This window comes from Pseudomonas sp. ASL7, from assembly GCF_056680375.1.
Window position 1 is genome coordinate 4,130,004 of record NZ_CM155279.1, and the last position, 115,107, is coordinate 4,245,110.

Consider the following 115,107-nt stretch of genomic DNA (forward strand, 5'->3'; position numbering starts at 1 on the left):
ACCGATTGGTCACTCCATTCGCGCGATAAAAGCGAAGATATTCTGAGAAAAGTGGTTTAAATAACGCAAAAACCGCCCAATCGAGGGCGGTTCTGCTTCTCATTTAGACTTCGTTAAGCTGTACGTTGAGTAGCTTTGCGATTGCTTCTCCATACGCCGGATCGGCTTTGTAGAAATGCTGCAATTGGCGGTCTACCACATCGCTGGAAACCCCGGCCATTGCGCCGGCAATATTGCTCACCAGAAGCGCTTTCTGCTCGTCGCTCATCAACCGGAACAACGCACCGGCGTGGCTATAGTAGTCGGTATCTTCGCGGTGATCGTAGCGATCAGCCGCACCGCTCAGTGCCAGAGCCGGCTCGACGTAATGAGGCGCTTGTTTTGGCGACTCGACGTGACTGTTCGGTTCGTAGTTCGGTGCTGCACCGCCATTGCTGCCGAACGCCATGGCGCCATCGCGCTGGTAGCTATTGACCGGGCTTCGAGGCGCATTCACCGGCAGCTGCTGGTGGTTGGTGCCAATGCGGTAGCGGTGCGCATCGGCGTATGCGAACACTCGACCTTGCAGCATGCGGTCTGGCGACAGACCAACGCCCGGCACCATGTTGCTTGGGCCAAACGCTGCCTGCTCGACTTCAGCGAAATAGTTCTGCGGATTGCGGTTGAGCTCCAGCTCACCCACTTCGATCAACGGAAACTCTTTCTGCGACCAGGTTTTAGTCACGTCGAACGGGTTCTCGTAGTGCCCGGCCGCCTGCGCTTCAGTCATGATCTGAATGCACACACGCCATTTCGGGAAATCACCACGCTCGATCGCCGTGAACAGGTCTCGTTGAGCGTAATCCGGGTCAGTTCCCGCCAGGCGCGCAGCCTCTGCCGGCGCCAGGTTCTTGATTCCCTGTTGGGTCTTGTAGTGCCACTTCACCCAGTGACGCTGGCCACCGGCGCTGATCAGGCTGTAAGTGTGACTGCCAAAACCGTGCATGTGACGGTAGCCGTCAGGGATACCACGATCGGAAAACAGGATGGTGATCTGGTGGAGTGCTTCAGGCGAGTGCGACCAGAAGTCCCACATCATCTGCGCGCTTTTCAGATTGCTTTGCGGCAGGCGCTTTTGGGTGTGGATAAAGTCCGGGAACTTGAGTGGGTCTCGGATAAAGAAGACCGGTGTGTTGTTTCCGACGATGTCCCAATTACCTTCCTCGGTATAGAACTTCAGGGCAAAACCGCGTGGATCGCGCTCGGTGTCGGCCGAACCACGCTCACCGCCCACGGTGGAAAACCGAAGGAAGGTTGGGGTTTGCTTGCCGACAGATTCAAACAGTTTGGCGCTGGTGTACTCGGTGATATCACGAATGACGGTAAACGTGCCGTAAGCGCCCGATCCTTTGGCGTGCACTCGGCGCTCAGGGATGTTTTCACGGTTGAAGTGAGCAAGCTTCTCGATCAGGTGGAAGTCGTCGAGCAGCAGCGGCCCACGAGGGCCGGCGGAGCGGGAGTTCTGGTTGTCGGCGACAGGAGCGCCACTGGCGGTGGTCAGCGTTTTACTCTGGCTCATGCGTTCTCTTCCTTTGTCAGTCTTTAGCTGCCGGCTAATCGGCTGAGAAGGAGTATTGAACACGAACGTTACACCTACAAATTCATTAACCTTTAAGAACCGATAGAAAAATACTAACAACAATACACTTTTCGAACGCCCACAAAAAACCGGGCACTAGGCCCGGTTTTTCGTTTCAGACTGACGTCTTACTCAGCGGATACAGCTTCACCACCGGCAGGACGATCAACCAACTCGACGTACGCCATAGGCGCGTTGTCGCCAGTGCGGAAGCCGCACTTGAGGATGCGCAGGTAGCCACCCTCACGGGTAGCGTAACGCTTGCCCAGGTCGTTGAAGAGCTTACCAACGATAGCTTTCGAACGAGTACGGTCGAAAGCCAGACGGCGGTTAGCCAGGCTGTCTGTCTTGGCCAAAGTGATCAGCGGCTCAGCAACGCGACGCAGTTCTTTGGCTTTTGGCAGTGTAGTTTTGATCAGCTCGTGCTCGAACAGCGACACCGCCATGTTTTGAAACATGGCCTTGCGGTGCGAGCTGGTGCGGCTCAGGTGACGACCACTTTTACGATGACGCATGGTTCATTCCTTACCAAACACAACGTTCGGTGATTACGACGATCAGGCAGTCGCCTTGTCGTCCTTCTTAAGACTTGCAGGCGGCCAGTTGTCGAGGCGCATGCCGAGGGACAGACCGCGGGAGGCCAGAACGTCCTTGATTTCAGTCAAGGATTTCTTGCCAAGGTTCGGAGTCTTCAACAGCTCTACTTCGGTACGCTGAATCAGGTCACCGATGTAGTAGATGTTTTCCGCCTTAAGGCAGTTAGCCGAACGTACAGTCAGTTCCAGATCGTCAACCGGGCGAAGCAGGATCGGATCGATCTCGTCTTCCTGCTCGACAACCACTGGCTCACTGTCACCTTTGAGGTCGACGAACGCAGCCAACTGCTGTTGCAGAATGGTTGCAGCGCGACGGATAGCCTCTTCAGGATCCAGGGTACCGTTGGTTTCCAGATCAATAACCAGCTTGTCCAGGTTAGTACGCTGCTCGACACGGGCGTTTTCCACCACGTATGCGATACGGCGAACCGGGCTGAACGAAGAGTCAAGCTGCAAGCGACCGATGCTGCGGCTTTCGTCTTCATCGCTCTGACGCGAGTCTGCCGGTTCATAACCACGACCACGAGCTACGGTGAGCTTCATGTTCAGGGCGCCGTTAGACGCCAGGTTAGCGATTACGTGATCGGGGTTAACGATCTCGACATCATGATCCAGCTGAATATCGGCAGCGGTAACCACCCCCGAACCCTTCTTCGACAAGGTCAGCGTAACTTCGTCACGACCGTGCAGCTTGATAGCCAGACCTTTAAGGTTCAACAGGATTTCAATTACGTCTTCCTGTACGCCTTCGATTGCGCTGTACTCATGGAGTACACCATCAATCTCGGCCTCGACTACTGCACAGCCGGGCATTGAGGACAACAGGATGCGGCGCAGCGCGTTGCCCAGGGTGTGGCCGAAACCACGCTCGAGAGGCTCGAGAGTGATCTTGGCGCGGGTTGGACTGACAACCTGCACATCAATATGGCGGGGTGTCAGGAACTCATTTACCGAAATCTGCATGGATGCACCTATTTTCTAGCCCTTACTTGGAGTAGAGCTCGACAATCAGGCTTTCGTTGATGTCGGCGGACAGATCACTGCGAGCTGGAACGTTCTTGAAAACGCCCGACTTCTTCTCAGTGTCTACTTCTACCCATTCTACGCGGCCACGTTGGGCACACAGATCGAGAGCTTGGACAATGCGAAGTTGGTTCTTTGCTTTCTCGCGAATCGCGACCACGTCACCAGCACGAACCTGGTACGACGGTACGTTTACGGTCTGACCGTTAACGCTGACGGATTTGTGCGATACCAGCTGACGGGATTCGGCACGAGTAGAGCCAAAACCCATACGGTATACAACGTTGTCCAGACGGCATTCGAGCAGTTGCAGCAGGTTTTCACCGGTTGCACCTTTCTTGCCAGCAGCTTCTTTGTAGTAGCCGCTGAATTGACGCTCGAGAACGCCGTAGATACGACGGACCTTCTGCTTTTCACGCAGTTGGGTGCCGTAATCGGACTGGCGACCGCGGCGTTGGCCGTGGATACCAGGTGCTGCTTCGATGTTGCACTTCGATTCGATCGCGCGCACGCCGCTCTTCAGAAAGAGATCGGTGCCTTCGCGACGAGCGAGTTTGCATTTTGGACCAATGTAACGAGCCATTCTTTACAATCTCCTGGATTACACGCGGCGCTTCTTCGGCGGACGGCACCCGTTGTGCGGGATTGGCGTCACGTCGGTGATGCTGGCGATCTTGTAGCCACAGCCGTTCAAAGCGCGGACTGCAGATTCACGACCTGGGCCTGGACCTTTGACGTTAACGTCGAGGTTTTTCAGACCGTATTCCAGCGCAGCTTGTCCAGCACGTTCAGCAGCTACTTGAGCAGCAAACGGAGTGGACTTGCGGGAACCGCGGAAACCCGAACCACCGGAGGTAGCCCAGGAAAGAGCGTTGCCTTGACGGTCGGTGATGGTCACGATTGTGTTGTTAAAAGACGCGTGGATGTGGGCGATGCCATCAACCACTGTCTTTTTGACTTTTTTACGAGGACGAGCAGCAGGTTTAGCCATGATTAATTTCCTGTCGATTCGCTGGGGCGATTACTTGCGGATCGGCTTACGCGGACCTTTACGGGTACGCGCGTTAGTCTTGGTACGCTGACCGCGCACTGGAAGACCACGACGATGACGCAGACCGCGATAGCAACCGAGGTCCATCAAACGCTTGATTTTCATGTTGATTTCGCGACGCAGGTCACCTTCAGTGGTGAACTTCGCCACTTCGCCACGCAGCTGTTCAATCTGCTCGTCGCTCAGATCTTTGATCTTTGCGGCTGGGTTTACCCCAGTCACTGCACAGATCTTCTGTGCAGTAGTGCGACCAACACCATAGATGTAGGTCAGCGAGATAACAGTATGCTTGTTATCTGGAATGTTAACGCCTGCAATACGGGCCATTCAGTGGGACTCCAATTGACAGCTACCTACGCCCCGGAAGCCAAGAAATAGGGCGCGAGATAATATCGCTGTAATAACAAATAATCAACCCGGTAGCGCACTAGCTACCGGGCTTGAAGCACAATCACACTCAGCCTTGGCGCTGTTTGTGACGCGGTTCCGCGCTGCAAATTACTCGAACAACACCTTCGCGGCGAATAATCTTGCAGTTACGGCACAGCTTTTTCACCGATGCACGAACTTTCATCACCAACTCCTCGAACCTTATGGGTACTCAGCGCAACATGCCGCTGCCGTAACCCTTCAGGTTGGCTTTCTTCATCAGGGATTCGTACTGGTGCGAAACGAGGTGCGATTGTACTTGGGACATGAAGTCCATCACAACCACGACGACGATCAGCAACGAGGTCCCGCCAAGGTAGAACGGTACGTTTGCTGCAACCACCAGGAACTGGGGAAGCAGGCACACGGCCGTCATGTAAAGAGCACCGAACATGGTCAAGCGGGTCAGAACGCCATCAATGTAGCGCGCAGACTGCTCACCTGGACGGATGCCCGGAATAAAGGCACCGGACTTCTTCAGGTTTTCCGCTACGTCTTTCGGATTGAACATCAACGCCGTATAGAAGAAGCAGAAGAAAATAATCCCTGCACTAAACAGCAGAATATTCAACGGCTGACCAGGAGCGATCGACTGCGAGATGTCTTGCAACCAGCCCATACCTTCAGACTGGCCGAACCAGGCACCCAACGAAGCCGGGAACAGCAAAATGCTGCTCGCGAAAATGGCCGGAATAACACCGGCCATGTTCACCTTCAGCGGCAAGTGGCTAGTCTGCGCAGCGAAGACCTTACGGCCCTGCTGACGCTTGGCGTAATGAACAGCTATACGACGCTGACCACGCTCAATGAACACCACGAAACCGATAATCGCTACTGCCAGCAAACCGATGGCAACCAGGGCGAAGATATTGATATCACCCTGACGCGCAGACTCGAAAGACTGCCCGATCGCTCTCGGAAGACCGGCGACGATACCCGAAAAAATCAACATCGAGATACCGTTGCCAACACCACGCTCAGTAATCTGCTCACCCAGCCACATCATGAACATCGCACCAGCCACAAAAGTGGATACCGCGACGAAATGGAAGCCAAAGTCACCAGTGAACGCAACGCCCTGCCCGGCCAGACCAATGGACATGCCAATTGCCTGAACCAGAGCGAGGACGACAGTGCCGTAGCGGGTGTACTGGCTGATCTTGCGACGGCCAGCTTCACCTTCCTTCTTCAACTGCTCCAGCTGCGGGCTGACGGCGCTCATCAGCTGCATGATGATCGATGCCGAAATGTACGGCATGATCCCCAGTGCAAAGATGCTCATCCGTTCCAGCGCGCCGCCAGAAAACATGTTGAACAAGCTAAGAATGGTCCCCTCATTCTGTCGAAACAGGTCCGCGAGTCGGTCCGGGTTGATACCTGGAACCGGGATGTGTGCGCCTATTCGGTAGACGATAATCGCCAGGAACAGAAAACGCAGACGAGCCCAGAGTTCAGACATACCGCCTTTGCCGAGCGCAGAGAGAGCACCTTGCTTAGCCATTTATTCCTCGAACTTGCCGCCAGCTGCTTCGATAGCCGCACGCGCACCTTTGGTGGCGCCGATTCCCTTTCCGATGGTAACAGCGCGAGTAACTTCACCGGACAGCATGATTTTCACACGCTGTACGTTGACGTTGATCACGTTGGCATCTTTCAAGGACTGCACAGTGACGATGTCGCCTTCCACTTTAGCCAGCTCGGACAAACGCACTTCTGCGCGATCCATGGCCTTCAGGGAAACGAAACCGAACTTAGGCAGGCGACGATGCAGCGGCTGTTGACCGCCTTCAAAGCCTGGAGCAATGGTGCCACCGGAGCGGGAGGACTGACCTTTGTGGCCACGGCCACCGGTCTTGCCCAAACCACTACCGATACCACGGCCCGGACGATGCTTTTCGCGACGGGAACCCGGCGCTGGACTCAGATCATTGAGTTTCATCGATTAACCCTCGACACGCAGCATGTAGTAAGCCTTGTTGATCATCCCGCGATTCTCGGGAGTATCAAGTACTTCTACAGTGTGACCGATGCGACGCAGACCCAGACCCTTAACGCACAGTTTGTGGTTAGGGATGCGGCCGGTCATGCTTTTGATCAGCGTAACTTTAACGGTAGCCATGATCAGAAGATCTCCTTGACGCTTTTGCCACGCTTGGCGGCAATGGATTCAGGAGACTGCATAGCTTTCAAACCTTTGAAAGTGGCGTGAACCACGTTTACCGGGTTAGTCGAGCCGTAGCACTTGGCCAGAACGTTCTGAACGCCAGCAACTTCGAGGACAGCACGCATAGCGCCGCCAGCGATGATACCGGTACCTTCAGAAGCAGGCTGCATGTACACCTTCGAAGCGCCGTGACCGGACTTCATTGCGTACTGCAGAGTGGTGCCGTTCAGATCAACTTGGATCATGTTGCGACGAGCAGCTTCCATTGCCTTCTGAATCGCAGCAGGCACTTCACGTGACTTGCCACGGCCGAAGCCAACACGCCCTTTACCATCACCCACCACGGTCAACGCGGTGAAAGTGAAGATACGGCCGCCTTTTACGGTTTTGGCTACGCGGTTAACTTGAACCAGCTTCTCAATGTAGCCTTCGTCGCGCTTTTGGTCGTTATTTGACATAACTTAGAACTCCAGCCCAGCTTCACGAGCAGCATCAGCCAGCGCCTTGACGCGGCCATGGTACTTGAAGCCAGAGCGGTCGAAAGCCACCTGCGAGACGCCAGCGGCTTTAGCACGCGTAGCGACCAGCTGGCCAACCTTAGTGGCCGCGTCGATGTTGCCAGTGGCGCCATCACGCAGTTCTTTATCCAAAGTCGAGGCAGATGCCAGGACTTTGTTGCCGTCGGCCGAAATGACCTGGGCGTAGATGTGCTGCGACGAGCGGAACACGCAGAGACGCACGACTTCGAGTTCGTGCATTTTCAGGCGTGCTTTGCGAGCGCGACGCAGTCGAGTAACTTTTTTGTCGGTCATTTGCTATGCCCTACTTCTTCTTGGCTTCTTTACGACGGACGACTTCGTCCGCGTAGCGCACACCTTTGCCTTTGTACGGCTCTGGTGGACGGAAGTCGCGGATCTCTGCGGCCACTTGACCTACCAGCTGCTTATCGATACCCCGGATCAGGATGTCGGTTTGGCTAGGAGTCTCAGCGGTGATGCCTTCCGGCAGTTCATAATCCACTGGGTGCGAGAAGCCAAGAGCCAGGTTCAGCACTGTGCCTTTTGCTTGCGCTTTGTAACCAACACCGACCAGCTGGAGCTTGCGCTCGAAGCCTTGGCTTACGCCTTGGACCATGTTGTTTACCAACGCACGAGTGGTACCAGCCATTGCGCGAGTTTGTTGATCGCCATTGCGAGCAGCGAAACGCAGCTCACCAGCTTCTTCAACGATCTCAACGGACGAATGGATGTTCAGTTCGAGAGTGCCCTTGGCACCCTTCACCGAAAGCTGTTGGCCTGCGAATTTTACTTCGACACCGGCTGGCAGCTTAACGGGGTTCTTAGCGACGCGTGACATGCTTATCCCCCCTTAGAACACAGTGCAAAGAACTTCGCCGCCGACACCGGCAGCGCGCGCAGCACGATCCGTCATCACACCTTTGTTGGTGGAGACGATAGACACACCGAGACCGCCACGAACTTTTGGCAGATCATCGACGGACTTGTACTGACGCAGGCCTGGACGGCTAACGCGCTTCACTTCTTCGATAACCGGACGGCCTTCGAAGTACTTCAGCTCGATGGACAGCAGTGGTTTGATTTCGCTGCTGATCTGATAACCCGCAATGTAACCTTCGTCCTTCAGGACTTTGGCAACAGCTACCTTCAAAGTAGAAGATGGCATGCTTACGACGGACTTTTCAGCCATCTGGGCATTACGGATTCGAGTTAGCATGTCCGCTAACGGGTCCTGCATACTCATGGGCTAGACGCTCCTAATACAAAAAAATTAGCCTTGCGGCTACTACGTGTCGCCGAGCTCATCCATGCGAAAAAAGCACGGGCTCAGGCGAGCCGGGTATTCTAGACACACCCCACAAATGAATCAAGCCCCAAAAGGGGCTTGATTCAAGTTCAAGGTCACCGGCGGTCAGGATCTTGCGATCCCGAGCACCGAGACTTTGATAGTGCTTACCAGCTGGCTTTAACCAGACCAGGTACGTCACCACGCATTGCAGCTTCACGCAGTTTGTTACGGCCGAGGCCGAACTTGCGGTAAACGCCGTGTGGACGACCGGTCAGGCGGCAGCGGTTACGCATGCGCGAAGCGCTTGCGTCACGTGGCTGCTTCTGCAGAGCGACTGTAGCTTCCCAACGTGCTTCTGGACTTGCGTTCAGATCAACGATGATAGCTTTCAGTGCTGCACGCTTTTTGGCGTACTTGGCAACCGTGAGCTGACGCTTCAGCTCGCGGTTTTTCATGCTCATCTTGGCCATTTTCCTACTCCAATCAGTTGCGGAACGGGAATTTGAAAGCACGCAACAGGGCGCGACCTTCATCATCGTTCTTGGCAGTGGTGGTCAGGGTAATGTCCAGACCGCGGAGAGCATCGATCTTGTCGTAGTCGATTTCCGGGAAGATGATCTGCTCTTTAACGCCCATGCTGTAGTTACCACGACCATCGAAGGACTTGGCATTCAGGCCGCGGAAGTCGCGAACCCGAGGCAGGGAGATCGACAGCAGACGATCCAGGAACTCGTACATACGCTCACGGCGCAGGGTCACTTTGACGCCGATCGGCCAACCTTCACGGACTTTAAAGCCAGCGATGGATTTCCGAGCGTAAGTCACAACAACTTTCTGGCCGGTGATCTTTTCCAGGTCAGCAACAGCGTGCTCGATGACTTTTTTGTCACCGACCGCTTCGCCCAGACCCATGTTCAGGGTGATTTTGGTAACGCGTGGAACTTCCATCACGTTCGAAAGCTTAAGTTCTTCCTTAAGCTTCGGTGCGATTTCCTTCCAGTAAATCTCTTTTAGTCGTGCCATGGTCTTCTACCTAGCAGTGTTCAAGCATCAACCGCTTTTTGGGTCGACTTGAAGACACGAATTTTCTTGCCGTCTTCTACCTTGAAACCAACGCGGTCAGCCTTGTTGGTTTCGCCGTTGAAAATGGCGACGTTAGAAGCGTCCAGTGGAGCTTCTTTTTCGACGATACCGCCTTGTACGCCCGACATCGGGTTAGGCTTGGTATGACGCTTAACCAGGTTCAGACCACCGATAACCAGACGGTTATTAGCGAGAACCTTAAGCACCTTACCGCGCTTACCTTTGTCTTTGCCGGCGATCACGATGATCTCGTCGTCACGACGAATCTTTTGCATGTCGGATCTCCTTACAGCACTTCTGGGGCGAGCGAGACGATCTTCATGAACTTCTCAGTACGAAGTTCACGGGTCACTGGCCCAAAGATACGGGTGCCGATCGGCTCTTGCTTGTTGTTCAGAAGAACAGCAGCGTTGCCATCAAAGCGGATAATGGAGCCATCAGCACGACGTACGCCGTGACGAGTGCGGACTACAACAGCAGTCATCACTTGGCCTTTTTTCACTTTACCGCGAGGAATTGCTTCCTTCACGGTAACTTTGATGATGTCACCGATACCAGCGTAACGACGATGGGAGCCACCCAGCACCTTGATGCACATAACACGGCGAGCGCCGCTGTTATCGGCCACATCGAGCATGGATTGAGTCTGAATCATATAATTTCTCCGACCCCTAGTCCTTAGACTTCCACAGCGCGTTCGAGAACATCAACCAGCGCCCAAGACTTGGTCTTGGCCAAAGGACGAGTTTCACGAATAGTGACTTTGTCGCCGATGTGGCACTGATTGGTTTCGTCGTGCGCGTGCAGCTTAGTCGAACGCTTAACATATTTACCGTAGATCGGGTGCTTAACGCGACGCTCGATCAGAACGGTGATGGTTTTGTCCATCTTGTCGCTGACAACACGGCCAGTCAGCGTACGGACAGTTTTTTCGGCTTCAGCCATGATTACTTACCTGCCTGCTGGTTGAGCACAGTCTTCACGCGAGCGATGTCACGCTTAACTTGCGAGAGCAGATGAGACTGCCCCAACTGGCCAGTTGCTTTCTGCATACGCAGATTGAACTGGTCGCGCAGCAAGCCGAGCAGTTGCTCGTTCAGCTGCTGTGCGGATTTTTCACGAAGTTCATTCGCTTTCATCACATCACCGTCCGTTTAACAAAGGCGGTGGCGAGCGGCAGCTTTGCAGCAGCCAGGGCAAAAGCCTCACGCGCCAGCTCTTCAGTAACACCCTCGATTTCATACAGGACTTTGCCTGGCTGAATCTGGGCAACCCAGTACTCCACACTACCCTTACCTTTACCCATCCGAACTTCGAGTGGCTTTTTGGAAATAGGCTTGTCCGGGAATACACGGATCCAGATCTTGCCGCCACGTTTAACGTGACGGGTCAGAGCACGACGCGCTGACTCGATCTGACGAGCGGTGAGACGACCACGAGCTACAGACTTCAGCGCGAACTCGCCGAAGCTGACTTTGCTACCGCGCTGAGCCAGACCACGGTTGTGGCCTGTCATCTGCTTGCGGAACTTCGTACGCTTTGGTTGCAACATTTGGCGTACCCCTTACTTAGCAGCTTTTTTACGAGGCGCTGGTGCTTGTGGTTTCAGTTCTTCTTGGCGACCACCAATTACTTCGCCTTTGAAGATCCAAACCTTTACACCGATCACACCGTAAGTGGTGTGAGCTTCGTAGTTGGCATAGTCGATGTCGGCACGCAGGGTGTGCAATGGCACACGACCTTCGCGATACCATTCAGTACGTGCGATTTCAGCACCGCCGAGACGACCGCTCACTTGGATTTTGATGCCTTTGGCACCAATGCGCATGGCGTTCTGTACAGCGCGCTTCATAGCGCGACGGAACATTACGCGACGCTCCAGCTGCTGAGCTACGCTCTGCGCAACCAACATACCGTCGAGTTCCGGCTTGCGGATTTCTTCGATATTGATGTGCACAGGCACACCCATTTGTTTGGTCAGGTCCTGACGCAGTTTCTCAACATCTTCACCTTTCTTCCCGATAACGATACCTGGACGAGCGGTGTGGATGGTGATACGTGCTGTTTGAGCCGGACGATGGATATCGATACGGCTTACGGACGCGCTTTTTAGTTTGTCTTGGAGATACTCACGCACCTTCAGATCAGCGAACAAATAGTCCGCATAAGTCCGACCGTCTGCGTACCAGACGGAGGTGTGCTCCTTGACGATTCCCAGGCGAATGCCAATGGGATGTACTTTCTGACCCATCTCTTCGACTCCGTTACTTGTCAGCAACCTTGACAGTGATATGGCAAGACCGCTTGACGATGCGATCAGCACGGCCTTTGGCACGTGGCATGATTCGCTTCAGCGAACGCCCTTCGTTGACGAAAACGGTGCTGACTTTAAGGTCATCAACGTCTGCGCCTTCGTTATGCTCGGCGTTGGCTACGGCCGACTCCAGCACTTTCTTCATGATCTCGGCGGCTTTCTTACTGCTGAAAGCCAACAGGTTGAGCGCTTCGCCCACCTTCTTCCCGCGGATCTGGTCGGCGACCAAGCGGGCTTTCTGGGCGGAGATTCGAGCGCCCGACAACTTAGCGGCTACTTCCATCGTTCCTTACCCCTTAACGCTTGGCTTTCTTGTCTGCCACGTGCCCACGATATGTGCGGGTACCGGCAAACTCGCCCAGTTTGTGGCCGACCATGTCTTCGTTCACGAGAACTGGAACATGTTGACGACCGTTATGCACAGCAATGGTCAAACCGACCATTTGTGGCAGGATCATCGAACGACGCGACCAGGTTTTAACTGGTTTGCGATCGTTCTTTTCCGCCGCCACTTCGATCTTCTTCAGTAGGTGAAGATCAATAAAAGGACCTTTTTTCAGAGAACGTGGCACTGTCGTATCCCTCTATTTACTTGCGACGACGGACGATCATTTTGTCGGTACGCTTATTACCACGAGTCTTCGCGCCCTTAGTCGGGAAGCCCCATGGCGATACCGGATGACGACCACCAGAGGTACGACCTTCACCACCACCATGTGGGTGGTCAACCGGGTTCATGGCAACACCACGAACGGTTGGGCGAACGCCACGCCAGCGTTTGGCACCAGCTTTACCCAGCGAACGCAGGCTGTGCTCGGAGTTCGAGACTTCACCCAGGGTCGCGCGGCATTCAGCCAGCACTTTACGCATCTCACCAGAACGCAGACGCAGGGTCACGTAGACACCTTCACGAGCGATCAGCTGAGCCGAAGCACCAGCGGAACGAGCGATTTGCGCGCCTTTACCTGGCTTCAATTCGATGCCGTGTACGGTGCTACCAACTGGAATGTTACGCAGTTGCAGAGCGTTGCCCGGCTTGATCGGCGCCAGAGCACCTGCGATCAGCTGGTCGCCAGCACTCACGCCTTTAGGGGCGATGATGTAGCGACGCTCGCCATCTGCGTACAGCAGCAGAGCGATGTGAGCAGTACGGTTTGGATCGTATTCAATACGCTCGACAGTGGCAGAGATGCCATCTTTGTCGTTGCGACGGAAATCGACCAGACGATAATGCTGCTTATGGCCACCACCGATGTGACGAGTGGTAATGCGACCATTGTTGTTACGACCACCAGTCTTCGATTTTTTCTCGAGCAGCGGTGCGTGAGGAGCGCCTTTATGCAGCTCCTGGTTGACCACCTTGACCACAAAACGGCGGCCAGGGGAAGTCGGTTTGCATTTAACGATTGCCATGATGCACCCCTTCCTTACTCAGCACTGCTGCTGAAATCGAGATCTTGGCCTGGCTGAAGGGAGATAACTGCCTTCTTCCAGTCATTACGCTTGCCCAGACCGCGAGCAGTGCGCTTGCTCTTACCCAGAACATTCAGGGTAGTAACACGCTCTACTTTCACGCTGAACAGGCTTTCGACGGCCTTCTTGATTTCCAGCTTGGTTGCGTCAGTTGCAACCTTGAAAACGAACTGGCCTTTTTTGTCAGCCAGAACCGTAGCCTTCTCGGAAACGTGCGGGCCAAGCAGAACTTTAAATACGCGTTCCTGGTTCATCCCAGCAGCTCCTCGAATTTCTTCACGGCCGACACGGTGATCAACACCTTGTCGTATGCGATCAGACTAACTGGATCGGAACCTTGCACGTCACGTACATCAACGTGTGGCAGGTTACGAGCAGCCAGGTACAGGTTCTGATCAACCACTTCAGACACGATCAAGACGTCAGTCAGGCCCATGCCGGTCAGTTTGTTCAGCAGATCTTTGGTCTTCGGTGCATCAACAGCGAAGTCCTGAACCACAACCAGACGATCAGTACGCACCAGCTCAGCAAGGATGGAACGCATTGCTGCGCGATACATCTTCTTGTTCAGCTTCTGGGTGTGATCCTGAGGACGAGCTGCGAAAGTGGTACCGCCGCCGCGCCAGATTGGGCTACGGATAGTACCGGCACGAGCACGGCCAGTACCTTTCTGACGCCATGGGCGCTTACCGCCACCACGAACGTCGGAACGGGTCTTTTGCTGCTTGCTACCTTGACGGCCGCCGGCCATGTAGGCCACGACTGCCTGGTGAACCAGCGTCTCGTTGAATTCGCCGCCAAATGTCAGTTCGGAAACTTCGATCGCTTGAGCGTCATTTACATTTAATTGCATGTCAGCTTCCCCTTAACCGCGAGCCTTGGCTGCTGGACGTACAACCAAGTTGCCGCCAGTAGCGCCAGGAACAGCGCCCTTGACCAACAACAGATTGCGTTCAGCGTCCACGCGCACTACTTCGAGGGACTGCACGGTCACGCGCTCAGCGCCCATATGACCGGACATTTTTTTGCCCTTGAATACACGACCAGGAGTCTGGCACTGGCCGATAGAGCCTGGAACGCGGTGGGACACGGAGTTACCGTGGGTATTATCTTGCCCGCGGAAGTTCCAACGCTTGATCGTACCCTGGAAGCCTTTACCCTTGGACTGACCGGTTACATCAACCAGTTGACCAGCGGCGAAGATTTCAGCGTTGATCAGATCGCCGGCCTGGTACTCGCCTTCTTCAAGACGGAATTCCATTACGGTACGACCAGCGGCAACGTTCGCTTTAGCGAAGTGGCCAGCCTGAGCAGCTGTAACACGCGAAGCACGACGCTCGCCTACAGTGACTTGCACTGCACGATAGCCATCGGTCTCTTCAGTTTTGAACTGGGTGACGCGATTCGGCTCGATCTCAATGACCGTGACCGGAATGGAGACACCTTCTTCGGTGAAAATACGGGTCATACCGCATTTACGACCGACTACACCAATAGTCATGTTGTAAACCTCATGAGTGTACGGGGCTTTCACCCGCTATGGCCGCCCATTTCAGAGCGTTACACGACTAAGACCGAGTCTTAGCCGAGGCTGATCTGCACTTCCACACCGGCCGCAAGATCAAGCTTCATAAGAGCATCAACGGTTTTATCCGTTGGCTGGACGATGTCCAGAACGCGCTTATGAGTACGGATCTCGTACTGGTCACGCGCGTCTTTGTTGACGTGCGGGGAGACCAGAACGGTGAACCGCTCTTTACGGGTAGGCAGTGGAATTGGACCACGCACTTGAGCACCAGTACGTTTCGCGGTTTCCACGATTTCCTGGGTGGATTGGTCGATCAGGCGATGGTCAAAAGCCTTCAACCTGATACGGATTTGCTGATTTTGCATTGGATTTCAGACTCCGGCTGCTATTCCCACCGAGCGCAATACGCCCGTTAAAAGGAGGCGCAATTCTATAGACGCCCCAGATAGGTGTCAACCCAATAAAAAAGCCCCCGCTAAGCGGAGGCTTTTTCAACTCATCAAAGCTTACTCAAAAAGAGCTTACTCGATGATTTTGGCTACGACGCCAGCGCCGACGGTACGACCGCCTTCACGGATAGCGAAACGCAGACCGTCTTCCATTGCGATGGTCTTGATCAGGGTGACAACCATTTTGATGTTGTCGCCCGGCATTACCATTTCAACGCCTTCTGGCAGCTCGCAGTTACCAGTCACGTCAGTAGTACGGAAGTAGAACTGTGGACGGTAGCCTTTGAAGAACGGAGTGTGACGACCGCCTTCTTCCTTGCTCAGAACGTAGACTTCAGCTTCGAACTTGGTGTGCGGCTTAACCGAACCCGGCTTAACCAGAACCTGGCCACGCTCAACGTCGTCACGCTTGGTACCACGCAGCAGAACGCCGCAGTTCTCGCCAGCACGACCTTCGTCGAGCAGCTTACGGAACATTTCAACACCGGTGCAGGTGGTGACGGTAGTGTCACGCAGACCAACGATTTCCAGTGGATCTTGAACCTTGACGATACCGCGCTCGATACGACCAGTTACAACAGTACCGCGACCGGAGATCGAGAATACGTCTTCGATTGGCATCAGGAACGGCTTGTCGATAACACGAACTGGATCTGGGATGTAGCTGTCCAGAGTCTCAACCAGTTTACGAACGGCAGTGGTGCCCATTTCGTTGTCGTCTTGGCCGTTCAGTGCCATCAGAGCCGAACCGATGATGATCGGAGTGTCGTCACCTGGGAAGTCGTAAGTGCTCAGCAGATCGCGCACTTCCATCTCAACCAGTTCCAGCAGCTCAGCGTCGTCAACCATGTCAGCCTTGTTCAGGAAGACAACGATGTACGGAACGCCAACCTGACGGGACAGCAGGATGTGCTCACGGGTTTGTGGCATCGGACCATCAGCGGCCGAGCAAACCAGGATAGCGCCGTCCATCTGAGCAGCACCGGTGATCATGTTCTTCACATAGTCAGCGTGACCTGGGCAGTCAACGTGAGCGTAGTGACGGATCAGCGAGTTGTATTCAACGTGCGCGGTGTTGATGGTGATACCACGAGCCTTTTCTTCCGGAGCGCTGTCGATTTTGTCGAAAGCAACTACGGCCGAACCGAAAACTTCGGAGCAGACGCGAGTCAGAGCAGCGGTCAGCGTGGTTTTACCGTGGTCGACGTGACCGATGGTGCCAACGTTGACGTGCGGGAGGGTACGGTCAAATTTTTCTTTAGCCACGACAATTAACTCCTAGCCTAAAGGGGCTGAATCAGCCTTGTTTTTTGGTAACAGTTTCGACGATGTGCGACGGAGCTGTATTGTATTTTTTGAATTCCATAGAGTAGCTTGCGCGACCTTGGGACATGGAACGAACGTCGGTTGCGTAACCGAACATTTCACCCAACGGAACCTCGGCGCGAATCACTTTGCCGGAAACCGTATCTTCCATACCCAGGATCATGCCGCGACGACGGTTAAGGTCGCCCATCACGTCACCCATATAGTCTTCAGGTGTAACAACCTCTACCGCCATGATCGGCTCAAGCAACTCACCACCGCCCTTCTGGGCCAGTTGCTTGGTTGCCATGGAAGCAGCCACCTTAAACGCCATCTCGTTGGAGTCGACGTCGTGGTAGGAACCATCAAACACGGTAGCCTTCAGGCCGATCAGCGGATAGCCGGCCACAACGCCGTTCTTCATCTGCTCTTCGATACCCTTCTGGATAGCCGGGATGTATTCCTTAGGAACCACACCACCCACTACTTCGTTCAGGAATTGCAGACCTTCCTGACCTTCGTCAGCAGGAGCAAAACGAATCCAGCAATGACCGAACTGGCCACGACCGCCGGACTGACGAACGAACTTGCCTTCAATCTCGCAACTCTTCGTGATGCGCTCACGGTACGAAACTTGAGGCTTACCGATGTTGGCTTCGACGTTGAACTCACGGCGCATCCGGTCAACCAGGATGTCCAGGTGCAACTCGCCCATGCCGGAGATGATCGTTTGACCAGTCTCTTCATCAGTCTTGACGCGGAAAGACGGGTCTTCTTGAGCAAGTTTGCCCAGAGCGATACCCATTTTTTCCTGGTCGTCCTTGGTCTTAGGCTCTACGGCAACCGAAATAACCGGCTCCGGGAAGTCCATGCGAACCAGGATGATTGGCTTGTCAGCGTTGCACAAAGTTTCACCAGTGGTGACGTCCTTCATGCCGATCAAGGCCGCGATGTCGCCAGCGCGTACTTCCTTGATTTCTTCACGGGCGTTTGCGTGCATTTGCACCATACGACCCACGCGCTCTTTCTTGCCTTTAACCGAGTTGATCACGCCGTCGCCGGAGGCCAACACGCCCGAGTAAACTCGAACAAAGGTCAAGGTACCCACGAATGGGTCGGTAGCGATCTTGAACGCCAGAGCCGAGAACGGCTCGCTGTCGTCTGCGTGACGCTCCATTTCCTTGGTCTCGTCATCCGGGTCAGTACCCTTGATGGCAGGAATGTCGGTAGGAGCCGGCAGGTAGTCGATAACGGCGTCGAGAACCAGGGGAACACCCTTGTTCTTGAAGGAAGAACCGCAAACAGCCAGAACGATCTCACCAGCGATAGTACGCTGACGCAGAGCGGCCTTGATTTCCGCGTTGGTGAGTTCTTCACCTTCGAGGTACTTGTTCATCAGTTCTTCGCTGGCTTCGGCCGCAGCCTCAACCATATTGCCGCGCCACTCGTTAGCCAATTCCTGCAGTTCAGCAGGGATAGGCTCGCGACGTGGAACCATGCCTTTGTCAGCGTCATTCCAGTAAACAGCTTCCATGGCGATCAGATCGATCTGACCCTGGAAGTTGTCTTCGGAGCCGATAGCCAACTGGATTGGCACCGGAGTGTGACCCAGACGCTGCTTGATCTGACCGATCACGCGCAGGAAGTTCGCACCAGCACGGTCCATCTTGTTTACGTAAACAAGACGAGGAACGCCGTACTTGTTGGCTTGGCGCCATACGGTTTCCGACTGAGGCTCAACACCCGAGGTACCGCAGAACACAACGACCGCACCGTCGAGAACACGCAGGGAACGCTCAACTTCAATAGTGAAGTCAACGTGGCCCGGGGTGTCGATGACGTTGAAGCGGTATTGATCTTTGTGCTGCTTCTCGGAACCCTGCCAGAAGGCGGTAATGGCAGCAGAAGTAATGGTAATACCACGCTCCTGCTCCTGCACCATCCAGTCTGTGGTCGCGGCGCCGTCATGCACCTCGCCCATTTTGTGACTTTTGCCGGTGTAAAAAAGGACGCGCTCGGTGGTGGTGGTTTTACCAGCATCCACGTGAGCAACGATACCGATGTTACGGTAGCGGTTAATCGGTGTTGTACGAGCCATAAAGCCCTCGCAAAATTAGTGACGCTAAAATTAGAAGCGGTAGTGCGAGAAAGCCTTGTTGGCTTCAGCCATACGGTGCACGTCTTCACGCTTCTTAACTGCAGCACCTTTACCTTCAGCGGCGTCCAACAGTTCGCCAGCCAAACGCAGAGCCATAGACTTCTCGCCGCGCTTGCGGGCGAAGTCTACCAACCAGCGCATTGCCAGGGCGTTACGACGGGACGGGCGAACTTCGACCGGAACCTGGTAAGTAGCACCGCCTACACGGCGCGACTTCACTTCGACCAGCGGAGCGATGGCGTCGAGAGCTTTCTCGAAGATTTCCAGGGGATCGCTGTTCTTGCGTTCTTTAACCTTTTCCAGCGCGCCATAAACGATACGCTCGGCAACGGCTTTCTTGCCGCTTTCCATAACGTGGTTCATGAACTTGGCCAGGATTTGGCTTCCGTATTTTGGATCGTCAAGCACTTCGCGCTTGGCTGCTACGCGTCTTCTTGGCATGGATAAGCCCTCAAACGGTCTTCAGGTTCGCTCGGAATCGGTGCCCTTACGGGACGCCTCCGACCTTACTCTTATCGACTCAGAAAAATAGAAAATCAGTTTTTACAAAAAGCCACTACTACTTAGGCTTTTTGGTACCGTACTTCGAACGACCTTGGTTACGACCTTTAACGCCGGAAGTATCCAAAGAGCCGCGAACGGTGTGGTAACGAACACCTGGCAAGTCTTTTACACGACCGCCACGGATCAGTACGACGCTGTGCTCTTGCAGGTTGTGGCCTTCACCGCCGATGTACGAGGAAACCTCGAAACCGTTGGTCAGACGCACACGGCATACTTTACGCAGTGCCGAGTTAGGTTTTTTCGGCGTGGTGGTATACACACGGGTGCATACGCCACGACGTTGCGGGCAGTTCTGCAGCGCAGGCACGTCGGATTTCTCGACGATACGCTTACGCGGCTGACGTACCAGCTGGTTGATAGTTGCCATCTACTAGCTCCACTGTTGTCTTGCGACGCTATTGTCTTGCAAGAAAAGCAAAATGGCAGGAACGAATTCCCGCCAAATTTAGGGGTACAAGAGTCTAAAGAGGATCTTGTCCCCAGTCAAGGCAAGGCCCCGACCTCCCCGCTCATCCAACCTCGACAATTTGTCTTGATTCGATGAACGGGACTGCCGGGGCCCCACGCTTATTTACCGCAGAACTCAGTTACCGCTCGAGTTCAGTGCTTCGGTCAGTGCAGCTTCCACTTCACTGGCGCTTACGCGCAACGGTTTGTCAGCTTCACGGCGACGCTTGCGCTCGCTGTGATATGCCAGACCGGTACCGGCCGGGATCAAACGACCCACGACTACGTTTTCTTTCAGGCCGCGCAGGTAATCGCGTTTGCCGGTTACCGCCGCTTCGGTCAGTACACGTGTGGTTTCCTGGAAGGAAGCCGCCGAGATGAACGATTCGGTGGACAACGAGGCCTTGGTGATACCCAACAGCACGCGAGTGAACTTGGAAACGAATTTCTCGTCGCCAGCCAGACGCTCGTTCTCTACCAGAACGTGAGTCAACTCCATCTGGTCGCCCTTGATGAAAGTCGAATCGCCAGACTCAGCGATTTCAACCTTACGCAGCATCTGACGCAGGATGGTCTCGATGTGCTTGTCGTTGATCTTCACGCCTTGCAGACGGTAAACGTCCTGGATCTCGTTCACGATGTACTTGGCCAGCGCACTTACACCCAGCAGACGCAGGATGTCGTGTGGATCGCTCGGGCCGTCGGAGATAACTTCGCCGCGGTTTACCTGTTCGCCTTCGAAGACGTTCAGGTGACGCCACTTCGGAATCAGCTCTTCGTACGGATCGCTACCGTCGTTCGGGGTGATAACCAGACGGCGCTTGCCTTTGGTCTCTTTACCGAACGCGATGGTGCCGCTGACTTCAGCCAGAATCGAGGCTTCTTTCGGACGACGGGCTTCGAACAGGTCAGCAACACGCGGCAGACCACCGGTGATGTCACGGGTCTTCGAAGTCTCTTGCGGAATACGAGCGATAACATCACCGATCGCGATTTTCGCACCGTCCGCAACACCGACAAGGGCGTTGGCAGGCAGGAAGTACTGAGCAATTACGTCGGTACCCGGCAGCAAGAGATCCTTGCCGTTGTCATCAACCATCTTCACAGCAGGACGGATATCTTTACCGGCAGCTGGACGGTCTTTGGCGTCGAGTACTTCAATGTTGGTCATACCGGTCAATTCGTCAGTCTGACGCTTGATCGTGATGCCTTCTTCCATGCCCACGTAGGTCACGGTACCTTTCATTTCGGTAACGATTGGGTGAGTGTGCGGATCCCACTTGGCCACGATTGCGCCAGCGTCGACCTTGTCACCTTCTTTAACCGAAATCACGGCGCCGTACGGCAGCTTGTAACGCTCGCGCTCACGACCGAAGTCGTCAGCAATTGCCAGCTCACCGGAACGGGACACAGCAACCAGGCAACCATCTACTCGCTCAACGTGCTTCAGGTTATGCAGACGGACGGTACCGCCATTTTTCACCTGAACGCTGTCGGCTGCGGAGGTCCGGCTTGCCGCACCACCAATGTGGAACGTACGCATGGTCAGCTGGGTACCCGGCTCACCGATGGACTGGGCAGCGATAACGCCGACCGCTTCACCGATATTCACCTGGTGACCACGAGCCAAGTCACGGCCGTAGCACTTGGCGCAAATGCCATAGCGGGTTTCGCAGCTGATCGGCGAACGCACGATCACTTCGTCGATGCTGTTCAGCTCGATGAATTCAACCCACTTCTCGTCTACCAGCGTGCCGGCAGGAACGATGATTTCTTCGGTACCTGGCTTGAACACGTCACGGGCAATAACACGACCCAATACGCGCTCACCCAACGGCTCAACAACGTCACCGCCTTCAATGTGCGGAGTCATTACCAGGCCATGCTCGGTGCCGCAATCGATCTCGGTCACAACCAGATCCTGCGCCACGTCTACCAGACGACGAGTCAGGTAACCGGAGTTCGCTGTTTTCAACGCGGTATCCGCCAAACCTTTACGAGCACCGTGAGTCGAGATGAAGTACTGAAGTACGCTCAAACCTTCACGGAAGTTCGCGGTAATCGGCGTCTCGATGATGGAACCGTCCGGCTTGGCCATCAGGCCACGCATACCGGCGAGCTGACGGATCTGCGCAGCAGAACCCCGTGCGCCCGAGTCGGCCATCATGTACATCGAGTTGAAGGATTCCTGGTCGACTTCGACGCCATGGCGGTCGATGACTTTCTCTTTCGAGAGGTTGGCCATCATCGCCTTGGAAACTTCGTCGTTCGCCTTGGACCAAAGGTCGATCACTTTGTTGTACTTCTCGCCCTGGGTTACCAGGCCGGAGGCGTACTGACTCTCGATCTCTTTCACTTCATCAGTAGCAGCATTGATGATGCGGGCTTTTTCATCCGGGATAACGAAGTCGTTAACACCGATGGAAACGCCGGAAATGGTCGAATAGGCAAAACCGGTGTACATCAACTGGTCAGCGAAGATCACGGTCTCTTTCAAACCAACCACGCGGTAGCACTGGTTGATCAGCTTGGAGATCGCCTTTTTCTTCATCGGCTGGTTGACGACGTCGTACGACAGGCCTGGTGGAACAACCTGGAACAACAGCGCACGGCCGACAGTGGTGTCGACGATACGGGTGTTCTTGACGCTGCCGCCATCACGATCGTTAACGGTTTCGTTGATCCGCACCTTAACCTTGGCGTGCAGTGCGGCTTCGCCGGCACGGAACACACGGTCAACTTCTTGCAGATCTGCGAACACACGACCTTCGCCCTTGGCGTTGATCGCTTCACGAGTCATGTAGTACAGACCCAATACAACGTCCTGCGACGGAACGATGATTGGCTCACCGTTGGCTGGCGACAGAATGTTGTTGGTCGACATCATCAACGCACGCGCTTCCAACTGGGCTTCCAGTGTCAGCGGTACGTGCACGGCCATTTGGTCGCCGTCGAAGTCGGCGTTGTACGCAGCACAGACCAGAGGGTGCAGCTGGATAGCTTTACCTTCGATCAGTACCGGCTCAAACGCCTGGATACCCAGACGGTGAAGGGTCGGTGCACGGTTGAGGAGAACCGGGTGTTCGCGGATTACTTCAGCGAGAACGTCCCAAACCTCTGGCAGCTCGCGCTCAACCATCTTTTTGGCAGCTTTAATGGTGGTAGCGAGACCACGCATTTCCAGCTTGCCGAAAATGAACGGCTTGAACAGCTCGAGAGCCATTTTCTTCGGCAGACCGCACTGGTGCAGACGCAGGGTCGGACCTACGGTAATTACCGAACGACCGGAGTAGTCAACACGCTTACCGAGCAAGTTCTGACGGAAACGACCTTGTTTACCCTTGATCATGTCAGCCAGGGATTTCAGAGGACGCTTGTTCGAACCAGTGATAGCGCGGCCACGACGACCGTTGTCGAGCAGTGCGTCGACGGCTTCCTGCAACATACGCTTTTCGTTGCGCACGATGATGTCCGGAGCGGACAGATCGAGCAGACGCTTCAAGCGGTTGTTACGGTTGATCACTCGACGATACAGATCGTTGAGGTCGGAAGTCGCGAAGCGACCGCCATCCAGCGGGACCAGTGGACGCAGATCTGGCGGCAGAACCGGCAGAACGGTCAGCACCATCCATTCTGGAAGGTTGCCGGAACCCTGGAAGGCTTCCATCAACTTCAGACGCTTGGACAGCTTCTTGATTTTGGTTTCGGAGTTGGTTTGCGGAATCTCTTCACGCAGACGGCCAATCTCGTGTTCCAAGTCGATAGCGTGCAGCAGCTCACGGACAGCTTCGGCACCCATACGGGCATCGAAATCGTCGCCGAACTCTTCCAGCGCTTCGAAGTACTGCTCGTCGTTCAGCAGCTGACCTTTTTCAAGGGTGGTCATGCCTGGATCGATAACGACATAGCTCTCGAAGTAGAGAACGCGCTCGATATCACGCAGGGTCATGTCCATCAGCAAGCCGATACGCGACGGCAGTGATTTCAGGAACCAGATGTGGGCAACCGGCGAAGCCAGTTCGATGTGCGCCATGCGCTCACGACGAACTTTAGCCAGTGCGACTTCAACGCCGCACTTCTCGCAGATCACACCACGGTGCTTCAAGCGCTTGTACTTACCGCACAGGCACTCGTAATCCTTTACCGGGCCAAAGATCTTGGCGCAGAACAGGCCGTCACGCTCAGGTTTGAACGTACGGTAGTTGATGGTTTCCGGCTTTTTAACTTCACCGAACGACCACGAACGGATCATCTCAGGCGATGCCAATCCAATACGGATGGCGTCGAACTCTTCGACTTGACCCTGGTTTTTCAGCAAATTCAGTAGGTCTTTCAAGGCCTTTCCTCCTGGCGGAGCAGAGAGCGGGCAATCCTGCCCCGCTCTCGATTCGCGTCACGTGTTATTCGGTTTCCAGATCGATATCGATGCCGAGGGAACGAATTTCCTTGATCAACACGTTGAAGGACTCGGGCATGCCCGGCTCCATACGGTGATCGCCGTCCACGATGTTTTTGTACATCTTGGTCCGGCCGTTCACATCGTCCGACTTCACTGTGAGCATTTCTTGCAGAGTGTAAGCAGCACCGTATGCTTCCAGTGCCCAGACCTCCATCTCCCCGAAACGCTGACCACCGAACTGCGCCTTACCACCCAGCGGCTGCTGGGTAACCAGGCTGTACGAACCGGTAGAACGAGCGTGCATCTTGTCGTCTACCAAGTGGTTCAGCTTCAGCATGTACATGTAGCCAACAGTAACCGGGCGCTCGAACTTGTTGCCGGTACGGCCGTCGGTCAGCTGCATCTGGCCGCTTTCTGGCAGGTCTGCCAGTTTCAGCATGGCCTTGATTTCGCTTTCCTTGGCACCGTCGAACACTGGAGTGGCCATTGGAACGCCGCCACGCAGGTTCTTCGCCAGATCCAGGATTTCCTGGTCGGAGAAGCTATCCAGATCTTCGTTACGACCGCCGATCTGGTTGTAGATCTCGTCGAGGAATTTACGAAGTTCAGCGACTTTGCGCTGCTCTTCGATCATCCGGTTGATCTTCTCGCCCAGACCTTTAGCCGCGAGGCCGAGGTGAGTTTCAAGGATCTGACCAACGTTCATACGCGAAGGTACGCCCAACGGGTTGAGGACGACGTCGACCGGGGTGCCATTGGCATCGTGCGGCATGTCTTCAACCGGCATGATCACAGAGACCACACCTTTGTTACCGTGACGACCGGCCATCTTGTCGCCCGGCTGGATGCGGCGACGGATTGCCAGGTAAACCTTGACGATTTTCAGCACGCCTGGAGCCAGGTCATCGCCCTGCTGCAGTTTGCGCTTCTTGTCTTCGAACTTGTCGTCCAGCAGACGGCGGCGATCAACGATGTAGGCCTGAGCCTTCTCGAGTTGCTCGTTCAAAGCATCTTCAGCCATGCGCAGCTTGAACCACTGACCATGCTCAAGACCGTCGAGAACTTCGTCGGTGATGTCCTGACCTTTCTTCAGACCGGCGCCGCCTTCGGCTTTGTGGCCAACCAGAGCGGAACGCAGACGTTCGAAAGTGGCGCCTTCAACGATACGGAACTCTTCGTTCAGATCCTTGCGGATCTCGTCGAGTTGAGTCTTCTCGATCGACAGTGCACGAGCATCACGCTCAACGCCGTCGCGGGTGAAGACCTGTACGTCGATGACCGTACCCTTGGTGCCGGTAGGCACGCGCAGGGAGGTGTCTTTAACGTCGCTGGCTTTCTCACCGAAGATGGCACGCAGCAGTTTTTCTTCCGGCGTCAGTTGGGTCTCGCCTTTCGGAGTGACCTTACCTACCAGAATGTCGCCTGCGCCAACTTCAGCACCTACGTAAACGATACCGGCTTCGTCCAGCTTGTTCAGTGCAGCTTCACCCACGTTCGGGATGTCTGCAGTGATTTCCTCTGGCCCAAGCTTGGTGTCACGCGCCACACAGGTCAGTTCCTGAATGTGGATCGTGGTGAAGCGGTCTTCCTGAACCACACGCTCGGACAGGCAGATGGAGTCTTCGAAGTTGAAGCCGTTCCATGCCATGAACGCGATGCGCATGTTCTGACCCAGAGCCAGCTCACCCATATCGGTGGACGGACCGTCGGCCATGATGTCACTACGCTGAACCCGATCACCTTTACGTACCAGCGGACGCTGGTTGATGCAGGTGTTCTGGTTGGAGCGGGTGTACTTGGTCAGGTTGTAGATGTCGACACCAGCTTCGCCGGTTTCAACTTCGTCATCAGCAACACGAACCACGATACGGCTGGCGTCGACGGAATCGATAACACCACCACGACGAGCCACGACGCAAACGCCGGAGTCACGGGCTACGTTACGCTCCATGCCGGTACCGACCAGCGGCTTGTCAGCGCGCAGGGTTGGTACAGCTTGACGCTGCATGTTCGAACCCATCAACGCACGGTTGGCGTCGTCGTGCTCGAGGAACGGGATCAGCGACGCTGCAACCGAAACAACCTGCTTCGGCGATACGTCCATCAAGGTGACGTCTTCCGGCGCCTTGACGGTGAACTCGTTCAAGTGACGAACAGCTACCAGCTCGTCGATCAGGACTTTCTTGTCGTTCATCGTGGCCGAAGCCTGAGCGATCACGTGATCAGCTTCTTCGATGGCGGACAGGAATACGATCTCGTCGGTGACCAGAGCGTCTTTCACCACACGGTACGGGCTCTCGAGGAAGCCGTACTGGTTGGTGCGCGCATAAGCGGCCAGGGAGTTGATCAGACCGATGTTCGGACCTTCCGGCGTTTCAATCGGACATACACGACCGTAGTGAGTCGGGTGTACGTCACGAACTTCAAAGCCGGCGCGCTCACGAGTCAAACCGCCAGGGCCGAGTGCAGACACACGACGCTTGTGGGTGATCTCGGACAGCGGGTTGTTCTGGTCCATGAACTGGGAAAGCTGGCTGGAGCCGAAGAACTCTTTCACCGCCGCAGCCACTGGCTTGGCGTTGATCAGGTCTTGCGGCATCAGGCCTTCGCTTTCAGCCATCGACAGACGCTCTTTGACCGCACGCTCAACACGTACCAGGCCAACGCGGAACTGGTTCTCGGCCATTTCGCCTACGCAGCGAACACGACGGTTACCCAGGTGGTCGATGTCATCGACGATGCCTTTACCGTTACGGATGTCGACCAGGGTCTTCAGTACCGCGACGATGTCTTCTTTGCACAACACGCCCGAACCTTCGATCTCGGTGCGACCGATACGACGGTTGAACTTCATCCGGCCGACCGCAGACAGGTCATAGCGCTCAGGGCTGAAGAACAGGTTGTTGAACAGGGTTTCGGCAGCGTCTTTGGTTGGCGGCTCGCCTGGACGCATCATGCGATAGATCTCGACCAGCGCTTCCAATTGGTTGCTGGTGGAGTCGATCTTCAGCGTGTCAGAGACGAACGGACCGCAGTCGATATCGTTGGTGTACAGAGTTTCGATGCGAACAACCTGGGCCTTGGCGATTTTTGCCAGGATCTCGGTGTTCAGCTCGGTGTTGCACTCTGCCAGGATTTCGCCGGTTGCCGGATGCACGATGACCTTGGCGGTAGTGCGACCCAGGACATAGTCCAGAGGCACTTGCAGCTCTTTGATCCCTGCTTTTTCCAGCTGGTTGATGTGGCGAGCCGTAATACGACGACCTTGCTCGACAATAACCTTGCCTTTGTCATCCAGGATATCCAGGACAGCAATTTCACCACGCAGGCGCTGAGGCACCAGTTCCAGGCTGAGGTTTTCACCCTGCACGTGGAAGACGTTGGTGGTATAGAACGCGTCGAGCACTTCTTCAGTGGTATAGCCCAGCGCGCGCAGCAGTACCGATGCAGGCAGCTTGCGACGACGGTCGATACGCACGAATACGCAGTCTTTCGGGTCGAACTCGAAGTCCAGCCACGAACCGCGGTAAGGAATGATGCGCGCGGAGTAAAGCAGTTTGCCGGAGCTGTGCGTCTTGCCACGGTCGTGGTCGAAGAACACGCCCGGGGAACGGTGCAGCTGGGAAACGATTACACGCTCGGTACCGTTGATTACGAAGGTACCGTTCTCAGTCATCAGGGGGATTTCACCCATGTAGACTTCTTGCTCTTTGATGTCCTTGATCGCTTTGTTCGACGATTCTTTGTCGAAAATGATCAGGCGCACTTTTACCCGCAACGGTACGGCGTAAGTTACACCGCGCAATACGCATTCTTTGACATCAAATGCCGGCTCGCCCAGGCGATAACCGACGTACTCCAGCGCAGCATTGCCGGAGTAGCTGATGATCGGGAAAACGGATTTGAAGGCCGCATGCAGGCCCACGTCGCGGAACTGATCTTTAGTCGCTCCCGCTTGCAAGAATTCACGATACGAATCCAGCTGGATGGCCAGGAGGTACGGCACATCCATGACGTCCGGCAACTTGCTAAAGTCCTTGCGGATACGTTTTTTCTCAGTATATGAGTAAGCCATCAGCGTTCCCCAGCTTGGTCACCTGCTTGTTTGGCCCCTCCCGACGGGAGCAGCCAGAAAATCGTGCAAACCCCATGGTTTGCGCCACCGCATCGGGTGGTTACAGCTCGTTATCGACACCGACCCAGTCGGCTGCCAATAACGGAAAAAGGCCGGTGGCAAGAGCCACCAGCCATCAGCCTTTCGCTTAACGCTCGGGCTGGAGACGCAAAGTCGATGCTTACTTCAGCTCGACTTTAGCGCCTGCTTCTTCCAGAGTGGCTTTTGCTTTGTCAGCTGCGTCTTTCGAAACAGCTTCCAGAACGATGCCAGGAGCGCCGTCAACTACTGCCTTGGCTTCTTTCAGGCCCAGACCGGTCAGTTCACGTACTGCCTTGATCACGTTAACTTTCTTCTCGCCAGCTTCGGTCAGCATGACGTTGAATTCAGTTTGTTCTTCAACAACAGCGGCAGCAGCAGCTGGACCAGCCGATGCAGCAGCAGCGGTAACACCGAAGGTTTCTTCCATCGATTTGATCAGCTCAACGATTTCCACTACGGATTTCTGGCCGATTGCTTCGATGATTTGTTCGTTAGTCAGAGACATGACTCAATTCCTGAATTGGGGGACGGCCTACGCGACCATCGAAATAAACAAAAAACGCGAGAAGTTGACGAGCCTTAGGCTGCAGCAGCTTCTTTCTGGTCGCGAATTGCCGCCAGAGTACGAGCCAATTTGCTGGTAGCGCCTTGAATCACGCTCATCAGCTGGGAAATTGCTTCGTCACGGGTCGGCAGAGTTGCCAGTACGTCGATCTGATTAGCTGCGAGGAACTTGCCCTCGAACGCAGCTGCCTTGATCTCGAACTTGTCCTGACCCTTGGCAAACTCTTTGAAGATACGGGCAGCAGCGCCCGGATGTTCGTTCGAGAATGCAATCAGGGTCGGGCCGGTGAACACGTCGTTGAGAACACTGTATTCAGTGTCAGCAACAGCGCGCTTGAGCAGGGTGTTACGTACAACACGTACGTAAACGCCAGCTTCACGAGCCTCTTTACGGAGTCCGGTCATTGCGCCTACTGTTACGCCACGGGCATCAACCACGACAGCGGACAGAGCGACTTTGGCAGCCTCGTTGACTTCAGCGACGATGGCCTTCTTGTCTTCGAGTTTAATTGCCACGGGTTTAACTCCTGCTTGTTACCGTTTCATCTGGCCGGAGCCGGATGTCGTTTTGGTGTCTGATTCGGTAAGGAACCGGGAGCACCATCTGCGTAGGCTTGAGGTTTAAGACTTGCGCCGCCTACGGTCTTGGATAGCCCCCGCCAGGCAGGGACCCCAATCTTTCAATTGGCGCAATCGCTTGCGCCAACCTTTGTCTTACGCGTCGAGCGAGCTTTGGTCGATGACCAGACCTGGGCCCATAGTGGTGCTCAGGGTAACGCGCTTAACGTAGATGCCTTTCGAGGAAGCTGGCTTGATACGCTTCAGATCAGCGATCAGGGCTTCAACGTTTTCCTTCAGCTTGACGGCGTCGAAGCCGATCTTGCCAACGGAAGTGTGGATGATGCCGTTTTTGTCGGTGCGATAACGAACCTGACCAGCCTTGGCGTTTTTAACCGCGGTAGCTACGTCTGGAGTTACGGTGCCGACTTTAGGGTTAGGCATCAGGCCACGTGGACCGAGGATCTGACCCAACTGGCCTACAACGCGCATTGCATCCGGAGATGCGATAACTACGTCATAGTTCAGGTCGCCGCCTTTCATTTCGGCAGCCAGGTCGTCCATACCTACACGGTCAGCGCCGGCAGCCAGAGCGGCCTCAGCAGCTGGACCCTGGGTGAACACAGCAACGCGAACAGTCTTGCCAGTGCCGTGTGGCAGCACGGTAGCGCTACGTACGACCTGGTCGGATTTACGCGGGTCAACACCCAGGTTTACAGCAACGTCGAACGACTCGCTGAACTTGACAGTCGACAGCTCAGCCAGCAGAGCAGCAGCGTCTACAAAGTTGTAGGACTTGCCTGCTTCGATTTTGCCGGCGATAGCCTTTTGACGCTTGGTCAACTTAGCCATTACACACCCTCCACGTTAAGGCCCATGCTACGAGCAGAACCGGCGATAGTACGCACGGCTGCTTCCATATCAGCTGCAGTCAGATCCGCGTTTTTGGTTTTCGCGATTTCTTCCAGCTGAGCACGAGTCACGGTGCCAACCTTAACGGTGTTCGGACGAGCAGAACCGCTAGTCAGACCAGCCGCCTTCTTCAGCAGAACCGAAGCAGGGGTGGATTTGGTTTCGAAAGTGAAGCTACGGTCGCTGTAAACAGTGATGATCACTGGAGTCGGCAGACCTGGTTCAATACCCTGAGTACGGGCGTTGAAGGCCTTGCAGAATTCCATGATGTTTACGCCGTGCTGACCCAAAGCAGGACCAACAGGTGGGCTTGGGTTAGCCTGAGCGGCCTTCACTTGCAGCTTGATGTAAGCGGTAATCTTCTTGGCCATGAGGCACTCCAATTACGGGTTCGAACGCCTCGAAAGGCTCCCCGGTTACTTGCGCGTTTATCCCAGTGACGACAAAACCCCACAGCCTAGGGCTGCGGGGTTGGGATGCTTGATCAGCTAGACCTTTTCGACCTGGCTGAACTCTAGCTCTACCGGCGTAGAGCGACCGAAAATAAGCACTGCCACTTGGATCCGGCTCTTTTCGTAGTTAACTTCTTCGACCGTACCGGTAAAGTCGGCAAACGGTCCGTCGTTGACACGTACCGACTCGCCTGGCTCGAACAACGTCTTCGGCTTCGGCTTGTCACTACCATCAGCAACACGACGCAGAATCGCTTCTGCCTCTTTATCTGTGATTGGCGCAGGCTTATCAGCGGTACCGCCAATAAAACCCATCACCCGAGGAGTATCCTTGACCAAGTGCCAAGTACCCTCATTCATGTCCATCTGAACCAGCACATAACCTGGGAAGAATTTACGCTCGCTTTTGCGTTTCTGGCCATTACGCATTTCAACCACTTCTTCAGTGGGAACCAGAATTTCGCCAAAGCCATCTTCCATGCCAGCCAGCTTTACGCGCTCTACCAACGAGCGCATGACATGCTTCTCGTAACCGGAGTAAGCATGCACAACGTACCAACGCTTAGCCACGGGACACCCTTAGCCGACAATCAAGGAAACAAGCCAGCCGAGCAGGGAATCAAGCCCCCACAACAGCAACGCCATAACCAGAACAACAGCCACAACAATCAACGTGGTCTGCGTGGTTTCTTGGCGAGTTGGCCATACGACTTTACGAATCTCGGTACGAGCTTCCTTCACCAGCACAAAGAAAGACTTGCCCTTGACTGTCTGCAGGCCTACAAAGGCAGCTACAGCAGCAATGACAAGCAAAACTAGTACACGGTACAGGATCGGCGCAGCATGGTAATACTGATTGCCAACAACGCCAACAACCACCAAAGCAACTACTACTAGCCACTTGAGCAGATCGAAGCGAGAGCCTTGAGCTTCAGCTTTAGGAGTCATCTATGAAGATCCTGTGAAAAGAAAGCCAGACACACCAAGTGAATCTGGCAGGTCAGGAGGGAATCGAACCCCCAACCTACGGTTTTGGAGACCGTCGCTCTGCCAATTGAGCTACTGACCTAAAACAAAATCAGGCCGACCATTATGCCGGCCCGAAAAAGACATTACAACAATTTACTCGATAACCTTCGCTACGACACCAGCGCCGACGGTACGACCGCCCTCACGGATTGCGAAACGCAGACCATCTTCCATCGCAATGGTTTTGATCAGGGTAACGGTCATCTGAACGTTATCACCCGGCATCACCATCTCAACACCTTCTGGCAGCTCGCAGTTACCAGTCACATCCGTTGTACGGAAGTAGAACTGCGGACGGTAGCCCTTGAAGAATGGCGTATGACGACCACCCTCTTCCTTGCTCAAAACATAAACCTCAGCGGTGAACTTGGTATGCGGCTTGACGGTGCCCGGCTTGACCAGAACCTGGCCACGCTCGACATCATCACGCTTGGTACCACGCAACAGAACGCCGCAGTTCTCGCCCGCCCGACCTTCGTCGAGCAGCTTGCGGAACATCTCAACACCAGTGCAAGTAGTTTTGACAGTGTCACGAAGACCAACGATCTCAACTTCTTCCTGAATGCGGACAATGCCACGCTCAACACGACCAGTCACAACAGTACCGCGACCAGAGATCGAGAACACGTCCTCGATCGGCATCAGGAACGGCTTATCAATAGCGCGCTCAGGCTGCGGAATGTAGCTATCCAGAGTCTCGACCAACTTCTTGACGGCAGTGGTACCCATCTCGTTGTCATCTTGACCGTTCAACGCCATCAGCGCAGAACCGATGATGATTGGAGTATCATCACCTGGGAAATCATAAGTGCTCAACAGGTCGCGCACTTCCATCTCAACCAGCTCCAGCAACTCAGCGTCGTCAACCATGTCAGCCTTGTTCAGGAAGACAACGATGTACGGCACGCCAACCTGACGGGACAGCAGGATGTGCTCACGGGTTTGCGGCATCGGACCATCAGCGGCCGAGCAAACCAGAATCGCACCATCCATCTGCGCAGCACCGGTAATCATGTTTTTTACATAGTCGGCGTGACCAGGACAGTCAACGTGTGCGTAGTGACGCACGGCCGAATCGTACTCAACATGAGCAGTGTTGATGGTGATACCACGAGCTTTTTCTTCAGGGGCGCTATCGATCTTGTCGAAGTCAACCTTTGCCGAGCCGAAAACTTCGGAGCAGACGCGGGTCAAAGCAGCAGTCAGAGTGGTCTTACCGTGGTCAACATGACCGATAGTACCTACGTTGACGTGCGGCTTGTTACGTTCGAACTTTTCCTTAGCCATCAAAACTACCCCTAGGAGAAGAGTTAAGCAGGTCAAACTAGCCATTAAAACAAAGGCAGATATTTTCATATCTGCCTTGTTATATGGAGCTCTTGAGCGGATTTGAACCGCTGACCTCACCCTTACCAAGGGTGTGCTCTACCAACTGAGCTACAAGAGCGTAACGCTATGCAGGATCTGCAAACATGGAGCGGGTAGCGGGAATCGAACCCGCATCATCAGCTTGGAAGGCTGAGGTTCTACCACTAAACTATACCCGCGAGCTTGCAGCTCTCGCTAAAAATGGTGGAGGGGGAAGGATTCGAACCTTCGAAGTCGTAGACGTCAGATTTACAGTCTGATCCCTTTGGCCGCTCGGGAACCCCTCCTAAGCGAGCCGGCATTCTACATCATGCCAGCCTTCTGTCAAGCATTTTCTCATTAAAAACCTGAGCTTAGCTGCGTTGACGCTGTTTCGCACTGCTGGCCGGTAAAGGTCTTCACTGCGAAGCGGGCGCCATTCTATGCAAACTATTCGGCGGGTGCAACCCCCTCGCATGGCATTATTTTATGTTTTAACTCATTGAATTCTTTAGAAAGGTTTTTTAGCTGCGAATCGTCCAGCCAGCGCCGGCTTTCGGGAGCCACACGCACCCAGTAACCAGTAGAATCCGAAGGATCCTTTGGCAAAGACTGGAACTTGATATCCATACCAGTCAACCGTCGCTCAACTGCCTGAGAGGCCTCCTGACGAGCAAAACCACCCAAGTAGAGGCAACCATCGTCGGCCTGGTTAGCTTTTCCCTTGTCGTGAGCCGCATCAGCCGTCTCGCTCAGCAAGCGGATATCCTGTTGCGACCCCTTGTACAAACTCAATGGCGTGACGTCCTTTACGCGAAGAGGAGCCTCTTGTTGGTGCCAGATGTAATAGAACGTATTGAGAACAAGCAGCAGCAAAAACAACCAACGCATAAAAACCTCAGGGCAACGGACACGCCATAGCCAAACCTACAAACACAAGATCTGGCACCAACTTGGCCTCGGGCACGATCTCGGAGACCAAGTCCGCATCTCCACCAGTGAGAAATACATCAAAATCTGCCCCCCAGTAATTACGAGCCAACTCCAACTGGGTCAAGACAAACCCCCTCAGCATCAGCAGGCACCCCCGCTCGACCGCCTCGACGGTTGTACGACCCGGGACGAGACTTTCCAGAGCGCGCTCCGCCGCAAGATCTCCATAGCGGATTTTACGGGTATGAGTACGCAATTGATTTCGCATCAATGGCATTCCCGGACAGATGAACCCTCCGAGATGCTCTCCATCCCTGGAGATGAAGTCAGCAGTGACAGCAGTACCAAAATCGAGCACCAGGCATGCGCCCGAAGCCAGATGAAAACCTCCGAGCATTGCGAGCCAGCGATCAAGCCCCAGGCGCTCGAACTCTTCGTAGCCATTACGAACCCCGGACATTTCACGAGCGGGAGCGGCACACATCACGGATACACCGAAAGTCTCTTCAAGCAGCGAAATCAATGCTGCTGTCTCTTCAGCCGTTCTTACACTGACCAACCGGCAAAACTTTAGCATCAGCCCCTTGAGGACTTTCAAACTCCCCAGCAACGCGAGATCCGAATCAACAACGCCTTCGCCTACTACCCGCAGCGCACCTGCCTCGAGCACGCGCCACTTAATGAAGCTGTTTCCGCAGTCGAGCTCAAGAATCATCACGCAACCTCAGACTGAGCTCACCACCACTAAAGACTTTTTCCACACCACCCACCTTCAAGCGCAGGGCGCCTTGGCTATCGATACCAAGCACTTCGCCATCTATTTGGTTGACACCGGCGATCAACGAAACAGCTCGTCCTTGCCATAGATGATTTTGCTCCCACTCTGCCTGGATAGCTGAAAATCCATCGACTTGATGACGACTCAAATAAGCCTGGAGCGTCGCACCCAACTTCGCGACAAGGTGATTGCGGTCAAACACCCTGCCCGACTCAAGTCGCATAGACGTCCACTGCTGATCAACTTCATCGGTCATCTGCATGTTCACATTAATTCCAACGCCCAGCACGACATGGCACACATCGGCAGGATCCCCCACCAGCTCAAGCAATATTCCGGCGATCTTTTTCCGCCCGACCAAAACATCATTCGGCCACTTCAATCCGGCGCCCGTAACACCAAGCTCTCGCAACGCCTGCATGACGGCGAGCCCAACAACAAGGCTCAAACCTTCCAGCTGGCGCATTCCACCCTCAATACGCAGTACCAGGCTGTAATAGATGTTTTCTGCGAACGGACTAACCCATTTCCGCCCACGCCGGCCACGACCGGCAGTCTGGCGCTCGGCGAGCACTAGAAATGGCGCAGCCTGTCCTCGCTCTATGACCCGCAACGCCTCAGCATTCGTAGAGTCAAGCGAATCGGAAACAAATACAGGCCAATCACACGTGGGCGCCTGCTCTTTTATCTCGACAGGATCAAGCAGAGTCAACGGCGCAGCCAATTGATAGCCGCGCCCCCGCACCTTATGAATGGACAAGCCCAGTTCAGCCTCCAAATGCTGAAGCTGCTTCCATACGGCGCTACGACTGACACCCAAGGCAACGCCCAGGGCCGGGCCCGAATGGAATCGGCCATCTTTAAGAAGCTTTAACAACGTCAGCATTCAAGTCTCGCCTCACAATGAGGTCCGCATGATAGCCATGCCCCGAGCTGTTGCATAGAAACCCCACAGATCAGATTTTCCTGCGGGCAAAACAAAACCCCTACCTGCATACGCAGATAGGGGTTTCGGAATTTAATCTTGACGATGACCTACTCTCACATGGGGAAACCCCACACTACCATCGGCGATGCATCGTTTCACTGCTGAGTTCGGGATGGGATCAGGTGGTTCCAATGCTCTATGGTCGTCAAGAAATTCGGTAGCCAGGTCGTTCACCTTTCGGTTTACGCTCCAGCGAATGGGTAGGTGATAGAGCTTGGTGCTTTGTGAGTTTGTCGAACTTTCGGTTCGTTTCGTCTTCACACACCGCAATCTGGTGCTCTTTCGCTTTTCAGCTCGAAGCCTGCAAATTGCTTGGGTGTTATATGGTCAAGCCTCACGGGCAATTAGTATTGGTTAGCTCAACGCCTCACAGCGCTTACACACCCAACCTATCAACGTCGTAGTCTTCGACGGCCCTTCAGGGGACTCAAGGTCCCAGTGAGATCTCATCTTGAGGCTAGTTTCCCGCTTAGATGCTTTCAGCGGTTATCTATTCCGAACATAGCTACCCGGCAATGCCACTGGCGTGACAACCGGAACACCAGAGGTTCGTCCACTCCGGTCCTCTCGTACTAGGAGCAGCCCCTCTCAAATCTCAAACGTCCACGGCAGATAGGGACCGAACTGTCTCACGACGTTCTAAACCCAGCTCGCGTACCACTTTAAATGGCGAACAGCCATACCCTTGGGACCGGCTTCAGCCCCAGGATGTGATGAGCCGACATCGAGGTGCCAAACACCGCCGTCGATATGAACTCTTGGGCGGTATCAGCCTGTTATCCCCGGAGTACCTTTTATCCGTTGAGCGATGGCCCTTCCATACAGAACCACCGGATCACTAAGACCTACTTTCGTACCTGCTCGACGTGTCTGTCTCGCAGTCAAGCGCGCTTTTGCCTTTATACTCTACGACCGATTTCCGACCGGTCTGAGCGCACCTTCGTACTCCTCCGTTACTCTTTAGGAGGAGACCGCCCCAGTCAAACTACCCACCATACACTGTCCTCGATCCGGATAACGGACCTGAGTTAGAACCTCAAAGTTGCCAGGGTGGTATTTCAAGGTTGGCTCCACGCGAACTGGCGTCCACGCTTCAAAGCCTCCCACCTATCCTACACAAGCAAATTCAAAGTCCAGTGCAAAGCTATAGTAAAGGTTCACGGGGTCTTTCCGTCTAGCCGCGGATACACTGCATCTTCACAGCGATTTCAATTTCACTGAGTCTCGGGTGGAGACAGCGCCGCCATCGTTACGCCATTCGTGCAGGTCGGAACTTACCCGACAAGGAATTTCGCTACCTTAGGACCGTTATAGTTACGGCCGCCGTTTACCGGGGCTTCGATCAAGAGCTTCGCGTTAGCTAACCCCATCAATTAACCTTCCGGCACCGGGCAGGCGTCACACCCTATACGTCCACTTTCGTGTTTGCAGAGTGCTGTGTTTTTAATAAACAGTCGCAGCGGCCTGGTATCTTCGACCGGCATGGGCTTACGCAGTAAATGCTTCACCCTCACCGGCGCACCTTCTCCCGAAGTTACGGTGCCATTTTGCCTAGTTCCTTCACCCGAGTTCTCTCAAGCGCCTTGGTATTCTCTACCCAACCACCTGTGTCGGTTTGGGGTACGGTTCCTGGTTACCTGAAGCTTAGAAGCTTTTCTTGGAAGCATGGCATCAACCACTTCGTGTACCAAAGGTACACTCGTCATCAGCTCTCGGCCTTAGAATCCCGGATTTACCTAAGATTCCAGCCTACCACCTTAAACTTGGACAACCAACGCCAAGCTGGCCTAGCCTTCTCCGTCCCTCCATCGCAATAACCAGAAGTACAGGAATATTAACCTGTTTTCCATCGACTACGCTTTTCAGCCTCGCCTTAGGGACCGACTAACCCTGCGTCGATTAACGTTGCGCAGGAAACCTTGGTCTTTCGGCGTGGGTGTTTTTCACACCCATTGTCGTTACTCATGTCAGCATTCGCACTTCTGATACCTCCAGCAAGCTTCTCAACTCACCTTCACAGGCTTACAGAACGCTCCTCTACCGCATCACCTAAGTGATACCCGTAGCTTCGGTGTATGGTTTGAGCCCCGTTACATCTTCCGCGCAGGCCGACTCGACTAGTGAGCTATTACGCTTTCTTTAAAGGGTGGCTGCTTCTAAGCCAACCTCCTAGCTGTCTAAGCCTTCCCACATCGTTTCCCACTTAACCATAACTTTGGGACCTTAGCTGACGGTCTGGGTTGTTTCCCTTTTCACGACGGACGTTAGCACCCGCCGTGTGTCTCCCATGCTCGGCACTTGTAGGTATTCGGAGTTTGCATCGGTTTGGTAAGTCGGGATGACCCCCTAGCCGAAACAGTGCTCTACCCCCTACAGTGATACATGAGGCGCTACCTAAATAGCTTTCGAGGAGAACCAGCTATCTCCGAGCTTGATTAGCCTTTCACTCCGATCCACAGGTCATCCGCTAACTTTTCAACGGTAGTCGGTTCGGTCCTCCAGTTAGTGTTACCCAACCTTCAACCTGCCCATGGATAGATCGCCCGGTTTCGGGTCTATTCCCAGCGACTAGACGCCCTATTAAGACTCGCTTTCGCTACGCCTCCCCTATTCGGTTAAGCTCGCCACTGAAAATAAGTCGCTGACCCATTATACAAAAGGTACGCAGTCACCCAACAAAGTGGGCTCCCACTGCTTGTACGCATACGGTTTCAGGATCTATTTCACTCCCCTCTCCGGGGTTCTTTTCGCCTTTCCCTCACGGTACTAGTTCACTATCGGTCAGTCAGTAGTATTTAGCCTTGGAGGATGGTCCCCCCATATTCAGACAAAGTTTCTCGTGCTCCGTCCTACTCGATTTCATGACTAAGAGATTTTCGCGTACAGGGCTATCACCCACTATGGCCGCACTTTCCAGAGCGTTCCGCTAATCTCAAAGCCACTTAAGGGCTAGTCCCCGTTCGCTCGCCACTACTAAGGGAATCTCGGTTGATTTCTTTTCCTCAGGGTACTTAGATGTTTCAGTTCCCCTGGTTCGCCTCTTAAGCCTATGTATTCAGCTTAAGATAACCATCTTATGATGGCTGGGTTCCCCCATTCAGACATCTCCGGATCAAAGTCTGTTTGCCGACTCCCCGAAGCTTTTCGCAGGCTACCACGTCTTTCATCGCCTCTGACTGCCAAGGCATCCACCGTATGCGCTTCTTCACTTGACCATATAACCCCAAGCAATCTGGTTATACTGTGAAGACGACATTCGCCGAAAATTCGCAATTACTCACAAATTTTACCTTAGCCTGATCCGCTACCAGTGAAAGTAACGTTCAGTCTATCTTTCTATCACATACCCAAATTTTTAAAGAACGATCTAATCTTAAAGATCAGAAATCAACATTCACCATCGTTACGATGGAATGCTCATTTCTAAGCTTTACCAGTCAGAAGCAGTAGTGGTGGAGCCAAACGGGATCGAACCGTTGACCTCCTGCGTGCAAGGCAGGCGCTCTCCCAGCTGAGCTATGGCCCCGTATTTCTACAGGCGTTTCCCACACAAAATTGGTGGGTCTGGGCAGATTCGAACTGCCGACCTCACCCTTATCAGGGGTGCGCTCTAACCAACTGAGCTACAGACCCAATTTCGGGCTGCTTCTTATCGTCTTCTTCAATGAATCAAGCAATTCGTGTGGGAACTTATGGAGCAGCTGATGTCGTCGATTAAGGAGGTGATCCAGCCGCAGGTTCCCCTACGGCTACCTTGTTACGACTTCACCCCAGTCATGAATCACACCGTGGTAACCGTCCTCCCGAAGGTTAGACTAGCTACTTCTGGTGCAACCCACTCCCATGGTGTGACGGGCGGTGTGTACAAGGCCCGGGAACGTATTCACCGCGACATTCTGATTCGCGATTACTAGCGATTCCGACTTCACGCAGTCGAGTTGCAGACTGCGATCCGGACTACGATCGGTTTTCTGGGATTAGCTCCACCTCGCGGCTTGGCAACCCTCTGTACCGACCATTGTAGCACGTGTGTAGCCCAGGCCGTAAGGGCCATGATGACTTGACGTCATCCCCACCTTCCTCCGGTTTGTCACCGGCAGTCTCCTTAGAGTGCCCACCATAACGTGCTGGTAACTAAGGACAAGGGTTGCGCTCGTTACGGGACTTAACCCAACATCTCACGACACGAGCTGACGACAGCCATGCAGCACCTGTCTCAATGTTCCCGAAGGCACCAATCCATCTCTGGAAAGTTCATTGGATGTCAAGGCCTGGTAAGGTTCTTCGCGTTGCTTCGAATTAAACCACATGCTCCACCGCTTGTGCGGGCCCCCGTCAATTCATTTGAGTTTTAACCTTGCGGCCGTACTCCCCAGGCGGTCAACTTAATGCGTTAGCTGCGCCACTAAGAGCTCAAGGCTCCCAACGGCTAGTTGACATCGTTTACGGCGTGGACTACCAGGGTATCTAATCCTGTTTGCTCCCCACGCTTTCGCACCTCAGTGTCAGTATCAGTCCAGGTGGTCGCCTTCGCCACTGGTGTTCCTTCCTATATCTACGCATTTCACCGCTACACAGGAAATTCCACCACCCTCTACCATACTCTAGCTCGACAGTTTTGAATGCAGTTCCCAGGTTGAGCCCGGGGATTTCACATCCAACTTAACGAACCACCTACGCGCGCTTTACGCCCAGTAATTCCGATTAACGCTTGCACCCTCTGTATTACCGCGGCTGCTGGCACAGAGTTAGCCGGTGCTTATTCTGTCGGTAACGTCAAAACAGATACGTATTAGGTAACTGCCCTTCCTCCCAACTTAAAGTGCTTTACAATCCGAAGACCTTCTTCACACACGCGGCATGGCTGGATCAGGCTTTCGCCCATTGTCCAATATTCCCCACTGCTGCCTCCCGTAGGAGTCTGGACCGTGTCTCAGTTCCAGTGTGACTGATCATCCTCTCAGACCAGTTACGGATCGTCGCCTTGGTGAGCCATTACCTCACCAACTAGCTAATCCGACCTAGGCTCATCTGATAGCGCAAGGCCCGAAGGTCCCCTGCTTTCTCCCGTAGGACGTATGCGGTATTAGCGTCCGTTTCCGAGCGTTATCCCCCACTACCAGGCAGATTCCTAGGCATTACTCACCCGTCCGCCGCTCTCAAGAGAAGCAAGCTTCTCTCTACCGCTCGACTTGCATGTGTTAGGCCTGCCGCCAGCGTTCAATCTGAGCCATGATCAAACTCTTCAGTTCAAACATCTTTGGGTTTTTAAGAAACCCTAAACTTGGCTCAGCAATCGTTGGTTACATCTTTGATTTCTCGCGGAGTAACTTGTGATGCTGATAATCTTGTTGACTATCAGTCTGACTCCACAAGCACCCACACGAATTGCTTGATTCAGTTGTTAAAGAGCGGTTGGTTGAGTCTTTCGTCTCGACCGAGGCGCGCATTCTACAGCAGCCTCTGTTGCTGTCAAGCGGTTATTTTCCGAAGCTTTCAAAGTTTCCTTTGTAACTTCAACCACTTGCGCTTTCGATCTCTCGTTAGCGGGAGGCGAATTCTACAGCGTTACTCGCTGCTGTCAACACCTCTTTTTCAACTCCTTTCGCGCTTCGATGACCTGAAGCAACTTGCTGCCGAAAACTGCGTAACTCATTGTTTACCAAGGAGTTTTCCGTTTCGACTGCGCCGGAAGTGGGGCGAATTATAGACGTCTGGAATCTGCCGTCAACCCCTGATTTCAGCTTTATTCGGATTTGAGCGTAATACGCGCAAATGCCTTCTTCCCGGCCTGACAAACGTGGGTCGCACCCAGTACATATATAAAGGTGCGATCGACGACCTCACCATCTATACGCACACCGCCCGAATTCAGGAGATCACGCGCCACCGCCGAGTTCTTTACCAGGCCTGTCTTATTAAGGACCGCAGCAATTGGCATATCTTCTGTAGCGACCAGCTCGATCTCTGGCAGATCATCCGGCAGCTCGCCCTCTTTCATACGGTTACCCGCCGCACGGTGAGCATTGGCCGCAGCCTCTTCACCATGAAAGCGCGCCACGATCTCTTCAGCCAGCTTGATCTTGATATCGCGCGGGTTCGCACCCACCTCGACGTCAGCGCGGAATGCATCGATCTCATCCATGGAACGGAAGCTGAGCAATTCGAAGTAGCGCCACATCAGAGCATCCGGAATGGAAACCAGCTTGCTGTACATGACACCTGGCGCTTCCTGAATACCGACGTAGTTGCCCAGGGACTTGGACATCTTCTTCACGCCATCCAGGCCTTCGAGCAGCGGCATCGTCAGAATGCACTGCGGCTCCTGACCGTAACCACGCTGCAGTTCACGCCCCATCAACAGGTTGAACTTTTGATCGGTACCACCCAACTCGACATCCGCGCGCAGAGCGACAGAGTCATACCCCTGAACCAGCGGATAGAGGAATTCGTGAATGGCGATTGGCTGATTGGTCGTGTAGCGCTTATAAAAGTCGTCGCGCTCGAGCATGCGAGCAACGGTGTATTGCGATGTCAGGCGAATGAAGTCCGCCGGCCCCATCTGGTCCATCCAGGTGGAGTTGAACGCAACTTCGGTTTTAGCCGGATCAAGAATCTTGAAGACTTGAGTCTTGTAGGTCTCGGCATTCTCGAGCACCTGCTCGCGAGTGAGCGGCGGACGCGTCGCACTCTTGCCGCTTGGATCACCAATCATCCCGGTGAAGTCACCAATCAGGAAGATCACCTGATGCCCCAACTCCTGGAACTGGCGCAGCTTATTAATAAGCACGGTGTGACCCAGGTGCAAATCCGGCGCAGTCGGATCAAAGCCTGCCTTAATACGTAGCGGCTGGCCACGCTTGAGCTTTTCAATCAGCTCGGACTCGACCAACAGTTCTTCCGCACCACGTTTAATCAGCGCTAGCTGCTCTTCAACCGACTTCATAACAGACCCGCAAGGCTCGAATTCAAAGGGGACCAACCATACAAGATCACGCGTCAAATACAAAGTTTGGCCGGCGCAATGACGCCAATCCGCTGGCAGAGTGACCACGGACTTGCTTCAGAGATGATTTGGTTATATTTTATACAGTTATTTCATCTTCATCATGTCATTCATCTTTTCCAATTCATCTTTTTCAAAGTCAAAATTACCTATGACCAATGAATCGTCTAAAGCGCCACCGCTTTACCCGAAGACCCACCTGCTCGCAGCAAGTGGCATTGCCGCCCTTCTGAGCCTGGCGCTTCTGATATTCCCTTCCAGTGATGTTGAAGCTAAAAAGACGACCCTTAGTCTGGAACTGGAAAGCCCTGCTGAACAACTCTCACAAGATCAAGACGCCGCCCAAGCCGTCCAGGCCACAAATGAACCGGCAACCTCCCCTTTCGCGCAGATCGAGAACAGCGCCGAAGACACACAGGAAACCGCTGAGGCCGCACCTGCAGCCGTTGCTGCGCCTGCTCCCGAAGAAAAGAAGGCGGCAAGCCACAGGGAAGTGATCGTCTCCAAAGGCGACACACTCGCAACACTGTTCGAGAAGGTCGGCCTCCCGGCCGCGTCGGTGCATGACGTGCTGGCCAGCGACAAACAGGCCAAGCAGTTCAGCCAGCTCAAACATGGCCAGAAACTTGAATTCGAACTGGGCCCTAACGGCCAGCTCACTAACTTGCACAGCAAAGTCAGCGACGTCGAAAGCATCACCCTGACCAAAAATGCCAAGGGTTATACATTCAATCGTATTACTGCCAAACCTACCGTGCGATCTGCCTATGTTCATGGCGTGATCAACAGTTCGCTGTCGCAATCCGCTGCACGTGCCGGCCTGTCCCACAGCCTGACCATGGACATGGCCAGCGTGTTTGGATACGACGTCGACTTCGCTCAGGATATTCGCCAGGGTGACGAGTTTGATGTGATCTACGAACAGAAAGTCGTCAACGGCAAGGCTGTCGGCAATGGCCCGATCCTTTCCGCGCGCTTCACCAACCGCGGTAAAACCTACACCGCCGTGCGGTACACCAACAAACAAGGCAACAGCAGCTACTACACCGCAGACGGCAACAGCATGCGCAAGGCGTTCATCCGGACCCCGGTGGACTTCGCCCGCATCAGCTCGAAATTTTCCATGAGCCGCAAACACCCGATCCTGAACAAGATCCGCGCCCACAAAGGTGTCGACTATGCAGCGCCTCGCGGCACGCCAATCAAAGCCACTGGCGACGGTAAAGTATTGTTGGCCGGTCGCCGCGGCGGCTACGGCAACACCGTGATCATCCAGCACGGCAACACCTACCGTACGCTGTATGGCCACATGCAGGGTTTCGCCAAAGGCGTACAGACTGGCAGCACCGTCAAGCAAGGCCAGGTGATTGGTTACATTGGCACCACCGGGCTATCCACCGGGCCGCACTTGCACTATGAGTTCCAGGTAAACGGTGTTCACGTCGATCCGCTGGGCCAAAAGCTACCGATGGCCGACCCGATCGCCAAAGCCGAGCGCGCACGTTTCCTGGCGCAAAGCCAACCGCTGATGGCGCGCATGGCTCAAGAGAAAGCCACCATGCTCGCTTCGAGCAAGCGCTAAGCCATGACGCTCTATATAGGTGTGATGTCCGGGACCAGCCTTGATGGCCTGGACGTCGCACTGGTCGAGCTGGCTCCGGCGATCAAGCTGATCGCCACGCATTACATTCCTATGCCTGACGCCCTGCGCACCGAGCTGCTTGGCTTGTGCGCCAGTGGCCAGGACGAGATTGCTCGTTCCGCCATCGCCCAGCAGAACTGGGTGAATCTGGCGGCACAGGGCATTCACGCCCTACTTGCTAAACAAAACCTGAAGCCCGAAGACATTCGCGCGATTGGCAGCCACGGCCAGACAATTCGCCACGAGCCCGCACGCGGCTTCACCGTGCAGATCGGCAACCCTGCCCTGCTGACCGAGTTGACCGGCATTACAGTGGTCAGCGACTTTCGCAGTCGTGACGTCGCTGCTGGCGGGCAAGGCGCACCGTTGGTTCCAGCGTTTCACGAGGCTCTGTTTGAAGAACAGGCAGGCAACCGCGCGGTACTGAACGTCGGTGGTTTCAGTAACCTCAGCTTGATCGAGCCCGGCAAACCTGTATCGGGTTTCGACTGCGGCCCGGGGAATGTACTGCTGGATGCCTGGATTCATCAGCAACGCGGCGACAACTATGATCGCGACGGCCAGTGGGCAGCCAGCGGCAAGGTCCAACCGGTTCTGCTGAATGAACTGTTGAGTGATCCCTTCTTCGTCACCAAAGGCCCCAAGAGCACCGGCCGCGAAGTGTTCAACCTGCCATGGCTGACACAACACCTGTCGAAATTGCACGCCTTCGCCGCCGCAGACGTGCAAGCGACACTGCTTGAGCTGACCGCGCTGACCATCATCGAGTCGCTGCAATACGCCCAATCGGGCACTCAAGAATTGCTTGTCTGCGGCGGCGGCGCGCACAACTCGACGCTGATGAACCGCTTGGCCAGCCTGTTGCCGAACGCGAAAGTCAGCAGCACTGCCGCTTACGGCGTAGACCCCGATTGGGTCGAAGCCATGGCCTTCGCCTGGCTGGCCCATTGCTGCCTCGAAGGCATCGCGGCCAACCGCCCAAGCGTGACCGGTGCCCGCGGCCTGCGCATACTTGGCGCCATCTACCCCGCCTGAAGTACCACCCCGGACAGCAAAACGCCGCAGAGCCCTGAGGCTATGCGGCGTTTGGTAACGCGCTGATTTGCGATCAGATCGAGAACGAAGAACCGCAACCACAAGTCGTGGTGGCGTTCGGGTTCTTGATGACGAATCGCGAACCTTCCAAACCTTCCTGATAATCCACCTCGGCGCCTGCCAGGTACTGGAAGCTCATCGGATCAACGACCAGACTCACACCCTCGCGCTCAACGATGGTGTCGTCATCGGCCACTTCTTCATCGAAGGTGAAGCCGTACTGAAAACCTGAACAACCGCCGCCCGTAACAAATACGCGCAGCTTCAAGCGATCATTCCCCTCTTCATCGACCAGACTCTTCACCTTGTGCGCAGCACCGTGGGTGAATTGCAAAGCCGTGGGGGTGAAGGATTCGACGCTCATGCTGACTATCTCCCGGCGTTACGCCGCCATAATGCGTGATGACGCGCATTATCCGCTTCTCCTAGAAAATTGGTCAACTATTGTTACGGTATATCAATCAACCTTATTGCCAGTCACGGAATGCAAAAAGGCCCGTTCAACGGGCCTTTTTGCTGAGCCGGATAAAGCCTTACGGCAGCATGCCAGCGTGGGACAGGCCCAGACGCTCGTCCAGCCCGAAGAGGATGTTCAGGTTTTGCACAGCCTGACCCGACGCGCCTTTGACCAGATTGTCGATGACCGACAGCACCACCACCAGATCACCATCCTGTGGACGATGCACGGCAATACGGCAGACGTTTGCACCACGCACGCTGCGGGTTTCCGGATGGCTGCCGGCCGGCATTACATCGACGAACGGTTCGTTGGCATAACGCTTTTCGAACAGCGCTTGCAGGTCCACCGAGCGATCTACCACGGTCGCGTACAGCGTCGAGTGAATGCCCCGGATCATTGGCGTCAGATGCGGAACGAAGGTCAGACCGACGTCCTTGCCGGCAGCGCGACGCAGCCCTTGGCGGATTTCCGGCAAGTGGCGGTGACCTTTGACGGCGTAGGCCTTCATGCTTTCCGACGTCTCGGAGTACAGCGAGCCTACAGAAGCGCCACGACCGGCTCCGCTGACACCGGATTTGCAGTCAGCGATCAAGCGAGTGGTATCGGCCAGACCGGCTTCCAGCAAGGGCAAGAAACCCAATTGCGTAGCGGTGGGGTAGCAACCCGGCACAGCGATCAGGCGAGCCTGTTTGATCTGCTCACGATTGACTTCCGGCAAGCCGTAGACCGCTTCTTCCAATAGCTGCGGCGCACCGTGTGGCTGACCGTACCACTTGGCCCACTCCTCAGCGTCTTGCAAACGGAAGTCCGCCGACAGGTCGATGACTTTGGTCCCGGCCGCCAGCAACTCGCCTGCCAGAGCATGGGCAACACCGTGAGGCGTGGCGAAGAACACCACGTCGCAGGCGCCCAGCGTCTTGATGTCTGGAACACTGAACGCCAGGCCGTCGTAATGGCCTCGCAGGTTCGGGTACATGTCCGCCACGGCCAGGCCAGCCTCGGATCGGGAAGTGATCACTACCACTTCTGCTTGCGGATGCTGTGCCAACAGACGCAGCAGTTCGACACCGGTGTAACCCGTGCCGCCGACGATACCGACCTTGACCATAAACCTGCCCTCAACGAACCCACTGGAAAGCCGTCGATAATAGGGCCCGCATCGTCCTGCGACAACCGGCAAGGTGACGTGCGGAGCCTCAAGCCTCTACTATTCGGGCTACCGTGAACCTGGGAATAATGAAAAATGCTTTATCTGTGGCTCAAAGCGCTTCACATCATCAGCATGGTCTGCTGGTTTGCCGGCCTGTTCTACCTGCCGCGCCTGTTCGTTTATCACGCGCAAAGTGAAGACACGGTCAGCAAGGAACGCTTCAGCCTCATGGAGCGCAAGCTGTACCGAGGCATCATGGGTCCGGCGATGATCGCCACCTTGATCTTCGGTATATGGCTGATCAGCCTCAACCCCAGCGCCTACTTCGGCCAGGGTGCCTGGATGCACGCCAAGTTGACGCTGGTGGTGATCCTGATCGGCTACCACCACATGTGCGGCGCGCAGGTAAAACGTTTTGCCCGTGGCGAGAACACCCGCAGCCATGTCTTTTATCGCTGGTTCAATGAAGTGCCGGTTCTGATATTGCTGGCTATCGTCATTCTGGTCGTGGTTCGACCGTTCTAATTCAATCGTCACAACTCACCGGGGTACTTCCAATGTCGCTGCCCGCTTTGCTCGAACAACGTTTGCGTCTGCCTGTGGTGGCGGCGCCGATGTTCCTGATTTCCAACCCGCAATTGGTACTCGCCTGCTGCCGCAATGGTGTGGTGGGCAGCTTCCCCGCGCTGAATCAACGCGAGAGCAGCGGCTTCAAAGCCTGGCTGGAGGAGATCGAAGCAGGACTGGCGGCAATGGAGAACCCGGCGCCTTATGCAGTGAACCTGATCGTCCACAACAGTAATCCGCGGTTGCAAGCCGATCTGGAGATCTGCGTCGAGCACAAAGTGCCAATCGTGATCACCAGCCTCGGTGCCGTGAAAGAGCTGGTGGACGCAGTCCACAGCTACGGCGGCCTGGTGTTCCACGACGTCACCACTCGCCGTCATGCGGAGAAAGCTGCGCAGGCCGGTGTGGACGGTTTGATCGCCGTAGCCGCAGGTGCCGGTGGACATGCAGGGACCTGGAGCCCGTTCTCGCTCGTCGCCGAAATCCGCCAGTTCTTCGACAAGACGTTGCTGCTGGCCGGCTGCCTGAACCATGGCCACGAAATTCTTGCCGCGCAATTGCTCGGCGCGGATTTGGCCTACTTCGGTACGCGATTTATCGGCACCACTGAAAGTCACGCACCTGACGCTTATAAAGAGATGCTGCTGACGTCCAGGGCAGCGGACATCGTCCATACTCCGGCGGTGTCTGGTGTACCGGCGAGTTTCATGCGCCAGAGCCTGGAAGCTGCCGGCTTCGACATGGCAGCGCTGCAAGGCAAGGGGGAGGTGAACTTCGGTTCCAAACTCAAACCGCTGAGCGATGAAGCCAAAGCCTGGAAAACCGTATGGTCCGCAGGCCAGGGCGTGGGCGAAATCGATGATTTGCCGAGTGTCGATCAATTGGTTGCACGGCTCGATGCCGAGTATCGCAAGGCGCTGGAGCTTGCGGGTCAGTTATCAAATCGCTGGCCGCGCTGACAGGAAAATCGGGCCAGCCGTCCAAGGCTGGCCTTAGACTCCAGGCTTGCAACACGTTCTATTCAAGCAACCGCGACAAGGATGCCTCGCAATGAGCGAAAACCGTTTCAAGATCGTATTCGACGGCGCTCTGCTGCCAGGCGTTGACATCACCACTGCCAAACTCAATCTCGCCGAGTTATTCAAAAGCGATGTGGCGGCCATCGAGCGCTTGTTCAGTGGCAGGCCGATAGCGCTCAAGCATGACTTGTCGCACGCCGACGCCCAGACATATCTCCAGGCGCTGACCAAAACCGGTATCGATGCCCGGATTGAAAGTGAGCCGACCATTGAACTGAATCTATCCGACGTTCATGAGCCCTCCCCCACACCCAACCCATGGCGATCGGCAAACGCCGAATCACCTTATGCACCACTACAGGCCTCTGTCGGTGAGGCGCTACCGGAGTTCGGCCCACTCAAGGCCTTCACATTCACAGGACGCATTGGCCGTCTGCGCTATCTGGCCTGGATGATGGCCTTGATGCTGGTGTTAATGGGCGTCGCCAGCGTTTTCGTTTCCATCGGTTTGTCGCTCATTGCCCTTACTTCAACGGTCGGCCTGGTCATCGGCGGACTGTTCGGCACGGCGATAGGCATCGCATTCATCGTCGTCGGCATTCAGATCAGCGTTCAGCGCCTGCATGACCTGGGCTGGTCCGGCTGGCTGTATCTACTGACATTGGTGCCATTCGTAGGCGGCCTCTTTCCGATTTTACTGGCGACACTGCCAGGCAATACCGCGCCCAACCAATACGGCGCACCGCCACCGGCCAACAGCACCACGGTAAAAGTGCTTTGCGCTCTTTGGCTGGTGTTCGTCGCTGTTGGATTCATTGGGGTACTCACTGGCGGCATCGAAACCTTGCACAATGAATTTGAAAGTACCACCGAGAGCACCTATGAAAGTGGTTCGGTCACGACCGACGAAATTGAGGCTGAGCCTGCAAACGAGGCGGAACAAGTACCAAATTCCACAGTCGATGAAGCCGAAGAACCCCAGCCCCCTGTAGACTCTGCGAAAGAATGAACAGCGCTCCCCGCCCGTGACACCTGGGTCGCCGGCGCGGAGCTGTTGCGATGGAGAACTGCATGACCCGTTACGCTCTGATCACTGGCGCTTCCAGCGGCATCGGCCTGGCAATGGCCGAAGCGCTGGCCCGCCGTGGCCGCAGCCTGATTCTGGTGGCCCGACAGCGTGATCAGCTGGAAAGTATTGCGATTGAATTGACTCAACGTTTTGGCGTGGAAGTGTTATTCCGTGCCTGCGACCTTGGCGAACCATTGCGGCTGTCCGGATTTCTGCTGGAACTGGAAGAAGGTGATCGGCAGATCGACTTGCTGGTGAACTGCGCCGGCATCGGCACCTGCGGCCCCTTCCTGGCCCAGGACTGGATGACCGAGCAGGACCTGATCGAGCTAAACATCCTCGCGCTCACTCGCCTGTGTCACGCCATCGGCAACAGCATGGCGTTGCAGGGTGGCGGGCAGATTCTGAATGTCGCCTCGGTGGCGGCGTTCCATCCCGGTCCCTGGATGAGCACTTACTACGCCAGCAAGGCTTATGTGCTGCACTTTTCCGAAGGACTGCGTGTCGAGCTGAAGAAGTGCGCGATCAAGGTGTCGGTACTCTGTCCTGGCCCTACCCGCACCGCATTTTTCCAAACGGCCCAATTGAACACTGACAAACTGGTCGACAGCAAAATGCTGATGAGCCCTGAAGAAGTCGCGCTCTACACCGTGCGGGCCCTGGAGAAAAATCGCGCCATCATCATTCCTGGCCGACGCAACCGCTGGCGCGCCTTCCTGCCGCGGCTCGGCTCGCGGTGGCTGACCCGGACAATTGCCGGCATGGCCAACAAGGCCTACTGCCCGCGCTGATCAAACCTCAAGGTAAAAGGCTGGGCTCGGGCATAGCCCATGGTTACACTCAGGCCAGCCCAAACAACGGAGAAAACAGCTGTGGATACTCTGTTCAGCAAGATCATCAACCGGGAAATCCCGGCGAAGATCATTTACGAGGACGACCAGGTACTGGCCTTCCACGATATCGCCCCACAGGCACCCGTGCATTTTCTGGTGGTGCCGAAAAAACCGGTGCGCACCCTTAATGACCTCACCGAGGAAGACAAGGCACTGGCCGGGCATATTCTGTTCACCGCCCAGCGTCTGGCCCTGGAGTTGGGTTGCGAGAAGGGTTTCCGTGTGGTCATGAACTGCAATGAAGAAGGTGGGCAGACCGTCTATCACATTCATATGCATGTGCTCGGTCAACGTCAGATGCATTGGCCACCGGGCTGATTCATCGCGCCCCCCTGTAGGAGCGAGCTTGCTCGCGATGGTCGTCCAGCCACAGATAATGTGTGGGGTGTACCATCTTCGCGAGCAAGCTCGCTCCTACAATATTGAATCAATTGAGAGCAGTGACCCGGCGCAAACCTTCCCTCGGCCGATTGGGTTAAACTGGCCGCCGAGATTCTTCCCGGAGGTCAGCATGACTACCCAACGTCACTACTCGCCGATTGACCGTCTTCTGCTGCAAGCCGATGCCGCAATGCGTACCTTGCTGCCTTTCAGTGGCCAGCCGTACCGTCCGTCCCCCGCTATCGTGCAGCCGGATGCGCAAATGAGCGACGAAGACACCCGGCACGTCGCCGGTCTGATGCGCATCAACCATACCGGCGAAGTCTGTGCCCAGGCGCTGTATCAAGGGCAAGCCCTGACCGCCAAGCTGCCGCAAGTGCGTGCGGCCATGGAACATGCCGCCGAAGAAGAAATCGATCATTTGGTCTGGTGCGAACAACGTATCCAGCAGTTGGGTAGCCACACCAGCATCCTTAATCCACTGTTCTACGGTATGTCGTTCGGGATTGGCGCGGTCGCCGGGTTGATCAGCGACAAAGTCAGCCTCGGTTTCGTTGCTGCCACCGAGCATCAAGTGTGCAAACACCTGAACGAACACCTTGAACAACTGCCGGCCGCGGACGAAAAGTCCAGGGCGATCCTCGAGCAGATGCGCATCGATGAAGAACATCACGCCGAAAGCGCGCTGGAGGCTGGCGGCTTCCGCTTCCCGGCACCGGTGAAGTTCGGCATGAGTCTGATGGCCAAGGTGATGACCAAGAGTACTTATCGGATCTGACCTGGTCTGTAGGAGCGAGCTCGCTCGCGATGGACCTGAGGACGACGCGCTTATCCAGGAAACACGCGTTATCGTTTACGTCTATCGTCGGAGCGCCGCCCGGAGCAAGCTCGCTCCTACAAGGGGCTGCGACGGCCATAAAAAAGGCGACTACCGCAAAGTAGTCGCCTTTTTTTGTCACATCGAAAATCTTAGCTCGGCACGTTGCGCGCGTAGAAGATTTCCAGCATTTCGTGTTTCACACGCTCGGTCACCTGGACACGTTGCTCAGAGGACAGGCTGGTGGTCGCGTCGCCGAACAGGTAGTTGTCCAGTTCGAAGTTCTTCAGCAGCATTTTGGTGTGGAACAAATTTTCCTGATACACGTTCACGTCAGTCATCTGGTAACCGTCGCGGGTGTCTTCGGAAAGATAGTTCTGGATCGAGTTGATCTCGTGGTCGATGAAGTGCTTTTTGCCTTCAATGTCACGGGTGAAACCGCGCACACGATAATCCACGGTCACAATGTCCGAATCGAACTGGTGAATCAGGAAGTTCAGTGCCTTAAGCGGTGAAATGACGCCACAAGTCGACACGTCAATGTCCACACGGAATGTCGCGATACCGTCCACCGGATGGATTTCCGGGTAGGTGTGTACCGTGATGTGGCTCTTGTCGAGGTGGGCCAGGATAATTTCAGGCAGCGGGCCCGGGGACTCTTCGATCTGACTGTCGGTAGGTGTCACCGGCTCTTCGGAGATCAGAATCGTGACGCTGGCACCCTGGGGTTCATAGTCCTGACTGGCGATGTTCAGGATATTGGCACCAATGATATCGACAACTTCTGTGAGGATCTGCGTCAGGCGCTTCGCGTTGTACTCTTTATTGATGTACTCGACGTAAGCCTGTTGGTCTTGCGGGGTTTCCGCGTAGCAGATGTCATAGATGTTGAAGCTCAAGGTCTTTGTCAGGTTATTGAACCCGTGGAGCTTGAGTTTGCTTTTCACCGTTAAAAACTCTCTATGTATTGCGGCCCGAGCCGCGTGATCAAGCATGCCCGTCAGATGCGAACGCCGCACCTGCGTAGGACGGTTAACACCTCTTCGCGATGGCGATTTTGGTTGTCTGTTCGGGCGTGCGGCCTGTCGGTGGACGGGCCACTACCCTGAAAAAAGTGGCGCATTATGCAGACGTCAGCTTGGGATCGCCAGAGTCTGCATTGCTTTTATGATAGTTGAATGTCGATTCAACCGAGTTCGATGATTTCGTAGTCGTGGGTAATCTCTACACCCGCAGCGCCGAGCATGATCGAGGCCGAGCAATACTTCTCGGCGGACAGCTCGATGGCGCGTTTGACCTGGGCTTCTTTCAGCGCCCGGCCTTTGACCACGAAATGCATATGGATCCTGGTGAAAACCTTAGGATCTTCGGTCGCGCGCTCGGCCTCGAGGAAGGCTTCACAGCTCTCGACGGCCTGGCGAGACTTCTTGAGGATGCTGACCACATCGAAATTGCTGCAACCGCCGACACCCAGCAGGAGCATTTCCATCGGCCGGACACCCAGATTGCGTCCACCGGCCTCGGGCGGACCGTCCATGACTACGACATGACCGCTGCCGGATTCGCCGAGGAACATGGCTTCGCCAGCCCATTGGATGCGTGCCTTCATCGCCAAGACTCCACTGTATAAAAAAGGGTCGCCAGCTTAGCACAGGGCCCCGCAATGGCAGCGCTTCACCTTCCTGGGACATATCCGTCAGCGCCGTAGGTAAATGTTCGAATATTGCAGGAAGTGTCTGGTAAGCTGGCGCCAATTCGCTGGCGCATAGCCAGCAACGTAGCAGTCTCAGCGACTCATAAAAAAACCAAACACACCGCGCAGTCATTTCGGGACACAACCATGGTTGCTATTGCCCCCACCCCCAAAATCAAGAACCTCGACAAGCTGTTGATGCACTGCCAGCGCCGTCGCTATGCGGCCAAGAGCAACATCATCTGTGCCGGCGACCGCTCGGAGACGCTGTTCTTCATCATCAAAGGCTCGGTCACCATTCTGATCGAGGATGACGACGGCCGGGAAATGATCATTGCCTACCTGAACTCCGGCGACTTTTTCGGTGAGCTGGGCTTGTTTGAACAGGCCGGTATGGAACAGGAACGCAGTGCCTGGGTGCGCGCAAAGATCGAATGCGAAGTCGCGGAAATCAGCTACGCGAAATTCCGCGAATTGTCCCAGCAAGATCCGGACATTCTTTACGTGCTTAGCGGACAAATCGCACAGCGCCTACGTAACACTACCCGCAAGGTTGGCGATCTGGCGTTCTTCGACGTCACTGGCCGCGTGGCTCGCTGCTTGCTGGAACTGTGCAAGCAGCCAGACGCCATGACACATCCCGACGGGATGCAGATCAAGGTGACCCGTCAGGAAATCGGGCGGATTGTCGGGTGCTCGCGTGAGATGGTCGGCCGCGTGCTCAAGGATCTGGAAGAACGCAACCTGGTGGACGTCAAAGGCAAGACAATGGTGGTCTTCGGTACGCGCTAAGCTCGAAAACTACGCCCCGAACATGTCCGCCAGCAATTGGCGATAGAGCGCGTCGAGGCGGCCCAGTGCGTCAGGCGCGGCAAATTTTTCATGCAGGGCGATGTGGCTCTCGGCGCGAACACGCTGCTCCAGTCCGCAGGCCTCATTGAAACGATTGACTGCCGCAACCATCGATTCGCGTTCGTTATCCAGCAACAAAGCACCGTGCACCAACCCGACCGGGCGCGAACCACCCTTGCTCTGACGCCAGCGCTGAGCAGTGCCCACCATCTTGCGCCCGTCGAGGTTGACGTTGAAACGGCCATCGCAGAATGCGCCATCCACCTCACCCAACGAGGAAACACCGCCCAGCTCATCCAGCAGCTGACAAATCGGATCACAGAGCCGCCGATAAGCGGTTTCGATCCGATTCTGATCCCCCTCGCTACGCGGTGGTGCGTAAACCAGTGCGATGTTGATCGTCGAGGTCGATTGCGGCACCGGCTCACCGCCGGTTTCGCGCAGCAGCACTGGCCAGCCCGCTGCTGCCGACACCTCACAGGCCGCCTCGAAGCCGGGCAGGCGATTCAACCGTCGCGGCATGACTAATGCCCGATCGCTGGGTTGCCAGAACAGCAGACCAAACTCTGAGTCGCCGGTGCAAACGGATGCCAATAGATCCTGTTCGGCGAGCAGGCCGGCTTCGACGGTCAATAAAGTAGATGAGGCCATAAGGTATTCCGTAGGACATGAAGTCTGTGGTGCTTCTTATGCCGCCTTCGCGAGCAGGCTCGCTCCCACAGTAGTTCGCGATCAACTGTGGGAGCGAGCCTGCTCGCGAAGCTGTTTCAGTCGAGTGTCGAGCCGCTCACCGCAGTCCCACGCTCTGGAAAGAACAAGCGCTGCAGTTCAGTACCCGGACTTTCGGCGCGCATGAATGCCTCGCCGACCAGGAACGAATACACATCGCTGATTTCCATCAACTCGACATCGGCCCGATTAAGAATGCCGCTTTCCGTGATCACCAAACGATCACGAGGGATACGCGGTAACAGATCAAGCGTAGTTTCCAGGCTGACGTCGAAGGTGTGCAGGTTGCGGTTGTTCACGCCGACCAACGGAGTGTCGAGGGTTTTCAAGGCCCGCTCCAGCTCGTCGCCATCGTGAACTTCCACCAGCACGTCGAGGCCGACGCTTTTTGCAACGGCGGCCAGCTCGGCCATTTTCACGTCATCCAGTGCGGAGACGATCAACAGCACGCAGTCCGCACCCAGGGCACGGGCTTCGACGATCTGATACGGATCGATCATGAAATCCTTGCGAATCACCGGCAGTTTGCACGCCGCGCGAGCCTGTTGGAGATACACATCCGCACCCTGGAAGAAATCGATATCGGTGAGCACCGACAGGCACGTCGCGCCGCCCTTCTCGTAGCTCTTGGCGATGTCGGCAGGCACGAAGTTCGCGCGAATCACGCCTTTGCTCGGCGAAGCTTTCTTGATTTCAGCAATGACCGCAGGCTGCTTGAGCTTGGCCTGAGCCAACAGTGCCTTGGCAAACCCACGGGGCGCATCAGCCGCCTTGGCCAGACTTTCCAGCTCCGCCAGCGTTACACGGGCGCTACGCTCGGCAACTTCCTGGACTTTGCGCGCCAGAATGTTTTCCAGAACCGTCGGTACACTCATCCCTCATTCTCCACTTTGAATACCGCGGTAAATGCACCCAACTCCTCAAGTTTTTCCCGAGCGAGGCCTGTGTGCAGCGCATCGTGCGCCAGGGCAACGCCTTCCTTCAAACTGGTGGCATGGTCGGCAGCGTACAGCGCGGCCCCGGCATTGAGCACGATCATCTCGGCAGCTTTCTGACCGTTCTCGGTCTTGCGCTTGCCCAAGGCATCGCGGATCAACTCAAGGGAGGCCGCCGGGCTTTCCACCGCCAGGCCGTGCAGGCTCTGGCTCTTCATGCCCAAGTCTTCCGGTTCGACCCAATACTCGGTGACCTGGTCATTCTTCAACTCCGCGACAAACGTCGGCGCCGCCAGACTGAACTCGTCCAGGCCATCTTTCGAATGCACGACGAGCACGTGTTTGCTGCCCAGGCGCTGCAAGACTTCGGCCAATGGCCGGCACAGCGCCTGATTGAACACACCCACCACCTGATGTTTAACACCGGCCGGATTCGTAAGCGGGCCGAGCATGTTGAACAGGGTGCGCAGGCCAAGCTCCCGACGCGGGCCGGCAGCGTACTTCATGGCACTGTGATGGGTCTGGGCAAACATGAAGCCGATACCGACGTTATCGATGCAACGTGCTACCTGAATCGGGGTCAGGTTGAGGTAGATACCGGCTGCCTCCAGCAAGTCGGCACTGCCGCTCTTACCTGAAACGGCGCGGTTACCATGCTTGGCGACGGTGCAACCGGCCGCTGCGACGACGAAAGACGAAGCGGTCGACACGTTGAAAATGTTCGCACCATCACCGCCAGTGCCGACCACATCGACGACGCCGTCGAGGGTCTTGAGTTCGACTTTGTCCGCCAGCTCACGCATGACCGACACGGCGCCGACGATTTCGTCGATGCTTTCGCTCTTCATGCGCATGGCCATCATGAATGCGCCGATCTGCGCATCCGTGCATTGCCCGGTCATGATTTCGCGCATCACATCGCGCATTTCATCGGTGCTGAGGTCGAGCTGATCGACGATACGGCTCAGGGCTGTCTTGATATTCATGGAACGTCCTTAGCGCGTGCCGCCGGTTTGTTTGAGGAAGTTGGCGAACAGTTCGTGCCCCTGCTCGGTCAGGATCGACTCAGGGTGAAACTGCACACCCTCGATGTTCAGCGTCTTATGACGCAGCCCCATGATCTCGTCGACCGAACCGTCTTCGAGCTGGGTCCAGGCGGTGAGCTCCAGGCAATCCGGCAGGGTTTCGCGCTTGACGATCAGCGAGTGATAACGGGTGACCGTCAGCGGGTGATTCAGACCTTCGAAGACACCTTTGTCCTCGTGGAACACCGGGCTGGTCTTGCCGTGCATGACCTGACGGGCACGGACCACATCGCCGCCAAAGGCCTGGCCAATGGACTGGTGGCCAAGGCACACGCCCAGAATCGGCAGTTTGCCGGCGAAATACTTGATCGCTTCGATTGAAATGCCGGCTTCGGTCGGGGTGCAAGGACCAGGAGAGACGACGATCCGCTCAGGGTTGAGGGCTTCGATTTCAGCAATGGTGAGCTCATCGTTGCGCACGACTTTGACCTGGGAGCCGAGCTCACCAAGGTACTGCACAACGTTGTAGGTAAAGGAGTCGTAGTTATCGATCATCAGCAACATGGCTTAAAACCTCTTGAATTCACTGACTTTAAATACAGCTTTCGAATGAGTGACCCGCAGCGTCCAGCGCTTTGTCAGGCAAAGCGGCATGTCATACGGGTCGCGTTCATCGGTCAGCTTTGCGGAGTTTGTTCAGCCAGAGCCACCGCGCGGAACATTGCGCGACGCTTGTTCAGGGTTTCTTCCCATTCCAGCGCCGGCACCGAGTCGGCGACGATGCCGCCACCGGCCTGCACATGCAGTTCGCCGTTCTTGATCACGGCAGTACGAATGGCGATGGCGGTGTCCATGTTGCCGTTCCAGGCGAAATAACCGACCGCGCCACCGTAGACACCACGCTTGACCGGTTCCAGTTCGTCGATGATTTCCATCGCGCGGATCTTCGGCGCACCGGACAAGGTGCCCGCCGGCAGAATCGCCCGCAGTGCGTCCATCGCCGTCAACCCCGCCTTCAATTGGCCCGTGACGTTGGACACGATGTGCATCACGTTGGAGTAACGCTCGATGACCATTTTCTCGGTGAGTTTCACCGAACCGATTTCCGAGACCCGACCCGTGTCATTACGGCCCAGGTCGATCAGCATCAAATGCTCGGCGATTTCCTTGTCGTCGGACAGCAGGTCTTTTTCCAGCGCCAAGTCAGCTTCTTCATTGGCTCCGCGTGGGCGAGTGCCGGCAATCGGGCGCACGGTAATCAGGTTGTCTTCGACCCGCACCAATACTTCTGGCGAACTGCCGACGACATGGAAGTCACCGAAGTTGAAGAAGTACATGTAAGGCGTCGGGTTGAAACAACGCAGCGCCCGGTACAGATCGATGGGCGCCGCCTTGAAGTCGATCGACATGCGCTGGGACGGCACGACTTGCATGCAGTCGCCAGCCAGGATGTATTCCTTGATAGTGTCGACGGCTTTTTCGTAATCGTCCTGGGTGAAACTGGAGCGGAACACCGGATCGGCCGATTGCTGCTTGCTGAAGTCCAGGCCACGGCGTGGCGTGATCGGCTGGCGGAGTTTTTCCAGCAGCTCTTCCAGGCGCGCCTGACCTTGCTCAAAGGCGTCGTCCTGCGACGGGTCGGCCAGAACGATTGCGTGCATTTTGCCGGCGAGGTTGTCGAAGACCACCACCGCGTCGGAAACCATCAGCAGAATGTCCGGCACGCCCAGCGGATCCGGGTTCGGGCACTTGCCCAGACGCTTCTCCACATAGCGCACGCAGTCATAACCGAAGTAGCCCACCAGGCCGCCGTTAAAGCGCGGCAGGCCGGCAATGGTCGGGACGTTGTAACGGGCTTTGAACGCTTCGACGAAAGCCAGCGGATCTTCAGCTTCGTGGCTTTCGATCTCGATGCCGTCGTGGGTCACGCTCACATGGTGATCATGAACGCGCAACACGGTACGGCACGGCAGGCCGATGATCGAATAACGGCCCCATTTTTCCCCGCCCTGAACGGATTCGAGCAGATAGGAGTTAGGCTCGTCGGCCAGTTTCAGGTAGATCGACAGCGGCGTGTCGAAGTCGGCCAGGGTTTCGCAGGCAAGCGGAATGCGGTTGTAGCCGGCAGCGGCCAAACGCAGGAATTCTTCACGGATCATGGGGTAGCCTCGTGGCTTGAGGGTCTAACAGTCAGGTATGCAAACGCGCCGGTATGCCGGCCAGGAACAAGTCAGGCGCGCCAACGCCAGCGGGCCAGGGCCTTGATGACTTTCATCCAGAGTTTGCGAGTGACCACCACGATGGAGTTTCCAGGAGGGGATTGAACAGCGTCGGCCAACGTTATCTCAGCGGCCGGATCCAGGCAACCGGGAATTAGCTTGCGTAAATCGTCGATCACCAGCGCTGGCGACTCTTCGGCAATCGGTCGGCCGTGGTTATAGCCGTAACTGAGCGCCACGCATTTGACCCCCGCCGCTTTCGCCGCCTGCACGTCGCTGCGCGAATCGCCGACGAACAACGATTGCGAAGCCGGGATGTTGGCCATTTTCATCACGAAAAACAGCGCGGCCGGATCGGGCTTTTGCTGTGGCAAGGTGTCGCCACCAATGATCCATTTGAAGTAACGGCCGATTTTCATCTGATCCAGCAGCGGTGCGACAAAGCGCTCCGGCTTATTGGTGATCAGGGCCATTTCCACGCCTTGTTTGTTCAGCCATTTGAGGGTGTCACGTACGCCGGGGTAAACCACCGTCAGCTCGTGACCGTCCTCGTAAAAGCCGTTGAACAACGTCAGGGCATGCTCGGCCTCAACCTCATCGACACCCTCGGCGTCGATATGGTTGGCCAACGCCCGGCGCACCAGCATGTGCACGCCATTACCCACCCAGTCACGCACCGATTCGATGCCGACCGGTTTACGCCCGAGTTTGAGCAGCATGTTATCCACCGCCGCTGCCAGGTCGGGGACCGAATCGATCAGCGTGCCATCCAGATCGAACATCACCAGCCGCGGCAGGCGCCCCGGAAACAACTGCTCAAAGCCACTCATGGACGAGCCAGCGCCAGTTCGCAACGCATCTTCTCGATCACTTCCTGGTAGTTCGGTGCATTGAAGATTGCCGAGCCGGCCACGAAGGTATCAGCGCCAGCCGCAGCGATTTCACGAATGTTGTTCACGTTCACACCGCCATCGATTTCCAGGCGAATGTCACGGCCGGACGCATCGATCAGCGCACGCGCTTCACGCAGCTTGTCGAGGGTGCCGGGGATGAACTTCTGCCCGCCGAAGCCAGGGTTGACGCTCATCAACAGGATCATGTCGACCTTGTCCATCACGTACTTGAGCACGTCCAGCGGGGTCGCCGGGTTGAACACCAGACCCGACTTGCAGCCGCCTTCGCGGATCAGTTGCAGCGAACGGTCAACGTGCTGCGTAGCTTCGGGGTGGAAAGTGATGTAGGTCGCGCCGGCTTCGATAAAGTCACCGACGATGCGATCCACCGGGCTGACCATCAGGTGTGCATCGATAGGCGCGGTTACGCCATATTTACGCAGCGCGGCGCAGACCATCGGGCCGATGGTCAGGTTTGGCACGTAGTGATTATCCATGACATCGAAGTGCACGAAGTCGGCGCCGGCGGCCAGGACGTTGTCCACTTCTTCACCCAGGCGGGCGAAGTCGGCGGAGAGAATCGACGGAGCAATGACGAAGGGCTGCATGACGCACCTTTTTTGAGCAGAATCACGATGGCGCGCATTGTATACCTCATGCTTTGGCCCGCGCACTGTGGCCGCGATGATCAGTAGGCCGCTCGGTAGATCTTCTCGATATCAATCGCGCTCAATTTGCGCGGATTGTTGCGCATCAGGCGCTCGATCCCCGCGGCCTCCAAGGCCATCGCCGGAATCGCGTCCTCGGGAATGCCGAAACTGCGCAGGCCCGGCGGGATTTCCACCGCTGCGCACAACGCGGTCATTGCCTCGACGGCTTTGTCGGCCGCTTCGTTAGCGCTCAGATGAGCGGTCTGCACCCCCATGGCTTCGGCAATATCCTGCATGCGCTCGACACAGGCCATCTTGTTCCAGGTCATGACATACGGCAGCAACAAGGCGTTGCTGACGCCATGGGCGATGTTGAACCGCCCGCCGAGCGGGTACGCCAGCGCATGCACCGCCCCGACCCCGGCATTGCCGAACGCCATGCCGGCCATCAGGCTGGCGGTGGCCATGTCTTCGCGGGCTTGCAGGTTCGATGGGTTGGCGTAGGCCTTGGGCAGCGCCTTGGTGAGCAACTTGATAGCGCCGATGGCCAGGGCGTCAGTGATCGGCGAGGCATTGACGGAGAGGTAGGATTCGATGGCATGCACCAGCGCATCGACGCCACTGGCGGCGGTGACACTGCGCGGACACGTCAGGGTCATTTGCGGACTGACCAGCGCCACGTCCGGCAACAGATAGTCGCTGATGATGCCTTTCTTCAACTGCGCGACCTTGTCGGAGAGGATCGCGACGTTGGTCACTTCCGAGCCGGTGCCCGCGGTGGTCGGGATGGCGATCAGCGGCGGACCTTTGCGAGGGACCTGATCGATACCGAACAAATCTTCCAGCGCGCCGTGGTAACCGGCATAGGCCGCCACGCTTTTGGCGATATCGATGGCACTGCCGCCGCCCAGGCCAATCAACCCGTCATGCCCGCCTTCGCGGTAGACCCGCATGCAGTCTTCGACGATGGCGATTTCCGGGTCTGGCAGCACACGGTCGAATATTTCATAGGTTCGGTCGCCCAACTGCGCCAGCGCCAGCTCGACTGTGCCGGACTTGACCAGTGCGGCATCGGTGACGATCAGCGGGTTGTCGATGTCCAGACGCGTCAGCTCAGCGGCCAATTGTTCGATGGCACCTGCGCCGGTGATCAGTTTGTGAGCGATTTTGAAAGAGGAAAGACTCATGTGCGCAGCCTCTTATCGATGGGGGAGCTGGGCACAAGATTAGCTGGGGATTGGGGTTTGTCTGCTATTCAGCCAATGAATGACCGAACATCTCAACTACCACACAAAACAACTGTGGGAGCGAGCCTGCTCGCGAAAGCGGATGGACATTCAACGTTGATGTCGACTGACTCTCCGCCTTCGCGAGCAGGCTCGCTCCCACAATGGGTCGGTGTGGGGCTTCAGACCTGAGCGGTGCGCAGTTTTTCGCTGCGCCCGCGCAGCCATTCCAGGGTCAGCAGCAGGATCACCGAGAAGGCAATCAGCAGGGTCGCCGCGGCGGCGATGGTCGGGCTGAGGTTTTCGCGGATGCCGCTGAACATCTGCCGCGGCAAGGTCGCTTGTTCGGGACCTGCGAGAAACAGCGTCACCACCACCTCATCGAACGAGGTCGCGAACGCAAACAACGCCCCCGAAATCACACCCGGCGCAATCAGCGGCAAGGTCACCCGACGGAACGCGGTCAGCGGCGAAGCACCGAGGCTGGCAGCGGCGCGCACCAGGTTTTGGTTGAACCCCTGCAACGTCGCTGACACGGTGATGATTACAAACGGCACACCCAACACCGCATGCACCACGATCAGCGAGATAAAGCTGTTGCCAAACCCCAGCGGAGCAAAGAACAGATAACTGGCCACACCGATGATCACCACCGGCACCACCATCGGCGAAATCACCAGCGCCATCACGAGCGCTTTGCCCGGGAAGTTGCCACGCGTCAGACCAATCGCCGCCAGCGTACCGAACAGCATTGCCAGTACCGTTGCCGCCGGGGCAACGATGATGCTGTTCCTCAACGAACGCATCCACTCGGCGGAGGCAAAGAAGTCCTGATACCAGTGCAACGAAAAGCCTTGCAGCGGGTACACCAGGAAGCTGCCCGAGTTGAACGACAGCGGAATGATCACCAGCACCGGCAAAATCAGGAACAACAAAATCAGGCCGCAGAGGATCCGCAAGCTGTAGAACCACACCCGCTCGATGGGCGACATATAAGGACTCAGCATTTCATTCTCCCCTTAGCTCAGGCGCAGGCGACTGGCGCCGACCAGCCAGTTGTAAATCAGATAAAGCACCACGGTCGCCAACAGCAGCAGCCCACCGAGTGCGGTCGCCATGCCCCAGTTGATGCTGGTGTTGGTGTAGAAGGCGACGAAGTAACTGACCATCTGATCGTTCGGGCTGCCCAGCAATGCCGGGGTGATGTAGTAGCCGATGGCGAGAATGAACACCAACAGGCAACCGGCGCCGACACCGGCGTAGGTTTGCGGGAAGTACACCCGCCAGAAGCTGGCGAACGGGTGGCAACCAAGGGAAATCGCCGCACGCATGTAGGTCGGCGAGATGCCTTTCATTACGCTGTAGATCGGCAGAATCATGAACGGCAGCAGGATGTGCACCATGGAGATGTAAACCCCGGTGCGGTTGAACACCAGCTCCAGCGGCTTATCGATGATGCCCATGGCCATCAGGCCACTGTTTATTAGCCCGCCTGATTGCAGCAGCACGATCCACGCCGCAACTCGCACCAGGATCGAAGTCCAGAATGGCAGCAGCACCAGAATCATCAGCAAGTTGCTTTGGCGCGATGGCAGGTTCGCCAGCAGATAAGCCAACGGGTAAGCCAGCAACAGGCAGATCACGGTGATGATCAGGCCCATCCAGAACGTGCGGGCGAAGATGTCGAGGTAGATCGCCTGATCGGGCGTGGCCGGGGCGATTTCACCAAGATCGTCGATCCGATGATCGACCGCCGCCAGCAAGTAGTAAGGCGTGATGCTGCTGGTGTTGCGGCGCACCGCTTGCCAATAGGCCGGGTCACCCCAGCGCTCGTCGAGCCCTTCCAGCGCTTCTTTATAGGAGGCCGGTTCAGTGGCGAACGGCAAGGCGCGGGCGGTTTTGGTCAGCAGACTGCGATAGCCGGCCAACTCCATGTTCAAGCGCTTGGACAGGTCGCCCAGGCTTTGATTCTTGCGGGCTTCAGCGAGGTCTTCGCTGGCCGCTTTATACACCGGTTCAGCGGGCAGGCCTCGGCCGTCCCAACTGGCGATAGCCGTCACAGTGCGCGGCATGCCGCCGACCACTTCCGGGTTACCGACACTTTTGTAGAGCAGCGCCACGATTGGCACCAGGAACACCAGCAACAGAAACAGCACCAACGGCGCGATCAAGGCTTGAGCCTTCCAGCGGTTGATCCGCTCGGCGTGCTTGAGCCGCTGCTTCAAGGTGGGGTCAGTGCCCGCGTTCAGGGGAACGGCGATAGCCATGGCGTACTCCGGAAATCTTTGATCGTTACAGAGGCGGCGAACCGCCTCTGTTGTGTTGGAACACCGCAACTTGTGGGAGCGAGCCTGCTCGCGAAGAGGGCATCACATTCAACATCTTTGTTGATTGACCCATCGCTTTCGCGAGCAGGCTCGCTCCCCACATTGGACTGTGGTTATTTTGCTGCCCAGGAATTGAAACGCTGTTCCAGTTGCTCGCCGTTATCAGCCCAGAAGCTGACGTCGATCTGCACCTGGTTGGCGATGTTTTCCGGGGTGGTCGGCATGTCCTTCAGGACATCCTTGGACAGCAATGGTACGGCCTGGATATTGGCAGGGCCGTAGGCGATGTTTTCCGAGTAGGTCTTTTGCTGTTGTGGCGCCACCGAGAAAGCGATGAATTTCTTCGCCGCTTCAGAGCGTGTCTTGTCCAGACCTTTAGGAATGGCCCATGCGTCGAAGTCGTAGATACCGCCGTTCCACACGACTTTCAGGTTGCTTTCTTTCTGCACGGCAGCAATCCGGCCGTTGTAGGCCGAGCTCATGACCACGTCACCGGAGGCGAGGTATTGCGGCGGCTGTGCGCCGGCTTCCCACCACTGGATGCTTGGCTTGAGCTCATCAAGTTTCTTGAATGCGCGATCCTGACCATCCTTGCTCGCCAGAACCTTGTAGACGTCTTTGGGCGCAACGCCGTCAGCCATCAGTGCAAATTCCAGGGTGTACTTGGCGCCTTTACGCAGGCCGCGCTTGCCCGGGAATTTCTTGGTGTCCCAGAAATCCACCCAACTGGTCGGTGCGGATTTCAGCTTGTCGGCGTTGTAGGCCAACACGGTCGACCACACGAAGAAGCCCACGCCGCAAGGCTGGATGGCGCCTTTGACATAATCTTCGGATTTGCCGAACAGCGCAGGGTCGAGTTGTTCGAACATGTCTTCGTCGCAACCACGAGACAGCTCAGGCGATTCAACCTCCACCAGGTCCCAGGACACGCTCTTGGTGTCGACCATGGCTTTGACCTTGGCCATTTCGCCGTTGTACTCGCCCGCCACGATCTTGCCGTTACCCGCCGCTTCCCACGGTGCGTAGAAGGCTTTGGCCTGCGCCGCCTTGTTCGCTCCGCCAAAGGACACCACGGTCAGGTCCGGGCCCGCCGCCATTGCGTGTGCCGCGCCGATCATGCCCATGACCAAAGCGGTGAATTTCAGGGATCTCAACATTTATTGTTCTCTCCACGTGCAGGGTTGGTGTAGCAGGGGGCGATCAGTTCGCCTCTAAAAGTGGGTCGAGCGCGCGAACGTGTTCGACCTGCCAGCCAAGCGGTACCACGTCGCCGACGGCGAGCGCGGGATCAAGCTCGGCAATCGGTTGTTTCACAAAGAAGTCAGTCTTGCCGCAGACCTCCAGGCGAACCCGGACGTGGTCGCCCAGATAGATGAATTCCGCCACCCTCCCGGAGAAGCGGTTGACGCAGGACTCGCTGGAGCCGTTGAGGCTCACGCGCTCCGGTCGAATCGATAGCGTGACGGGTTCGCCGGTCTTGCCGACGTTGACTGCCAGGGCTTCAACCTTCTCACCGCGACCGAGCTCGACGATGCAGCGATCACCGGTCTGACTGTGCAAGCGACCGTTGAGGCGGTTGTTCTCGCCGATGAAGTTGGCGACGAAGGTGTTTTTCGGCTCTTCGTAGAGCGTACGAGGCGGCGCGATCTGCTGGATTTCACCCTGATGAAAAACGGCAACCCGGTCGGACATGGTCAGGGCTTCGCCCTGGTCGTGGGTCACGTAGACCACCGTCACGCCCAGTCGCTGGTGCAGATGCTTGATCTCCATCTGCATGTGTTCGCGCAATTGTTTGTCGAGTGCACCGAGGGGTTCGTCCATCAGCACCAGTTGTGGTTCGAACACCAGGGCGCGGGCCAGAGCCACACGCTGCTGCTGACCACCGGACAATTGGCCCGGATAACGCTGGGCGAAGGTGTCGAGCTGAACCATGCTCAGAACACGTTTGACCCGGTCACTGACGTCGCTCTTGTTCAATCCGCGCACGGTCAGCGGGAACGCAAGGTTCTCGGCGACCGTCATGTGCGGGAACAAGGCGTAGTTCTGGAACACCATGCCAATGTCACGCTTGTGCGGCGGCACGTTGTTGATGGAGCGCCCGGCCAGCTGGATTTCGCCTGCGGTCGGTGTTTCGAAACCGGCGAGCATCATCAGACTGGTGGTCTTGCCGGAGCCGGACGGCCCGAGCAAGGTGAGAAATTCGCCTTTGCGAATTTCCAGGTTGAGGTCTTTGACGATCAGGTTCTCGCCGTCGTAGCTTTTTTGCACTCCACGAAAGCTAACCAGAATGTCACTGGCCCCTACGTTTGAATCGACCTGGCTCATACCCACACCTTTGTTGTTGATGACTGCTGTGGACTAAGCCTAGTGGACGCGAGGGAGCACGCAAATCGGGGCGCAGGAGAGAATGGCCTCAGCCATATGGAAGGTTGGGGGTAGGGATTGCCCTACAAGGATGGCGGGATTGGATAGGGGCAGTGGTGAGCTTGAAGCTACAGGCCACAAGAACGGGCAAAAGCAGTGTTGTAGGCATGTCGCAAATGGACATGCCATGGAAAACCGGTGGGAGCGAGCCTGCTCGCGAAAGCGTTGGATCAGGCAAAGACATGTCGATTGATGCACCGCATTCGCGAGCAGGCTCGCTCCCACAAGGGTAGATCGGTGAACTTTAGAGCAGTTTGTGTTCCATCGCGTACTTCACCAGTTCCGCCAGGGAGGTGATGTTGAGTTTTTGCATCAACCGCGCCTTGTGGGTACTGATGGTCTTACTGCTCAAGGCCAGTTGCTGGGCGATGTCGTTGACGTTGGCGCCCTGGGCCAGGCGTTCGAATACCGAGAATTCACGCTCCGAGAGCGACGAATGCAGCGGCCGCGAATCGGTCAGGCCGACTTCGAAAACCATGCGATCGGCCAGGTCCGGGTCGATGTAACGCCCGCCCGCAGCCACTTTGCGGATCGCGGTCAGCAGCAGCGCCGGGTCGCTGTCCTTGGTCGCATAACCGGCAGCGCCGACTTTCAACGCGCGCGCGGCCATCTGCGCTTCGTCGTGCATCGACAGCACCAGGATCGCTGGCGGATTGTTCAACGCGCGAATCCGCGGAATAGCCTCCAGGCCATTGACCCCGGGCATGGAGATGTCCAGCAACACCACTTCGCAGGGCACATGACGCAGCGTCTCAAGCAACTGCTCGCCATTGCTTGCCTCCCCCACCACCAGCAAGTCCTTGGCCAGACCAATCAACTGCTTGATGCCTTCGCGAACGATGGTGTGGTCTTCGGCTACCAGTACACGGATCACAGACTTCTCCAGATTCAAGATCTATCGCGAGCAAGCTCGCTCCTACAGTGATTGAGGTGTGTCAGAGATTTGTGCCCCTGCCCAAAACCCCTGCTCGCGAAGGCATAAGTACAGTCAACACATGCTCATCAGGCCACATCCAACGGCACTCGCACACTCAGCGTCGTGCCTTCACCCGGCTCGCTTTCAAGCGACAACTGACCGCCCATGATCAGTACCCGCTCGCGCATGCCCACAACCCCAAAGGATGTTGGCCGGCCAGTGCTGGCGACAAATCCTACGCCGTCATCGCTGACGGTCAGGCACAACTCGTTGCCTTCCAGTACCAGGGTCAGTTCAACAGTATGCGCCTGAGCATGGCGCATGACATTGGTCAGCGCTTCCTGAAGGATCCGGAACAAGCCAATCGCCTTGGCATCGCTGAGTGCCGGTAAATTGTCCGGCACCTGCACCAGGCACGGTATCTGCGTGCGCGCCTCGAAACGACGGGCTTGCCATTCAATGGCCGAAGCGATCCCGGCGTCGAGAATGGGTGGGCGCAAAGCCGTGGCCACGTCGCGCACCAGCTGAAACAGCTGAGCGATCAGGCGCTTCATGCTGTTCAGGCGCTCGTTCAGACCGGGGTCGAGCTGAGCGTAGGCCAGTTCGCACATCGACGTTTCCAGCTTCAGCACGGTCAACATTTGACCGAGTTCGTCGTGAACTTCCCGGGCAATTCGGGCCTTTTCCTCTTCCCGGACGCTCTCCAAATGAGCCGACAACTCACGCAACTGTTCCCGGGAGCTGGCCAGTTCCAGTTCGATGCGCTTGCTCTCGCTGATGTCCCAGACGATACCGTCCCAGACATAGGTGCCGTCCTCAAGCCGGCGAGTGATGGCTTTGATTTCCGCCCAGCGTTGCTCGCCCGAACGGGTGAGAATCCGTCCCTGCCAGGACCAGTCACTGTCGGTATCCAGCGCATGGTCCTGCGTTTGGTGATAACTGGCCTTGTCATCTGGATGCACCAGGCTGCGCAGGCCTTTGTCGCGATGGGCCAGGGTGGCCGGCGAATACCCCGACAGGCTCTCGCTGCCTTCACTGATGTAGGCAAAATCGATTTGCCCTGTCACCGGCGCCCGCTCCAGTCGAAAGACCAATCCTGGAACGTTGGCAGCGATCCCTTGCAGCCGCGCTTCGCTTTCCTGCAACGCGGCCAATGCGCGACGACGCTCGGTGACGTCATTGAGGTAAACCACCAGGTATTCGCCACCGCGAAATCGCAAGAAGCTCAACGAAACATCCGTTGGCAGGATGCTGCCGTCCGCACGCACACAGTTGGTTTCGAAACTTGGCGGGCCGTCATCGCTGGCACGGGCGCGCTTCCACAGGTTCAACCAGCGGTCCATATGCAGACCAGGTTCGAAGTCGATCAGTGGCCGGTCGATGATCCCTCCCGCCGAATAACCCAGCATGGTTTCCGCCGCACGGTTGGCGTAACGCACATGGCTGTCCCAGTTGACCCAGAGGATGCCGACGGTACTTTGATCGATGGAAAATTGGGTAAGGCGTAACGCTTCTTCGCTGGCCGCACGCAGGGCAATGTCCGCCCGCGCCGCCAGCAGTCGTTGCTCCAGACTGTGCTGCTGCCGACGCTGCCAGATGACGATGGCCATGCTGCTCAACACCAACACCACCATTAGTAGACAAAGGTTTTTCCAAAAAACCGGGGAATCGGTGAGCCTTGGATATTTGGGTTGCAGCCATTGGCTATGCAATTGCTCCAGTTCCTTGGCCGGGATGGCTCGCAGGGCGTTTGCGATGATGCCCGCGAGTTCTGGCCAGTCCCGGCGAGTGGCAACGCGCAGCAGTTGCGGCAGGCCAATATCGCCGACCACCACCAGCTCGGAAAACTCGGGCTCGATGGAAAGCCGCCCCAACTGCGCCTCATCGACCACGGCATAACTGGCCTGCTGACTGAGCAGCAGCTGCAAGGCTTGGCGCTCGCTGGGTACGCCTTGAAGGTTCAGGCGCGGATAAGTGCTGCGCAGGTAGTCGGCGGTGGTACTGGGCATGCGCACGGCGACACGGGTCTGGCTGTCGAGTTTTTCCAGCTCTACCGCGCCGGTGCTTTTCTGATCACTGACCACCAGATGCGGCACCCGCATATACGGGTCGGAAAACTGCCACAAGCGCAGACCACCGGGGGTTTGGGTCAGTCCCGGCGCGATGTCGATTTCACCCTCGCGCGCAGCGGCTTCCAATTGTGCGAGGTCGGGGTAATTGCGCCAACTCAGTTCGACCTTAAGCGCCTTGGCCAGCCATTTCATCAGCTCAACGTTGACCCCGGACAGGCGCTGTAAACGGCGATCGTACTGGGCGTAAGGCGCTTGCAACACCAGCCCGACCCGCAACTCATCATGTTGCGCCAGCCATTGCTGCTGGTCGGCGGACAATTGCGCGACATGCGCCGGTGACGCGCCAGCCGCCCAGCCCATCAAGGGAAACCACAAACAGCCGATAACCCACAGGCAGCGAAAACGCATCATTGAAGTCTCACACACTGACAAATACTGACCAACCCATTAGGCTGCCGGAATAACTTCTGGCCTGGAATATCCGATGCCCCCTGTCTACCGCCTGGCACTGCCAGCATTGTGTCTGTCGCTGATCCTGCCTTGCGCCTTTTCCGTCGAGGCGGCCGTCCCGACACCGGCCACTGTGGAAAAAACCGCAGAAGAAAAGCCAGCCGAACGCCAGCCGCTGCTTGAGCGTAGTCAGGAAGAAGCGAGCGCACTTGAGCGAAAAATCCCCGTTCAGGAACAGCAACCCTTACAAGCGGGCGCCGACACATTCCTCGCCTTGTGGAAACCGGCCAACACCGCCGACCCCAAAGGCGTGGTGATTATCATCCCTGGCGCCGGCGAAACCGCTGACTGGCCGCAAGCAATCGGTCCTTTGCGCCGCCAATTACCAGACATCAAGTGGAGCAGCCTGAGTATCACCTTGCCGGACCTGCAAAGCGATGCCATTTCGCCACGCGTCGTCGAAGTGGCACCCGCCCCCAAAGCCGCGAGCACCGGCAGCAAGGATTCGACCACCGCAGCCCCCATCGAGCAAGCTGCCGGCGGTGAAGCGGATGTGGCGGACAAAGCGATCGCCGCAACCACCGAGGAACAGGCCAAGGCCGATGCCGAGCGAATTTTTGCTCGCATTGATGCGGCCATTGCCTTCGCCGAACAGCAGAGTGCTCACAGCATTGTCGTATTGGGTCATGGCACCGGTGCTTACTGGGCCGCGCGGTATTTGAGCGAGAAGCAACCATCGCAAGTGGAAAAGTTCGTGATGGTTGCGGCGCAGACGCCGGTGACAGCACTGCCCGCGCTGGCGGAACTGACACCGACATTAAGACTGCCGACCGCCGACCTCTTCTACATGGACAGACCGCTGGATCGCAACGCGGCGCTGGAACGCCTGCAAGCCAGCAAGCGCTTGAAGACGTCAGCGTTCAGCCAGGTATCTCTGAAGGCATTGCCGGGTGATGCCAAGGCAGAGCAAGAACAACTGGTTCGCCGGGTGCGTGGTTGGTTGAATCCTCAACCTGCGGGGAACTGATAGACCGCGTCGCCCTCATCGCGAGCAGGCTCGCTCCCACAGTTGGAAATGCATCCCCCTTGTGGGAGCGAGCCTGCTCGCGAAGGCGGCTTCACTGGCAACACTAATCATTGCCGCTATCGAAAATTCCGTCGATCACGAATCAGCTTATAGGCGTTATGCAGTTCGCGCGTCTTATCGGTAGCCTCGCGAACCTGCAACGCCGTCGCACCGCTGCCGGCAATTTTATCCGGGTGATGACGACTCAGCAGGCGCCGATAGGCACGCTTGATCTGCGCAGGCTCTGTGGTGGCTGACACGCCCAAAAGCCGCAAGGCATCCTGATAGGTCGGCGCGTTGCCAACCAATGAGCGCTTCTGCGGTTCGTAGTCCGTCGCCAGTGCTTGTACTTGATGTCGCGTCCAACCCAGCCATTTCCCCCATTGCGCGATCAGTTCAAGCTCAATGCTCCCCGCACGACCATCCGCCCACACCATCCGCCAGCAGGCGCGCAAAACGCCTTCAGCCGCAAAAGGCTGAGCACTTAACCGCCGCAGATAACCGCGCAGCCGATCTTTTCCCGACTTGCCGCGATTGAACGCGGCAATCGCCCGGCGCTGCGCATGTTCATTCATTTCCAGCGAGTGCATTTCCTGACGGGCCTGCTGAATATGGCCATCCACTACCGGTCCATCGCACTTGGCTAGCCGCCCCAGCAACACGAACAACAGTTCATCGTTGCGTAGCACTGGGGGACCGCCGAGCCTTTCACGCAAATGCCCCCAGCTCTGCAGGCGCAGATGCCGATCCAGCGCGTGCCCCAGTAATGCGCCGAGCATGGCCCCCGGAATGCTGGCTATCGCAAAGCCTGCTCCGGCTCCAATCAGAGTCCCTGGCCACAGCATGTCAGCGACTCGCTTCTATCAGAGTTTCAACTTCAGCGAGACGCTCGTGAGTGCCGACATCCACCCAATGCCCGTTCAGGTGCTCGCCCGTCACTTGCCCCTGCGCCATCGCCGTACGCAACAGGGGCGCCAACTTGAACGCTCCGGCAGCACACCCTTCAAACAGGTGCGGATGAAGGACGGCAATACCGCTGTAGGTCAGGTTGGAGGTGTCCGGCTGACCGTCGTGGACCCGCCCGTCGACGAGACTGAAATCGCCAGTCGGGTGGTGAGCCGGGTTGTCCGCCAACACCAGATGAGCCAGTCCGGCGATCGGCTGGCGCAATACGCTGAAATCGTAGTCGGTCCAGATGTCACCGTTGACCACCATGAAGGCGTTGTCACCCAGCAACGGTAACGCGCGGAAAATGCCGCCACCGGTTTCCAGCGGCTCACCTTCCGGCGAATACTGAATGCTCACGCCATAGCGCGAACCATCACCCAAATAGTCTTCGATTTGCTGGCCGAGCCAGGCATGGTTGATCACGATCTCGGTAAAGCCGCAAGCGGCCAGCGCGCGCAGGTGATACTCGATCAGCGGCACACCGCCTGCGCGAACCAGCGGTTTTGGTGTCGTCAGGGTCAACGGGCGCATGCGCTCACCTTTCCCCGCCGCCAGAATCATTGCCTTCATGCATTCGCTCCAGCGCGCAAACTCAGTAGCAACACATCCAGTCCCGCCAACTCGGGACGACGGGCGACCACCGCATCTATATAAGTAAAGAACCGCGGTACGTCGGCCAGGTAGCGCGGCTTGCCGTCACGATGACAGATGCGAGCGAAGATGCCGATCACTTTCAGGTGGCGCTGCACGCCCATCAAGTCGCTGGCGCGCAGGAAATCCTCAAAGTCGGACTGCACCGGAATGCCTAGCGTGCCCGCTTGCTGCCAATAGTCCTCCAGCCAGCCGCGTACTCGTTCTTCGGGCCAGCTGAGGAAAGCGTCCTTGAACAGGCAAGTTACATCGTAGGTCACGGGGCCATAGACCGCATCCTGGAAATCCAGCACGCCGGGATTCGGCTCGCTGAGCATCAGGTTGCGCGGCATGTAATCGCGATGCACCAGCACTTTCGGCTGGGCCAGGGCACTCTCGATCAGCACGTCGGTGACCTGCTGCCAGAGCATCTGCTGAGCGGAATCGAACTCGATGCCCAGCTCACGTTTCACGTACCACTGCGGAAACAATTCCAGCTCGCGACGCAGCAACGCCACGTCATAACCTGGCAGCGGTGCAACCATCGGCAATTGCTGAAAAGCCAGCAGCGCTTGCAGAGCATCCTTGAACAAATCGTCGGCGTTTTCGCGATCGATCACGTCCAGGTAAGTCTTGTTGCCCAAGTCATTGAGCAAAAGAAAACCACGCTCGAGGTCTTCGGCATAGATTTTCGGCACATTAATTCCGGATTTCGCTAGCAAAAAGGCGATATCCACGAAGGGTTTGCAGTTTTCCTGGGGCGGAGGCGCGTCCATCACGATGAAGCTTTTGCCCTCGCCTTCCCAGCGGAAATAGCGTCGGAAACTCGCATCGCTACTGGCCGCCGTCAACGTGGCCGGGGGGACGGAACCCCAGCCCTGCTCTGCATAGAGAATTGCCAACTGCTCATCGAGCCAAACTTTCAGGTGTTGCAAACGTACATCTTGGTCAGGCATTGCAAGGGTCTCCGACGGCGCTAGCCGTCAAGCGGGTCATGCTTTATTATCCAGCATCTTTTTCAGACCATCGAGAGGCGTGCGGCCTACACCGCGGGCAGATGGCACGCAGGAAGCCCGGACTAATAAGATGGCATTGAAATCCCCCGCGTTTCGTAAAAAATTTCCGTTGTTGGTAACCGGCAGTCTGCTGGCCCTGCAACCTCTTGCCAGCTCATTCGTGGTTGCCGCGGAACAGTTCGACTGTTCAGTCTCTGCTGCGGGTGCCTGGGACTGTGCCCCAAAATCGCCAGCGGCGGTACTGCCACCGCGTCCTGCCCATGAAGGCAACGCAGTCAGCCCCACTGGCGAAACTACCGCCGAAAGCGGTTCCAGTGAAGACACCGGCGCCAAGCCTGTGCTCGTTACCGAGGCCAAAGGCCGCGGACTGAAGTCACGTAGCGCAGACTACAGTCACCTGGACTGGGTTCCACGCGAGAAGCTCACTGCAGCGCAATTGGCCGAAACCGGACCTTACTGCTCTGGTTCCTATATCGAACCGATTCGTCCCGGCATGAATGACACGACGAATAAAAGTGACGCTCCGACCTTTATTGGTGCCAAGGCCTCCCGCTATGACACGGAAAACCAGGTCGGTACGCTGGCCGGTGACGTGGTTATGCGTCAGGGCAGCATGCAAGTCGAAGCCGACGAAGCAAGCCTGTATCAGGCCGAGAGCCGTGGTGAACTGAGCGGCAACGTCCGTATTCGCGACAACGGCGCACTGCTCGTGGGCGACCATGCCGACGTGCAACTCGACACCGGTGAAGCCAAGGTCGACAACGCCGAATACGTGATGCACAAATCCCGTATTCGCGGTAACGCGCTGTACGCCAAGCGCGCCGAAAACGCGATCATCCGGCTCAAGGATGGTACGTACACCACGTGCGAGCCGAGCAGCAACGCCTGGCAGCTCAAGGGCAACAACATCACCTTGAACCCGGCCACCGGTTTCGGTACCGCGACCAACGTGACGTTGCGGGTCCAGGACATCCCGGTCCTTTACACGCCATACATCTACTTCCCGATCGACGACCGTCGCCAGTCGGGCTTCCTGCCCCCGACCATCGGCGCCGGCAGCGATACCGGCTTCTTGCTGGTTACACCGTATTACTTCAACCTGGCCCCGAACTACGATGCCACGTTGTACCCACGCTACATGAGCAAGCACGGCCTGCTGATGGAAGGCGAGTTCCGCTACCTGACCCCTTCCAGCGAAGGTCAGTTCGGCGCCGCGTATCTCAACGACGAAGACACCGAACGCAGCCAGCAGACCGACTACGAAAAAAACCGCTACATGTACAACTGGCAGCACAAGGGCGGCCTTGATTCTCGAGTTTTCACGCAAGTCGACTACACCAAGCTCAGCGACCCGTACTACTTCCAGGATCTGCAGACCGATCAAATCGGCGTGAAACCCGCCGACTACGTGAATCAGCAGGGCTCCGTCACCTACCGTGGCGACAGCTACACCGCACGCGTGAACGCTCAGGCTTATCAGCTGGCGACCGTTTCCGCCATCACGCCATATGACCGCCTGCCGCAGGTCACTTTCAACGGTGAGTTGCCTACTCACCCGGACGGGTTAAAACTCGACTACGAAACAGAAGTCGTGCGATTTGACCGGAGTCTGCAAAACGGTAACTTCACCAACGAAAACGGCAGTGTTTCTCCAGAACTGGACACCAACGTACAAGGCTTGGCGCGCGCTAACGGCGACCGCCTCAACCTTGCTCCGTCCATGAGCCTGCCGATGAACTGGACGTATGGTTTCCTGACACCAAAACTCAAGTACCAGTACACACAGTACCAACTGGATCTGGACAGCATTGGCAAAAGCCAGATTGCCGCCCAGACTGCGCAACAGGACCAGCTGAACGGCACCTTTGGCAGCAGCCAAAGCCGTAGCGTGCCGATCGCAAGCATCGACAGCGGCCTGTATTTCGATCGCAACACCCAATGGTTCGGCAAAGACTATCGTCAAACCCTTGAGCCGCGCCTGTACTACCTCTATGTCCCTCAGGTGGACCAGGAAAACATTCCTGTTTTCGACACCAGTGAATACTCTTTCAGCTACGCGTCGCTGTTCCGCGACAACCGCTTCTCCGGCTCCGACCGCGTCGGTGACGAGAACAAGCTGTCGCTGGGCGTGACCAACCGCTGGATCGAAGACGATGGTTTCGAACGCCAACGCATCGCCGTCGGCCAGGCCATGTACTTCAAGAATCGCGAAGTCCAGTTGCCGGGTATTGATCCCAAAACCCTTCAGTCCGCGAACGCCAACGTTTCACCTTATGCGCTGGATTACGAATATCGCTGGAACCGCGATTGGCGCACCACGGCCGACTACAACTGGGACCCGGACAGCCACAGCCCTCGCTCGGGCAGCGCAATGTTCCACTACCAGCCGGAAGACAATCCGAACAAGATCGTCAACGCCGGCTATCGCTATCGTAATGACCAGATCCTCTACAACCAAAGTACCGGTAAATGGCAAGTTGGCGGCGACTATGGAACCCCTGGCCAGCCAGGCTTCGTAAAGGACTACTACAAAATTGTACAGCACGACTTCTCGGTGATGTGGCCGATCGTGCCGCAATGGAACGCCATCAGCCGCTGGCAGTACGATTACAACCAAAACCGCACACTGGAAGCCTTCGGTGGTTTCGAGTACGACAACTGCTGCTGGAAAATGCGCCTGATCACTCGTTACTGGATTTCTTATGACGAACTCAGTCAGCAAGCTCCGCAAAACGAAAAAGGCGACCACGGCATATTCCTCCAAATTGTACTGAAGGGACTCGGCGGCCTCACCGGCGCCAAAGTAGAGAGTTTCCTCGACAAAGGCATCCAAGGTTATCGTGAACGTGAAAACCAAGCTTTCTGATTGTCTGCGCCCGCTGATGCTGGGCGCGCTGTTCCTGGGTACCGCTGCCAATGCCGCGGTAGAGTCCATCGATAAAGTGGTGGCCATTGTCGACAACGACGTGGTCATGCAGAGCCAACTGGACCAACGTGTCCATGAAGTTCAGCAAACCATCGCCAAACGCGGCTCTGTCGCGCCGCCGACCAGCGTGCTGGATCAGCAGGTGCTTGAGCGTCTGATCGTCGAAAACCTGCAACTGCAGATTGGCGAACGTTCGGGCATCCGCATTACCGATGAAGAACTCAACCAGGCTGTCGGCACCATTGCCCAGCGCAACAACATGACGGTGGATCAATTCCGCGCCGCGCTGACTCACGACGGTCTGTCTTACGACGACGCCCGTGACCAGATTCGCCGCGAGATGATCATCAGCCGTGTGCGTCAGCGTCGTGTGGCCGAGCGCATCCAGGTCTCCGAGCAGGAAGTGAAAAACTTTCTCGCTTCCGATCTGGGCAAAATGCAGCTCTCCGAAGAGTTCCGCCTGGCCAACATCCTGATTCCTACACCGGAAAGCGCCAACTCCGACACAATTCAGAATGCCGCCAAACAGGCAGATGCTGTTTACCAGCAGCTCAAGCAAGGCGCCGACTTCGGTCAGTTGGCCATCGCCAAATCCGCCAGCGAAACCGCACTGGAAGGCGGCGAAATGGGCTGGCGTAAAGCCGCTCAGTTGCCACCTCCGTTCGACCGCATGCTGAGCACCATGGCTGTCGGCGACGTCACTCAGCCAATGCGTACTCCGGGCGGCTTCATTATCCTGAAGATCCTCGAGAAACGTGGCGGCGAGACTCAGATGCGTGACGAAGTGCATGTTCGTCACATCCTGGTCAAACCGAGCCCGATTCGCGACGAAGAAAAAACCAAGGCCCTGGCCCAATCGCTCTACACCCGTATCGAAGCGGGTGAAGATTTCGGCGATCTGGCGAAAAGCTACTCGGAAGACCCGGGCTCCGCCCTCAACGGTGGCGACCTGAACTGGGTCGACCCGAACGTACTGGTTCCTGAATTCCGCGAAGTGATGGCCAAGACCCCACAAGGCCAGCTGTCCAAGCCGTTCAAGACCCAATATGGCTGGCACGTCCTGGAAGTCCTTGGCCGTCGCGCCACTGACAGCACCACCCAGGCCCGTGAACAGCAAGCGATGACCGTACTGCGTAACCGCAAATACGACGAAGAGCTGCAAACCTGGCTGCGTCAGATCCGTGACGAAGCGTACGTAGAGATCAAACTCCCTGGTGCAAGCCAGGCAGCACAGTGAAACGTTTTGCGCTGACACCCGGCGAGCCGGCCGGCATAGGTCCTGACCTGTGCCTGCTGCTCGCCTCGAAAGCCCAGCCATACCCCCTGATTGCCATTACCAGCCGCGACCTGCTCCTTGAGCGGGCCGCGCAACTGGGCGTGGTTGTCGACTTGCTACCGGTAACGCCGGACGCCTGGCCAGATATTCCCGCGCCCGCCAACAGCCTGTATGTCTGGGATACGCCACTCAACGCGCCGGTCATCGCCGGGCAGCTGGACAAAGCCAATGCGGCTTTCGTTCTGCAAACCCTGACGCGTGCGGGCCAAGGCTGCCTGGACGGGCATTTCGCCGGCATGATCACCGCCCCGGTGCACAAGGGCGTCATCAACGAGTCTGGCATCGCCTTTTCCGGGCACACGGAGTTTCTCGCCGACCTGACCCATACCGCGCAAGTGGTGATGATGCTCGCCACACGCGGATTGCGCGTGGCGCTGGTCACCACACACCTGCCCCTTCGCGAGATTGCCGATGCGATCACGCCGGAGCGACTGGAACGGGTCACGCGAATTTTGCACAGCGACCTGCAACAAAAATTCGGCATCGCCCAGCCACGCATCCTGGTCTGTGGGCTCAACCCCCATGCCGGTGAAGGCGGTCACCTGGGCCATGAAGAAATCGACATCATCGAACCTACCTTAGAGCGCCTGCGCGGCGAGGGCATGGACCTTCGCGGTCCCCTGCCCGCCGACACTCTGTTCACCCCCAAATATCTGGAGCACTGCGACGCGGTGCTGGCGATGTACCACGACCAGGGCTTGCCCGTGCTGAAATACAAAGGCTTCGGCGCAGCCGTCAACGTGACCCTGGGCTTGCCGATCATCCGCACGTCGGTCGACCACGGCACTGCCCTGGACCTGGCCGGCAGCGGCAACATCGACACCGGCAGCCTGCAAGTCGCCCTGGAAACCGCCTACCAGATGGCCGAGACCCGTTTATGACCGAGCATTACCAACACCGGGCGCGCAAGCGTTTCGGCCAGAACTTCCTCCATGATGCCGGTGTTATCGACCGCATCCTGCGCTCCATCCACGCCAAACCCGAAGACCGCCTGCTGGAAATCGGTCCGGGCCAGGGCGCGTTGACCCAAGGCCTGCTCAACAGCGGGGCCCAGCTCGACGTGGTGGAACTGGATAAAGACCTGATCCCTATCCTCAATCAGCAGTTTGCCGGCAAGAGCAACTTCAACCTGCACCAGGGCGACGCACTGAAGTTCGACTTCAAAAGCCTGAACGCCGCGCCAGGTAGCCTTCGCGTCGTTGGCAACCTGCCATACAACATTTCCACGCCGTTGATTTTTCATCTGCTGCATAACGCCAGCCTGATTCGTGACATGCACTTCATGCTGCAAAAGGAAGTGGTCGAGCGAATGGCGGCAGGTCCTGGCGGTGGTGACTGGGGTCGCCTGTCGATCATGGTTCAGTACCACTGCCGGGTTGAGCATCTGTTCAACGTTGGCCCGGGCGCGTTCAATCCGCCGCCGAAAGTCGATTCCGCCATCGTGCGCCTGGTGCCCCACGCGGTACTGCCGCATCCAGCCAAAGATCACAAAGTGCTGGAACGCGTCGTTCGCGAAGCCTTCAACCAGCGCCGCAAGACCCTGCGCAACACCCTCAAACTGCTGCTGAGCAATGACGAGATCACAGCCGCCGGCGTCGATGGCAGCTTGCGTCCCGAGCAACTTGATCTGGCAGCCTTCGTGCGCCTGGCCGACAAGCTCAGCGAACAGGTCCTACACAAGCCTGCGGATATCTGACAGACCGCAGGCGTTATCGGGTAGGACACCAGCGCCTATGTCTGGTTTACTACCCGATACTTGGCCTAGACTGAGTTCTATCAGCTACGCCCCGCGTCCCGCTTCGTTTTTAAGGCCTCTTGCATGTCCGATCCTCGTTATCAGGTCGACGTCAGCGTCGTCACCCGCTATCTGGCAGAACAATCGCAACCCGAGCATGAACGCTTTGCCTTCGCCTACACCATTACCGTGCACAACAATGGCGAGTTACCGGCCAAGCTGTTGTCGCGGCACTGGGTGATCACCGATGGTGACGGGCATGTCGAGGAAGTTCGCGGTGCCGGCGTCGTTGGCCAGCAGCCAGTGATTCAAGTGGGTGAGAGCCATACTTACAGCAGCGGCACCGTCATGACCTCCAAAGTCGGCACCATGCAGGGCACGTATCAAATGATTGCCGACGACGGTAAGCACTTCGACGCCATTATCGCGCCATTCCGCCTGGCGGTGCCCGGAGCCCTGCACTGATGGCGACGTATGCCGTCGGTGATTTGCAGGGTTGCCTTGAACCTCTGCAATGCCTGCTCAAGCAAGTCGCCTTTGACCCTGCCCGCGACAAACTGTGGTTGGTAGGCGATCTGGTCAACCGAGGCCCGCAGTCGCTGGAAACCTTGCGCTTCCTCTATAGCATTCGCGACTCCCTGGTGTGCGTGCTCGGCAATCATGACCTGCATTTGCTGGCCGTCGGGCATAACATTGAACGCCTGAAGAAAGCCGACACCCTGCGCGAGATTCTCGACGCTCCGGATCGCCCGGAACTACTGGATTGGCTGCGCCGGCAAAAGCTCATGCATTACGACGAACAACGAAACATTGTCCTCGTGCATGCGGGCATACCGCCACAGTGGTCGCTGCGCAAGGCATTGAAATGCGCCGCCGAAGTCGAAGACGCCCTGCGTGACGATAACCGTATCACCCCCTACCTCGATGGCATGTACGGTAACGAGCCCACGAAATGGAACAGTGACCTCACGGGTGTCGAGCGCCTGCGAGTAATCACCAACTATTTCACCCGGATGCGTTTCTGCACCCGCGAAGGCAAACTCGACCTCAAGGGCAAGGAAGGCATCGACACCGCGCCACCGGGTTATGCGCCATGGTTCAAGTACAAGGAACGCAAGACCAAGGGTCTGAAAATCATCTTCGGCCATTGGGCAGCCCTTGAAGGCAAGTGCGACGAACCAGGCATTTTTGCCCTCGATACCGGTTGTGTCTGGGGTGGCGCGATGACCCTGATGAACGTCGACACCGGCGTCCGCCTGCAGTGCAAATGCGACGATCACGGCCGAACTCTACCGCCAGTCGCACCCTCCATTTCCGAACAAACGTCAGCCAACGCCCGGCGCTAGACTGCGCATTCAGCCGAGCCACAGGAGCCCGCCATGAGCGAATTCAAACGTATCCCCCCAGAGCAGGCCCAGGCCCTGCGTGAACAAGGTGCCGTTGTCGTCGACGTCCGCGACCCGGCGACCTTCGCTGCGCTGCACATCAGTGGCTCGAAGCATCTGGACAACCACTCGCTGCACGCTTTCATCCAGGGTGCAGACCTTGATGCACCGACCGTGGTGGTCTGTTATCACGGCAACTCCAGCCAGGGCGCTGCCGCCTACCTGATCAGCCAGGGCTTTTCCGACGTCTACAGCATGGACGGTGGTTTTGAGCTGTGGCGTACGACTTATCCTTCGGAAACCGCGCAAGGCAGTTCCGAATAATTTTTTTGTAACGTGCAAGCCCCAGCCCCCGCGGGCTTGCGCGCAGGCAGACGAACGGTCTGCCACAACTAATTACGTATCTCGCCTTTACCTCCCGGATTCCGAACTATCCTTAAGCGCAGGCCATCCAAAACAGGGGAGAGCCGGTACACCGGCGCACGGATCATCGGGAGTAGCTTTTGGGGTAGTCAGCTCCGAAAGAGTTCTGGGGGGTAAACAGCGACCGCCTGTTCGGTTGCTGCCAGCATCGACTGAATGATCCGGCGTCGGCTCCACGTATCGAGCGAGGTGACGTCATGAGTATCTTTAGCCACTTCCAACAACGCTTCGAGTCCACACGCCAGGAAGAACTCTCGTTGCAAGAGTATCTTGAGCTGTGCAAACAGGATCGTAGCGCCTATGCCTCCGCCGCTGAGCGGCTATTGCTGGCCATCGGAGAGCCGGAGCTGCTCGACACCTCGACCAACTCGAGACTGTCGCGAATCTTTTCCAACAAGGTGATCCGCCGCTATCCGGCCTTTGAAGACTTCCACGGGATGGAAGAATGCATCGACCAGATCGTGTCGTATTTCCGCCATGCCGCACAGGGCCTGGAAGAGAAGAAACAAATCCTTTATCTGCTCGGCCCCGTCGGTGGCGGTAAATCGTCCCTGGCCGAGAAGCTCAAACAGCTGATCGAAAAGGTGCCCTTCTACGCGATCAAGGGCTCGCCGGTTTTCGAATCCCCCCTGGGTCTGTTCAACGCCACTGAAGATGGCGCGATCCTCGAGGAAGACTTCGGCATTCCCCGGCGCTACCTCAACACCATCATGTCGCCATGGGCGACCAAACGCCTCGCCGAATTCGGCGGTGACATCAGCCAGTTCCGCGTGGTGAAACTCTATCCGTCGATCCTTAACCAGATCGCCGTGGCCAAAACCGAGCCGGGAGACGAAAACAACCAGGACATCTCGGCGCTGGTGGGCAAGGTCGATATCCGCAAACTGGAAGAATTCCCACAGAATGACGCCGACGCCTACAGTTACTCGGGTGCCCTGTGCCGGTCCAACCAGGGTTTGATGGAATTCGTCGAAATGTTCAAGGCACCGATCAAGGTGCTGCACCCATTGCTGACCGCCACCCAGGAAGGCAACTACAACAGTACCGAAGGCCTGGGGGCGATTCCGTTCACCGGGATCCTGCTCGCTCACTCCAACGAGTCGGAATGGCACACCTTCCGCAACAACAAGAACAACGAAGCCTTCATCGACCGGATCTATATCGTCAAAGTACCGTACTGCCTGCGGGTCAGCGACGAAGTGAAGATCTACGACAAGCTCTTGTTCAACAGCTCGCTGGCCAAGGCCCATTGCGCGCCTGACACCCTGAAAATGCTCGCCCAATTCACCGTGCTCTCGCGCCTCAAGGAACCGGAAAACTCCAACATCTACTCCAAGATGCGCGTGTATGACGGCGAAAACCTCAAGGACACCGATCCGAAGGCCAAGTCGATCCAGGAATACCGCGACAACGCTGGCGTCGACGAAGGCATGAACGGCCTGTCCACCCGCTTCGCGTTCAAGATTCTGTCGAAAGTCTTCAACTTCGACCCGCACGAAATCGCCGCCAACCCGGTGCATTTGCTCTACGTGCTGGAACAACAGATCGAACAGGAGCAATTCCAGGCCGAAACCCGCGAACGCTACCTGCGCTTCCTCAAGGAATACCTGGCGCCGCGTTATATCGAATTCATCGGCAAGGAGATCCAGACCGCCTACCTCGAGTCGTACAGCGAGTACGGCCAGAACATCTTCGATCGCTACGTGCTGTACGCCGACTTCTGGATCCAGGACCAGGAATACCGCGACCCGGAAACCGGCGAGATCCTCAACCGCGTAGCGCTGAACGAAGAGCTGGAAAAAATCGAAAAACCGGCGGGCATCAGCAATCCGAAAGATTTCCGCAACGAGATCGTCAACTTCGTACTACGTGCCAGGGCCAACAACAACGGCAAAAACCCGACCTGGCTCAGCTACGAAAAACTGCGGGTGGTCATCGAGAAGAAAATGTTCTCCAACACCGAAGACCTTCTGCCGGTCATCAGCTTCAACGCCAAGGCCAGCAAAGAGGACCAGCAAAAACACAACGACTTCGTCACACGAATGGTCGAACGCGGTTACACCGACAAACAGGTACGACTGCTGTCCGAGTGGTACCTGCGGGTCAGAAAGTCCCAATAAGGGAGCTGCAAGCGGCAAACGACAACTTACCGTCACAAGCGCGCAGTTTGCGTAGTAATTGTGGCCATATGTCGCACGCCGCTTGTTTCTGAAGCTTCTGTCTTGCAGCTTGAAGCTTATGACTCGAAGCTCCCCGGAGGGCCTATGAGCTATGTGATCGACCGACGTCTCAATGGCAAGAACAAGAGCACGGTGAACCGTCAGCGCTTTCTGCGGCGGTACCGTGATCACATCAAAAAGGCCGTCGAAGAGGCCGTCAGCCGCCGCTCCATTACCGATATGGAGCACGGCGAACAGATCAGCATCCCCGGCCGCGACATTGACGAGCCGGTGCTTCACCACGGGCGCGGCGGCAAGCAGACCGTCGTGCACCCGGGCAATAAGGAATTCACCAGCGGCGAGCACATTGCACGTCCGCCGGGAGGTAGTGGCGGCAGAGGCCCCGGCAAGGCCGGTAACTCGGGCGAGGGGATGGACGAATTCGTCTTCCAGATCACCCAGGAAGAGTTTCTGGAGTTCATGTTCGAGGACCTTGAGCTACCGAACCTGGTCAAGCGCAACCTGACGGGTACCGACACCTTCAAGACCGTCCGTGCCGGGATCAGCAATGAGGGCAATCCGTCGCGGATCAACATTATCCGTACCTTGCGCTCGGCCCATGCACGACGAATCGCCCTGTCCGGCAGCAGCCGGGCAAAATTGCGCGAAGCAAAAGACGAACTGTTGCGACTTAAGCGCGATGAACCGGATAACTTCGGCGATATTCAGAAAATCGAAACCGAAATCGAAAAGCTCAGTGCGCGTATTCATCGCGTGCCGTTCCTCGATACGTTCGACCTCAAGTACAACCTGCTCATCAAGCAACCAAACCCCAGCTCGAAGGCAGTGATGTTCTGCCTGATGGACGTCTCCGGCTCGATGACCCAGGCGACCAAGGACATCGCCAAACGCTTTTTCATCTTGCTGTACTTGTTCCTCAAGCGTAACTACGAAAAGATCGACGTCGTCTTCATCCGCCACCACACCAGTGCCCGGGAAGTCGATGAGGAGGAATTTTTCTACTCTCGCGAGACCGGTGGCACCATTGTTTCCAGCGCCTTGAAACTGATGCAGGAAATCATGGCAGAGCGCTATCCAAGCAATGAGTGGAACATCTACGCCGCCCAGGCCTCCGACGGCGACAACTGGAACGACGACTCGCCGATCTGCCGCGACATCCTGATCAACCAGATCATGCCGTTCGTGCAGTACTACACTTATGTTGAGATAACCCCGCGCGAACATCAGGCCCTATGGTTTGAGTACGAACGCATCGCCGAAGCCTTTTCCGACACTTTTGCCCAGCAACAACTGGTCTCGGCCGGGGATATTTATCCGGTCTTCCGTGAACTCTTCCAGCGCAGGTTAGTGACATGACCGCCAAAGAGCAGAAGCGCCAACCCATTTCTACCGGCTCCGAATGGACGTTCGAGCTGATCCAGGCCTACGACCGCGAAATCAGTCGTATTGCGGCGGGCTATGCGCTCGACACTTACCCAAACCAGATAGAGGTGATCACCGCCGAACAGATGATGGACGCCTACGCCTCTGTCGGCATGCCACTGGGTTATCACCATTGGTCCTATGGCAAACACTTCCTTAGCACCGAGAAATCCTACAGCCGAGGCCAGATGGGGCTGGCCTACGAGATTGTGATCAATTCCGACCCGTGCATCGCCTATCTGATGGAAGAAAACACCATCTGCATGCAGGCCTTGGTGGTGGCACACGCCTGCTATGGCCATAACAGCTTCTTCAAAGGTAACTACCTGTTCCGCACCTGGACCGATGCCAGCTCGATCATCGACTACCTGGTGTTCGCCAAGCAGTACATCATGCAGTGCGAAGAGCGCCACGGCATCGACGCGGTGGAAGACCTGCTCGATTCCTGCCACGCATTGATGAATTACGGTGTTGACCGCTACAAACGCCCGTATCCGATTTCGGCGGAAGAAGAACGTCGTCGGCAGAAGGATCGAGAGGAGCATTTGCAGAAACAGATCAACGATCTGTGGCGGACCATTCCCAAGGGTGCTGACAAGTACAGCGACAAGGACAATGCGCGCTTCCCCGCCGAACCTCAGGAAAATATCCTCTATTTCATCGAAAAACACGCGCCACTGCTGGAGCCATGGCAGCGGGAAATCGTGCGGATCGTGCGTAAGATCGCCCAATACTTTTATCCACAACGTCAGACCCAGGTGATGAACGAGGGATGGGCCACGTTCTGGCACTACACCCTGATGAACGACTTGTACGACGAAGGCCTGGTCACCGACGGCTTCATGATGGAGTTTCTGACGTCTCATACCAGCGTGGTCTATCAGCCCGGCTTTGACAGCCCGTACTACAACGGGATCAACCCCTACACGCTGGGTTTTGCCATGTACCGGGATATCCGGCGCATGTGTGAAAACCCGACCGAGGAGGACTACCGCTGGTTTCCAGAGATTGCCGGCACCGACTGGCTGTCGACCATCAAGTTCGCCATGAGCAGCTTCAAGGATGAGAGTTTCATCCTGCAGTACTTGTCTCCGAAGGTGATCCGCGACCTGAAGTTGTTCAGCATTCTCGATGACGACCAAAAGGACGATCTGCTTGTGCCAGCGATTCACGACGAAGATGGCTATCGCACCATTCGGGAAACCCTGGCGGCGCAGTACAACCTGGGCAATCGCGAACCCAACGTGCAGATTTACAGCATCGACCGGCGCGGCGACCGCTCACTGACCTTGCGTCACCAGCAGCACGACCGCAAACCCTTGGGAGAGTCCACCGAGGAAGTGCTCAAACACCTGCACCGCCTCTGGGGCTTCGACATCCACCTGGAAACCCTGCAAGGAGACCAGGTGATGAAAACCCACCACGTACCACCCAGAGGTGAACACAGCGAAGGCGAATACGGTCGACTGGACCTGGCCGTCATCCACCTTTGATTCTGTTTCTGCCTCCGGAAGTTCGACGCAAAGGTTATTCTGTCGAGCTAACGGAGGTTTTTTATGCAGATTTATAAAGTCGGCGGGGCCGTACGCGATCGCCTGCTGGGCAAACCTGTCACCGATATCGACTGGGTTGTGGTCGGCGCCACTGCCGAAGACATGCTCGCCAAAGGCTTTCGTCCAGTGGGCGCAGACTTCCCTGTGTTCCTTCACCCAAAAAGCGGTGAGGAATACGCCCTGGCCCGGACCGAACGTAAAAGTGGTCGCGGTTATGGCGGCTTCACTTTTCACGCCTCCCCTGAAGTCACCCTTGAAGAAGACCTGATTCGCCGCGACCTGACAATCAATGCCATGGCCGAAGACGATCAACAAAACCTGACCGACCCCTTCCATGGCCAACTCGATCTCGAAGCGCGGCTGCTTCGTCACGTTTCCCCTGCTTTCGCCGAAGATCCACTCAGGGTTTTGCGTGTTGCACGCTTTGCCGCACGCTATGCCGGCCTGGGCTTTACCGTAGCCCCGGAAACGCTTGAGCTAATGCGCCAGCTCAGCGAGTCAGGCGAACTCGAAGCCTTGACCGCAGAACGAAGCTGGAAAGAAATTTCCCGCGCACTGCTGGAAGACCAGCCTCAGGTGTTTATCGAAGTGCTGCGCGAGTGCGGCGCACTCAAAGTGCTGATGCCGGAAGTCGACGCGCTGTTTGGCGTTCCGCAGCCTGAAGCCCATCACCCGGAGATCGACACCGGCGCGCACACCCTGAGCGTACTGGAGCAAGCAGCGCTGCACAAACAACCGCTGACTGTGCGCTGGGCATCCCTGCTGCATGATCTGGGCAAAGGACTGACGCCGGAGGAAGAATGGCCACGCCATATTGCCCATGAACACAAAGGGCTGAAGCTGATCAAAGCGGTCAACGAACGCTTCAAGGCGCCGAAGGATTGTCAGGAACTGGCGCTGCTGGTAGGCCAATATCACACGCACGGCCATCGTGCCCTGGAGCTGAAGCCGTCAACCTTGCTTGAGTTGTTGCAGAGTTTTGATGTTTACCGCCGGCCGCAGCGCTTCGAAGAGTTCATCGCCGCCTGCGAGATGGACGCTCGAGGGCGCAAAGGGCTGGAGCAGAGAAGTTATCCACAGGCGGATTATTTGCGCGGGGCGGCTTCGGCGGCACGGGGTGTGGCGGTTCAGCCATTGCTGGAGAAGGGATTTAAAGGGCCAGAGTTGGGCGAGGCGATCAAGCGTGAGCGTCTAAAGGCGCTGAAAGCTTACAAAGAGGCGGCGTCTGTTTAAAAGCTTCGCGAGCAGGCTCGCTCCCACAGGGGTCAGCGCCAACCATGTGGGAGCGAGCCTGCTCGCGAAGACGTCAGTCAGGTCACAACAAATGCGCAGGGGTTAACGGCTGCCCACGCCACTCAAACGCCACCGGCGCCAACACCTGATCAATCTGCGCTTCAGCCCACAACGTCGCAAAGCTCTTGCCTACGCCCGGATGCACACGATCCGGCGCAATCAGCGACAGCGGCCACAGCACAAAGGCATTTTTCAGGATTTCTGCGCGCGGCAGAATCAGACCATCAAAATTGCCCACCAGATCGCCGAACAACAAAACGTCAATGTCCAGCGGCAAACCCTTGCGGTCCGGCGCATAACGGCCATTGTCCGCTTCAATGAATTTCAGTCGCCGGTCCAGCTCCATCAGTGGCAGATCGGTAAAACCCGACACCACGAAATTGAAGAACGGTCCGCTCTTGATCCCTACTGGCTGGCTTTCGAACACCGCGGAGCAGCGTATATCCGCCAAAAACCCCGACAAGGCTTCCAGGCCGGCCTGTAAATGAGTTTCACGCCCGATATTACTACCGAGCCCGAGGTACACCTGAGTCAGCGACATCCGCGCTCGATCTCCACGCCCACGCCACCCGTGGCAGCCGGAACTGCACCTGGCTTGGTCAGCTTGAGGCGCACCCAGGTGATCTGGAATTCGCTCATCAGCACCTCGACCAGACGCTCGGCAAAAGTCTCGACCAGCTGAAACTGTGCCTGCTCGGCAAAGGCCTGGATACGCGACGATACGCTGGCGTAATCGAGCGCCAGGGTCAGGTCATCGCCCGCCGCTGCCGGGCGATTGTCCCAAGCGAAGCTCAGATCCAGTCGCAAGCACTGTCGGATGCCTCGCTCCCAGTCGTAGGCACCAATCACGGTGTCGACTTCCAGGCCCTCGATAAACACTCTGTCCAAGCACTTTTCTCCACTGCACGACAAGGGCGCAATGCGCCGTTAGAATCAGGGCGTCCTCGCCCGGAATAGTTAGCATGTTTTGGTTATTGGCGACCCTCGCCTACCTGCTCGGCTCTCTGTCCTTCGCCATTTTGCTCAGCCGCCTGACCGGTAACCCCGATCCGCGAATGGGTGGCTCAGGCAATGCCGGTGCCACCAACATGTTGCGCCTGGCCGGCAAAAAACTCGCCGTCCTGACCTTGCTCGGCGATCTCTGCAAAGGCCTGCTGCCAGTGCTAATAGCAGGTCTGGCGGGGTTTTCGCTTCAAGAACAGGCCTGGATCGGCATCTGCGCCGTCATCGGCCACCTGTTCCCGCTGTACTTCCGCTTTCGCGGCGGCAAGGGTGTTGCCACCGCTGCCGGCATGCTGCTGGGCCTCTATCCACCCGCCGCCTTGCTCGCGCTCTGTGCCTGGCTGCTGACGTTTTACCTGACCCGCACCAGCTCACTGGCCGCATTGATCGCCACACCGCTGACCCTACCGCTGCTGGCCTGGCAGGCACCGGCGGCACTGCTGCCCATGAGCGCGCTCACGGGCCTGATCGTCTGGCGTCATCGCGGCAATCTACGCGACCTGTTTGCCGGGCGCGAACGGCATTTTTAAATACCGACGTGAGCGCCGCTCATCACAACCCTGACAACTGCTCCATCGGCCAACGCGCCTGAACACTGATCGCCAGGCTTTCGTGCTGACCGGCCTGTAAGCGCTGGCAGCCGGCAAAAGCAATCATCGCGCCGTTATCGGTGCAAAACTCCGGACGGGCGTAAAACACATCGCCTTTCATGTCGCCGAGCATTTTCTCCAGGGAAGTGCGCAGGGCCTTGTTGGCGCTAACGCCTCCAGCGATCACCAGACGCTTCATACCGGCCTGTTTCAAGGCACGCTTACACTTGATGGTCAAAGTCTCCACCACGGCCTGCTGGAACGCCAGCGAGATGTCGCAACGGGCTTGATCGCTGTCGTCCCCGGCGCTGACGCACTGCTGCCAGGTGTTCAGGGCGGAGGTTTTCAAGCCACTGAAGCTGAAAGCCAGCCCTGGACGGTCGCACATCGGACGCGGGAAGAGGAAACGTCCTGCAACGCCCTGCTCCGCCAGTCGGGCGATTTCCGGCCCCCCCGGGTAATTGAGGCCCATCATCTTCGCAGTCTTGTCGAACGCTTCACCGGCGGCATCGTCGAGGGTCTCGCCCAAGAGCGTGTACTGACCGATCCCGTCGACCTGAACCAGCTGCGTATGACCACCCGACACCAACAAAGCGACGAACGGAAATTCTGGTGGTTGCGACTCCAGCATCGGCGCCAGCAAGTGACCTTCCATGTGGTGCACACCCAAGGCCGGAATGCCCCAGGCAAAGGCCAGTGCCTGAGCGCAGGAAGCGCCCACAAGCAGGGCTCCGACCAGGCCAGGACCCGCCGTGTAGGCGATGGCGTCGATTTCGGTAGGCACGCAGTCAGCCTCGGCCAACACCTGACGAATCAAGGGCAGCATGCGCTTTACATGATCGCGCGAGGCCAGCTCCGGCACCACACCGCCATAGGCACGGTGCAGGTCGATCTGGCTGAACAGCGCGTCGGCCAGCAGGCCGCGTTCACTGTCGTAAAGTGCGACACCGGTTTCGTCGCAGGAGGTTTCTAATCCCAGTACTAGCATGGGTTTGCGCCTTGTTTAGGCTGAATTCGAAGGCGCGCATAATAGTCGTCACGTGATGCCCCGACCAGCGGTTTTCGATCAGAGGCTTTGCATTCCGAGCGATGAGGGGTTAACATCCGCAACCCTTAAAAACCGACGTCTTCAAGTGCTCTTTTGCCACGAGGATGTTGACCCCGGTAATGAATGAAGGTAGCTCTGGATGCCAGCCGTCAAAGTAAAAGAGAACGAACCCTTCGACGTAGCTCTGCGTCGTTTCAAGCGCTCCTGCGAAAAAGCCGGTGTACTGGCTGAAGTTCGTAGCCGCGAATTCTACGAGAAGCCGACTTCTGAGCGTAAGCGCAAAGCAGCAGCCGCTGTTAAGCGTCACGCAAAGAAAGTTCAGCGCGAACAGCGCCGCGCCGTTCGTCTGTACTAATACACAGACGTTCGTAGCAAGCTTCTGCCAAGCCCGGCCCTCAGCCGGGCTAATGGCATTTGCGGAATACGCTTGATGTTTCATCGTCAAAGCCGCAGACGCGACCGAGACAAATCTGCTTCACAGCGTCAGACCTGGCTCTTTTGCCAGCAGTGCACGTCTTTTCTGACGAGCCTTTCAAGGCTACTGACGAGCACACCCACTGATTCCTCTCACGACGATCAGCCCAAGGCACCTTCTTGCGTGCCCGCTTTTGAGCTATCCGGGGCCATCGACTGGCCGTAGCGGATTCAGCGAAACACTTTCAAATAGTCGAATACTGATTGTGATTAACGTCAGTGGATTTTCGGCAGATACACTTCCCGACAGCGATAACGCAGACGACACTGGTCGAGCCGCACATTTTGCGTGCCTCAAACAACGACCCGCGCTTGGCCGCCTTTCGTTTCGGGTCCATTTCAGCGCAGATGACGAGAACGCCATGGCCGGGCTAATTCCCCAGAGCTTCATTGACGACCTTCTGAACCGCACCGACATCGTCGATGTGGTCAGCTCGCGCCTGCAAATGAAAAAAGCCGGCAAGAATTACACTGCCTGCTGCCCGTTCCACAAAGAAAAAACCCCTTCCTTCAGCGTCAGCCCCGACAAACAGTTCTATTACTGCTTCGGTTGCGGCGCTGGCGGTAACGCCCTCGGCTTCATGATGGACCACGACAACCTGGATTTCATCCAGGCCGTCGAAGAACTGGCCAAAGCCGCCGGCATGGAAATCCCCCGCGAAGAAAGCGGCCGACCGCACAAACCGCGGCAGCCCACCGATTCGCCGCTGTACCCACTACTCACCGCCGCCGCCGACTTTTACCGTCAGGCACTTAAAAGTCACCCATCGCGCAAAGCAGCGGTGGATTACTTGAAAGGTCGTGGTCTGACAGGCGAAATCGCCAGAGACTTCGGCCTCGGCTTCGCCCCACCCGGCTGGGACAACCTGTTCAAGCACTTGAGCAGCGACACCCTGCAACAAAAAGCCATGGTCGATGCCGGCCTGCTCATCGAGAACGCCGAAACCGGTAAACGATATGATCGCTTTCGCGACCGCGTAATGTTCCCGATCCGCGACAGTCGCGGGCGCATCATTGCTTTCGGCGGCCGGGTACTGGGCGACGACAAGCCAAAATACCTGAACTCACCGGAAACCCCGGTATTCCATAAAGGCCAGGAACTCTACGGTCTTTATGAAGCACGCAAGAATAACCGCAACCTCGACGAAATCATCGTCGTCGAAGGCTACATGGACGTCATCGCGCTCGCCCAGCAGGGCCTGCGAAACGCTGTCGCCACGCTAGGCACAGCCACCAGCGAAGAGCACTTGAAGCGACTGTTTCGCGTCGTGCCCAACGTGCTGTTCTGTTTCGACGGCGACCAGGCCGGCCGCAACGCCGCATGGCGGGCACTGGAAGCTACCCTTCCCTGCCTGCAAGACGGGCGACGGGCACGTTTCCTGTTCCTGCCCGAGGGCGAAGATCCGGATACGCTGGTCCGCTCCGAAGGCACCGATGCTTTCCGCGCGCGAATCAACCAGCACGCGCAGCCGCTGGCCGATTATTTTTTTCAGCAACTGACCGAGGAATCGGACCCGCGCTCGCTCGAAGGCAAGGCCCACATGGCCACCCTCGCCGCGCCGTTGATCGACAAGGTTCCCGGCGCAAACCTGCGCATCCTGATGCGTCAGCGCCTGACCGAAATCACCGGCCTCAGCGGTGAAGCCGTCAGCCAACTGGTGCAAAGCGCACCCCAGGAAGCCCCTCCAGCTTACGATCCAGGCATTGATTACGACGCAATGCCGGATTACAGCGACTACCATCAGCCGCAAGCACAAGAGATGTACGTGCCGCAGCAGGAATGGACGCCGAAAAAGCCTGGCGCTGGCGGCAAAAAATGGGACAAGAAACCCTGGGACAAGAACGGCAAGCGCGGCGGTGATCGCGATCAACCCCGCGCGCCGCGTGTGCCGGCCGCTGTGGAGCCGCCGACCCTGGCCGCCTTGCGCACTTTGCTGCATCACCCGCAACTGGCCGAGAAAGTCGAGGATGCCGGGCACTTCGCCGCCGAGGACCATACCAACACTCAGCTGCTGGTGGCCCTGCTCGAAGCCGTACAGAAGAATCCCAAGCTAAACTCATTTCAGTTGATTGCACGCTGGCACGGTACGGAGCAAGGACGTTTGCTCAAGGCGCTGGCGGAAAAGGAATGGCTGATTGATGGAGATAACCTTGAACAACAGTTTTTCGACACCATTACTAGCTTGTCAGCCCGCCAACGCGAGCGAAACCTGGAACAACTTCTTAGAAAAGCACGTCAAAGTGAACTGAGTGCCGAAGAGAAAAATCAACTGCGCGACCTTTTAAGTCGCAATGTTTCCGCAACAAGCCCGACCTCAACTGGCGCGTGAGGTCATAGCTCAGGTATAATCCTCGGCTTGTTTTTTGCCCGCCAAGACCTTCAGTGGATAGGGTGTTATGTCCGGAAAAGCGCAACAGCAGTCTCGTATCAAAGAGTTGATCACACTTGGTCGTGAGCAGGGTTACCTGACTTACGCGGAGGTCAACGACCACCTGCCGGAGGATATTTCAGATCCGGAACAGGTGGAAGACATCATCCGCATGATCAATGACATGGGGATCAACGTATTCGAGGTTGCGCCAGATAAGGATTCCCTTATGCTGGCCGACGCCGATACCGACGAAGCCGCGGCCGAAGAGGCAGCAGCAGCGTTGGCAGCGGTCGAGACCGACATTGGTCGCACCACCGACCCAGTGCGCATGTATATGCGTGAAATGGGTACGGTAGAGCTCCTCACACGTGAAGGCGAAATCGAAATCGCCAAACGTATTGAAGAGGGCATCCGTGAAGTGATGGGCGCAATCGCGCACTTCCCTGGCACGGTTGATCATATTCTCTCCGAATACACTCGCGTCACCACCGAAGGTGGCCGCCTGTCCGACGTCCTGAGCGGTTATATCGACCCGGACGACGGCATTGCGCCGCCTGCTGCCGAAGTGCCACCGCCTGTCGATCCGAAAGCCGTGAAAGCGGATGACGACACCGACGACGATGACGCCGAAGCGTCGACTGATGACGAAGAAGAAGCCGAAAGCGGTCCGGATCCGATCATCGCAGCACAGCGTTTTGGCGCTGTCTCCGATCAGATGGAAATCACCCGCAAGGCGCTGAAAAAGCACGGTCGTGGCAACAAGCTGGCTATTGCCGAACTGTTGGCCCTGGCAGAGCTGTTCATGCCGATCAAACTGGTGCCGAAGCAATTCGAAGGCCTGGTCGAGCGTGTTCGCAGTGCCCTGGATCGCTTGCGTCAGCAAGAGCGCGCAATCATGCAGCTCTGCGTTCGTGATGCCCGCATGCCGCGTGCCGACTTCCTGCGCCAGTTCCCGGGCAACGAAGTCGACGAAAGCTGGACCGATGCACTGGCCAAAGGCAAAGGCAAATACGCTGAAGCCATTGGTCGCCTGCAGCCGGACATCATTCGTTGCCAGCAGAAGCTGATCGCGCTGCAAACCGAAACCGGTTTGACGATTGCCGAGATCAAGGACATCAACCGTCGCATGTCGATCGGTGAGGCCAAGGCCCGCCGCGCGAAGAAAGAGATGGTTGAAGCGAACTTGCGTCTGGTGATCTCCATCGCCAAGAAGTACACCAACCGTGGCCTGCAATTCCTCGATCTGATCCAGGAAGGCAACATTGGCTTGATGAAAGCGGTAGACAAGTTCGAATACCGCCGCGGCTACAAATTCTCGACTTATGCCACCTGGTGGATCCGTCAGGCGATCACTCGCTCGATCGCCGACCAGGCCCGCACCATCCGTATTCCGGTGCACATGATCGAGACGATCAACAAGCTCAACCGTATTTCCCGCCAGATGTTGCAGGAAATGGGTCGCGAACCGACCCCGGAAGAGCTGGGCGAACGCATGGAAATGCCTGAGGACAAGATCCGCAAGGTATTGAAGATCGCTAAAGAGCCGATCTCCATGGAAACCCCGATCGGTGATGACGAAGACTCCCATCTGGGTGACTTCATCGAAGACTCGACCATGCAGTCGCCAATCGATGTCGCCACTGTTGAGAGCCTTAAAGAAGCGACTCGCGAAGTTCTGTCCGGCCTCACTGCCCGTGAAGCCAAGGTTCTGCGCATGCGCTTCGGTATCGACATGAATACCGACCACACCCTTGAGGAAGTTGGTAAGCAGTTCGACGTGACCCGTGAACGGATTCGTCAGATCGAAGCCAAGGCGCTGCGCAAACTGCGCCACCCGACGAGAAGCGAGCACTTGCGCTCCTTCCTCGACGAGTAATAACAAAACCCCCGGCCCAGGCCGGGGGTTTTGCTTTATGCAGATTAAATACCTCGCTCGCCCCCCCGGCCGAATTGCCCGTCTACACTCGAAACATTCCCCCGAGCCATAACGAGACCGTTATGCCCAGATTGCCGACCGTGCTTTTTTTGCTGTCGCTGATGACCTGGACCGCAACGGCTGGCGCGTTGACTCTGACCGACGACGAACGTAGCTGGCTGACAGCCCACCCCGACTTGCGCCTGGGTGTCGATGCGTCGTGGCCACCCTTTGAGTTTCGCGACGAACAGGGCCGCTACCGGGGCCTTGCGGCGGACTATATCGACCTGATCCGTCGGCGCCTGGCCATCAAGCTCACACCCATCGAGCCGGTCAGCTGGACGGTCGTCCTGGAGCAAGCCAAAAAGGCCAAGCTGGACCTGTTGCCGGGCATCATGTCGACCCCTGAGCGCCAGTCATATTTATCATTCACCCGCCCCTACCTGGATTTCCCGATTGTCATTCTTGCCCATGTCGGTGGCCCCCAGCCGCGTAAAATCGAAGACCTGTATGGCCTGAAAATCGCCGTGGTGGAAAACTACGCGCCCCACGAACTGTTACGCACCCACAATCCCGACCTCAACCTGGTGGCGATGCCCAACGTCAGTTCAGCATTGCAAGCATTGGCAACCGATGAAGTGGACGCAGTGGTTGGCGATCTCGCCTCCAGCGTCTGGAGCTTGCGGCAGCTCAAGCTGGACGGGCTCTATGTCAGCGGCGAAACACCCTATCGCTATCAACTGGCCATGGGTGTACCGCGGAACAACAAGATACTGGTCGGTATCCTCGACAAGGTCCTCGCCGACATGACCCCGAGTGAAATCAGCGCCATCCAGGAGCACTGGGTCGGCAACGTACTCGATCATCAAACGTTCTGGTCCGATCTGCTGGTTTACGGGCTACCGGGTATGTTGCTGCTGATCACCGTGCTGGCGGTGGTCATCCGCATCAACCGTCGATTAAGCTCTGAAATCGCCCGCCGGGTGGACCTGGAACAGGAACTGCGCAGCAGCGAATATCATTATCGCGGGCTGGTGGAGAGCCTGTCGGCTATCGCCTGGGAAGCGCGAATCAGCGATTTCACCTACAGCTATGTATCACCCCATGCTGAGGATTTGCTCGGATATCCGCTGTCTCATTGGCTGATTCCGGGCTTCTGGCGCAACATCATTCACCCCGCCGACCTGACCCGCGCCCAGGCCTTCTGCGACCACGAAGTTTTGGCCGGACGCGATCACAGTCTCGATTACCGAGTCATCACGGCCGATGGGCGCTGCATTTGGGTCCGCGACATCGTCAGCCTGATCGAACACGGGCATGAACCGATAATGCGCGGGCTGATGATCGACATCAGCGACGCCAAGCGCACCGAAGAAGCGCTGCGCCTGTCAGAACAGAAGTTCGCGTCGGTATTCCAGCAATGCCCAGACATTTTGGTCATCGCGCGACTCTCCGACGGCTGCCTGCTGGAGGTCAATAACGCGTTTGAAGAACAGATTGGACTCAAAGCCGAAGACGTCATCGGCCGGACCGCCACTGACCTGAACATCTGGGGCATACCCGGCGTAGGGCCGGGATTGTTGCAGCGATTGCAGGCCGGCAGCATCCGCAACCTGGAGATGCCCTTTCGTCGCAGTAACGGGCAGGTGTTTACCGGCCTCATCTCTGCTGAACCGTTTGATCTCGATACCACACCGGCGCTGGTGGTGGTGGTACGGGACATCAGCCAGCTCAAGGAAACCCAGCAGCAACTGCAAACCTCCGAAGAAAAATTCGCCAAGGCTTTCCACGCCTCTCCCGACGGCTTGTTGCTGTCCCGACAGAGTGACGGCCTGCTGCTGGAGGTCAACGAGGGCTTCAGTCGCATCACGGGCTTCAACAGCGCCATGTCTGTCGACCGCTCGGCGCTGGACTTGGGGATCTGGGTCAACCTCAACGAACGCAAACAGATGCTTGACCTGTTGCACCGGGACGGCTTTGTCCGCGACTTCAGCTGCCATATACGCCGCAGCGACGGGCAGATTCGCCTCTGCGAAGTGTCCAGCCGTCCGCTGCCGATCGGCGATGAAGACTGCATGCTGACCATCGCCCGCGACATCACCGAGCGACACCTGATGCAGGAGAAGTTGCAGCAAGCCGCCACGGTGTTCGAGAGCACGGCCGAGGGCGTCTTGATTACCGACACTCAACAGCACATCAGCGCGGTGAACCGCGCATTTACCGAAATCACCGGCTACAGCGAGAGCGAAGCACTGGGTCACACCCCTCGCCTACTCGCTTCGGGCCTGCATGACAGCGCGTTCTACGCGGCCATGTGGCATCAACTGACCGCCGAAGGCCATTGGCAGGGCGAAATTTCCAACCGGCGCAAGAATGGCGAACTCTATCCAAGCTGGCTGACCATCAGCGCGGTGCGCAACCGCGACAAGTTCATCACCCACTTTGTCGCCGTGTTCGCGGACATTTCCAGCCTCAAGCACGCCCAGGCGAAGCTCGACTATCAGGCCCACCACGATCCGCTGACCGGCCTGCCAAACCGCACACTGTTCGAGAGTCGATTGCTGACCGCACTCAATAACCAACAGGAAAACGGTGGCCAGGGTGCGGTGCTGTTCCTCGATCTGGACCGTTTCAAGCACATCAACGACAGTCTCGGTCACCCGGTCGGCGACTTGCTGCTCAAGGGCATTGCCGTGCGCCTCAAGGAGCAACTGCGCGACATCGACACCGTGGCGCGCCTGGGCGGCGACGAGTTCATCATCCTGCTGCCTGGTCTCCAACAGGCCAGCGATGCCGATAATATCGCGGCCAAGTTGCTCAATTGCTTCGGCGCACCGTTCCAGGCCGGCGAGCACGAGTTTTTCATCAGCGCCAGCATCGGCACCAGTCTCTATCCCAAGGACGGGGTTGATGTCGCCACACTGGTCAAGAACGCCGACGCGGCGATGTATCGCTCCAAGGCCAAGGGCCGGAACCGGGTCGAAAGCTACACCCGCGACCTCACCGCACAGGCCAGCGAGCGGGTGGCGCTGGAGCATGAACTGCGACGCGCCATCGAGCGCAATGAGTTGCACCTGCACTACCAACCAAAAATCAGCCTCGACAACAATCGCCTGGTTGGCGCAGAAGCGCTTATTCGCTGGTGCCACCCGACCTTTGGCGAGGTGCCGCCGGAACACTTCATTCCGCTGGCCGAAGAAAACGGCATGATTCTGCAAATCGGCGACTGGGTCCTCGAGACGGCCTGCCGACAAATGTTTGAATGGAATCAGCTCTACGAATGCCTCGGCCCACTGTCGGTCAACCTCGCGGGCGCTCAGTTGCGCCAGCCGAACTTGCTGGTGCGGATCGAACAATTGCTTAGGGACAACCGCCTCAAGCCCGGCTTCCTGCAACTGGAAATCACCGAAAACTTCATCATGAGCCAGGCCGAAGAAGCGCTGGCGGTGCTGCATCAACTCAAACACCTGGGCGTGCAACTGGCGATCGACGATTTCGGCACCGGCTACTCATCCCTGAGTTACCTCAAACGCCTGCCGCTGGACATCCTCAAGATCGACCAGTCTTTCGTCCGCGGCCTGCCGGATGATCCCCATGATGCGGCGATCGTCCGCGCCATTATCGCCTTGGGCCGCAGTATGCAATTTACTGTGATTGCCGAGGGCGTCGAGACCCAGGCACAGCAGCAATTCCTGGCCATGGAAGGGTGCGAGCAGATCCAGGGCTACATCGTCAGCCTGCCCTTGCCACCGGAAGAATTCGCCGCGACGTTTCTTCGTATAGCTGTTTCAGACTTTTCGGATAGCACAGCCGAGAAACCATCGCTATAATCCGCGACCTACTGAGGGCCTATAGCTCAGTTGGTTAGAGCAGAGGACTCATAATCCTTTGGTCCACGGTTCAAGTCCGTGTGGGCCCACCAAACAAGAAAGCCGCGCAATGCGCGGCTTTTGCGTGTCTGGTGATAGGCTTTTACAGATACTTTTTATCGCTCAGTTGGCAAAGTTCTCGATCTTGACCTGCCCCTCGGGAAAGGTTGCGATGATTTCCAGCTCGCCTCCCATAGCGCGGATATAGTTACGCAGCGTGCTGATGTACATGTCGGTACGTCGCTCCATCCTGGAAATTGCCGCCTGATTGACATGCAGCGTCTTGGCCAGCGTTTCTTGGCTCAATGCCTGAGCCTGGCGCAACTCGTGTAACGGCATTTCCGCCCGCAGTTTCTGAAACAACGCGTCGACACGCTCTTGAGATTCAGGAGAGCGCCGCGCCACCAAATCAGCGAATTTTTTAGCCATTCTCATAGCCCTCTTTCTTCAATGTTTCCAAATGCTCGTCGTACAGACGTTCGGCTAGCGGTACATACTCCAGATACCAACGATCCTGACCGGTTTTGTCACCGCCGATCAGCAGGATCGCGCAGCGTCGTGGATCAAAGGCATACACACACGGTAAGGCCTGCCAGCGTGTTGCACTCGCAACTCACGGAGGTTGCCATGCCGCCCCCCCTTGATATCGCTGGTGTGCGGAAAACCCAAATGCGGTCCGTCATCGCCCAGCAACATGACCGTGACCTGGACCGAGTCCTGCTCAGCATCATTGAGGCGATCCCACCAGGCCTCAAACTCATCGGTATATTCAACGTCCCACTTCATACAAATATGCCACCAAAGGAATATAACCTCAAAGGAATAAATGTATGAGTTCTAGGGGCCGTTCGACTACCCTGATTCCAGTGACAATTGTTAACGATGATTTCGGCAGATCGTTTACCCACCGCCAATCGATTGAAGAGTAACCCTGACGGCGCAGGGGGATTCGTTTCACTCAACTGCTCAATAACTCCAGCGTTTGTAAAATCGCTCGCCGAGTTTAGTTTTGCTTACTTAAGGTGTCGCAATATCGGATGACGCCCGCAGACCTTGTAGGCAAACTCCGAATCTCGCGGTTGGGCACTTTGATGCCTTGTTGCGCTTTTCTTCGACGGGATACTCTCCGGACGTCGCTGACCATTCAGCGATCGGGCTTGGAAACCCGTCGAAATTATTCGCAACAGCGCCTTTCACGATTGCACAGGCTTTTCTAGCTTGCGTTCTTGAGTTATGGCGGCTGTGCGCGGGACGTCTTCGGGCGTGCCGGTTTCCTAATTTCCCGGTTTTCCAACCTGCGCACAGCTGTCACCCATTCGCTTGGAAACGAATGCGACAGCCCTTCAAATTAGGAGCTACACCATGACAAAAACAAATCCGCCCGAACCCTCAGAACTGAAAACCATCGGCTTCACGCCCCTGATTTACTGCTCAAACGAAGCGCTGTTCAACGTCCGCGGCGGTGTCCCGATCAGCGATGCGCTGGCACAAGCTTCCGATTTTCTGTTCCTCGCCAAGGCGCTTACCGTGGATGCCGGCTATGCAAAAGACACCGATTACCACGCTTGGGCTGCTCATTATTTGACGGCGATGAGTAAAGCGGTAATCGATGATGTGGTGAAGGTGCTGACACGGCGCCCTATTCGGACGGGCAAAGAAACCGCCGAGTAGCGGCAACTCCAACAGGCAGTCAAAAAATCTCAGGCGCAACACGCTTCCTGTAGCAGCTGGCGAAGCCTGCGTTCGGCGGCGAAGCCGTCGTGAAATCAGCCGACGCGGTGCATCAGAAACACCTCATGCACAGGTTTTACGACGGCTACGCCGCCGAACGCAGGCTTCGCCAGCTGCTACAGATCGCATTACGGCTTAACTGCGTTTCAGCCTTTACTTAGGCAACGCATACGCAATCACGTAGTCCCCACGATCCGGCGACTGTCGTGCGCCCCCAACCGTCAGCAGGATGTACTGCTTGCCGGTTTTCGGCGACACATAGGTCATCGGCCCGGACTGACTGCCTACCGGCAACCGGGCTTTCCAGATCTCATTACCATTACCCGTATCAAACGCACGCAGGTAGAAATCCTGAGTCCCGGCGAAGAACAACAGACCGGACTGGGTCACCAGGGAAGCGCCGAGGGTCGGCATACCGATCGGAATCGGTAAATGCATGCGAATACCCAGTGGGCCGGTGTCCTGCACTGTGCCGACAGGGACCTGCCACATCAGTTTGTGGGTCTTCAGGTCGATGGCGGACAGGGTGCCGAACGGTGGCTTTTGACACGGAATACCGGCCGCCGAGAGGAAGCGCTCGCGCATCGCACCAAACGGCGTGCCTTCCTGCGGCACCACACCCATTTCGATACCACTGGCCCCGGCGGCGATCTTGTCACGCGGGATCAAGTAGTTGGCCAGGCCCAGGCGCATGTCATTGACGAACATGTAGTTCGTGTTCGGGTCCACCGAGACGCTGCCCCAGTTCATGCCTCCCAACGATCCCGGGAACTGCAGCGCACGATCAAGCCCCGGCGGGGTGTAGACGCCTTCGTGGCGCATGCCTTTGAACTGGATTCGGCACATCAACTGGTCGAACGGCGTGGCGCCCCACATGTCGGATTCGGTCAGGGTCTTGTTGCCGATTGACGGCATGTCTACCGAGAACGGCTGGGTCGGCGAGTAACGTTCGCCGGGCACATTGCCCTGCGGCACTGGACGCTCTTCGACGCGCGCGATCGGCACGCCGGTTTCACGGTTGAGCAGGAAGATCTCACCCTGTTTGGTCACTTGCACCAGGGCCGGTTGTAGGCCGCCCTTGTCGTCCGGCACGTCGTACAGCAGCGGCTGCGCCGGCAGGTCGAAGTCCCACAGGTCGTGGTGGGTGGCCTGGAAGTGCCAGCGCACCTGTCCGGTCTTCACATCGATGGCGACAATGGACGAGTTCCACTTGTCATCGAATGCCGTGCGCTGACCGCCGAAGAAGTCCGGCGTGGCGTTGCCGGTTGGCAGGTACACCAGCCCCAGTTTGGCGTCGTAGGACATGGCCGACCACACATTCGGCGTGCCACGGGTATAGGTCTCACCGGGCGGCGGACGTTTGGTGGTATTCGGGTTGCCCGGATCCCACGCCCACACCAGCTCACCGCTACGCACGTCATAAGCGCGGACGACCCCTGGTGGTTCACCGGTGGAATAATTATCGGCCACACGACCGCCGACGATCACGACGTTACCTGCGACCAGAGGAGTCGACGTCTGCTGGTAGTAACCCGGCTTGACTTCGCCCATGTCGGTTTTCAGGTCGATGGTGCCTTTGGTGCCAAACTCTTCGCACGGTTTGCCGGTTTCAGCATTGATCGAGATCAGACGCGCATCGCCCGTTGGCAGAAACAGGCGTTTCTTACAGGCTGTCGTCTTGTAGCCCAAGAACGCAGGGGCTTCGGAATAACCCAGGCCACGGCAGCGTTGCCAGTTTGGCGCGGAGCCTTGCGGGTCGAACTTCCAGCGCTGAGCGCCGGTATCGGCGTCAAGAGCGAAGACTTTGCCGTAGGCCGTGCAGGTATAGACCGTGTCGCCGATTTGCAGCGGCGTGTTCTGGTCTTCAGCGCCAGCACCGTTGCTTTGCGGGATGTCGCCGGTGCGGAAGGTCCACGCGACTTGCAACGTGCCGATATTGCCTTTGTTGATCTGCTCCAGCGCGGCGAAGCGGTTGCCGGCGGTGGTGTTGCCCCAATGGGCCCAGTCCTTCTGTTCGGTGCCCGGTGCGACCGGCGTAACGGCCGGTTCACTGCTGGCCTTGACCACAGGGGTTGGCACAAACATGTAGGCCAGCGTGGCGACAACGCCGACGCCCAAAATACCGGCGAGGCCATAAGCACCACGGCCCGCCGTCGCGCCCGAAGCGCGCACCAGGGTCGGGTAAATCAGGGCGACAACCAGGCCGATCACGGCAAAGGTCAGCACGCGTGAAACCAGCGGCCAGTATTCGAACCCGGCGTCCCACACCGCCCAGATCGCGGTCAGGATCAGCGCTATGCCATACAGCCATGCACCTTGCGGTTTACGGCGGGCGATCATCAGCCCGGACACCAGCATCGCCAGGCCCATCAGCAGGAAATACCAGCTGCCTCCCAGTGAAACGAGGTAACCACCGCCATAGGCCAGACCGAGCCCGATTAATGCAATCAGAACACCCAGCACCACCAGCCACCCTTTGCCGCCGCCAGCAGCCCCAGAATTATTCATGTCGGAAGTTTTCCCCATTTGTGACAAGCGCTGGACAATGTACCACCTAGTTACTTGTGGCAATTTGGCGGAGATGAAATTGGCATGAACGGTACTGAGACTAGATCAAACATCCGCTATACGGGATGTGCCTGTAACATGTTGACCCACTGATCTGTACTGCCGGAGACAACCTTTGCCTGACACCCGCACGCCCGTTCTTGACGAAATCGACCGCCAATTGATCGCGGCCCTGCAGATCAACGCTCGCGAAAGCGTGGCCATGCTCGCCCGGCAACTGGGCGTTGCCCGCACGACCGTCACGTCGCGGCTGGCACGGCTGGAAAAAGCCAAGGTGATCACCGGCTACGGCGTGCGTTTGGGTCAGCGCGTGGTGGATGGCGGCTTGCAGGCGTACGTCGGAATCACCGTGCAACCGCGCTCCGGCAAGGAAGTGCTGCGGCGCCTCAGCGCGATGGCGCAGGTTCAGCAGTTGTGTGCCGTCAGTGGCGAATTTGATTATGTGGCGTGGTTGCGTACCGATTCGCCAGAGCAGCTGGATCAGTTGCTGGATCAGATCGGCGGTGTGGATGGGGTGGAGAAGACGACCACTTCGATCATTTTAAGTAGCAAGATTGATCGCGGGCAGCCGGTTTGAACGCGATCCATTGTGGGAGCGAGCCGGCTCCGGGCGGCGTTCCGACGAAGGCGGTGGGTCAGTGACTTCAACGTTCAATGGCAAACCGCTTTCGCGAGCAGGCTCGCTCCCACAGTGGACAATGTGCAGCAATAGATAGTCATAATGATCAACAAACCTGCAAAACGACGACACATTGCGTCTTATTAACGTGTTCTACGCTCTCTAAAATGGCTGCCATCATTTCCTATACTCAGACGCGCATCCCGCGTCCGGTCGCCAGCAAGGTCAGCCATGAACAAGAACAATCGCCATCCTGCAGACGGTAAAAAGCCAGTCACCATTTTCGGCCCGGATTTTCCTTTCGCCTTCGACGACTGGATCGAACACCCGGCTGGCCTCGGCAGTATTCCTGCGCACAACCACGGCGCCGAAGTGGCGATCGTCGGCGCCGGTATCGCCGGTTTGGTGGCCGCCTACGAATTGATGAAACTGGGCCTCAAACCCGTCGTCTACGAAGCCTCGAAAATGGGTGGCCGTCTGCGCTCCCAGGCATTCAATGGTGCCGATGGCATTATCGCCGAGCTCGGCGGGATGCGTTTCCCGGTGTCGTCCACTGCGTTTTATCACTACGTCGACAAACTCGGCCTCGAGACCAAACCTTTCCCGAACCCGCTGACGCCTGCGTCCGGTAGCACCGTCATCGACCTGGAAGGCAAAACCCATTACGCACAGAAACTGGCGGATCTTCCTGCACTGTTCCAGGAAGTGGCCGATGCGTGGGCGGATGCGCTGGAAGCGGGTTCGCAGTTCTCCGATATCCAGCAAGCGATCCGCGACCGCGACGTGCCACGCCTCAAGTCGTTGTGGAACACCCTGGTTCCGCTGTGGGACGACCGCACATTCTACGACTTCGTTGCCACCTCCAAAGCCTTCGCCAAGCTGTCGTTCCATCACCGCGAAGTGTTCGGCCAGGTCGGTTTCGGCACCGGCGGCTGGGACTCGGACTTCCCGAACTCAATGCTGGAAATCTTCCGCGTGGTCATGACCAACTGCGATGACCATCAACACCTGGTTGTGGGCGGCGTGGAACAAGTACCGCAGGGCATCTGGCGTCATGTTCCGGAACGCTGCGTACATTGGCCCGAAGGCACCAGCCTCAGTTCATTGCACAGGGGCGCTCCGCGCTCCGGCGTGAAAAAAATAGCCCACGCAGCCAATGGCCGCTTTGCTGTCACCGACAACTACGGCGACACCCGCGAATACGCGGCGGTACTGACCACCTGCCAGAGCTGGCTGTTGACCACCCAGATTGAATGCGACGAAACCCTGTTCTCGCAAAAGATGTGGATGGCCCTGGACCGCACTCGCTACATGCAATCGTCGAAAACCTTCGTGATGGTCGACCGGCCATTCTGGAAGGACAAGGATCCGGAAACCGGCCGCGACCTGATGAGCATGACCCTCACCGATCGCCTGACCCGTGGCACTTATCTGTTCGACAATGGCGACGACAAGCCCGGCGTTATTTGCCTGTCGTACTCGTGGATGAGCGATGCGCTGAAAATGCTCCCGCACCCGGTTGAAAAGCGCGTGAAGCTGGCGCTGGATGCGCTGAAAAAGATCTACCCGAAAGTCGACATTGCCGCGCGAATCATCGGTGATCCGATCACCGTGTCCTGGGAAGCCGACCCGCATTTCCTCGGTGCTTTCAAAGGCGCCCTGCCCGGTCATTACCGTTATAACCAGCGTATGTACGCACACTTCATGCAGGACGATATGCCGGCCGAGCAGCGCGGGATTTTCATCGCCGGCGACGACGTTTCGTGGACGCCAGCCTGGGTTGAAGGTGCGGTACAGACTTCGCTGAACGCGGTGTGGGGCATCATGAAACACTTCGGCGGTGAAACTCACGCCGAGAACCCGGGCCCAGGAGATGTGTTCAACGAGATCGGTCCGATCGCCCTGCCCGAGTAAGAGGAATCCGAAATGCGCGTAGCCCTTTACCAATGTCCACCGCTGCCTCTGGATGTCGCTGGCAACCTGCAACGCCTGCATCAACTGGCGCTGGAGGCCAAGGGCGCAGATTTGCTGGTGCTGCCGGAGATGTTCCTGACCGGCTACAACATCGGCGTCGATGCCGTCAGCGTGCTGGCTGAGGTGCACGACGGTGAATCGGCGCAGCAGATCGCGCGCATCGCCAAGACCACCGGAATCGCCATTTTATATGGCTACCCCGAGCGCACCGAAGACGGGCAAATCTACAACGCCGTGCAGTTGATCGACGCCAACGGCGAGCGCCTGTGCAACTACCGCAAAACTCACCTGTTCGGCGAGCTCGATCACTCGATGTTCAGCGCAGGCGGGGATGACTTTCCGCTGGTAGAGCTCAATGGCTGGACGCTTGGACTCCTGATCTGTTACGACCTGGAGTTCCCGGAAAACGCCCGGCGCCTGGCTTTGGCCGGCGCCGAGCTGATTCTGGTGCCGACGGCGAACATGATTCCCTACGACTTTATCGCCGACGTCACCGTCCGTGCCCGGGCGTTCGAAAACCAGTGCTACGTGGCGTATGCCAACTACTGTGGCCACGAAGGCGAAATCCACTACTGCGGCCAGAGCAGCATCGCTGCGCCGGATGGCAACCGCATCGCCCAGGCAGGTCTGGATGAAGCATTGATTGTTGGCGAACTCGATCGCCAGTCGATGATCGATTCCCGCGCCGCCAATCGCTACTTTCTCGACCGCCGTCCCGAGCTTTACAGCGAGCTGAACAAGCGCTGATACACCGTTATCCGCTAGCATTAGCGCTTCTCTGTACTGGAAGTGCTCATGCCTGCGCTGAATCACCCTCGCCCCTGCACTGAAACCCTGGCCAACGGCCTGCGGGTGACGCTGCGTCACGTTCCCGAGTTGAAGCGTTGCGCTGCCGCGTTACGGGTTTACGCTGGCAGTCACGATGTGTCATTGGCGTGGCCCGGTCTGGCGCATTTTCTTGAGCATCTGCTGTTTCTGGGTACAGAGCGCTTTCCTGCCGACAACGCGCTGATGGCCTACGTTCAGGGGCATGGCGGGCAGGTGAACGCGCGGACCCGCGAACGCACCACCGACTTCTTTTTCGAACTGCCACCTCTCGCCTTTAGCGGCGGGCTGGAGCGTCTGTCAGACATGCTCGCTCATCCGCGCATGAACCTGGACGATCAGCAGCGGGAACGGGAAGTGCTGCACGCTGAGTTTGTCGCCTGGTCGCAAGACGCTAACGCGCAACAGCAGTTGGCCTTGTTCGATGGGCTTTCGCCTGCTCACCCCTTGCGCGGGTTTCATGCCGGCAACCGCGACAGTCTGCCGGTGCTTCGATCTGAATTTCAGCAAGCGCTGGACGAGTTTTATCAGCGGTTTTATCGAACCGGCCAGATGTCCTTGAGCCTCGTCGGCCCGCAGAGTCTCGATGAGTTGACGGCGATGGCTCAGCGCTTTGGCGCTGCGATTCCTGTAGGGGAAGAGGTCCCGCAACAAACGCCTACGCGGCTGATGGCGTCTGCTGCAACCCGTTATCAACAGGTGAACGAGCGGCGCCTCGATCTTCTGTTCACGTTCGAAGCGCTGCCTGAGTCATCGACGCAAGCATTAGCATTTCTGTGTCATTGGTTGAATGCCGCAAAGTCTGGCGGGCTGCTGGCGAAACTGCGAGAGGACGGTTTGGCTGACAGCCTCAAAGCCGTGCCGCTGTATCAATTCGCCGGGCAAGCCTTGCTGCACATCGAATTCGCAACGACTCAACCCGCGAAGGTGATTCAAGAACGGCTTCTGGATTGGCTGGGTTTTTTTGCCTCACATCACGATTGGGAAAACCTGCGCGAAGAATACGCCGCCGTGCTCCAGCGCCAACGGCAAGTCAGCGCTGCGTTGCAACGGGCCCAACAAGACATGGAGCAGATTGAAGCCGGGCTATCCGAAACGGGCGTTGTCGCACTCAAGGACATCCTGATTAAAATCGGCGCTGTGGATAACTTCAGCAGCGAATGGCAATTGCCGACACCCAATCCGTTTTTACGCACCGAGACACCCGCGCCCAGCGCCGGGCTGATTCGCGGCCAAACCAGCAAACACCGGGGTCTGCGCACATTTGCCCAGGATCGCTCGCGCAGCCGTCGCGAAAACTCTTCGATGCAGTTCAGTCAGGCCTTGTCGGATAACACGGTTGACGGTGCGATTTACCTGCGTTGGCGACTCGAGTCCAAACCTCACCCACGCCTGCAATCGAGCCTGGAAAACCGCCTGCAACCATTGCGTGAAGAGGCTCGTCAGGCAGGCGTGGATTTTTCCTTCAGTGCATCGGGCAATGAGTGGCTGCTCAAAATGACCGGACTGCAGGAGCCGATGCCAACAGTCCTCGAACATGCACTGAAAGAACTGACAAACGCTGATGCCGGTTTCTCACCAGAAGCATCGAAAAGCACTGCGCTGTTGCCCATTAAACAACTGCTGAAGGCCCTGCCCGATTATTGTCTGGCGCCCACGGCTGTCTCTGATGATTTGCAGCAGCTCTGGTCCAGTGCACGCTGGGAGGGTCTGGCGACCGGCCTGTCGGCGCAGACTCAAGCGGCGATGTCGTTTGCGTTGAGCCGCATGCCCGGTACTGCGGGTATTCAAGCGTTGCCTGCCCTCTCGATCAACTCACAACGCCTCTGGACCCAACTCGATGTGGATTCCAGCGAACATGCATTGCTGCTCTTCTGTCCGACCGCTAGCCTGGATATGGCCGATGAAGCCGCCTGGCGTTTACTCGCTCATGTGTGTCAGACGCCGTTCTATCAGCGCCTGCGAGTGGAGATGCAACTGGGCTATGCCGTATTCAGCGGCCTGCGCCAGATCCATGGCCAGACCGGGATTGTGTTTGGTGTGCAATCACCCGGCGTCGCCACTTTGGACCTGCTGGGACATATCGAACATTTCCTGCGGGGCCTGGAAGGGATGATCGACAACATCGATGACGTGACTTTCAACGGCCAGCGCCAGGCACTGGCCAATCAATTCGATAGCGCGGCGCTGCCTGATACACAGGCCGCCGAAGTGCTCTGGCAGGGCAAATTGGCCGGCCACTCGTCGGATTATTTGTCGCAAATACCCCAGGCGATTCGACTCACCGATCGCCCGGCACTTGTGGCTGCGGCCCGCCGGCTGAATCACGCCGAGGGCGGCTGGCGCTGCCTGGCCAGCGGACCTTGCCCAGACGCGTCCTGGCAAGTGACAAAATGATCATTACCAACGCTGCAATGAGCTTTCTCAAAGATTCACGGGTAACCATGCTGTTATTTTGAGTAACATAGCCACCTAACTATCTGAACATCTCCCACTGGAGATGGACTATATGTATAGATACCCCCTGTCCCGTCACCCGAAGGAGCGCTCCCATGTCCTGGTCCAAACCTGCTTACACCGACCTGCGTATCGGCTTTGAAGTCACCATGTATTTCGCAAGCCGCTAAGTTCTGCCGTCAGGTAGAGAGCTTGGTTCAACGCCTCGGTTTGCCGAGGCGTTTTTATTTTCAGTGTTGAAATGATGGAGCACCCATGTTTGTCCAGATTCTAGGTTCCGCCGCCGGCGGTGGTTTCCCCCAGTGGAACTGCAACTGTGTGAACTGCGCAGGTTTTCGCAGCGGGACCCTGCGGGCCAAGGCGCGGACCCAGTCGTCCATCGCGATTTCCGATGACGGCGTGAACTGGGTGCTGTGCAATGCCTCGCCGGACATCCGCGCTCAGCTCCAGAGCTTTACCCCGATGCAACCGGGCCGCGCCCTGCGCGATACCGGCATCAGCGCGATCATCCTGATGGACAGCCAGATCGACCACACCACCGGCCTGCTCAGCCTGCGTGAAGGTTGTCCACATCAGGTCTGGTGCACTGACATGGTCCATGAAGACCTGAGCACCGGCTTCCCGCTGTTCACCATGCTGAACCACTGGAATGGCGGGCTGACCTGGAACCGCATCGAGCTCGACCGCAGCTTCATCATCCCGGCCTGCCCGAACCTGCGCTTCACCCCATTGCCGCTGCGCAGCGCCGCACCGCCCTACTCGCCGCACCGCTTCGACCCGCACCCGGGCGACAACTTAGGCCTGATCGTCGAAGACCTGAACACCGGAGGCAAACTGTTTTATGCGCCCGGCCTGGGCAAGGTCGATGCGCCACTGCTGGACATCATGGCGAGCAGCGATTGCCTGTTGGTCGATGGCACGATGTGGGATGACGACGAAATGCAACGCCGTGGCGTCGGCACCCGCACTGGCCGGGAAATGGGCCACCTGGCGCAAAACGGCCCCGGCGGTATGCTGGAGGTGCTGGAACAACTGCCACAGCCGCGCAAAGTGCTAATCCATATCAATAACACCAACCCGATTCTGGATGAGGATTCGCCAGAGCGCGCGGAGTTGGTGCGGCGTAATGTTGAAGTGGCGTATGACGGCATGAGTATTGTGTTGTAGGACATCGAGACCACTGCGCGGTCTATCGCGAGCAGGCTCGCTCCCACAGGGGATCGCATTCCAATGTGGGAGCGAGCCTGCTCGAAGACATCAGACCAGACACCACAGAATCTAGCGGTTGTTCCCGGAGAACCGAAATGACTGACACCGCAATGTCCCCTGCCGAATTCGAAGCCGCCCTGCGAGCGAAGGGTGCCTACTACCACATCCATCACCCCTATCACGTGGCGATGTATGAAGGCCGGGCGACCCGCGAACAGATCCAGGGTTGGGTCGCCAACCGCTTCTATTATCAAGTGAACATTCCCCTGAAGGACGCCGCCATTCTCGCCAACTGCCCGGATCGGGAGGTTCGTCGCGAGTGGATTCAGCGTCTGCTGGACCACGACGGCGCCCCCGGTGAAGACGGCGGTATCGAAGCCTGGCTGCGTCTGGGCCAGGCCGTCGGCCTCGACCCGGATCAGCTGCGTTCGCAGGAGTTGGTGCTGCCCGGTGTGCGTTTCGCCGTGGATGCCTACGTCAACTTCGCCCGCCGGGCCCGTTGGCAGGAAGCCGCCAGCAGCTCGCTGACCGAACTGTTTGCACCACAAATCCACCAATCGCGACTGGACAGCTGGCCGCAGCATTACCCGTGGATCGACCCGACCGGCTACGCGTATTTCCGCACACGTCTGGGTCAGGCGCGACGCGACGTGGAACACGGTCTGGCGATCACCTTGCAGCACTACACAACGCGGGAAGGCCAGGAGCGCATGCTGGAAATTCTCCAGTTCAAACTGGACATTCTTTGGAGCATGCTCGATGCCATGAGCATGGCCTACGAACTGAACCGCCCGCCGTATCACAGCGTGACCGAGCAGCGGGTCTGGCACAAAGGAATCACTTTATGAGTTTTGATCGCAGCAAGACCCCAACCTGGCGTCAGGGCTACCGTTACCAATACGAACCGGCGCAGAAAGGCCACGTGCTGCTGTACCCGGAAGGCATGATCAAACTTAACGAAAGCGCCGCAATGATTGGCGGGTTGATCGACGGCCAACGCACCGTCGCGGCGATCATTGCCGAACTGGACGCGCAGTTCCCCGGCGTACCCGAGCTCGGTGAGGACATCGAGCAATTCATGGAGGTCGCCCGTGCTCAGCACTGGATCGAACTTGCCTGATTCCGTGTCAGACACGTTACCGCCCAAACCGGACATCGGCCTGCCCTTGTGGTTGCTGGCCGAGCTGACCTATCGCTGCCCGCTGCAATGCCCGTACTGCTCCAATCCGCTGGACTTTGCCGAGCAAGGCAAAGAGCTGAGCACCGAGCAGTGGATCAAGGTGTTCCGCGAAGCTCGGGAGATGGGCGCAGCGCAGTTGGGTTTCTCCGGTGGTGAACCGCTGGTGCGCCAAGACCTCGAGGAACTGATCACCGAGGCACGCAAGCTGGGTTTCTACACCAATCTGATCACCTCCGGCATCGGCTTGACCGAGCAGAAAATCAGCGACTTCAAAAAGGCCGGCCTGGATCATATCCAGATCAGTTTTCAGGCCAGCGACGAGCAAGTGAACAACCTGCTGGCCGGCTCAAAAAAGGCCTTTGCCCAGAAGCTCGAAATGGCCCGTGCGGTGAAGGCCCACGGCTATCCGATGGTGCTGAACTTCGTGACCCATCGGCACAACATCGACAAGATCGACCGCATTATCGAACTGTGCATAGCCCTTGAGGCGGACTTCGTCGAACTCGCCACCTGCCAGTTTTACGGTTGGGCGCAGCTCAATCGCGTCGGTCTGTTGCCGACCAGGGAGCAACTGGTCCGGGCCGAACGCATCACCAATGAATACCGCGCCAAACTGGAAGCCGAAGGGCATCCGTGCAAGCTGATCTTCGTCACGCCGGACTATTACGAAGAACGCCCGAAAGCCTGCATGAATGGCTGGGGGAGTATTTTTCTGACGGTCACGCCGGACGGCACTGCCTTGCCTTGTCATGGCGCCCGACAGCTGCCGGTGCAATTTCCCAACGTGCGCGACCACAGCATGCAGCACATCTGGTACGACTCGTTCGGTTTCAATCGCTTTCGCGGCTACGACTGGATGCCCGAGCCGTGCCGCTCCTGCGATGAGAAAGAAAAAGACTTCGGCGGCTGTCGGTGTCAGGCGTTCATGCTCACAGGGGACGCGAGCAACGCCGACCCGGTGTGCAGCAAATCAGAACATCACGGCGTGATCCTCAAGGCCCGCGAAGAAGCCGAGCACGCGACCCAGACCATCGAACAATTGGCCTTTCGCAATGAACGAAATTCACGACTCATCGCTAAAAGCTGAACCCTTCAGCGCTATCAGGGCTGTCGCCGCCGGTATCGACTTTGCCGAATTGCAGGTCGGTCGCCATGGCCTGTTCTGGAACGAATACCGTCCAGAGGATGCAGCCTGCCGCCTCTGGCATTGGCGTGATGGCCAGGCGCATTGCCTGACACCGGCGGGCTTCAGTGTGCGCAGTCGGGTGTACGAATATGGCGGTGGAGCGTTTTGCCTGACCGATGACGGGACAGTGTTCGTCAACGAGGCGGACCAGCAGCTGTATCGACAATCGCTCAAGGGCGAAACGCCTGAGGTGCTGACTTCAGGCGTTTGCCGCTACGGCGATCTGCAGTTCGCCAACGGTCAGGTACTCGCGGTTGAAGAGAACCGTGATCGGCATCGTTTGGTGGCTATAGATCTGGCTGATGGCAGGCGTCATCTGCTGGCCGAAGGCGCCGACTTCTACGCCGCTCCGACGCTGAGTCCGGACGCGCAACGCTTGGCGTGGATCGAATGGAGCCGCCCGGATCAGCCATGGACAGCGACCCGCCTGATGGTTGCCGAGCGCCAGAACAAGGACGGTTTTGCTGCACCGCGATGCGTCGCCGGCAACGGTCTCCGGGAATCGTTGCAACAGCCGCGATTTGATTGTCACGGCCGTCTGTATTGTCTGACGGATCGCGGCGGTTTCTGGCAGCCCTGGGTGGAATCGTCAGAAGGCTTGAGTCCTTTGCCAAGTGCCGAAGCGGACCATGGACCGGCGCCTTGGCAGCTGGGCGGCAGCACTTGGTTGGCACTGAGCGAAAGCAGCTATCTGGCAAGCTGGACCGAAGGCGGGTTTGGCCGACTGGGCCTTTGCGGTGACATCGGTGAAGATTTCACCGGTGCTTACAGCCGCTTCCGCCATCTCGCACTGGATGAGCAATTCATTTACTGCATCGCCGCGTCGCCGATCAGTTCGACGGCGGTCATTGCTATCGACCGCGATACCCGACAGGTCAAGGTACTGGCCGGCGGGGTTGCACCGTTACCTGCCAAGCAGATCAGCGTTGCGCAAACCCTGCGCTACCCAAGCGGATCAGGCGAGGCTCACGGTTTCTTCTATCCGGCAATGAACGGCGACGTGAAACCGCCACTGGTGGTGTTTATCCACGGGGGGCCGACATCAGCGTGCTACCCGATGCTCGATCCGCGCATCCAGTACTGGGCGCAACGCGGCTTCGCTGTCGCTGACCTCAACTACCGTGGCAGCAGCGGCTATGGCCGAGCCTATCGCCAGGCGCTGCATTTGAGTTGGGGCGAGGTGGATGTGGAAGACGCCTGTGCGGTTGTCGCCCATCTCGCCGAACGCGGATTGATCGACGGCGACAACGCGTTTATTCGCGGTGGCAGTGCCGGGGGTTACACCACCCTTTGCGCGCTGGCCTTCCACAACGTCTTCCGCGCCGGCGCCAGCCTTTATGGCGTCAGCGACCCCGTTGCGCTCGGCCGGGCGACCCACAAATTTGAAAGTGATTACCTGGATTGGCTCATTGGCGATCCGGTGCAAGATGCCGAACGCTACGCCGCGCGGACGCCGTTATTGCACGCGAGCAATATCAAGGTGCCAGTGATTTTCTTTCAGGGGGAACTGGATGCGGTGGTTGTGCCGCAACAGACGCGGG

The 115,107-nt window shown here is 57.1% G+C and carries 109 protein-coding genes, 7 tRNA genes, 3 rRNA genes and 1 pseudogene (1 of these 120 cut by a window edge); 38 read left to right on the forward strand and 82 right to left on the reverse strand.

The genetic code is table 11. The features are described 5' to 3' along the window. Nucleotides 1-103: 103 nt before the first annotated feature. From AC1MDT_RS19085 to tyrS, 55 genes are all read right to left on the reverse strand, one after another. A complete protein-coding gene (locus tag AC1MDT_RS19085) occupies nucleotides 104-1,558 on the reverse strand; it encodes a catalase (RefSeq protein WP_480418506.1) in 1,455 nt (484 codons plus the stop codon). Between the two features lie 188 nt (nucleotides 1,559-1,746). Then, on the reverse strand, nucleotides 1,747-2,133 hold the full coding sequence (gene rplQ, locus AC1MDT_RS19090; protein ID WP_008145500.1) for a 50S ribosomal protein L17: 387 nt from the start codon (nucleotides 2,131-2,133) through the stop codon (nucleotides 1,747-1,749). A gap of 42 nt (nucleotides 2,134-2,175) precedes the next feature. Then, on the reverse strand, nucleotides 2,176-3,177 hold the full coding sequence (locus tag AC1MDT_RS19095; protein ID WP_003186012.1) for a DNA-directed RNA polymerase subunit alpha: 1,002 nt from the start codon (nucleotides 3,175-3,177) through the stop codon (nucleotides 2,176-2,178). A gap of 22 nt (nucleotides 3,178-3,199) precedes the next feature. Then, on the reverse strand, nucleotides 3,200-3,820 hold the full coding sequence (gene rpsD, locus AC1MDT_RS19100; protein WP_003210056.1) for a 30S ribosomal protein S4: 621 nt from the start codon (nucleotides 3,818-3,820) through the stop codon (nucleotides 3,200-3,202). An 18-nt stretch (nucleotides 3,821-3,838) separates the two neighbouring features. Continuing rightward, nucleotides 3,839-4,228, reverse strand: a complete 390-nt coding sequence (rpsK, locus tag AC1MDT_RS19105; protein WP_002555466.1) for a 30S ribosomal protein S11 — start codon at nucleotides 4,226-4,228, stop codon at nucleotides 3,839-3,841. Between the two features lie 30 nt (nucleotides 4,229-4,258). After that, nucleotides 4,259-4,615 carry a 30S ribosomal protein S13 gene (gene rpsM / locus AC1MDT_RS19110; protein WP_003186020.1) on the reverse strand — a complete coding sequence of 119 codons (357 nt, stop codon included), beginning with the start codon at nucleotides 4,613-4,615 and terminating at the stop codon, nucleotides 4,259-4,261. Nucleotides 4,616-4,745: 130 nt separating this feature from the next. Beyond that, complete coding sequence (gene rpmJ / locus AC1MDT_RS19115) at nucleotides 4,746-4,862, reverse strand: 50S ribosomal protein L36 (RefSeq protein ID WP_002555468.1); 117 nt, start codon at nucleotides 4,860-4,862, stop codon at nucleotides 4,746-4,748. A gap of 27 nt (nucleotides 4,863-4,889) precedes the next feature. Next, a complete protein-coding gene (gene secY, locus AC1MDT_RS19120; protein WP_414908691.1) occupies nucleotides 4,890-6,218 on the reverse strand; it encodes a preprotein translocase subunit SecY in 1,329 nt (442 codons plus the stop codon). Beyond that, nucleotides 6,219-6,656 (reverse strand): 50S ribosomal protein L15, encoded by a 438-nt coding sequence (rplO, locus tag AC1MDT_RS19125; protein ID WP_007896782.1) that lies wholly within the window; start codon nucleotides 6,654-6,656, stop codon nucleotides 6,219-6,221. It abuts the gene before it with no gap. Between the two features lie 3 nt (nucleotides 6,657-6,659). Further along, nucleotides 6,660-6,836, reverse strand: coding sequence for a 50S ribosomal protein L30 (gene rpmD, locus AC1MDT_RS19130; protein ID WP_003186033.1), 177 nt, complete (start codon nucleotides 6,834-6,836; stop codon nucleotides 6,660-6,662). Nucleotides 6,837-6,838: 2 nt separating this feature from the next. Next, a complete protein-coding gene (gene rpsE, locus AC1MDT_RS19135; RefSeq protein ID WP_007943782.1) occupies nucleotides 6,839-7,339 on the reverse strand; it encodes a 30S ribosomal protein S5 in 501 nt (166 codons plus the stop codon). A gap of 3 nt (nucleotides 7,340-7,342) precedes the next feature. Beyond that, nucleotides 7,343-7,693: a 50S ribosomal protein L18 gene (gene rplR / locus AC1MDT_RS19140; protein ID WP_003186037.1), complete on the reverse strand. Its 351-nt coding sequence runs from the start codon at nucleotides 7,691-7,693 to the stop codon at nucleotides 7,343-7,345. Between the two features lie 10 nt (nucleotides 7,694-7,703). Beyond that, nucleotides 7,704-8,237: a 50S ribosomal protein L6 gene (gene rplF, locus AC1MDT_RS19145; RefSeq protein WP_007896774.1), complete on the reverse strand. Its 534-nt coding sequence runs from the start codon at nucleotides 8,235-8,237 to the stop codon at nucleotides 7,704-7,706. Between the two features lie 12 nt (nucleotides 8,238-8,249). After that, on the reverse strand, nucleotides 8,250-8,642 hold the full coding sequence (gene rpsH, locus AC1MDT_RS19150; RefSeq protein WP_003186040.1) for a 30S ribosomal protein S8: 393 nt from the start codon (nucleotides 8,640-8,642) through the stop codon (nucleotides 8,250-8,252). A gap of 209 nt (nucleotides 8,643-8,851) precedes the next feature. Next, the gene (gene rpsN, locus AC1MDT_RS19155; protein WP_003176414.1) at nucleotides 8,852-9,157 is read right to left on the reverse strand and encodes a 30S ribosomal protein S14; all 306 of its coding nucleotides are present in this window, start codon (nucleotides 9,155-9,157) and stop codon (nucleotides 8,852-8,854) included. Nucleotides 9,158-9,170: 13 nt separating this feature from the next. Continuing rightward, nucleotides 9,171-9,710, reverse strand: a complete 540-nt coding sequence (gene rplE / locus AC1MDT_RS19160) for a 50S ribosomal protein L5 (RefSeq protein ID WP_003176415.1) — start codon at nucleotides 9,708-9,710, stop codon at nucleotides 9,171-9,173. 20 nt (nucleotides 9,711-9,730) lie between these two features. Continuing rightward, a complete protein-coding gene (rplX, locus tag AC1MDT_RS19165) occupies nucleotides 9,731-10,045 on the reverse strand; it encodes a 50S ribosomal protein L24 (RefSeq protein ID WP_003176416.1) in 315 nt (104 codons plus the stop codon). Nucleotides 10,046-10,056: 11 nt separating this feature from the next. Beyond that, nucleotides 10,057-10,425 (reverse strand): 50S ribosomal protein L14, encoded by a 369-nt coding sequence (gene rplN, locus AC1MDT_RS19170; protein WP_002555479.1) that lies wholly within the window; start codon nucleotides 10,423-10,425, stop codon nucleotides 10,057-10,059. Between the two features lie 23 nt (nucleotides 10,426-10,448). Next, nucleotides 10,449-10,715: a 30S ribosomal protein S17 gene (gene rpsQ, locus AC1MDT_RS19175; protein WP_003176419.1), complete on the reverse strand. Its 267-nt coding sequence runs from the start codon at nucleotides 10,713-10,715 to the stop codon at nucleotides 10,449-10,451. A 2-nt stretch (nucleotides 10,716-10,717) separates the two neighbouring features. Beyond that, nucleotides 10,718-10,909 (reverse strand): 50S ribosomal protein L29, encoded by a 192-nt coding sequence (gene rpmC / locus AC1MDT_RS19180; protein ID WP_002555481.1) that lies wholly within the window; start codon nucleotides 10,907-10,909, stop codon nucleotides 10,718-10,720. Further along, nucleotides 10,909-11,322 (reverse strand): 50S ribosomal protein L16, encoded by a 414-nt coding sequence (gene rplP, locus AC1MDT_RS19185; protein ID WP_008145497.1) that lies wholly within the window; start codon nucleotides 11,320-11,322, stop codon nucleotides 10,909-10,911. The genes rpmC and rplP overlap by 1 nt, the downstream gene beginning before the upstream one ends. Before the next feature lie 12 nt (nucleotides 11,323-11,334). Then, nucleotides 11,335-12,021 (reverse strand): 30S ribosomal protein S3, encoded by a 687-nt coding sequence (gene rpsC, locus AC1MDT_RS19190; protein WP_003176422.1) that lies wholly within the window; start codon nucleotides 12,019-12,021, stop codon nucleotides 11,335-11,337. A gap of 13 nt (nucleotides 12,022-12,034) precedes the next feature. Then, nucleotides 12,035-12,367 (reverse strand): 50S ribosomal protein L22, encoded by a 333-nt coding sequence (gene rplV / locus AC1MDT_RS19195; RefSeq protein WP_003103908.1) that lies wholly within the window; start codon nucleotides 12,365-12,367, stop codon nucleotides 12,035-12,037. A 13-nt stretch (nucleotides 12,368-12,380) separates the two neighbouring features. Then, nucleotides 12,381-12,656 carry a 30S ribosomal protein S19 gene (gene rpsS, locus AC1MDT_RS19200; RefSeq protein ID WP_002555486.1) on the reverse strand — a complete coding sequence of 92 codons (276 nt, stop codon included), beginning with the start codon at nucleotides 12,654-12,656 and terminating at the stop codon, nucleotides 12,381-12,383. Between the two features lie 16 nt (nucleotides 12,657-12,672). Continuing rightward, on the reverse strand, nucleotides 12,673-13,497 hold the full coding sequence (gene rplB, locus AC1MDT_RS19205; RefSeq protein WP_003176423.1) for a 50S ribosomal protein L2: 825 nt from the start codon (nucleotides 13,495-13,497) through the stop codon (nucleotides 12,673-12,675). 14 nt (nucleotides 13,498-13,511) lie between these two features. Further along, nucleotides 13,512-13,811, reverse strand: coding sequence for a 50S ribosomal protein L23 (gene rplW / locus AC1MDT_RS19210; protein WP_002555488.1), 300 nt, complete (start codon nucleotides 13,809-13,811; stop codon nucleotides 13,512-13,514). Beyond that, a complete protein-coding gene (rplD, locus tag AC1MDT_RS19215; RefSeq protein ID WP_007896707.1) occupies nucleotides 13,808-14,410 on the reverse strand; it encodes a 50S ribosomal protein L4 in 603 nt (200 codons plus the stop codon). The genes rplW and rplD overlap by 4 nt, the downstream gene beginning before the upstream one ends. A gap of 12 nt (nucleotides 14,411-14,422) precedes the next feature. Continuing rightward, nucleotides 14,423-15,058, reverse strand: coding sequence for a 50S ribosomal protein L3 (gene rplC / locus AC1MDT_RS19220; RefSeq protein WP_003186059.1), 636 nt, complete (start codon nucleotides 15,056-15,058; stop codon nucleotides 14,423-14,425). A gap of 80 nt (nucleotides 15,059-15,138) precedes the next feature. Beyond that, nucleotides 15,139-15,450: a 30S ribosomal protein S10 gene (gene rpsJ, locus AC1MDT_RS19225; protein WP_003186070.1), complete on the reverse strand. Its 312-nt coding sequence runs from the start codon at nucleotides 15,448-15,450 to the stop codon at nucleotides 15,139-15,141. Nucleotides 15,451-15,606: 156 nt separating this feature from the next. After that, nucleotides 15,607-16,800: an elongation factor Tu gene (tuf, locus tag AC1MDT_RS19230; RefSeq protein WP_007896660.1), complete on the reverse strand. Its 1,194-nt coding sequence runs from the start codon at nucleotides 16,798-16,800 to the stop codon at nucleotides 15,607-15,609. Nucleotides 16,801-16,831: 31 nt separating this feature from the next. After that, nucleotides 16,832-18,937 carry an elongation factor G gene (fusA, locus tag AC1MDT_RS19235; protein WP_414908692.1) on the reverse strand — a complete coding sequence of 702 codons (2,106 nt, stop codon included), beginning with the start codon at nucleotides 18,935-18,937 and terminating at the stop codon, nucleotides 16,832-16,834. Between the two features lie 30 nt (nucleotides 18,938-18,967). Next, entirely contained in the window at nucleotides 18,968-19,438 is a 471-nt protein-coding gene (rpsG, locus tag AC1MDT_RS19240; protein WP_002555493.1) for a 30S ribosomal protein S7, read from the reverse strand. A 118-nt stretch (nucleotides 19,439-19,556) separates the two neighbouring features. Next, complete coding sequence (gene rpsL, locus AC1MDT_RS19245; protein WP_002555494.1) at nucleotides 19,557-19,928, reverse strand: 30S ribosomal protein S12; 372 nt, start codon at nucleotides 19,926-19,928, stop codon at nucleotides 19,557-19,559. Between the two features lie 216 nt (nucleotides 19,929-20,144). Next, nucleotides 20,145-24,344, reverse strand: a complete 4,200-nt coding sequence (gene rpoC, locus AC1MDT_RS19250; protein ID WP_480418507.1) for a DNA-directed RNA polymerase subunit beta' — start codon at nucleotides 24,342-24,344, stop codon at nucleotides 20,145-20,147. 64 nt (nucleotides 24,345-24,408) lie between these two features. Further along, a complete protein-coding gene (gene rpoB / locus AC1MDT_RS19255) occupies nucleotides 24,409-28,482 on the reverse strand; it encodes a DNA-directed RNA polymerase subunit beta (protein ID WP_253432684.1) in 4,074 nt (1,357 codons plus the stop codon). A 220-nt stretch (nucleotides 28,483-28,702) separates the two neighbouring features. Further along, nucleotides 28,703-29,068, reverse strand: a complete 366-nt coding sequence (gene rplL, locus AC1MDT_RS19260) for a 50S ribosomal protein L7/L12 (protein ID WP_038981298.1) — start codon at nucleotides 29,066-29,068, stop codon at nucleotides 28,703-28,705. Nucleotides 29,069-29,142: 74 nt separating this feature from the next. Then, nucleotides 29,143-29,643 (reverse strand): 50S ribosomal protein L10, encoded by a 501-nt coding sequence (gene rplJ / locus AC1MDT_RS19265; RefSeq protein WP_038981297.1) that lies wholly within the window; start codon nucleotides 29,641-29,643, stop codon nucleotides 29,143-29,145. A 198-nt stretch (nucleotides 29,644-29,841) separates the two neighbouring features. Then, entirely contained in the window at nucleotides 29,842-30,537 is a 696-nt protein-coding gene (gene rplA / locus AC1MDT_RS19270) for a 50S ribosomal protein L1 (RefSeq protein WP_008041297.1), read from the reverse strand. After that, nucleotides 30,537-30,968: a 50S ribosomal protein L11 gene (gene rplK, locus AC1MDT_RS19275; protein WP_008008888.1), complete on the reverse strand. Its 432-nt coding sequence runs from the start codon at nucleotides 30,966-30,968 to the stop codon at nucleotides 30,537-30,539. Before rplK ends, rplA begins: the two co-directional genes overlap by 1 nt. A gap of 117 nt (nucleotides 30,969-31,085) precedes the next feature. Continuing rightward, entirely contained in the window at nucleotides 31,086-31,619 is a 534-nt protein-coding gene (gene nusG, locus AC1MDT_RS19280) for a transcription termination/antitermination protein NusG (RefSeq protein WP_007896622.1), read from the reverse strand. Between the two features lie 9 nt (nucleotides 31,620-31,628). Next, entirely contained in the window at nucleotides 31,629-31,997 is a 369-nt protein-coding gene (gene secE / locus AC1MDT_RS19285; RefSeq protein WP_480418508.1) for a preprotein translocase subunit SecE, read from the reverse strand. Between the two features lie 45 nt (nucleotides 31,998-32,042). Continuing rightward, a tRNA-Trp gene (locus AC1MDT_RS19290) sits at nucleotides 32,043-32,118 on the reverse strand. Between the two features lie 53 nt (nucleotides 32,119-32,171). Then, nucleotides 32,172-33,365, reverse strand: a complete 1,194-nt coding sequence (gene tuf, locus AC1MDT_RS19295) for an elongation factor Tu (protein WP_007896619.1) — start codon at nucleotides 33,363-33,365, stop codon at nucleotides 32,172-32,174. 84 nt (nucleotides 33,366-33,449) lie between these two features. Next, a tRNA-Thr gene (locus AC1MDT_RS19300) sits at nucleotides 33,450-33,525 on the reverse strand. Nucleotides 33,526-33,551: 26 nt separating this feature from the next. Next, nucleotides 33,552-33,625, reverse strand: a tRNA-Gly gene (locus tag AC1MDT_RS19305). A gap of 23 nt (nucleotides 33,626-33,648) precedes the next feature. Then, a tRNA-Tyr gene (locus AC1MDT_RS19310) sits at nucleotides 33,649-33,733 on the reverse strand. Nucleotides 33,734-33,875: 142 nt separating this feature from the next. Then, entirely contained in the window at nucleotides 33,876-34,316 is a 441-nt protein-coding gene (locus AC1MDT_RS19315) for a hypothetical protein (protein WP_480418509.1), read from the reverse strand. A gap of 7 nt (nucleotides 34,317-34,323) precedes the next feature. Then, nucleotides 34,324-35,073 (reverse strand): pantothenate kinase, encoded by a 750-nt coding sequence (locus tag AC1MDT_RS19320; RefSeq protein ID WP_480418510.1) that lies wholly within the window; start codon nucleotides 35,071-35,073, stop codon nucleotides 34,324-34,326. Then, a complete protein-coding gene (gene birA, locus AC1MDT_RS19325; protein WP_480418511.1) occupies nucleotides 35,063-36,022 on the reverse strand; it encodes a bifunctional biotin--[acetyl-CoA-carboxylase] ligase/biotin operon repressor BirA in 960 nt (319 codons plus the stop codon). The genes AC1MDT_RS19320 and birA overlap by 11 nt, the downstream gene beginning before the upstream one ends. A gap of 136 nt (nucleotides 36,023-36,158) precedes the next feature. Further along, nucleotides 36,159-36,274: ribosomal RNA gene (gene rrf, locus AC1MDT_RS19330) — 5S ribosomal RNA — on the reverse strand. A gap of 173 nt (nucleotides 36,275-36,447) precedes the next feature. Then, a 23S ribosomal RNA gene (locus AC1MDT_RS19335) occupies nucleotides 36,448-39,339 on the reverse strand. 235 nt (nucleotides 39,340-39,574) lie between these two features. Continuing rightward, nucleotides 39,575-39,650 (reverse strand) — tRNA-Ala (locus tag AC1MDT_RS19340). 30 nt (nucleotides 39,651-39,680) lie between these two features. Next, nucleotides 39,681-39,757: transfer RNA gene (locus AC1MDT_RS19345), tRNA-Ile, on the reverse strand. Between the two features lie 82 nt (nucleotides 39,758-39,839). Then, nucleotides 39,840-41,376: ribosomal RNA gene (locus tag AC1MDT_RS19350) — 16S ribosomal RNA — on the reverse strand. Together the 16S, 23S and 5S rRNA genes with 2 tRNA genes alongside form the textbook arrangement of a ribosomal RNA operon. Before the next feature lie 494 nt (nucleotides 41,377-41,870). After that, nucleotides 41,871-43,070, reverse strand: a complete 1,200-nt coding sequence (tyrS, locus tag AC1MDT_RS19355; protein ID WP_480418512.1) for a tyrosine--tRNA ligase — start codon at nucleotides 43,068-43,070, stop codon at nucleotides 41,871-41,873. Nucleotides 43,071-43,281: 211 nt separating this feature from the next. Here tyrS and AC1MDT_RS19360 point away from each other — a divergent pair, with 211 nt between their 5' ends. Together AC1MDT_RS19360 and AC1MDT_RS19365 are read left to right on the forward strand one after the other, a co-directional pair. Then, nucleotides 43,282-44,712, forward strand: coding sequence for a peptidoglycan DD-metalloendopeptidase family protein (locus tag AC1MDT_RS19360; RefSeq protein WP_480418513.1), 1,431 nt, complete (start codon nucleotides 43,282-43,284; stop codon nucleotides 44,710-44,712). Nucleotides 44,713-44,715: 3 nt separating this feature from the next. Then, the gene (locus AC1MDT_RS19365) at nucleotides 44,716-45,807 is read left to right on the forward strand and encodes an anhydro-N-acetylmuramic acid kinase (RefSeq protein ID WP_480418514.1); all 1,092 of its coding nucleotides are present in this window, start codon (nucleotides 44,716-44,718) and stop codon (nucleotides 45,805-45,807) included. Between the two features lie 73 nt (nucleotides 45,808-45,880). Here AC1MDT_RS19365 and erpA read toward each other — a convergent pair whose 3' ends face one another. Both erpA and argC read right to left on the reverse strand, forming a co-directional pair. Continuing rightward, nucleotides 45,881-46,231: an iron-sulfur cluster insertion protein ErpA gene (gene erpA / locus AC1MDT_RS19370; protein WP_007906865.1), complete on the reverse strand. Its 351-nt coding sequence runs from the start codon at nucleotides 46,229-46,231 to the stop codon at nucleotides 45,881-45,883. Between the two features lie 169 nt (nucleotides 46,232-46,400). After that, a complete protein-coding gene (argC, locus tag AC1MDT_RS19375) occupies nucleotides 46,401-47,435 on the reverse strand; it encodes an N-acetyl-gamma-glutamyl-phosphate reductase (RefSeq protein ID WP_201116044.1) in 1,035 nt (344 codons plus the stop codon). A gap of 135 nt (nucleotides 47,436-47,570) precedes the next feature. Here argC and hemJ point away from each other — a divergent pair, with 135 nt between their 5' ends. The 6 genes from hemJ (at nucleotide 47,571) to coq7 (ending at nucleotide 52,184) form a co-directional block, all read left to right on the forward strand. Beyond that, nucleotides 47,571-48,002: a protoporphyrinogen oxidase HemJ gene (gene hemJ / locus AC1MDT_RS19380; RefSeq protein WP_201116043.1), complete on the forward strand. Its 432-nt coding sequence runs from the start codon at nucleotides 47,571-47,573 to the stop codon at nucleotides 48,000-48,002. 32 nt (nucleotides 48,003-48,034) lie between these two features. Then, nucleotides 48,035-49,003, forward strand: a complete 969-nt coding sequence (locus tag AC1MDT_RS19385) for an NAD(P)H-dependent flavin oxidoreductase (protein WP_480418515.1) — start codon at nucleotides 48,035-48,037, stop codon at nucleotides 49,001-49,003. A 91-nt stretch (nucleotides 49,004-49,094) separates the two neighbouring features. Next, entirely contained in the window at nucleotides 49,095-50,072 is a 978-nt protein-coding gene (locus AC1MDT_RS19390; protein ID WP_480418516.1) for a DUF805 domain-containing protein, read from the forward strand. Between the two features lie 62 nt (nucleotides 50,073-50,134). Further along, nucleotides 50,135-50,923, forward strand: a complete 789-nt coding sequence (locus AC1MDT_RS19395; protein ID WP_480418517.1) for an SDR family NAD(P)-dependent oxidoreductase — start codon at nucleotides 50,135-50,137, stop codon at nucleotides 50,921-50,923. An 81-nt stretch (nucleotides 50,924-51,004) separates the two neighbouring features. After that, nucleotides 51,005-51,343, forward strand: coding sequence for a histidine triad nucleotide-binding protein (locus tag AC1MDT_RS19400; RefSeq protein WP_414909201.1), 339 nt, complete (start codon nucleotides 51,005-51,007; stop codon nucleotides 51,341-51,343). Between the two features lie 193 nt (nucleotides 51,344-51,536). After that, nucleotides 51,537-52,184: a 2-polyprenyl-3-methyl-6-methoxy-1,4-benzoquinone monooxygenase gene (gene coq7, locus AC1MDT_RS19405; protein ID WP_414909202.1), complete on the forward strand. Its 648-nt coding sequence runs from the start codon at nucleotides 51,537-51,539 to the stop codon at nucleotides 52,182-52,184. 191 nt (nucleotides 52,185-52,375) lie between these two features. Here the strand turns inward: coq7 and speD are convergent, their stop codons facing one another. Next, nucleotides 52,376-53,170, reverse strand: coding sequence for an adenosylmethionine decarboxylase (gene speD, locus AC1MDT_RS19410; protein WP_480418518.1), 795 nt, complete (start codon nucleotides 53,168-53,170; stop codon nucleotides 52,376-52,378). 239 nt (nucleotides 53,171-53,409) lie between these two features. Next, nucleotides 53,410-53,832, reverse strand: a complete 423-nt coding sequence (locus AC1MDT_RS19415) for an OsmC family protein (protein ID WP_480418519.1) — start codon at nucleotides 53,830-53,832, stop codon at nucleotides 53,410-53,412. A 231-nt stretch (nucleotides 53,833-54,063) separates the two neighbouring features. Between AC1MDT_RS19415 and crp the strand changes: the two genes are divergently transcribed. Continuing rightward, on the forward strand, nucleotides 54,064-54,708 hold the full coding sequence (gene crp / locus AC1MDT_RS19420; protein ID WP_480418520.1) for a cAMP-activated global transcriptional regulator CRP: 645 nt from the start codon (nucleotides 54,064-54,066) through the stop codon (nucleotides 54,706-54,708). A gap of 9 nt (nucleotides 54,709-54,717) precedes the next feature. Here crp and AC1MDT_RS19425 read toward each other — a convergent pair whose 3' ends face one another. The 14 genes from AC1MDT_RS19425 to AC1MDT_RS19490 form a co-directional block, all read right to left on the reverse strand. Further along, nucleotides 54,718-55,419, reverse strand: a complete 702-nt coding sequence (locus tag AC1MDT_RS19425) for a lipoate--protein ligase family protein (protein ID WP_480418521.1) — start codon at nucleotides 55,417-55,419, stop codon at nucleotides 54,718-54,720. Between the two features lie 116 nt (nucleotides 55,420-55,535). Next, nucleotides 55,536-56,372 carry an indole-3-glycerol phosphate synthase TrpC gene (trpC, locus tag AC1MDT_RS19430; protein WP_480418522.1) on the reverse strand — a complete coding sequence of 279 codons (837 nt, stop codon included), beginning with the start codon at nucleotides 56,370-56,372 and terminating at the stop codon, nucleotides 55,536-55,538. Then, entirely contained in the window at nucleotides 56,369-57,418 is a 1,050-nt protein-coding gene (gene trpD / locus AC1MDT_RS19435; protein ID WP_480418523.1) for an anthranilate phosphoribosyltransferase, read from the reverse strand. Before trpD ends, trpC begins: the two co-directional genes overlap by 4 nt. Before the next feature lie 9 nt (nucleotides 57,419-57,427). Then, entirely contained in the window at nucleotides 57,428-58,021 is a 594-nt protein-coding gene (locus tag AC1MDT_RS19440; RefSeq protein WP_201116032.1) for an aminodeoxychorismate/anthranilate synthase component II, read from the reverse strand. Between the two features lie 113 nt (nucleotides 58,022-58,134). Next, a complete protein-coding gene (trpE, locus tag AC1MDT_RS19445; protein WP_480418524.1) occupies nucleotides 58,135-59,616 on the reverse strand; it encodes an anthranilate synthase component I in 1,482 nt (493 codons plus the stop codon). Nucleotides 59,617-59,687: 71 nt separating this feature from the next. Further along, nucleotides 59,688-60,506 (reverse strand): phosphoglycolate phosphatase, encoded by an 819-nt coding sequence (locus AC1MDT_RS19450; protein ID WP_480418525.1) that lies wholly within the window; start codon nucleotides 60,504-60,506, stop codon nucleotides 59,688-59,690. After that, nucleotides 60,503-61,177, reverse strand: coding sequence for a ribulose-phosphate 3-epimerase (rpe, locus tag AC1MDT_RS19455; protein ID WP_480418526.1), 675 nt, complete (start codon nucleotides 61,175-61,177; stop codon nucleotides 60,503-60,505). The genes AC1MDT_RS19450 and rpe overlap by 4 nt, the downstream gene beginning before the upstream one ends. Nucleotides 61,178-61,257: 80 nt before the next feature. After that, nucleotides 61,258-62,406 (reverse strand): iron-containing alcohol dehydrogenase, encoded by a 1,149-nt coding sequence (locus tag AC1MDT_RS19460; RefSeq protein ID WP_480418527.1) that lies wholly within the window; start codon nucleotides 62,404-62,406, stop codon nucleotides 61,258-61,260. A gap of 221 nt (nucleotides 62,407-62,627) precedes the next feature. Continuing rightward, nucleotides 62,628-63,452 (reverse strand): ABC transporter permease, encoded by an 825-nt coding sequence (locus tag AC1MDT_RS19465; RefSeq protein ID WP_480418528.1) that lies wholly within the window; start codon nucleotides 63,450-63,452, stop codon nucleotides 62,628-62,630. 12 nt (nucleotides 63,453-63,464) lie between these two features. Then, entirely contained in the window at nucleotides 63,465-64,712 is a 1,248-nt protein-coding gene (locus tag AC1MDT_RS19470; RefSeq protein ID WP_201116027.1) for an ABC transporter permease, read from the reverse strand. Nucleotides 64,713-64,885: 173 nt separating this feature from the next. Beyond that, entirely contained in the window at nucleotides 64,886-65,929 is a 1,044-nt protein-coding gene (locus tag AC1MDT_RS19475; RefSeq protein WP_480418529.1) for an ABC transporter substrate-binding protein, read from the reverse strand. 43 nt (nucleotides 65,930-65,972) lie between these two features. Further along, nucleotides 65,973-67,097: an ABC transporter ATP-binding protein gene (locus AC1MDT_RS19480; RefSeq protein WP_201116025.1), complete on the reverse strand. Its 1,125-nt coding sequence runs from the start codon at nucleotides 67,095-67,097 to the stop codon at nucleotides 65,973-65,975. A gap of 343 nt (nucleotides 67,098-67,440) precedes the next feature. After that, entirely contained in the window at nucleotides 67,441-68,070 is a 630-nt protein-coding gene (locus AC1MDT_RS19485) for a response regulator (protein ID WP_201116024.1), read from the reverse strand. Nucleotides 68,071-68,198: 128 nt separating this feature from the next. Continuing rightward, complete coding sequence (locus AC1MDT_RS19490; protein ID WP_480418530.1) at nucleotides 68,199-70,595, reverse strand: PAS domain-containing sensor histidine kinase; 2,397 nt, start codon at nucleotides 70,593-70,595, stop codon at nucleotides 68,199-68,201. A 73-nt stretch (nucleotides 70,596-70,668) separates the two neighbouring features. Between AC1MDT_RS19490 and AC1MDT_RS19495 the strand changes: the two genes are divergently transcribed. After that, nucleotides 70,669-71,661: an alpha/beta hydrolase family protein gene (locus AC1MDT_RS19495; RefSeq protein WP_480418531.1), complete on the forward strand. Its 993-nt coding sequence runs from the start codon at nucleotides 70,669-70,671 to the stop codon at nucleotides 71,659-71,661. A 116-nt stretch (nucleotides 71,662-71,777) separates the two neighbouring features. Here AC1MDT_RS19495 and AC1MDT_RS19500 read toward each other — a convergent pair whose 3' ends face one another. The 3 genes from AC1MDT_RS19500 to AC1MDT_RS19510 are packed head-to-tail and all read right to left on the reverse strand — an operon-like array spanning nucleotide 71,778 to nucleotide 74,234. After that, the gene (locus AC1MDT_RS19500) at nucleotides 71,778-72,545 is read right to left on the reverse strand and encodes a DnaJ domain-containing protein (protein ID WP_480418532.1); all 768 of its coding nucleotides are present in this window, start codon (nucleotides 72,543-72,545) and stop codon (nucleotides 71,778-71,780) included. Between the two features lies 1 nt (nucleotide 72,546). Next, nucleotides 72,547-73,218 carry an N-acetylmuramate alpha-1-phosphate uridylyltransferase MurU gene (gene murU / locus AC1MDT_RS19505; RefSeq protein WP_480418533.1) on the reverse strand — a complete coding sequence of 224 codons (672 nt, stop codon included), beginning with the start codon at nucleotides 73,216-73,218 and terminating at the stop codon, nucleotides 72,547-72,549. Then, entirely contained in the window at nucleotides 73,215-74,234 is a 1,020-nt protein-coding gene (locus tag AC1MDT_RS19510) for an aminoglycoside phosphotransferase family protein (protein WP_480418534.1), read from the reverse strand. The genes murU and AC1MDT_RS19510 overlap by 4 nt, the downstream gene beginning before the upstream one ends. A 130-nt stretch (nucleotides 74,235-74,364) precedes the next feature. Here AC1MDT_RS19510 and AC1MDT_RS19515 point away from each other — a divergent pair, with 130 nt between their 5' ends. The 11 genes from AC1MDT_RS19515 to AC1MDT_RS19565 all read left to right on the forward strand — a co-directional run bounded on the left by AC1MDT_RS19515 (nucleotide 74,365) and on the right by AC1MDT_RS19565 (nucleotide 88,487). Continuing rightward, nucleotides 74,365-77,160, forward strand: coding sequence for an LPS-assembly protein LptD (locus AC1MDT_RS19515; RefSeq protein WP_480418535.1), 2,796 nt, complete (start codon nucleotides 74,365-74,367; stop codon nucleotides 77,158-77,160). After that, nucleotides 77,135-78,457 (forward strand): peptidylprolyl isomerase SurA, encoded by a 1,323-nt coding sequence (gene surA, locus AC1MDT_RS19520; RefSeq protein WP_480418536.1) that lies wholly within the window; start codon nucleotides 77,135-77,137, stop codon nucleotides 78,455-78,457. Before AC1MDT_RS19515 ends, surA begins: the two co-directional genes overlap by 26 nt. Beyond that, nucleotides 78,454-79,437 carry a 4-hydroxythreonine-4-phosphate dehydrogenase PdxA gene (gene pdxA, locus AC1MDT_RS19525; protein ID WP_480418537.1) on the forward strand — a complete coding sequence of 328 codons (984 nt, stop codon included), beginning with the start codon at nucleotides 78,454-78,456 and terminating at the stop codon, nucleotides 79,435-79,437. Before surA ends, pdxA begins: the two co-directional genes overlap by 4 nt. Then, a complete protein-coding gene (rsmA, locus tag AC1MDT_RS19530; RefSeq protein WP_414907909.1) occupies nucleotides 79,434-80,252 on the forward strand; it encodes a 16S rRNA (adenine(1518)-N(6)/adenine(1519)-N(6))-dimethyltransferase RsmA in 819 nt (272 codons plus the stop codon). The genes pdxA and rsmA overlap by 4 nt, the downstream gene beginning before the upstream one ends. Nucleotides 80,253-80,375: 123 nt before the next feature. Next, nucleotides 80,376-80,756 carry a Co2+/Mg2+ efflux protein ApaG gene (apaG, locus tag AC1MDT_RS19535; protein ID WP_480418538.1) on the forward strand — a complete coding sequence of 127 codons (381 nt, stop codon included), beginning with the start codon at nucleotides 80,376-80,378 and terminating at the stop codon, nucleotides 80,754-80,756. Continuing rightward, entirely contained in the window at nucleotides 80,756-81,637 is an 882-nt protein-coding gene (locus AC1MDT_RS19540) for a symmetrical bis(5'-nucleosyl)-tetraphosphatase (RefSeq protein WP_480418539.1), read from the forward strand. The genes apaG and AC1MDT_RS19540 overlap by 1 nt, the downstream gene beginning before the upstream one ends. A 33-nt stretch (nucleotides 81,638-81,670) precedes the next feature. Further along, nucleotides 81,671-82,000, forward strand: a complete 330-nt coding sequence (gene glpE, locus AC1MDT_RS19545) for a thiosulfate sulfurtransferase GlpE (protein WP_414907906.1) — start codon at nucleotides 81,671-81,673, stop codon at nucleotides 81,998-82,000. A gap of 296 nt (nucleotides 82,001-82,296) precedes the next feature. After that, nucleotides 82,297-84,219 carry a PrkA family serine protein kinase gene (locus tag AC1MDT_RS19550; RefSeq protein ID WP_116265126.1) on the forward strand — a complete coding sequence of 641 codons (1,923 nt, stop codon included), beginning with the start codon at nucleotides 82,297-82,299 and terminating at the stop codon, nucleotides 84,217-84,219. Nucleotides 84,220-84,363: 144 nt separating this feature from the next. Then, nucleotides 84,364-85,635, forward strand: coding sequence for a YeaH/YhbH family protein (locus AC1MDT_RS19555; RefSeq protein ID WP_480418541.1), 1,272 nt, complete (start codon nucleotides 84,364-84,366; stop codon nucleotides 85,633-85,635). Then, entirely contained in the window at nucleotides 85,632-87,194 is a 1,563-nt protein-coding gene (locus AC1MDT_RS19560; RefSeq protein ID WP_480418542.1) for a SpoVR family protein, read from the forward strand. The genes AC1MDT_RS19555 and AC1MDT_RS19560 overlap by 4 nt, the downstream gene beginning before the upstream one ends. Nucleotides 87,195-87,257: 63 nt before the next feature. After that, nucleotides 87,258-88,487 (forward strand): multifunctional CCA addition/repair protein, encoded by a 1,230-nt coding sequence (locus tag AC1MDT_RS19565; RefSeq protein ID WP_480418543.1) that lies wholly within the window; start codon nucleotides 87,258-87,260, stop codon nucleotides 88,485-88,487. An 82-nt stretch (nucleotides 88,488-88,569) separates the two neighbouring features. Here the strand turns inward: AC1MDT_RS19565 and folK are convergent, their stop codons facing one another. Both folK and folB read right to left on the reverse strand, forming a co-directional pair. Further along, the gene (folK, locus tag AC1MDT_RS19570) at nucleotides 88,570-89,088 is read right to left on the reverse strand and encodes a 2-amino-4-hydroxy-6-hydroxymethyldihydropteridine diphosphokinase (protein ID WP_480418544.1); all 519 of its coding nucleotides are present in this window, start codon (nucleotides 89,086-89,088) and stop codon (nucleotides 88,570-88,572) included. Next, nucleotides 89,079-89,435, reverse strand: coding sequence for a dihydroneopterin aldolase (gene folB / locus AC1MDT_RS19575; protein WP_149416525.1), 357 nt, complete (start codon nucleotides 89,433-89,435; stop codon nucleotides 89,079-89,081). The genes folK and folB overlap by 10 nt, the downstream gene beginning before the upstream one ends. 74 nt (nucleotides 89,436-89,509) lie before the next feature. Here folB and plsY point away from each other — a divergent pair, with 74 nt between their 5' ends. Further along, nucleotides 89,510-90,079, forward strand: coding sequence for a glycerol-3-phosphate 1-O-acyltransferase PlsY (plsY, locus tag AC1MDT_RS19580; protein ID WP_480418545.1), 570 nt, complete (start codon nucleotides 89,510-89,512; stop codon nucleotides 90,077-90,079). A gap of 22 nt (nucleotides 90,080-90,101) precedes the next feature. On the opposite strand, the gene tsaD is transcribed toward plsY, so the two are convergent. After that, a complete protein-coding gene (gene tsaD, locus AC1MDT_RS19585) occupies nucleotides 90,102-91,127 on the reverse strand; it encodes a tRNA (adenosine(37)-N6)-threonylcarbamoyltransferase complex transferase subunit TsaD (protein WP_480418546.1) in 1,026 nt (341 codons plus the stop codon). A gap of 199 nt (nucleotides 91,128-91,326) precedes the next feature. Here tsaD and rpsU point away from each other — a divergent pair, with 199 nt between their 5' ends. From rpsU to AC1MDT_RS19610, 5 genes are all read left to right on the forward strand, one after another. Beyond that, complete coding sequence (gene rpsU / locus AC1MDT_RS19590) at nucleotides 91,327-91,542, forward strand: 30S ribosomal protein S21 (RefSeq protein WP_002551877.1); 216 nt, start codon at nucleotides 91,327-91,329, stop codon at nucleotides 91,540-91,542. 481 nt (nucleotides 91,543-92,023) lie between these two features. After that, nucleotides 92,024-93,991, forward strand: a complete 1,968-nt coding sequence (gene dnaG / locus AC1MDT_RS19595) for a DNA primase (RefSeq protein ID WP_480418547.1) — start codon at nucleotides 92,024-92,026, stop codon at nucleotides 93,989-93,991. A 67-nt stretch (nucleotides 93,992-94,058) separates the two neighbouring features. After that, complete coding sequence (rpoD, locus tag AC1MDT_RS19600) at nucleotides 94,059-95,909, forward strand: RNA polymerase sigma factor RpoD (RefSeq protein WP_480418548.1); 1,851 nt, start codon at nucleotides 94,059-94,061, stop codon at nucleotides 95,907-95,909. 122 nt (nucleotides 95,910-96,031) lie between these two features. After that, nucleotides 96,032-99,778, forward strand: a complete 3,747-nt coding sequence (locus AC1MDT_RS19605; RefSeq protein WP_480418549.1) for a bifunctional diguanylate cyclase/phosphodiesterase — start codon at nucleotides 96,032-96,034, stop codon at nucleotides 99,776-99,778. A gap of 15 nt (nucleotides 99,779-99,793) precedes the next feature. Then, a tRNA-Ile gene (locus AC1MDT_RS19610) sits at nucleotides 99,794-99,870 on the forward strand. A 70-nt stretch (nucleotides 99,871-99,940) separates the two neighbouring features. Here AC1MDT_RS19610 and AC1MDT_RS19615 read toward each other — a convergent pair. Together AC1MDT_RS19615 and AC1MDT_RS19620 are read right to left on the reverse strand one after the other, a co-directional pair. Continuing rightward, nucleotides 99,941-100,246, reverse strand: a complete 306-nt coding sequence (locus AC1MDT_RS19615) for an XRE family transcriptional regulator (RefSeq protein WP_480418550.1) — start codon at nucleotides 100,244-100,246, stop codon at nucleotides 99,941-99,943. After that, a pseudogene (locus tag AC1MDT_RS19620) lies at nucleotides 100,239-100,603 on the reverse strand (type II toxin-antitoxin system RelE/ParE family toxin). The gene AC1MDT_RS19615 and the pseudogene AC1MDT_RS19620 overlap by 8 nt, the downstream one beginning before the upstream one ends. Before the next feature lie 576 nt (nucleotides 100,604-101,179). Between AC1MDT_RS19620 and AC1MDT_RS19625 the strand changes: the two are divergent. Next, the gene (locus AC1MDT_RS19625; RefSeq protein ID WP_480418551.1) at nucleotides 101,180-101,488 is read left to right on the forward strand and encodes a DUF3077 domain-containing protein; all 309 of its coding nucleotides are present in this window, start codon (nucleotides 101,180-101,182) and stop codon (nucleotides 101,486-101,488) included. A 213-nt stretch (nucleotides 101,489-101,701) separates the two neighbouring features. On the opposite strand, the gene AC1MDT_RS19630 is transcribed toward AC1MDT_RS19625, so the two are convergent. Beyond that, entirely contained in the window at nucleotides 101,702-104,056 is a 2,355-nt protein-coding gene (locus AC1MDT_RS19630) for a glucose/quinate/shikimate family membrane-bound PQQ-dependent dehydrogenase (protein ID WP_480418552.1), read from the reverse strand. A 175-nt stretch (nucleotides 104,057-104,231) separates the two neighbouring features. Between AC1MDT_RS19630 and AC1MDT_RS19635 the strand changes: the two genes are divergently transcribed. The 10 genes from AC1MDT_RS19635 to AC1MDT_RS19680 form a co-directional block, all read left to right on the forward strand. Next, entirely contained in the window at nucleotides 104,232-104,693 is a 462-nt protein-coding gene (locus AC1MDT_RS19635; RefSeq protein ID WP_480418553.1) for an Lrp/AsnC family transcriptional regulator, read from the forward strand. Between the two features lie 273 nt (nucleotides 104,694-104,966). Continuing rightward, on the forward strand, nucleotides 104,967-106,649 hold the full coding sequence (locus AC1MDT_RS19640; RefSeq protein ID WP_201115999.1) for a flavin monoamine oxidase family protein: 1,683 nt from the start codon (nucleotides 104,967-104,969) through the stop codon (nucleotides 106,647-106,649). 12 nt (nucleotides 106,650-106,661) lie between these two features. After that, the gene (locus AC1MDT_RS19645; RefSeq protein WP_480418554.1) at nucleotides 106,662-107,456 is read left to right on the forward strand and encodes a carbon-nitrogen hydrolase family protein; all 795 of its coding nucleotides are present in this window, start codon (nucleotides 106,662-106,664) and stop codon (nucleotides 107,454-107,456) included. A gap of 48 nt (nucleotides 107,457-107,504) precedes the next feature. Continuing rightward, nucleotides 107,505-109,931, forward strand: coding sequence for a pyrroloquinoline quinone biosynthesis protein PqqF (gene pqqF / locus AC1MDT_RS19650; RefSeq protein WP_480418555.1), 2,427 nt, complete (start codon nucleotides 107,505-107,507; stop codon nucleotides 109,929-109,931). Between the two features lie 155 nt (nucleotides 109,932-110,086). Beyond that, entirely contained in the window at nucleotides 110,087-110,161 is a 75-nt protein-coding gene (gene pqqA, locus AC1MDT_RS19655) for a pyrroloquinoline quinone precursor peptide PqqA (protein WP_009045898.1), read from the forward strand. 85 nt (nucleotides 110,162-110,246) lie between these two features. Then, on the forward strand, nucleotides 110,247-111,158 hold the full coding sequence (gene pqqB / locus AC1MDT_RS19660) for a pyrroloquinoline quinone biosynthesis protein PqqB (protein WP_480418556.1): 912 nt from the start codon (nucleotides 110,247-110,249) through the stop codon (nucleotides 111,156-111,158). A gap of 137 nt (nucleotides 111,159-111,295) precedes the next feature. Beyond that, nucleotides 111,296-112,048 (forward strand): pyrroloquinoline-quinone synthase PqqC, encoded by a 753-nt coding sequence (pqqC, locus tag AC1MDT_RS19665; protein ID WP_480418557.1) that lies wholly within the window; start codon nucleotides 111,296-111,298, stop codon nucleotides 112,046-112,048. Continuing rightward, complete coding sequence (pqqD, locus tag AC1MDT_RS19670; protein WP_480418558.1) at nucleotides 112,045-112,320, forward strand: pyrroloquinoline quinone biosynthesis peptide chaperone PqqD; 276 nt, start codon at nucleotides 112,045-112,047, stop codon at nucleotides 112,318-112,320. Before pqqC ends, pqqD begins: the two co-directional genes overlap by 4 nt. A gap of 4 nt (nucleotides 112,321-112,324) precedes the next feature. Next, on the forward strand, nucleotides 112,325-113,467 hold the full coding sequence (pqqE, locus tag AC1MDT_RS19675; protein ID WP_480422830.1) for a pyrroloquinoline quinone biosynthesis protein PqqE: 1,143 nt from the start codon (nucleotides 112,325-112,327) through the stop codon (nucleotides 113,465-113,467). Further along, nucleotides 113,433-115,107, forward strand: partial view of a S9 family peptidase gene (locus AC1MDT_RS19680; RefSeq protein WP_480418559.1) — the 5' portion only. It continues 152 nt past the right edge of the window; the window shows 1,675 of its 1,827 coding nt (coding positions 1-1,675); the start codon lies at nucleotides 113,433-113,435; the stop codon falls past the right edge of the window. The genes pqqE and AC1MDT_RS19680 overlap by 35 nt, the downstream gene beginning before the upstream one ends.

Coding starts and splice junctions, on each gene's coding strand:
- AC1MDT_RS19395 (WP_480418517.1), top strand. CDS start 50,135: ATGACCCGTTACGCTCTGATCACTGGCGCTTCCAGCGGCATCGGCCTG.
- fusA (WP_414908692.1), bottom strand. CDS start 18,937: ATGGCTCGTACAACACCGATTAACCGCTACCGTAACATCGGTATCGTT.
- AC1MDT_RS19565 (WP_480418543.1), top strand. CDS start 87,258: ATGCAGATTTATAAAGTCGGCGGGGCCGTACGCGATCGCCTGCTGGGC.
- rpmD (WP_003186033.1), bottom strand. CDS start 6,836: ATGGCTACCGTTAAAGTTACGCTGATCAAAAGCATGACCGGCCGCATC.
- rpmC (WP_002555481.1), bottom strand. CDS start 10,909: ATGAAAGCGAATGAACTTCGTGAAAAATCCGCACAGCAGCTGAACGAG.
- rplN (WP_002555479.1), bottom strand. CDS start 10,425: ATGATTCAGACTCAATCCATGCTCGATGTGGCCGATAACAGCGGCGCT.
- coq7 (WP_414909202.1), top strand. CDS start 51,537: ATGACTACCCAACGTCACTACTCGCCGATTGACCGTCTTCTGCTGCAA.
- folK (WP_480418544.1), bottom strand. CDS start 89,088: ATGTCGCTGACTCAGGTGTACCTCGGGCTCGGTAGTAATATCGGGCGT.
- rpsJ (WP_003186070.1), bottom strand. CDS start 15,450: ATGCAAAATCAGCAAATCCGTATCAGGTTGAAGGCTTTTGACCATCGC.
- AC1MDT_RS19465 (WP_480418528.1), bottom strand. CDS start 63,452: ATGCTGAGTCCTTATATGTCGCCCATCGAGCGGGTGTGGTTCTACAGC.
- AC1MDT_RS19470 (WP_201116027.1), bottom strand. CDS start 64,712: ATGGCTATCGCCGTTCCCCTGAACGCGGGCACTGACCCCACCTTGAAG.
- trpD (WP_480418523.1), bottom strand. CDS start 57,418: ATGAATATCAAGACAGCCCTGAGCCGTATCGTCGATCAGCTCGACCTC.
- trpE (WP_480418524.1), bottom strand. CDS start 59,616: ATGATCCGTGAAGAATTCCTGCGTTTGGCCGCTGCCGGCTACAACCGC.
- argC (WP_201116044.1), bottom strand. CDS start 47,435: ATGGTCAAGGTCGGTATCGTCGGCGGCACGGGTTACACCGGTGTCGAA.
- hemJ (WP_201116043.1), top strand. CDS start 47,571: ATGCTTTATCTGTGGCTCAAAGCGCTTCACATCATCAGCATGGTCTGC.
- rplE (WP_003176415.1), bottom strand. CDS start 9,710: ATGGCACGACTAAAAGAGATTTACTGGAAGGAAATCGCACCGAAGCTT.
- rplR (WP_003186037.1), bottom strand. CDS start 7,693: ATGACCGACAAAAAAGTTACTCGACTGCGTCGCGCTCGCAAAGCACGC.
- AC1MDT_RS19550 (WP_116265126.1), top strand. CDS start 82,297: ATGAGTATCTTTAGCCACTTCCAACAACGCTTCGAGTCCACACGCCAG.
- tyrS (WP_480418512.1), bottom strand. CDS start 43,070: ATGAAGTCGGTTGAAGAGCAGCTAGCGCTGATTAAACGTGGTGCGGAA.
- AC1MDT_RS19480 (WP_201116025.1), bottom strand. CDS start 67,097: ATGAGCCAGGTCGATTCAAACGTAGGGGCCAGTGACATTCTGGTTAGC.
- tuf (WP_007896619.1), bottom strand. CDS start 33,365: ATGGCTAAGGAAAAGTTCGAACGTAACAAGCCGCACGTCAACGTAGGT.
- AC1MDT_RS19475 (WP_480418529.1), bottom strand. CDS start 65,929: ATGTTGAGATCCCTGAAATTCACCGCTTTGGTCATGGGCATGATCGGC.
- pqqC (WP_480418557.1), top strand. CDS start 111,296: ATGACTGACACCGCAATGTCCCCTGCCGAATTCGAAGCCGCCCTGCGA.
- rpoD (WP_480418548.1), top strand. CDS start 94,059: ATGTCCGGAAAAGCGCAACAGCAGTCTCGTATCAAAGAGTTGATCACA.
- AC1MDT_RS19415 (WP_480418519.1), bottom strand. CDS start 53,832: ATGAAGGCACGCATCCAATGGGCTGGCGAAGCCATGTTCCTCGGCGAA.
- secY (WP_414908691.1), bottom strand. CDS start 6,218: ATGGCTAAGCAAGGTGCTCTCTCTGCGCTCGGCAAAGGCGGTATGTCT.
- AC1MDT_RS19490 (WP_480418530.1), bottom strand. CDS start 70,595: ATGATGCGTTTTCGCTGCCTGTGGGTTATCGGCTGTTTGTGGTTTCCC.
- rplO (WP_007896782.1), bottom strand. CDS start 6,656: ATGAAACTCAATGATCTGAGTCCAGCGCCGGGTTCCCGTCGCGAAAAG.
- rpmJ (WP_002555468.1), bottom strand. CDS start 4,862: ATGAAAGTTCGTGCATCGGTGAAAAAGCTGTGCCGTAACTGCAAGATT.
- rplD (WP_007896707.1), bottom strand. CDS start 14,410: ATGCAATTAAATGTAAATGACGCTCAAGCGATCGAAGTTTCCGAACTG.
- rpsU (WP_002551877.1), top strand. CDS start 91,327: ATGCCAGCCGTCAAAGTAAAAGAGAACGAACCCTTCGACGTAGCTCTG.
- birA (WP_480418511.1), bottom strand. CDS start 36,022: ATGCTGACGTTGTTAAAGCTTCTTAAAGATGGCCGATTCCATTCGGGC.
- rpsC (WP_003176422.1), bottom strand. CDS start 12,021: ATGGGTCAGAAAGTACATCCCATTGGCATTCGCCTGGGAATCGTCAAG.
- rpsD (WP_003210056.1), bottom strand. CDS start 3,820: ATGGCTCGTTACATTGGTCCAAAATGCAAACTCGCTCGTCGCGAAGGC.
- rpoB (WP_253432684.1), bottom strand. CDS start 28,482: ATGGCTTACTCATATACTGAGAAAAAACGTATCCGCAAGGACTTTAGC.
- AC1MDT_RS19615 (WP_480418550.1), bottom strand. CDS start 100,246: ATGGCTAAAAAATTCGCTGATTTGGTGGCGCGGCGCTCTCCTGAATCT.
- rpsQ (WP_003176419.1), bottom strand. CDS start 10,715: ATGGCTGAAGCCGAAAAAACTGTCCGTACGCTGACTGGCCGTGTTGTC.
- AC1MDT_RS19425 (WP_480418521.1), bottom strand. CDS start 55,419: ATGGCCTCATCTACTTTATTGACCGTCGAAGCCGGCCTGCTCGCCGAA.
- rpsH (WP_003186040.1), bottom strand. CDS start 8,642: ATGAGTATGCAGGACCCGTTAGCGGACATGCTAACTCGAATCCGTAAT.
- secE (WP_480418508.1), bottom strand. CDS start 31,997: ATGACTCCTAAAGCTGAAGCTCAAGGCTCTCGCTTCGATCTGCTCAAG.
- AC1MDT_RS19630 (WP_480418552.1), bottom strand. CDS start 104,056: ATGAATAATTCTGGGGCTGCTGGCGGCGGCAAAGGGTGGCTGGTGGTG.
- rpsE (WP_007943782.1), bottom strand. CDS start 7,339: ATGTCAAATAACGACCAAAAGCGCGACGAAGGCTACATTGAGAAGCTG.
- AC1MDT_RS19085 (WP_480418506.1), bottom strand. CDS start 1,558: ATGAGCCAGAGTAAAACGCTGACCACCGCCAGTGGCGCTCCTGTCGCC.
- AC1MDT_RS19500 (WP_480418532.1), bottom strand. CDS start 72,545: ATGCTGTGGCCAGGGACTCTGATTGGAGCCGGAGCAGGCTTTGCGATA.
- rplP (WP_008145497.1), bottom strand. CDS start 11,322: ATGTTGCAACCAAAGCGTACGAAGTTCCGCAAGCAGATGACAGGCCAC.
- AC1MDT_RS19605 (WP_480418549.1), top strand. CDS start 96,032: ATGCCCAGATTGCCGACCGTGCTTTTTTTGCTGTCGCTGATGACCTGG.
- rplX (WP_003176416.1), bottom strand. CDS start 10,045: ATGCAAAAGATTCGTCGTGACGACGAGATCATCGTGATCGCCGGCAAA.
- rplQ (WP_008145500.1), bottom strand. CDS start 2,133: ATGCGTCATCGTAAAAGTGGTCGTCACCTGAGCCGCACCAGCTCGCAC.
- rplV (WP_003103908.1), bottom strand. CDS start 12,367: ATGGAAGTAGCCGCTAAGTTGTCGGGCGCTCGAATCTCCGCCCAGAAA.
- AC1MDT_RS19515 (WP_480418535.1), top strand. CDS start 74,365: ATGGCATTGAAATCCCCCGCGTTTCGTAAAAAATTTCCGTTGTTGGTA.
- pqqB (WP_480418556.1), top strand. CDS start 110,247: ATGTTTGTCCAGATTCTAGGTTCCGCCGCCGGCGGTGGTTTCCCCCAG.
- AC1MDT_RS19390 (WP_480418516.1), top strand. CDS start 49,095: ATGAGCGAAAACCGTTTCAAGATCGTATTCGACGGCGCTCTGCTGCCA.
- rplL (WP_038981298.1), bottom strand. CDS start 29,068: ATGTCTCTGACTAACGAACAAATCATCGAAGCAATCGGCCAGAAATCC.
- AC1MDT_RS19320 (WP_480418510.1), bottom strand. CDS start 35,073: ATGATTCTTGAGCTCGACTGCGGAAACAGCTTCATTAAGTGGCGCGTG.
- murU (WP_480418533.1), bottom strand. CDS start 73,218: ATGAAGGCAATGATTCTGGCGGCGGGGAAAGGTGAGCGCATGCGCCCG.
- pqqD (WP_480418558.1), top strand. CDS start 112,045: ATGAGTTTTGATCGCAGCAAGACCCCAACCTGGCGTCAGGGCTACCGT.
- rplA (WP_008041297.1), bottom strand. CDS start 30,537: ATGGCTAAGTTGACCAAGCGTCAAAAGGCTATCGCCGGCAAAATCGAA.
- rpsM (WP_003186020.1), bottom strand. CDS start 4,615: ATGGCCCGTATTGCAGGCGTTAACATTCCAGATAACAAGCATACTGTT.
- erpA (WP_007906865.1), bottom strand. CDS start 46,231: ATGAGCGTCGAATCCTTCACCCCCACGGCTTTGCAATTCACCCACGGT.
- rplW (WP_002555488.1), bottom strand. CDS start 13,811: ATGAACCAGGAACGCGTATTTAAAGTTCTGCTTGGCCCGCACGTTTCC.
- tsaD (WP_480418546.1), bottom strand. CDS start 91,127: ATGCTAGTACTGGGATTAGAAACCTCCTGCGACGAAACCGGTGTCGCA.
- rsmA (WP_414907909.1), top strand. CDS start 79,434: ATGACCGAGCATTACCAACACCGGGCGCGCAAGCGTTTCGGCCAGAAC.
- AC1MDT_RS19360 (WP_480418513.1), top strand. CDS start 43,282: ATGACCAATGAATCGTCTAAAGCGCCACCGCTTTACCCGAAGACCCAC.
- rplC (WP_003186059.1), bottom strand. CDS start 15,058: ATGACTATTGGTGTAGTCGGTCGTAAATGCGGTATGACCCGTATTTTC.
- AC1MDT_RS19315 (WP_480418509.1), bottom strand. CDS start 34,316: ATGCGTTGGTTGTTTTTGCTGCTGCTTGTTCTCAATACGTTCTATTAC.
- AC1MDT_RS19385 (WP_480418515.1), top strand. CDS start 48,035: ATGTCGCTGCCCGCTTTGCTCGAACAACGTTTGCGTCTGCCTGTGGTG.
- pqqF (WP_480418555.1), top strand. CDS start 107,505: ATGCCTGCGCTGAATCACCCTCGCCCCTGCACTGAAACCCTGGCCAAC.
- dnaG (WP_480418547.1), top strand. CDS start 92,024: ATGGCCGGGCTAATTCCCCAGAGCTTCATTGACGACCTTCTGAACCGC.
- AC1MDT_RS19440 (WP_201116032.1), bottom strand. CDS start 58,021: ATGTTGCTGATGATCGATAACTACGACTCCTTTACCTACAACGTTGTG.
- crp (WP_480418520.1), top strand. CDS start 54,064: ATGGTTGCTATTGCCCCCACCCCCAAAATCAAGAACCTCGACAAGCTG.
- rpsN (WP_003176414.1), bottom strand. CDS start 9,157: ATGGCCAAGATGAGCATGAAAAACCGCGAGCTGAAGCGTCAGCTCACG.
- AC1MDT_RS19640 (WP_201115999.1), top strand. CDS start 104,967: ATGAACAAGAACAATCGCCATCCTGCAGACGGTAAAAAGCCAGTCACC.
- rplF (WP_007896774.1), bottom strand. CDS start 8,237: ATGTCACGCGTCGCTAAGAACCCCGTTAAGCTGCCAGCCGGTGTCGAA.
- AC1MDT_RS19625 (WP_480418551.1), top strand. CDS start 101,180: ATGACAAAAACAAATCCGCCCGAACCCTCAGAACTGAAAACCATCGGC.
- plsY (WP_480418545.1), top strand. CDS start 89,510: ATGTTTTGGTTATTGGCGACCCTCGCCTACCTGCTCGGCTCTCTGTCC.
- AC1MDT_RS19460 (WP_480418527.1), bottom strand. CDS start 62,406: ATGAGTCTTTCCTCTTTCAAAATCGCTCACAAACTGATCACCGGCGCA.
- trpC (WP_480418522.1), bottom strand. CDS start 56,372: ATGAGTGTACCGACGGTTCTGGAAAACATTCTGGCGCGCAAAGTCCAG.
- AC1MDT_RS19555 (WP_480418541.1), top strand. CDS start 84,364: ATGAGCTATGTGATCGACCGACGTCTCAATGGCAAGAACAAGAGCACG.
- AC1MDT_RS19540 (WP_480418539.1), top strand. CDS start 80,756: ATGGCGACGTATGCCGTCGGTGATTTGCAGGGTTGCCTTGAACCTCTG.
- AC1MDT_RS19495 (WP_480418531.1), top strand. CDS start 70,669: ATGCCCCCTGTCTACCGCCTGGCACTGCCAGCATTGTGTCTGTCGCTG.
- rplB (WP_003176423.1), bottom strand. CDS start 13,497: ATGGCAATCGTTAAATGCAAACCGACTTCCCCTGGCCGCCGTTTTGTG.
- rpsK (WP_002555466.1), bottom strand. CDS start 4,228: ATGGCTAAACCTGCTGCTCGTCCTCGTAAAAAAGTCAAAAAGACAGTG.
- rpe (WP_480418526.1), bottom strand. CDS start 61,177: ATGCAGCCCTTCGTCATTGCTCCGTCGATTCTCTCCGCCGACTTCGCC.
- AC1MDT_RS19450 (WP_480418525.1), bottom strand. CDS start 60,506: ATGAGTGGCTTTGAGCAGTTGTTTCCGGGGCGCCTGCCGCGGCTGGTG.
- apaG (WP_480418538.1), top strand. CDS start 80,376: ATGTCCGATCCTCGTTATCAGGTCGACGTCAGCGTCGTCACCCGCTAT.
- rplK (WP_008008888.1), bottom strand. CDS start 30,968: ATGGCCAAGAAGATTACCGCTTACATCAAGCTGCAAGTGAAGGCCGCT.
- AC1MDT_RS19645 (WP_480418554.1), top strand. CDS start 106,662: ATGCGCGTAGCCCTTTACCAATGTCCACCGCTGCCTCTGGATGTCGCT.
- rpsL (WP_002555494.1), bottom strand. CDS start 19,928: ATGGCAACTATCAACCAGCTGGTACGTCAGCCGCGTAAGCGTATCGTC.
- rpsG (WP_002555493.1), bottom strand. CDS start 19,438: ATGCCAAGAAGACGCGTAGCAGCCAAGCGCGAAGTGCTTGACGATCCA.
- AC1MDT_RS19095 (WP_003186012.1), bottom strand. CDS start 3,177: ATGCAGATTTCGGTAAATGAGTTCCTGACACCCCGCCATATTGATGTG.
- AC1MDT_RS19560 (WP_480418542.1), top strand. CDS start 85,632: ATGACCGCCAAAGAGCAGAAGCGCCAACCCATTTCTACCGGCTCCGAA.
- AC1MDT_RS19365 (WP_480418514.1), top strand. CDS start 44,716: ATGACGCTCTATATAGGTGTGATGTCCGGGACCAGCCTTGATGGCCTG.
- AC1MDT_RS19510 (WP_480418534.1), bottom strand. CDS start 74,234: ATGCCTGACCAAGATGTACGTTTGCAACACCTGAAAGTTTGGCTCGAT.
- glpE (WP_414907906.1), top strand. CDS start 81,671: ATGAGCGAATTCAAACGTATCCCCCCAGAGCAGGCCCAGGCCCTGCGT.